This is a genomic window from Pseudomonas sp. GW822-FHT06D10, assembly GCF_058799535.1.
This window is the reverse complement of record NZ_JBXALN010000008.1, coordinates 55,916-169,848: the sequence shown is the minus strand read 5'-3', so window position 1 is coordinate 169,848 and position 113,933 is coordinate 55,916. Positions and strand designations below refer to the sequence as shown.

100 protein-coding genes, 1 tRNA gene and 3 pseudogenes (1 of these 104 cut by a window edge) are annotated in these 113,933 nt (G+C 59.9%); 52 read left to right on the top strand and 52 right to left on the bottom strand.

The features are described 5' to 3' along the window. The 10 genes from mraY to lpxC form a co-directional block, all read left to right on the top strand. Nucleotides 1-1,016: the 3' portion of a phospho-N-acetylmuramoyl-pentapeptide-transferase gene (gene mraY, locus AC1RL5_RS25180; RefSeq protein WP_011063313.1), read on the top strand. It extends 67 nt beyond the left edge of the window; 1,016 of the gene's 1,083 nt are visible here — the last part of the coding sequence; its start codon lies beyond the left edge, outside the window; the stop codon is at nucleotides 1,014-1,016. 5 nt (nucleotides 1,017-1,021) lie between these two features. Then, nucleotides 1,022-2,368 (top strand): UDP-N-acetylmuramoyl-L-alanine--D-glutamate ligase, encoded by a 1,347-nt coding sequence (gene murD / locus AC1RL5_RS25175; protein WP_019093698.1) that lies wholly within the window; start codon nucleotides 1,022-1,024, stop codon nucleotides 2,366-2,368. After that, nucleotides 2,365-3,582: a putative lipid II flippase FtsW gene (ftsW, locus tag AC1RL5_RS25170; protein ID WP_011063311.1), complete on the top strand. Its 1,218-nt coding sequence runs from the start codon at nucleotides 2,365-2,367 to the stop codon at nucleotides 3,580-3,582. The genes murD and ftsW overlap by 4 nt, the downstream gene beginning before the upstream one ends. Beyond that, nucleotides 3,572-4,642: an undecaprenyldiphospho-muramoylpentapeptide beta-N-acetylglucosaminyltransferase gene (murG, locus tag AC1RL5_RS25165; RefSeq protein WP_011063310.1), complete on the top strand. Its 1,071-nt coding sequence runs from the start codon at nucleotides 3,572-3,574 to the stop codon at nucleotides 4,640-4,642. The genes ftsW and murG overlap by 11 nt, the downstream gene beginning before the upstream one ends. After that, nucleotides 4,635-6,089, top strand: coding sequence for a UDP-N-acetylmuramate--L-alanine ligase (gene murC, locus AC1RL5_RS25160; RefSeq protein WP_011063309.1), 1,455 nt, complete (start codon nucleotides 4,635-4,637; stop codon nucleotides 6,087-6,089). Before murG ends, murC begins: the two co-directional genes overlap by 8 nt. Beyond that, a complete protein-coding gene (locus AC1RL5_RS25155; RefSeq protein ID WP_011063308.1) occupies nucleotides 6,086-7,042 on the top strand; it encodes a D-alanine--D-alanine ligase in 957 nt (318 codons plus the stop codon). The genes murC and AC1RL5_RS25155 overlap by 4 nt, the downstream gene beginning before the upstream one ends. Before the next feature lie 4 nt (nucleotides 7,043-7,046). Next, nucleotides 7,047-7,913, top strand: a complete 867-nt coding sequence (locus tag AC1RL5_RS25150; RefSeq protein ID WP_015636926.1) for a cell division protein FtsQ/DivIB — start codon at nucleotides 7,047-7,049, stop codon at nucleotides 7,911-7,913. 14 nt (nucleotides 7,914-7,927) lie between these two features. Further along, nucleotides 7,928-9,187, top strand: coding sequence for a cell division protein FtsA (ftsA, locus tag AC1RL5_RS25145; protein WP_011063306.1), 1,260 nt, complete (start codon nucleotides 7,928-7,930; stop codon nucleotides 9,185-9,187). Between the two features lie 72 nt (nucleotides 9,188-9,259). Then, nucleotides 9,260-10,453: a cell division protein FtsZ gene (gene ftsZ / locus AC1RL5_RS25140; RefSeq protein ID WP_011063305.1), complete on the top strand. Its 1,194-nt coding sequence runs from the start codon at nucleotides 9,260-9,262 to the stop codon at nucleotides 10,451-10,453. Between the two features lie 112 nt (nucleotides 10,454-10,565). Then, nucleotides 10,566-11,477, top strand: a complete 912-nt coding sequence (lpxC, locus tag AC1RL5_RS25135; protein ID WP_011063304.1) for a UDP-3-O-acyl-N-acetylglucosamine deacetylase — start codon at nucleotides 10,566-10,568, stop codon at nucleotides 11,475-11,477. A gap of 68 nt (nucleotides 11,478-11,545) precedes the next feature. Here the strand turns inward: lpxC and AC1RL5_RS25130 are convergent, their stop codons facing one another. The 7 genes from AC1RL5_RS25130 to AC1RL5_RS25100 all read right to left on the bottom strand — a co-directional run bounded on the left by AC1RL5_RS25130 (nucleotide 11,546) and on the right by AC1RL5_RS25100 (nucleotide 21,462). Then, nucleotides 11,546-13,069: a sensor domain-containing diguanylate cyclase gene (locus AC1RL5_RS25130; protein WP_072450921.1), complete on the bottom strand. Its 1,524-nt coding sequence runs from the start codon at nucleotides 13,067-13,069 to the stop codon at nucleotides 11,546-11,548. A gap of 139 nt (nucleotides 13,070-13,208) precedes the next feature. Next, a complete protein-coding gene (locus AC1RL5_RS25125) occupies nucleotides 13,209-14,534 on the bottom strand; it encodes an OprD family porin (protein ID WP_072450920.1) in 1,326 nt (441 codons plus the stop codon). Between the two features lie 190 nt (nucleotides 14,535-14,724). Continuing rightward, nucleotides 14,725-14,949, bottom strand: coding sequence for a hypothetical protein (locus AC1RL5_RS25120; RefSeq protein WP_072450919.1), 225 nt, complete (start codon nucleotides 14,947-14,949; stop codon nucleotides 14,725-14,727). 220 nt (nucleotides 14,950-15,169) lie between these two features. Further along, on the bottom strand, nucleotides 15,170-16,534 hold the full coding sequence (locus AC1RL5_RS25115; protein ID WP_072450918.1) for a heavy metal sensor histidine kinase: 1,365 nt from the start codon (nucleotides 16,532-16,534) through the stop codon (nucleotides 15,170-15,172). Continuing rightward, nucleotides 16,524-17,201 carry a heavy metal response regulator transcription factor gene (locus tag AC1RL5_RS25110; protein WP_145712284.1) on the bottom strand — a complete coding sequence of 226 codons (678 nt, stop codon included), beginning with the start codon at nucleotides 17,199-17,201 and terminating at the stop codon, nucleotides 16,524-16,526. The genes AC1RL5_RS25115 and AC1RL5_RS25110 overlap by 11 nt, the downstream gene beginning before the upstream one ends. A gap of 8 nt (nucleotides 17,202-17,209) precedes the next feature. Next, a complete protein-coding gene (locus AC1RL5_RS25105) occupies nucleotides 17,210-20,305 on the bottom strand; it encodes a multidrug efflux RND transporter permease subunit (protein ID WP_072450917.1) in 3,096 nt (1,031 codons plus the stop codon). After that, a complete protein-coding gene (locus tag AC1RL5_RS25100) occupies nucleotides 20,302-21,462 on the bottom strand; it encodes an efflux RND transporter periplasmic adaptor subunit (protein WP_011063297.1) in 1,161 nt (386 codons plus the stop codon). Before AC1RL5_RS25100 ends, AC1RL5_RS25105 begins: the two co-directional genes overlap by 4 nt. 213 nt (nucleotides 21,463-21,675) lie before the next feature. Here AC1RL5_RS25100 and AC1RL5_RS25095 point away from each other — a divergent pair, with 213 nt between their 5' ends. The 3 genes and pseudogenes from AC1RL5_RS25095 to AC1RL5_RS25085 form a co-directional block, all read left to right on the top strand. After that, nucleotides 21,676-21,921, top strand: coding sequence for a hypothetical protein (locus tag AC1RL5_RS25095; RefSeq protein ID WP_011063296.1), 246 nt, complete (start codon nucleotides 21,676-21,678; stop codon nucleotides 21,919-21,921). Between the two features lie 158 nt (nucleotides 21,922-22,079). Beyond that, a pseudogene (locus AC1RL5_RS25090) lies at nucleotides 22,080-22,361 on the top strand (PAS domain-containing protein); the annotation flags it as partial. 312 nt (nucleotides 22,362-22,673) lie between these two features. After that, nucleotides 22,674-23,663: pseudogene (locus AC1RL5_RS25085) on the top strand (methyl-accepting chemotaxis protein); the annotation flags it as partial. 31 nt (nucleotides 23,664-23,694) lie between these two features. Here AC1RL5_RS25085 and AC1RL5_RS25080 read toward each other — a convergent pair. From AC1RL5_RS25080 to norR, 5 genes are all read right to left on the bottom strand, one after another. After that, entirely contained in the window at nucleotides 23,695-24,444 is a 750-nt protein-coding gene (locus AC1RL5_RS25080; RefSeq protein WP_041119781.1) for a YkgJ family cysteine cluster protein, read from the bottom strand. 91 nt (nucleotides 24,445-24,535) lie between these two features. Then, nucleotides 24,536-24,862 (bottom strand): hypothetical protein, encoded by a 327-nt coding sequence (locus AC1RL5_RS25075; RefSeq protein ID WP_015636919.1) that lies wholly within the window; start codon nucleotides 24,860-24,862, stop codon nucleotides 24,536-24,538. A 97-nt stretch (nucleotides 24,863-24,959) separates the two neighbouring features. Then, the gene (locus AC1RL5_RS25070; RefSeq protein ID WP_492589874.1) at nucleotides 24,960-25,439 is read right to left on the bottom strand and encodes a GNAT family N-acetyltransferase; all 480 of its coding nucleotides are present in this window, start codon (nucleotides 25,437-25,439) and stop codon (nucleotides 24,960-24,962) included. Between the two features lie 3 nt (nucleotides 25,440-25,442). Beyond that, entirely contained in the window at nucleotides 25,443-26,345 is a 903-nt protein-coding gene (locus tag AC1RL5_RS25065; protein ID WP_093408242.1) for a chemotaxis protein CheV, read from the bottom strand. Nucleotides 26,346-26,522: 177 nt separating this feature from the next. Beyond that, nucleotides 26,523-28,079: a nitric oxide reductase transcription regulator gene (gene norR / locus AC1RL5_RS25060; RefSeq protein ID WP_492589872.1), complete on the bottom strand. Its 1,557-nt coding sequence runs from the start codon at nucleotides 28,077-28,079 to the stop codon at nucleotides 26,523-26,525. A gap of 156 nt (nucleotides 28,080-28,235) precedes the next feature. Here norR and hmpA point away from each other — a divergent pair, with 156 nt between their 5' ends. The 9 genes from hmpA to queC all read left to right on the top strand — a co-directional run bounded on the left by hmpA (nucleotide 28,236) and on the right by queC (nucleotide 37,443). Next, nucleotides 28,236-29,417, top strand: coding sequence for an NO-inducible flavohemoprotein (gene hmpA / locus AC1RL5_RS25055; protein ID WP_072450915.1), 1,182 nt, complete (start codon nucleotides 28,236-28,238; stop codon nucleotides 29,415-29,417). 363 nt (nucleotides 29,418-29,780) lie between these two features. Further along, a complete protein-coding gene (locus AC1RL5_RS25050) occupies nucleotides 29,781-30,290 on the top strand; it encodes a disulfide bond formation protein B (protein ID WP_011063288.1) in 510 nt (169 codons plus the stop codon). A gap of 796 nt (nucleotides 30,291-31,086) precedes the next feature. Continuing rightward, on the top strand, nucleotides 31,087-32,031 hold the full coding sequence (cyoA, locus tag AC1RL5_RS25045; RefSeq protein ID WP_011063287.1) for a ubiquinol oxidase subunit II: 945 nt from the start codon (nucleotides 31,087-31,089) through the stop codon (nucleotides 32,029-32,031). A gap of 3 nt (nucleotides 32,032-32,034) precedes the next feature. Next, nucleotides 32,035-34,053: a cytochrome o ubiquinol oxidase subunit I gene (gene cyoB, locus AC1RL5_RS25040; protein ID WP_011063286.1), complete on the top strand. Its 2,019-nt coding sequence runs from the start codon at nucleotides 32,035-32,037 to the stop codon at nucleotides 34,051-34,053. A 3-nt stretch (nucleotides 34,054-34,056) separates the two neighbouring features. Then, nucleotides 34,057-34,683: a cytochrome o ubiquinol oxidase subunit III gene (locus AC1RL5_RS25035; RefSeq protein ID WP_011063285.1), complete on the top strand. Its 627-nt coding sequence runs from the start codon at nucleotides 34,057-34,059 to the stop codon at nucleotides 34,681-34,683. Further along, the gene (gene cyoD / locus AC1RL5_RS25030; protein ID WP_011063284.1) at nucleotides 34,684-35,013 is read left to right on the top strand and encodes a cytochrome o ubiquinol oxidase subunit IV; all 330 of its coding nucleotides are present in this window, start codon (nucleotides 34,684-34,686) and stop codon (nucleotides 35,011-35,013) included. It begins immediately after the preceding gene. Between the two features lie 10 nt (nucleotides 35,014-35,023). After that, entirely contained in the window at nucleotides 35,024-35,911 is an 888-nt protein-coding gene (gene cyoE, locus AC1RL5_RS25025) for a heme o synthase (protein ID WP_011063283.1), read from the top strand. Between the two features lie 158 nt (nucleotides 35,912-36,069). Then, complete coding sequence (locus AC1RL5_RS25020; protein ID WP_019093706.1) at nucleotides 36,070-36,624, top strand: cytochrome b; 555 nt, start codon at nucleotides 36,070-36,072, stop codon at nucleotides 36,622-36,624. Nucleotides 36,625-36,744: 120 nt separating this feature from the next. Then, nucleotides 36,745-37,443, top strand: a complete 699-nt coding sequence (gene queC, locus AC1RL5_RS25015) for a 7-cyano-7-deazaguanine synthase QueC (RefSeq protein ID WP_011063281.1) — start codon at nucleotides 36,745-36,747, stop codon at nucleotides 37,441-37,443. 94 nt (nucleotides 37,444-37,537) lie between these two features. Here queC and AC1RL5_RS25010 read toward each other — a convergent pair whose 3' ends face one another. Both AC1RL5_RS25010 and AC1RL5_RS25005 read right to left on the bottom strand, forming a co-directional pair. After that, the gene (locus tag AC1RL5_RS25010; protein ID WP_019094238.1) at nucleotides 37,538-38,419 is read right to left on the bottom strand and encodes a queuosine precursor transporter; all 882 of its coding nucleotides are present in this window, start codon (nucleotides 38,417-38,419) and stop codon (nucleotides 37,538-37,540) included. Next, entirely contained in the window at nucleotides 38,406-39,008 is a 603-nt protein-coding gene (locus AC1RL5_RS25005) for a helix-turn-helix transcriptional regulator (RefSeq protein WP_492589870.1), read from the bottom strand. Before AC1RL5_RS25005 ends, AC1RL5_RS25010 begins: the two co-directional genes overlap by 14 nt. A gap of 527 nt (nucleotides 39,009-39,535) precedes the next feature. Here AC1RL5_RS25005 and glyA point away from each other — a divergent pair. Beyond that, nucleotides 39,536-40,891, top strand: a complete 1,356-nt coding sequence (gene glyA, locus AC1RL5_RS25000) for a serine hydroxymethyltransferase (protein ID WP_015636911.1) — start codon at nucleotides 39,536-39,538, stop codon at nucleotides 40,889-40,891. A 100-nt stretch (nucleotides 40,892-40,991) separates the two neighbouring features. Here glyA and AC1RL5_RS24995 read toward each other — a convergent pair whose 3' ends face one another. From AC1RL5_RS24995 to AC1RL5_RS24960, 8 genes are all read right to left on the bottom strand, one after another. Beyond that, complete coding sequence (locus tag AC1RL5_RS24995; protein WP_019094240.1) at nucleotides 40,992-41,693, bottom strand: hypothetical protein; 702 nt, start codon at nucleotides 41,691-41,693, stop codon at nucleotides 40,992-40,994. Nucleotides 41,694-41,858: 165 nt separating this feature from the next. Then, entirely contained in the window at nucleotides 41,859-42,785 is a 927-nt protein-coding gene (locus AC1RL5_RS24990; protein ID WP_011063276.1) for a CobW family GTP-binding protein, read from the bottom strand. After that, a complete protein-coding gene (locus AC1RL5_RS24985; protein ID WP_053159991.1) occupies nucleotides 42,785-44,530 on the bottom strand; it encodes an amidohydrolase in 1,746 nt (581 codons plus the stop codon). The genes AC1RL5_RS24990 and AC1RL5_RS24985 overlap by 1 nt, the downstream gene beginning before the upstream one ends. A gap of 108 nt (nucleotides 44,531-44,638) precedes the next feature. Beyond that, nucleotides 44,639-45,820, bottom strand: a complete 1,182-nt coding sequence (locus tag AC1RL5_RS24980) for a pyridoxal phosphate-dependent aminotransferase (protein WP_123577054.1) — start codon at nucleotides 45,818-45,820, stop codon at nucleotides 44,639-44,641. A gap of 43 nt (nucleotides 45,821-45,863) precedes the next feature. Further along, on the bottom strand, nucleotides 45,864-46,553 hold the full coding sequence (locus tag AC1RL5_RS24975) for an ABC transporter permease (protein WP_011063273.1): 690 nt from the start codon (nucleotides 46,551-46,553) through the stop codon (nucleotides 45,864-45,866). A 9-nt stretch (nucleotides 46,554-46,562) separates the two neighbouring features. After that, complete coding sequence (locus AC1RL5_RS24970; protein ID WP_053153682.1) at nucleotides 46,563-47,276, bottom strand: ABC transporter permease; 714 nt, start codon at nucleotides 47,274-47,276, stop codon at nucleotides 46,563-46,565. A 51-nt stretch (nucleotides 47,277-47,327) separates the two neighbouring features. Further along, nucleotides 47,328-48,101 carry a transporter substrate-binding domain-containing protein gene (locus AC1RL5_RS24965; RefSeq protein ID WP_011063271.1) on the bottom strand — a complete coding sequence of 258 codons (774 nt, stop codon included), beginning with the start codon at nucleotides 48,099-48,101 and terminating at the stop codon, nucleotides 47,328-47,330. A 49-nt stretch (nucleotides 48,102-48,150) separates the two neighbouring features. Beyond that, nucleotides 48,151-48,945 (bottom strand): ABC transporter ATP-binding protein, encoded by a 795-nt coding sequence (locus AC1RL5_RS24960; protein WP_011063270.1) that lies wholly within the window; start codon nucleotides 48,943-48,945, stop codon nucleotides 48,151-48,153. 225 nt (nucleotides 48,946-49,170) lie between these two features. Here AC1RL5_RS24960 and AC1RL5_RS24955 point away from each other — a divergent pair, with 225 nt between their 5' ends. From AC1RL5_RS24955 to AC1RL5_RS24940, 4 genes are all read left to right on the top strand, one after another. Beyond that, on the top strand, nucleotides 49,171-50,091 hold the full coding sequence (locus tag AC1RL5_RS24955) for a LysR substrate-binding domain-containing protein (RefSeq protein ID WP_492589867.1): 921 nt from the start codon (nucleotides 49,171-49,173) through the stop codon (nucleotides 50,089-50,091). A 123-nt stretch (nucleotides 50,092-50,214) separates the two neighbouring features. After that, the gene (locus AC1RL5_RS24950) at nucleotides 50,215-51,822 is read left to right on the top strand and encodes a 5-guanidino-2-oxopentanoate decarboxylase (RefSeq protein ID WP_492589865.1); all 1,608 of its coding nucleotides are present in this window, start codon (nucleotides 50,215-50,217) and stop codon (nucleotides 51,820-51,822) included. A 96-nt stretch (nucleotides 51,823-51,918) separates the two neighbouring features. Further along, nucleotides 51,919-52,395 carry an HIT family protein gene (locus AC1RL5_RS24945; protein WP_011063267.1) on the top strand — a complete coding sequence of 159 codons (477 nt, stop codon included), beginning with the start codon at nucleotides 51,919-51,921 and terminating at the stop codon, nucleotides 52,393-52,395. A 1-nt stretch (nucleotide 52,396) separates the two neighbouring features. Continuing rightward, nucleotides 52,397-53,194: a GNAT family N-acetyltransferase gene (locus AC1RL5_RS24940; protein WP_072450909.1), complete on the top strand. Its 798-nt coding sequence runs from the start codon at nucleotides 52,397-52,399 to the stop codon at nucleotides 53,192-53,194. A gap of 8 nt (nucleotides 53,195-53,202) precedes the next feature. Here AC1RL5_RS24940 and AC1RL5_RS24935 read toward each other — a convergent pair whose 3' ends face one another. From AC1RL5_RS24935 to wbpA, 14 genes are all read right to left on the bottom strand, one after another. Then, nucleotides 53,203-54,051, bottom strand: coding sequence for a DUF4087 domain-containing protein (locus tag AC1RL5_RS24935; protein ID WP_207239612.1), 849 nt, complete (start codon nucleotides 54,049-54,051; stop codon nucleotides 53,203-53,205). 78 nt (nucleotides 54,052-54,129) lie between these two features. Continuing rightward, nucleotides 54,130-54,759, bottom strand: coding sequence for an SMI1/KNR4 family protein (locus tag AC1RL5_RS24930; RefSeq protein ID WP_072450907.1), 630 nt, complete (start codon nucleotides 54,757-54,759; stop codon nucleotides 54,130-54,132). Between the two features lie 242 nt (nucleotides 54,760-55,001). Beyond that, a complete protein-coding gene (locus AC1RL5_RS24925) occupies nucleotides 55,002-55,871 on the bottom strand; it encodes a glycosyltransferase family 2 protein (protein ID WP_072450906.1) in 870 nt (289 codons plus the stop codon). A gap of 227 nt (nucleotides 55,872-56,098) precedes the next feature. Further along, nucleotides 56,099-56,653, bottom strand: a complete 555-nt coding sequence (locus AC1RL5_RS24920) for an acyltransferase (RefSeq protein WP_072450905.1) — start codon at nucleotides 56,651-56,653, stop codon at nucleotides 56,099-56,101. Between the two features lie 79 nt (nucleotides 56,654-56,732). Further along, nucleotides 56,733-58,625: an asparagine synthase (glutamine-hydrolyzing) gene (gene asnB / locus AC1RL5_RS24915; protein ID WP_072450904.1), complete on the bottom strand. Its 1,893-nt coding sequence runs from the start codon at nucleotides 58,623-58,625 to the stop codon at nucleotides 56,733-56,735. A 3-nt stretch (nucleotides 58,626-58,628) separates the two neighbouring features. Beyond that, nucleotides 58,629-60,092, bottom strand: coding sequence for an oligosaccharide flippase family protein (locus AC1RL5_RS24910; protein WP_072450903.1), 1,464 nt, complete (start codon nucleotides 60,090-60,092; stop codon nucleotides 58,629-58,631). Between the two features lie 14 nt (nucleotides 60,093-60,106). Next, a complete protein-coding gene (locus AC1RL5_RS24905) occupies nucleotides 60,107-61,375 on the bottom strand; it encodes a glycosyltransferase family protein (protein WP_072450902.1) in 1,269 nt (422 codons plus the stop codon). 140 nt (nucleotides 61,376-61,515) lie between these two features. Next, the gene (asnB, locus tag AC1RL5_RS24900) at nucleotides 61,516-63,396 is read right to left on the bottom strand and encodes an asparagine synthase (glutamine-hydrolyzing) (RefSeq protein ID WP_072450901.1); all 1,881 of its coding nucleotides are present in this window, start codon (nucleotides 63,394-63,396) and stop codon (nucleotides 61,516-61,518) included. Between the two features lie 116 nt (nucleotides 63,397-63,512). After that, nucleotides 63,513-64,658, bottom strand: coding sequence for a DegT/DnrJ/EryC1/StrS family aminotransferase (locus tag AC1RL5_RS24895; protein ID WP_072450900.1), 1,146 nt, complete (start codon nucleotides 64,656-64,658; stop codon nucleotides 63,513-63,515). Nucleotides 64,659-64,663: 5 nt separating this feature from the next. Continuing rightward, nucleotides 64,664-65,638: an NAD-dependent epimerase/dehydratase family protein gene (locus AC1RL5_RS24890; RefSeq protein ID WP_072450899.1), complete on the bottom strand. Its 975-nt coding sequence runs from the start codon at nucleotides 65,636-65,638 to the stop codon at nucleotides 64,664-64,666. Between the two features lie 13 nt (nucleotides 65,639-65,651). Beyond that, complete coding sequence (locus AC1RL5_RS24885) at nucleotides 65,652-66,743, bottom strand: DegT/DnrJ/EryC1/StrS family aminotransferase (protein WP_072450898.1); 1,092 nt, start codon at nucleotides 66,741-66,743, stop codon at nucleotides 65,652-65,654. Then, nucleotides 66,744-67,328, bottom strand: a complete 585-nt coding sequence (gene wbpD / locus AC1RL5_RS24880; RefSeq protein ID WP_072450897.1) for a UDP-2-acetamido-3-amino-2,3-dideoxy-D-glucuronate N-acetyltransferase — start codon at nucleotides 67,326-67,328, stop codon at nucleotides 66,744-66,746. Nucleotides 67,329-67,333: 5 nt separating this feature from the next. Continuing rightward, a complete protein-coding gene (locus AC1RL5_RS24875; protein ID WP_093408289.1) occupies nucleotides 67,334-68,281 on the bottom strand; it encodes a Gfo/Idh/MocA family protein in 948 nt (315 codons plus the stop codon). 111 nt (nucleotides 68,282-68,392) lie between these two features. After that, nucleotides 68,393-69,706, bottom strand: a complete 1,314-nt coding sequence (gene wbpA / locus AC1RL5_RS24870) for a UDP-N-acetyl-D-glucosamine 6-dehydrogenase (protein ID WP_072450895.1) — start codon at nucleotides 69,704-69,706, stop codon at nucleotides 68,393-68,395. Nucleotides 69,707-70,277: 571 nt separating this feature from the next. On the opposite strand from wbpA, the gene AC1RL5_RS24865 reads away from it, so the two are divergent. From AC1RL5_RS24865 to AC1RL5_RS24840, 6 genes are all read left to right on the top strand, one after another. Further along, entirely contained in the window at nucleotides 70,278-71,489 is a 1,212-nt protein-coding gene (locus AC1RL5_RS24865; RefSeq protein ID WP_072450894.1) for a glycosyltransferase family 4 protein, read from the top strand. A gap of 141 nt (nucleotides 71,490-71,630) precedes the next feature. Next, nucleotides 71,631-72,488: a dTDP-4-dehydrorhamnose reductase family protein gene (locus AC1RL5_RS24860; RefSeq protein WP_072450893.1), complete on the top strand. Its 858-nt coding sequence runs from the start codon at nucleotides 71,631-71,633 to the stop codon at nucleotides 72,486-72,488. Nucleotides 72,489-72,506: 18 nt separating this feature from the next. After that, nucleotides 72,507-73,517, top strand: coding sequence for a polysaccharide biosynthesis protein (locus AC1RL5_RS24855; protein WP_072450892.1), 1,011 nt, complete (start codon nucleotides 72,507-72,509; stop codon nucleotides 73,515-73,517). Further along, on the top strand, nucleotides 73,510-74,637 hold the full coding sequence (wecB, locus tag AC1RL5_RS24850; RefSeq protein ID WP_072450891.1) for a non-hydrolyzing UDP-N-acetylglucosamine 2-epimerase: 1,128 nt from the start codon (nucleotides 73,510-73,512) through the stop codon (nucleotides 74,635-74,637). Before AC1RL5_RS24855 ends, wecB begins: the two co-directional genes overlap by 8 nt. 336 nt (nucleotides 74,638-74,973) lie before the next feature. Further along, on the top strand, nucleotides 74,974-75,504 hold the full coding sequence (locus AC1RL5_RS24845) for a DUF3592 domain-containing protein (protein WP_041119764.1): 531 nt from the start codon (nucleotides 74,974-74,976) through the stop codon (nucleotides 75,502-75,504). A gap of 4 nt (nucleotides 75,505-75,508) precedes the next feature. Continuing rightward, nucleotides 75,509-76,096: a hypothetical protein gene (locus AC1RL5_RS24840; protein WP_011063260.1), complete on the top strand. Its 588-nt coding sequence runs from the start codon at nucleotides 75,509-75,511 to the stop codon at nucleotides 76,094-76,096. Between the two features lie 23 nt (nucleotides 76,097-76,119). Here the strand turns inward: AC1RL5_RS24840 and AC1RL5_RS24835 are convergent, their stop codons facing one another. The 3 genes from AC1RL5_RS24835 to AC1RL5_RS24825 form a co-directional block, all read right to left on the bottom strand. Further along, nucleotides 76,120-77,367, bottom strand: a complete 1,248-nt coding sequence (locus tag AC1RL5_RS24835; RefSeq protein WP_093408298.1) for a 2-aminoadipate transaminase — start codon at nucleotides 77,365-77,367, stop codon at nucleotides 76,120-76,122. A 120-nt stretch (nucleotides 77,368-77,487) separates the two neighbouring features. Next, nucleotides 77,488-78,069 (bottom strand): DedA family protein, encoded by a 582-nt coding sequence (locus AC1RL5_RS24830; RefSeq protein ID WP_093408302.1) that lies wholly within the window; start codon nucleotides 78,067-78,069, stop codon nucleotides 77,488-77,490. Nucleotides 78,070-78,245: 176 nt separating this feature from the next. Beyond that, on the bottom strand, nucleotides 78,246-78,755 hold the full coding sequence (locus AC1RL5_RS24825; protein ID WP_072450888.1) for a DUF2938 domain-containing protein: 510 nt from the start codon (nucleotides 78,753-78,755) through the stop codon (nucleotides 78,246-78,248). A gap of 106 nt (nucleotides 78,756-78,861) precedes the next feature. On the opposite strand from AC1RL5_RS24825, the gene AC1RL5_RS24820 reads away from it, so the two are divergent. The 3 genes from AC1RL5_RS24820 to AC1RL5_RS24810 all read left to right on the top strand — a co-directional run bounded on the left by AC1RL5_RS24820 (nucleotide 78,862) and on the right by AC1RL5_RS24810 (nucleotide 82,493). Then, nucleotides 78,862-79,527: an ArsR/SmtB family transcription factor gene (locus AC1RL5_RS24820; protein ID WP_015636898.1), complete on the top strand. Its 666-nt coding sequence runs from the start codon at nucleotides 78,862-78,864 to the stop codon at nucleotides 79,525-79,527. Between the two features lie 214 nt (nucleotides 79,528-79,741). Beyond that, a complete protein-coding gene (locus AC1RL5_RS24815) occupies nucleotides 79,742-81,790 on the top strand; it encodes a c-type cytochrome (RefSeq protein ID WP_072450887.1) in 2,049 nt (682 codons plus the stop codon). Nucleotides 81,791-81,923: 133 nt separating this feature from the next. After that, nucleotides 81,924-82,493 carry a hypothetical protein gene (locus AC1RL5_RS24810; protein ID WP_011063253.1) on the top strand — a complete coding sequence of 190 codons (570 nt, stop codon included), beginning with the start codon at nucleotides 81,924-81,926 and terminating at the stop codon, nucleotides 82,491-82,493. A 9-nt stretch (nucleotides 82,494-82,502) separates the two neighbouring features. Here AC1RL5_RS24810 and AC1RL5_RS24805 read toward each other — a convergent pair whose 3' ends face one another. The 3 genes from AC1RL5_RS24805 to gcvA all read right to left on the bottom strand — a co-directional run bounded on the left by AC1RL5_RS24805 (nucleotide 82,503) and on the right by gcvA (nucleotide 85,880). Next, entirely contained in the window at nucleotides 82,503-82,868 is a 366-nt protein-coding gene (locus tag AC1RL5_RS24805; RefSeq protein ID WP_239690659.1) for a DUF7079 family protein, read from the bottom strand. Between the two features lie 40 nt (nucleotides 82,869-82,908). Beyond that, entirely contained in the window at nucleotides 82,909-84,837 is a 1,929-nt protein-coding gene (locus AC1RL5_RS24800; protein ID WP_492589862.1) for an alkaline phosphatase D family protein, read from the bottom strand. A 107-nt stretch (nucleotides 84,838-84,944) separates the two neighbouring features. Beyond that, complete coding sequence (gene gcvA, locus AC1RL5_RS24795) at nucleotides 84,945-85,880, bottom strand: transcriptional regulator GcvA (RefSeq protein WP_492589860.1); 936 nt, start codon at nucleotides 85,878-85,880, stop codon at nucleotides 84,945-84,947. Nucleotides 85,881-85,981: 101 nt separating this feature from the next. Between gcvA and AC1RL5_RS24790 the strand changes: the two genes are divergently transcribed. After that, nucleotides 85,982-87,142 (top strand): MFS transporter, encoded by a 1,161-nt coding sequence (locus AC1RL5_RS24790; RefSeq protein ID WP_492589858.1) that lies wholly within the window; start codon nucleotides 85,982-85,984, stop codon nucleotides 87,140-87,142. 98 nt (nucleotides 87,143-87,240) lie between these two features. On the opposite strand, the gene AC1RL5_RS24785 is transcribed toward AC1RL5_RS24790, so the two are convergent. After that, complete coding sequence (locus tag AC1RL5_RS24785) at nucleotides 87,241-87,570, bottom strand: hypothetical protein (RefSeq protein ID WP_015636890.1); 330 nt, start codon at nucleotides 87,568-87,570, stop codon at nucleotides 87,241-87,243. A gap of 167 nt (nucleotides 87,571-87,737) precedes the next feature. On the opposite strand from AC1RL5_RS24785, the gene AC1RL5_RS24780 reads away from it, so the two are divergent. The 4 genes from AC1RL5_RS24780 to AC1RL5_RS24765 all read left to right on the top strand — a co-directional run bounded on the left by AC1RL5_RS24780 (nucleotide 87,738) and on the right by AC1RL5_RS24765 (nucleotide 92,369). Further along, nucleotides 87,738-88,448 (top strand): response regulator, encoded by a 711-nt coding sequence (locus AC1RL5_RS24780; RefSeq protein WP_093408324.1) that lies wholly within the window; start codon nucleotides 87,738-87,740, stop codon nucleotides 88,446-88,448. Next, nucleotides 88,445-89,785 (top strand): ATP-binding protein, encoded by a 1,341-nt coding sequence (locus AC1RL5_RS24775; RefSeq protein ID WP_492589856.1) that lies wholly within the window; start codon nucleotides 88,445-88,447, stop codon nucleotides 89,783-89,785. Before AC1RL5_RS24780 ends, AC1RL5_RS24775 begins: the two co-directional genes overlap by 4 nt. A gap of 455 nt (nucleotides 89,786-90,240) precedes the next feature. Then, nucleotides 90,241-90,954: an acid phosphatase gene (locus tag AC1RL5_RS24770; protein ID WP_103407157.1), complete on the top strand. Its 714-nt coding sequence runs from the start codon at nucleotides 90,241-90,243 to the stop codon at nucleotides 90,952-90,954. Between the two features lie 59 nt (nucleotides 90,955-91,013). Continuing rightward, entirely contained in the window at nucleotides 91,014-92,369 is a 1,356-nt protein-coding gene (locus AC1RL5_RS24765; RefSeq protein ID WP_492589854.1) for an OprD family outer membrane porin, read from the top strand. Nucleotides 92,370-92,385: 16 nt separating this feature from the next. Here AC1RL5_RS24765 and AC1RL5_RS24760 read toward each other — a convergent pair whose 3' ends face one another. After that, on the bottom strand, nucleotides 92,386-93,123 hold the full coding sequence (locus tag AC1RL5_RS24760; RefSeq protein ID WP_207239617.1) for a hypothetical protein: 738 nt from the start codon (nucleotides 93,121-93,123) through the stop codon (nucleotides 92,386-92,388). A 49-nt stretch (nucleotides 93,124-93,172) separates the two neighbouring features. Further along, on the bottom strand, nucleotides 93,173-94,018 hold the full coding sequence (locus AC1RL5_RS24755; protein ID WP_011063241.1) for a helix-turn-helix domain-containing protein: 846 nt from the start codon (nucleotides 94,016-94,018) through the stop codon (nucleotides 93,173-93,175). Nucleotides 94,019-94,102: 84 nt separating this feature from the next. On the opposite strand from AC1RL5_RS24755, the gene AC1RL5_RS24750 reads away from it, so the two are divergent. The 4 genes from AC1RL5_RS24750 (at nucleotide 94,103) to AC1RL5_RS24735 (ending at nucleotide 98,480) form a co-directional block, all read left to right on the top strand. Beyond that, nucleotides 94,103-94,726, top strand: coding sequence for a glutathione S-transferase family protein (locus AC1RL5_RS24750; protein ID WP_011063240.1), 624 nt, complete (start codon nucleotides 94,103-94,105; stop codon nucleotides 94,724-94,726). 127 nt (nucleotides 94,727-94,853) lie between these two features. After that, nucleotides 94,854-96,197, top strand: a complete 1,344-nt coding sequence (locus AC1RL5_RS24745) for a SidA/IucD/PvdA family monooxygenase (protein ID WP_019094258.1) — start codon at nucleotides 94,854-94,856, stop codon at nucleotides 96,195-96,197. A gap of 65 nt (nucleotides 96,198-96,262) precedes the next feature. After that, a complete protein-coding gene (gene ectB / locus AC1RL5_RS24740; protein WP_019094259.1) occupies nucleotides 96,263-97,585 on the top strand; it encodes a diaminobutyrate--2-oxoglutarate transaminase in 1,323 nt (440 codons plus the stop codon). Further along, nucleotides 97,575-98,480, top strand: a complete 906-nt coding sequence (locus AC1RL5_RS24735; protein ID WP_011063237.1) for a DMT family transporter — start codon at nucleotides 97,575-97,577, stop codon at nucleotides 98,478-98,480. The genes ectB and AC1RL5_RS24735 overlap by 11 nt, the downstream gene beginning before the upstream one ends. Nucleotides 98,481-98,576: 96 nt before the next feature. Here the strand turns inward: AC1RL5_RS24735 and ppk2 are convergent, their stop codons facing one another. Then, complete coding sequence (ppk2, locus tag AC1RL5_RS24730; RefSeq protein ID WP_161466650.1) at nucleotides 98,577-99,473, bottom strand: polyphosphate kinase 2; 897 nt, start codon at nucleotides 99,471-99,473, stop codon at nucleotides 98,577-98,579. A gap of 426 nt (nucleotides 99,474-99,899) precedes the next feature. Here ppk2 and AC1RL5_RS24725 point away from each other — a divergent pair, with 426 nt between their 5' ends. Beyond that, the gene (locus AC1RL5_RS24725; protein ID WP_011063235.1) at nucleotides 99,900-100,568 is read left to right on the top strand and encodes a M35 family metalloendopeptidase; all 669 of its coding nucleotides are present in this window, start codon (nucleotides 99,900-99,902) and stop codon (nucleotides 100,566-100,568) included. Between the two features lie 411 nt (nucleotides 100,569-100,979). Here AC1RL5_RS24725 and AC1RL5_RS24720 read toward each other — a convergent pair whose 3' ends face one another. The 6 genes and pseudogenes from AC1RL5_RS24720 to AC1RL5_RS24695 all read right to left on the bottom strand — a co-directional run bounded on the left by AC1RL5_RS24720 (nucleotide 100,980) and on the right by AC1RL5_RS24695 (nucleotide 107,619). Continuing rightward, nucleotides 100,980-102,248: an Eco57I restriction-modification methylase domain-containing protein gene (locus AC1RL5_RS24720; RefSeq protein ID WP_492589852.1), complete on the bottom strand. Its 1,269-nt coding sequence runs from the start codon at nucleotides 102,246-102,248 to the stop codon at nucleotides 100,980-100,982. Nucleotide 102,249: 1 nt separating this feature from the next. Further along, nucleotides 102,250-103,152 (bottom strand): hypothetical protein, encoded by a 903-nt coding sequence (locus AC1RL5_RS24715; protein ID WP_492589850.1) that lies wholly within the window; start codon nucleotides 103,150-103,152, stop codon nucleotides 102,250-102,252. Beyond that, entirely contained in the window at nucleotides 103,149-105,140 is a 1,992-nt protein-coding gene (locus tag AC1RL5_RS24710) for an ORC-CDC6 family AAA ATPase (RefSeq protein WP_492589848.1), read from the bottom strand. Before AC1RL5_RS24710 ends, AC1RL5_RS24715 begins: the two co-directional genes overlap by 4 nt. Before the next feature lie 2 nt (nucleotides 105,141-105,142). After that, on the bottom strand, nucleotides 105,143-106,042 hold the full coding sequence (locus tag AC1RL5_RS24705; protein WP_492589846.1) for a phosphoribosyltransferase-like protein: 900 nt from the start codon (nucleotides 106,040-106,042) through the stop codon (nucleotides 105,143-105,145). A gap of 314 nt (nucleotides 106,043-106,356) precedes the next feature. Next, nucleotides 106,357-107,378, bottom strand: a pseudogene (locus AC1RL5_RS24700) (tyrosine-type recombinase/integrase); the annotation flags it as partial. A gap of 156 nt (nucleotides 107,379-107,534) precedes the next feature. Continuing rightward, nucleotides 107,535-107,619, bottom strand: a tRNA-Leu gene (locus AC1RL5_RS24695). 108 nt (nucleotides 107,620-107,727) lie between these two features. On the opposite strand from AC1RL5_RS24695, the gene queA reads away from it, so the two are divergent. From queA to AC1RL5_RS24665, 6 genes are all read left to right on the top strand, one after another. Then, entirely contained in the window at nucleotides 107,728-108,792 is a 1,065-nt protein-coding gene (queA, locus tag AC1RL5_RS24690; protein WP_011063226.1) for a tRNA preQ1(34) S-adenosylmethionine ribosyltransferase-isomerase QueA, read from the top strand. Between the two features lie 14 nt (nucleotides 108,793-108,806). After that, nucleotides 108,807-109,922, top strand: coding sequence for a tRNA guanosine(34) transglycosylase Tgt (gene tgt / locus AC1RL5_RS24685; protein WP_162470478.1), 1,116 nt, complete (start codon nucleotides 108,807-108,809; stop codon nucleotides 109,920-109,922). A 47-nt stretch (nucleotides 109,923-109,969) separates the two neighbouring features. Beyond that, nucleotides 109,970-110,308, top strand: coding sequence for a preprotein translocase subunit YajC (gene yajC, locus AC1RL5_RS24680; RefSeq protein WP_011063224.1), 339 nt, complete (start codon nucleotides 109,970-109,972; stop codon nucleotides 110,306-110,308). Nucleotides 110,309-110,370: 62 nt separating this feature from the next. Further along, entirely contained in the window at nucleotides 110,371-112,239 is a 1,869-nt protein-coding gene (secD, locus tag AC1RL5_RS24675; protein ID WP_011063223.1) for a protein translocase subunit SecD, read from the top strand. Nucleotides 112,240-112,248: 9 nt separating this feature from the next. Then, nucleotides 112,249-113,163 carry a protein translocase subunit SecF gene (gene secF / locus AC1RL5_RS24670; protein ID WP_041119737.1) on the top strand — a complete coding sequence of 305 codons (915 nt, stop codon included), beginning with the start codon at nucleotides 112,249-112,251 and terminating at the stop codon, nucleotides 113,161-113,163. 122 nt (nucleotides 113,164-113,285) lie between these two features. Further along, the gene (locus AC1RL5_RS24665) at nucleotides 113,286-113,840 is read left to right on the top strand and encodes a glycine zipper 2TM domain-containing protein (protein WP_011063221.1); all 555 of its coding nucleotides are present in this window, start codon (nucleotides 113,286-113,288) and stop codon (nucleotides 113,838-113,840) included. Nucleotides 113,841-113,933 lie beyond the last annotated feature (93 nt).

Genomic DNA, 113,933 nt, shown 5'->3' with positions numbered 1-113,933 from the left:
CCCTGCGCGGGATCCTCGGGGTACTGACTGCGCTGTCTTTGGCGCTGTGCCTGGGTCCGTGGATGATCCGTACTCTGCAGAACCGCCAGATCGGCCAGTCCGTGCGTAACGATGGTCCGCAATCTCACCTGTCCAAATCGGGCACACCGACCATGGGCGGCGCGCTGATTCTCTCGGCCATCGGTATCAGCACCCTGTTGTGGGCCGACCTGCGCAACCACTATGTGTGGGTCGTGCTGCTGGTGACCCTGGCCTTTGGTGCCATCGGCTGGGTCGACGACTATCGCAAGGTGATCGAGAAGAATTCCCGTGGCCTGCCCAGCCGCTGGAAGTATTTCTGGCAATCGGTGTTCGGCCTGGGCGCGGCGATCTTCCTTTATATGACTGCCCAGAGTCCGGTGGAAACCACTCTGCTGATCCCGATGCTCAAGGACGTGAGCATTCCCCTTGGCATCGGCTTCGTGGTCCTGACCTATTTCGTCATCGTCGGTTCGAGCAACGCGGTCAACCTGACCGATGGCCTCGATGGCCTGGCGATCATGCCTACGGTGATGGTGGGCGGTGCGCTGGGGATCTTCTGCTACCTGTCGGGTAACGTGAAGTTCGCCGAATACCTGCTGATTCCCTATGTCCCCGGGGCGGGAGAGCTGATTGTCTTCTGTGGTGCGCTGATTGGCGCGGGCCTGGGCTTCTTGTGGTTCAACACTTACCCGGCGCAGGTGTTCATGGGTGATGTTGGCGCCCTGGCGCTGGGCGCGGCCCTGGGCACTATCGCGGTCATCGTCCGTCAGGAAATCGTTCTGTTCATCATGGGCGGCGTGTTCGTGATGGAAACCCTGTCCGTGGTGATCCAGGTTGCCTCCTTCAAGTTGACCGGCCGCCGTGTGTTTCGCATGGCGCCGATTCACCACCATTTTGAACTCAAGGGCTGGCCCGAGCCGCGCGTGATCGTCCGTTTCTGGATCATCACCGTGATTCTGGTGCTGATCGGCCTTGCCACCCTGAAGCTGAGGTAGAACGAGTGTCTCTGATCGCTTCTGACCACTTCCGCATCGTTGTCGGCCTCGGCAAGAGCGGCATGTCCCTGGTTCGCTTCCTGGCGAGCCGGGGCGTTGCCTTTGCGGTGGCCGATACGCGGGAAAATCCACCTGAGCTGGCCACGCTGCGGCGTGACTACCCGCAGGTGGAGGTGCGTTGTGGCGAGCTGGACGTGGACTTCCTGTGCCGTGCCGACGAACTCTACGTGAGCCCCGGCCTGGCCCTGGCGACCCCGGCCCTGCAGGCTGCTGCTGCCCGTGGGGTGAAATTGTCCGGTGATATCGAGCTGTTCGCGCGTAACGCAAAGGCACCGATCGTGGCAATCAGTGGTTCCAACGCCAAGAGCACCGTGACCACCCTGGTGGGCGAGATGGCAGCGGCGGCGGGCAAGCGCGTGGCGGTCGGCGGCAACCTCGGGACCCCGGCCCTGGACCTGCTCAGCGATGACGTCGAGCTGTACGTGATGGAGCTGTCCAGCTTCCAGCTGGAGACCACCGACCAGTTGGGCGCCGAAGTGGCCACCGTGCTCAACATCAGCGAAGACCACATGGACCGTTACAGCGGCCTGCCGGCCTACCACCTGGCCAAGCACCGGATCTTCCGTGGCGCCCGGCAGGTGGTGTTCAACCGCCAGGACGCTCTGACCCGGCCATTGATCGGTGAAGGCCTGCCATGCTGGACCTTCGGCCTGAGCAAGCCTGATTTCAAGGCCTTCGGCCTGCGCGAAGAGGATGGCGAGAAGTACCTGGCCTTCGAGTTCCAGAACCTGATGCCCGTGCGCGAGCTGAAGATCCGCGGCGCCCATAACCAGTCCAACGCCCTGGCAGCCTTGGCCCTGGGTCATGCAGTGGGCTTGCCGTTCGACGCCATGCTCGCGGCGCTGCGCACTTTCGCCGGCCTCGAGCATCGCTGCCAATGGGTCCGCGATCTGGATGGCGTGGCGTACTACAACGACTCCAAGGCCACCAACGTGGGCGCCGCCCTGGCGGCCATCGAAGGCCTTGGCGCCGACATCGAAGGCAAGATCGTGCTGATCGCCGGTGGTGACGGCAAGGGCGCCGACTTCAAGGATCTGCGCGGCCCGGTGGCGGCCAACTGCCGCGCGGTGATCCTGATGGGGCGCGACTCCGATCAGATCGGCGAAGCCATCGGTGACGCCGTGCCGCTGATTCGTGTCGGCTCGCTGCAGGAAGCCGTGGAGCAATGCCGCGCCACTGCCCAGCCCGGTGATGTGGTGCTGCTGTCGCCGGCCTGCGCCAGTTTCGACATGTTCAAGAACTACGAAGACCGTGGCCACCAGTTCGTCCGCGTTGTGGAGGAGCTGGCATGAACCTGAGAAACATCATCAAGCCCTATCCATCGCCGATCATCACCGGTCGGGGCATCGACCTCGATTTCCCGATGCTCGCCGGTTGCCTGACCCTGCTCGGCCTGGGCCTGGTCATGATTGCCTCGGCCTCCACTGAAGTGGCGGCGGCGCAGTCGGGCAGCGCCCTGTACTACATGATTCGCCACCTGATCTACATCCTGCTGGGCCTGGGGGCCTGCATCGTCACCATGATGATCCCGATCGCCACCTGGCAGCGCCTGGGCTGGTTGATGCTGATCGGTGCCTTCGGCCTGCTGGTGATGGTGATCATTCCGGGGATCGGCCGGGAAGTGAACGGTTCGATGCGCTGGATCGGCTTCAGCTTTTTCAACGTCCAGCCTTCCGAGATCGCCAAGGTGTTCGTGGTGATCTACCTCGCCGGTTACCTGGTGCGGCGCCAGAAAGAAGTGCGCGAGAGCTGGATGGGCTTCTTCAAGCCGTTCATCGTGCTGCTGCCCATGGCTGGCCTGCTGCTGATGGAGCCGGACTTCGGCGCCACTGTCGTAATGATGGGCGCCGCTGCGGCCATGCTGTTCCTGGGAGGGGTCGGGCTGTTCCGGTTTTCCCTGATGGTGGTGCTGGCGGTTGCAGCGGTGGTGCTGCTGATCCAGATGCAACCCTATCGTATGGCACGTCTGACCAACTTCGCCGACCCCTGGGCCGACCAGTTCGGTGCCGGCTACCAGCTGTCCCAGGCGTTGATCGCCTTTGGTCGCGGCGAGTGGCTGGGCGTCGGCCTGGGCAACAGCGTGCAGAAACAGTTCTACCTGCCGGAGGCTCATACAGACTTCGTGTTCTCGGTACTGGCTGAAGAGCTGGGCGCCGTCGGTTCGCTGTGCACGGTAGCGCTGTTCGTCTTTGTCTGTATCCGCGGCATGTACATCGGCCTGTGGGCGGAAAAGGCCAAGCAGTTCTTTGCCGCCTATGTCGCCTACGGCCTGTCGTTTCTGTGGATTGGTCAATTCCTGATCAACATCGGGGTGAATGTCGGCCTGTTGCCGACCAAGGGCCTGACCTTGCCTTTTCTCAGTTATGGCGGCAGCTCGCTGGTGATCTGCTGCGCCTGTCTGGGGTTGTTGCTGCGTATCGAATGGGAGAGCAGGACCCACCTGGGCAGTGAAGAGATGGAGTTCAGTGAAAGTGACTTTGCCGAGGAGCCGAGCCATGGGCGCTAATGTCCTGATCATGGCCGGCGGCACCGGAGGCCACGTGTTCCCGGCACTGGCCTGCGCCCGCGAGTTCCAGGCCCGTGGCTACACCGTGCATTGGCTGGGCACCCCGCGTGGCATCGAAAACGATCTGGTGCCTGCGGCCGGGCTGCCGTTGCACCTGATCAACGTCAGCGGTTTGCGGGGCAAGGGCAAGCTGTCCCTGCTCAAGGCGCCGTTCGTGTTGATCAAGGCCGTGCTCCAGGCGCGGCGGGTCATTCGCCAGTTGAAGCCGGTCTGTGTCCTGGGTTTTGGCGGTTATGTGACCGGCCCTGGTGGAGTTGCCGCGAAGTTGTCCGGGGTGCCGGTCATCGTTCACGAACAGAACGCCGTGGCCGGTACCGCCAATCGGCTGCTGGTGCCGTTGGCTGCCCGAGTCTGCGAAGCTTTCCCGGACACCTTCGGTGCCTCGCAAAGCCGGCGCACCACGGGCAACCCGGTACGCACCGAACTGTTCCTCGAAACACCGCGCGAGGCTCTGGCCGGACGCAAGGCGCGTTTGCTGATCCTGGGCGGAAGCCTGGGCGCAGAGCCGTTGAACAAGCTGTTGCCGGAAGCCTTGGCACAGGTCGCCCCCGAGCTGCGCCCGGAGGTGTTCCACCAGGCCGGCAAAAACCACGATGAAGTCACTGCAGAGCGCTATCGCGCCGCCGGCGTCGAGGCGCAGGTGCAGCCCTTTATCAAAGACATGGCCCAAGCCTATGGCTGGGCCGACCTGGTGGTCTGTCGCGCAGGCGCGTTGACCGTCAGCGAACTGGCTGCCGCCGGTCTGCCCTCGATGCTGGTGCCTTTGCCCCACGCGATCGACGACCACCAGACCCGTAATGCCGAATATTTGGCTCGTGAAGGTGCTGCCTTCCTGATGCCGCAAAGAACGACTGGTGCTGCGGACCTTGCCGCTCGCCTGACAGAGGTTTTGATGCAACCAGAACGACTCGACAACATGGCCCAGGCCGCCCGCCGCCTGGCCAAGCCCGGCGCCACCCACGACGTAGTGAATATCTGCCTGGAGGTGGCCCATGGTTGAGAATCAGAAAGCCATGCCGCAGCCGGAAATGCGCCGCATCCGCCGCATCCACTTCGTCGGTATCGGCGGCGTGGGCATGTGCGGGATTGCTGAAGTGCTGCTGAACCTGGGCTACCAGGTATCCGGTTCCGACCTCAAGGCATCGCCGGTTACCGAGCGCCTGGAGTCCTTTGGCGCACAGATTTTCATCGGCCACCGCGCCGAGAACGCTGCCAATGCCGATGTGCTGGTGGTTTCCAGCGCCGTGAACACCTCCAACCCGGAAGTCGCCACTGCTCTGGAACGGCGTATTCCAGTGGTGCCACGGGCGGAAATGCTCGCCGAACTGATGCGCTACCGTCACGGCGTGGCCGTGGCCGGCACCCACGGCAAGACCACCACCACCAGCCTGCTGGCCTCGGTATTCGCCGCTGGCGGCCTGGACCCGACGTTCGTCATCGGCGGGCGGCTGAATGCAGCGGGCACCAATGCACAACTGGGCACCAGCCGTTACCTGATTGCCGAAGCCGACGAAAGCGATGCCAGCTTCCTGCACCTGCAACCGCTGGTGGCTGTGGTCACCAACATCGACGCCGACCATATGGCGACCTACGACGGTGACTTCAACAAACTGAAGAAAACCTTTGTCGACTTCCTGCACAACCTGCCGTTCTACGGGCTGGCGGTGATGTGCCTGGACGATCCGGTAGTGCGCGAGATCCTGCCGCAGGTCAAGCGTCCGACCGTGACCTACGGCTTCAGCGAAGAAGCCGACGTGCGCGCCATCAATGTACGCCAGCAAGGCATGCAGACCTTCTTCACCGTACTGCGTCGCGACCGCGAGCCGCTGGACGTGTCGGTGAACATGCCGGGCAACCACAACGTGCTGAACTCCCTGGCGACCATCTGTATCGCCACCGACGAAGGCATCAGCGATGAAGCCATTGTCCAGGGCCTGTCGGGCTTCCAGGGTGTGGGCCGACGCTTCCAGGTCTACGGCGAACTGCCGGTGGAAGGGGGCAACGTGATGCTGGTGGACGACTACGGTCACCACCCGACCGAAGTCGCTGCGGTGATCAAGGCCGTGCGCGGTGGCTGGCCGGAACGCCGCCTGGTGATGGTCTACCAGCCGCACCGTTTCAGCCGTACCCGCGACCTGTACGACGACTTCGTGCAGGTACTGGCCGATGCCAACGTATTGCTGCTGATGGAGGTCTACCCGGCCGGCGAAGAGCCGATCCCGGGCGCCGACAGCCGTCAGTTGTGCCACAGCATCCGTCAGCGTGGCCAACTGGACCCGATCTACATCGAGCGTGGGGTCGACCTGGCACCGCTGGTCAAGCCGTTGCTGCGCGCCGGTGACATCCTGCTGTGTCAGGGTGCCGGTGACATTGGTGGCCTGGCGCCAAAACTGCTCGGCAGCCCGCTGTTCGCCGGTGCTGTAGCCGCTGGCAAGGGGGCGAAATGACCGCTGCCTACGCCAACCTGTTCTCTACCGTGAAACCGAGCGATTTCGGTCGCGTCGCCGTTCTTTACGGTGGCAAGAGCGCCGAACGCGAAGTGTCGCTCAAGTCCGGCAAGGCCGTGCTTGAAGCGCTGCAGAGCGGCGGTGTGAACGCCTTCGGCATCGACGTCGGCGATGATCTGCTGCAACGTCTCTTGAGCGAGAAGATCGACCGTGCCTTCATCATTCTCCACGGTCGTGGCGGTGAAGACGGCAGTATGCAAGGGCTGCTGGAGTGCCTGGGGATTCCTTACACTGGCAGCGGCATCCTCGCTTCGGCCCTGGCCATGGACAAACTGCGTACCAAGCAGGTCTGGCACAGCCTGGGCATTCCGACGCCGCGCCACGCCGTATTGAGCTCCGAGGCCGATTGTATTTCCGCGGTGGCGGAACTGGGCCTGCCTTTGATCGTCAAACCGGCTCATGAAGGCTCCAGTATCGGTATGGCCAAGGTGACTTCCGCGTCCGAATTGATCGACGCATGGAAGGCGGCCAGTACCTACGATTCGCAAGTGTTGGTCGAGCAATGGATCCAGGGTCCGGAGTTCACCATCGCGACCCTGCGTGACCAGGTGCTACCACCCATCGCCCTGGGCACTCCCCACACATTTTACGACTACGACGCCAAGTACCTGGCTTCCGATACCCAGTACCGGATCCCGTGCGGGCTCGACAGCTCCAAGGAACAGGAACTCATGGAACTCACGGCGAAAGCCTGTGAGGCGCTCGGTATCGCCGGTTGGGCACGTGCCGACGTGATGCAGGACGCCCAGGGGCAGTTCTGGTTCCTGGAAGTGAATACCGCTCCGGGCATGACCGATCACAGTCTGGTTCCGATGGCGGCCCGCGCGGCCGGCCTGGATTTCCAGCAACTGGTATTGGCCATCCTGGCAGCCAGTCTTGAGGCGAGAGGTTAAGTCCATGCAAGGCGCGTCGCTTCGTCATCAGCAACCCGCACCCGGCCGCAAGCCGGTGCCGCGGGGTGCCAGCCGAATGGTGGCCAAAGAGCCGATGTCGGCGCGCCTGCCGAAAGCCAACTTCGGCTTTCTGAAAAGCCTGTTCTGGCCGGTGCTGCTGGTGGCTCTGGGGTTTGGCACCTATGAAGGGGCCCAGCGCCTGCTGCCGTACGCCGACCGCCCGATCACCAAGATCGCGGTGCAGGGGGACTTGAGCTACATCAGCCAGCAGGCGGTGCAGCAGCGGATCGCGCCTTATGTCGCGGCGAGCTTCTTCACCATCGACCTGGCGAGCATGCGCACCGAACTGGAGCAGATGCCCTGGATCGCCCACGCCGAGGTACGTCGGGTGTGGCCGGACCAAGTGGTGATTCGCCTGGAAGAACAACTGCCGGTGGCCCGCTGGGGCGACGAGGCGCTGTTGAACAACCAGGGCCAGGCCTTCACCCCGCGTGAACTGGCGAACTATGAGCACTTGCCGCAGTTGTTCGGGCCGCAGCGGGCCCAGCAGCAAGTGATGCAGCAGTATCAGGTGTTGAGCCAGATGCTGCGGCCGCTGGGCTTTTCGATCGCCCGTCTGGAGCTGCGCGAGCGCGGCAGCTGGTTCCTGACCACCGGCGCCGGCAGTGCCGGCCCGGGTATCGAACTGCTCCTGGGCCGCGATCACCTGGTGGAGAAGATGCGCCGCTTCATTGCCATTTATGAAAAAACGCTGAAAGAACAGATCACGAACATCGCGCGCATCGATCTGCGCTACGCCAACGGCCTGGCCGTCGGCTGGCGCGATCCGGCGGCACCCACGACGGCGCAACCTGCCGTCGCGAAGAATTAAGAAGAGGCAGGACCATGGCAAATGTGCAAAGCGGCAAAATGATCGTCGGCCTGGATATCGGTACCTCCAAGGTTGTGGCGCTGGTGGGCGAAGTCGCGGCCGATGGCTCGCTGGAAATCGTCGGCATCGGCACCCATCCCTCCCGTGGCCTGAAGAAGGGCGTGGTGGTGAATATCGAATCCACCGTGCAGTCGATCCAGCGTGCGGTGGAAGAGGCGCAACTGATGGCGGGCTGCCGTATCCACTCGGCGTTCGTCGGTGTGGCGGGCAATCACATCCGCAGCCTGAACTCCCACGGCATCGTGGCGATTCGCGACCGTGAAGTCAGTTCGGCGGACCTGGAGCGGGTCCTCGACGCTGCCCAGGCCGTGGCGATCCCGGCTGACCAGCGGGTTCTGCACACCCTGCCGCAGGATTACGTGATCGACAACCAGGAAGGCGTGCGTGAACCCCTGGGCATGTCCGGCGTACGCCTGGAGGCCAAGGTGCACGTGGTCACCTGTGCAGTGAATGCCGCGCAGAATATCGAAAAATGCGTGCGCCGCTGCGGCCTGGAAATCGACGACATCATCCTCGAGCAGCTGGCTTCGGCCTACTCGGTGCTCACCGACGACGAGAAAGAGCTGGGCGTGTGCCTGGTGGACATCGGCGGCGGCACCACCGACATGGCGATCTTCACCGAAGGCGCGATCCGCCACACCGCGGTGATTCCGATTGCCGGCGACCAGGTGACCAACGACATCGCCATGGCCCTGCGTACCCCGACCCAGTACGCCGAGGAAATCAAGATCCGTTACGCCTGCGCCCTGGCCAAGCTGGCCGGTGCCGGCGAAACCATCAAGGTGCCAAGCGTTGGCGACCGCCCACCGCGCGAACTGTCGCGCCAGGCCCTGGCCGAGGTGGTCGAACCGCGTTACGACGAACTGTTCACCCTGATCCAGGCCGAACTGCGCCGCAGTGGCTACGAAGACCTGATCCCGGCGGGCATCGTGCTCACTGGCGGCACTTCGAAGATGGAAGGCGCGGTAGAACTGGCCGAGGAAATTTTCCACATGCCGGTTCGCCTGGGCGTGCCCCACAGTGTCAAGGGCCTGTCCGACGTGGTGCGCAACCCGATCTATTCCACCGGTGTCGGCTTGCTGCTGTACGGGCTGCAGAAACAGTCCGACGGCATCTCGTTCTCCGGCATCGGCAGCCGCGACAGCTACAGCAGCGACGAGCCCAAGGCGGCACTGCTCGATCGCATCAAGAGCTGGGTGCAGGGCAACTTCTAAAGATTTACCGCAACACCGTTTCAAAGCAGTAGGCAGTAGGCGAAAAACTAGAGAAATGAAAGGAGAGGGAAAATGTTCGAACTCGTAGACAACATCCCGCAAAGTCCGGTAATCAAGGTTATCGGTGTTGGCGGTGGCGGCGGCAACGCGGTCAATCACATGGTCAAGAGCAACATCGAAGGCGTCGAGTTCATCTGCGCCAACACCGATGCTCAAGCGCTGAAAAACATCGGCGCGCGGACCATCCTGCAACTGGGTACCGGCGTGACCAAGGGCCTGGGTGCGGGTGCCAATCCGGAAGTCGGCCGTCAAGCCGCCCTGGAAGACCGCGAGCGTATCGCTGAAGTACTGGCGGGCACCAACATGGTGTTCATCACCACCGGCATGGGCGGCGGTACCGGTACCGGTGCGGCGCCGATCATTGCTGAAGTGGCCAAGGAAATGGGCATCCTCACCGTTGCGGTGGTGACCCGTCCGTTCCCGTTCGAAGGCCGCAAGCGCATGCAGATCGCCGATGAGGGCATCCGCGCGCTGAGCGAAAGCGTCGACTCGTTGATCACCATCCCCAACGAGAAACTGCTGACCATCCTCGGCAAGGACGCCAGCCTGCTGTCGGCTTTCGCCAAGGCGGACGACGTGTTGGCCGGTGCCGTTCGCGGTATTTCCGACATCATCAAGCGTCCGGGCATGATCAACGTCGACTTCGCCGACGTACGTACCGTGATGAGCGAAATGGGCATGGCGATGATGGGCACTGGCTGCGCCAGCGGTCCGAACCGTGCACGTGAAGCCACTGAAGCGGCGATCCGCAACCCGCTGCTGGAAGACGTGAACCTGGAAGGCGCACGCGGCATCCTGGTGAACATCACCGCCGGTCCGGACTTGTCCCTGGGCGAGTACTCCGACGTGGGTAGCATCATCGAGGCCTTCGCTTCCGAACACGCCATGGTCAAGGTCGGTACCGTTATCGATCCGGACATGCGTGACGAGCTGCATGTAACCGTAGTGGCCACCGGCCTGGGCGCAAAAATCGAGAAGCCTGTGAAGGTCATCGACAACACCGTCCAGACTTCCATGTCCGCCCAGTCGCAAGCGCCAGCCCCTGCTCGCCAGGAACTGCCGTCGGTGAACTACCGTGACCTGGACCGTCCGACCGTCATGCGCAATCAGGCGCAGTCGAACGCGGCGACCGCGGCGAAGCTGAATCCGCAAGATGATCTGGACTACCTGGACATCCCGGCATTCCTGCGTCGTCAGGCCGATTGATGGAATGCATCAGGGGTATTAGGGTGATTGGTGTTCAGCAAAGGCATGGTCTGCTATTATCGCCAGCCTTTGTTGATACCAGTTCGCAATTTGCGCTGAAGCGGCCCAAGCCATGATTAAACAACGCACCCTGAAGAATATTATCCGTGCCACAGGTGTAGGCCTGCATTCCGGGGAGAAGGTATACCTGACCCTCAAGCCTGCGCCTGTCGACACCGGCATTGTGTTTTGTCGTGCCGACCTGGACCCTGTGGTGCAGATTCCTGCTCGCGCGGAAAATGTTGGCGAAACCACGATGTCGACCACTCTGGTCAACGGTGACGTCAAAGTGGACACGGTGGAGCACTTGCTCTCGGCCATGGCTGGCCTGGGCATCGATAACGCCTACGTCGAGCTCTCCGCGTCTGAAGTCCCGATCATGGATGGCAGTGCCGGACCCTTCGTATTCCTGATTCAATCTGCTGGCCTCGAAGAACAGGACGCAGCTAAAAAGTTCATCCGCATCCTTCGTGAAGTGACCGTGGAAGACGGCGACAAGCGCGCCACTTTCGTGCCTTTCGATGGTTTTAAAGTGAGCTTCGAGATCGATTTCGATCACCCGGTTTTCCGTGACCGCACCCAGAGTGCAAGCGTGGACTTCTCCAGTACTTCGTTTGTAAAAGAAGTCAGCCGCGCCCGTACCTTTGGTTTCATGAGTGATATCGAGTACCTGCGCAAGCACAACCTCGCACTCGGCGGCAGCGTGGAAAACGCAATTGTGGTCGATTCGGATGGCGTACTGAATGAAGACGGTCTTCGCTACGAAGACGAATTCGTCAAGCACAAGATCCTGGATGCAATTGGCGACCTCTACCTGCTGGGCAACAGCCTGATAGGTGAGTTCAAAGGCTTCAAGTCGGGCCATGCACTGAACAACCAGCTACTGCGCAAGTTGATTGAGCAGAAAGATGCCTGGGAAGTCGTGACCTTCGAAGATGCCAGCACTGCACCGATCTCTTACATGCGTCCGGTTGCGGCCGTGTAAGTCACTCTCTCTTTCCTTTTGTTTTTGAAGGCCATCCCCCCGGATGGCCTTTTTTTATGCCTGCGGTTTCAAGCGCCGCGCTTGGAGCCGCCCTGGGACATGTTGGAAACAACCCGGTTGCGCCCGCTGTACTTGGCCTGATACAGCGCCTTGTCGGCGTCGCTCACCCATTGTTCAAGACCGATATCGGGGTTACCCGACCAGGTGTTGATGCCAATGCTCACGGTCAGCGGCGCGGCGTGTTCGCTGATGGCCGGCAAGGCGGCGATGCTGGTGCGGATCTTCTCGGCGAGTACGGCGGCGCCGGCACTGTCGGTACCTGGCAGGATGACCGCAAACTCCTCGCCGCCATAGCGCGCCGCCAGGTCCGATGGGCGCCCGACGCAGGCGCCAATGCTCTGTGCCACCGCACGCAAGGCCTGGTCCCCCAGCGGATGGCCGAAGCGGTCGTTGAAGGATTTGAAGTGATCGACATCGACCATCAATAGCGACAACGGCAGGTTGGCGCGCCGGGCCCGCGACCATTCGTTGCCCAGCACCTGGTCCAGGGTACGGCGATTGGCCAGGCCGGTGAGGGCATCGACGGCTGCCAGGCGCGCCAGTTCCTGCTCGGCGCTCTGCCGGCGCCGCAGTTCGCGGCACAACTGCCAGGTCAGCCAGAACAGGGCGATGCAAAGGGCGCCAGTGGCGCCGCTGATCAGCACCGCGGTGCGTTGCCAGGCTCCGAAGACCTCGTCGATGGACAGCGCGACAATCACGATCAGCGGCAGATCGCCGACCTGGGAAAAGGTGTACAGCCGCTGCTTCTGATCAACGCTGGAGACGCTGCTGAAGCTGCCGTTGCCTTCGCGCAGAATGCGGACGAAGTTGGGGCGGCTGCTGAAGTTCTTGCCTATCAGGTCGTCTGCCAGCGGCGGTTGCTGGGCCAGCAGAACGCCGTCGCGGCTCACCAGGTTGATCGTACCGTTGCGACCGATATCCAGATTTCTGAACAGCTCGTTGAAGTAGCTCAGGCGCATGGCCGCTTCGGCCACCCCGATGAACTGGCCATGCTCGTCGCTGAGCCGGCGGCTGAAGCTGATCCGCCAGTCGTGATCGGCGGTGCGCGCGCGGAACGGCGGGCTGATCATCATCCTCGGGTCCGGATTGTCGATGTGCGATCGAAAGTACTCGCGATCGGCGTAGTTGCCCGTGCGCGGCACGACCGAGGCCGAGTCGGCCAGCACGTCGCCGTGCCTGTCCAGCAGCAGGATGTCGCCCTTGTAGGGCGCTGCGGTGGCCCGGTCGAACAGCGCCAGGTGACGTATGGCCGCCGAAACATCCTTCAGATCGTCGCGTTGCGCGGCACTGATCAGTCCCTTGAGAGACAGGTCGTAGAGCTCGACGTTGCGCAATACATCGGCGTCGATCAGTTGCACGATGTTGTTGGCGGCACGTGTGGCAGCCTGTTCGGCAGCGGCGTGTTCGCGGATCAACAGGTAGGTGACGATGCCGAGAATGGCTACAACGATCAGCGAGCTGGAGAGGATCAGCAGGCGCTCGGTATTTGACGCGATCTTCCCTGTGCGGGGTGTCGCACTACTCACGTTCATGATTTTGATTTCTGCTGCGTCGACAGTTTTGAGTCTAGTGTGGACGTGGGCTACAGAAATCGGTCACGCCTGCGCGCTTGTATAAATCTCCGATAAAAAAAAGACCAGCAAAACATGCTGGTCTTTTTGTTTGAGTAGCTTAGAAGACGTTGATCGGGTAGTCGACGATCACCCGGTATTCGTCGGTGTCGTTGTCCAGCGCGCCGTAGCCGTTGCCGCCACGGTTGGTGGCCCACTGCAGGCGTACGGCGAGGTCCTTGGCGCTGCCGCCCTGCACCACGTACTTGAGGTCCAGGTCGCGCTCCCAGTGCTTGGCGTTCTTGCCGTCGGCGCTGTACCAACTGGCATAGCCGCGGCTGGCCGGATCGACCTTGGTCAGGTCCAGCTCGCCGCGCGAGTAGGACAGCGCCGAAGTCAGGCCCGGCAGGCCGAGACCGGCAAAGTCATAGGCGTACTTGAGCTTCCACGAACGCTCGTTGGGGCCGTTGAAGTCCGAATACTGCTGGGAGTTGTCCAGGTAGATGCTGTCGCCCTGGGCGATGTAGTCGAACGGTGTGTTGCCGTTGACCCGCTGATAGGCCGCGGTGACGCTGTGGTTACCCACGCCGACGGTGAAGTGCAGGCTGTAGGTGTTGTTGTCGATGTTGCCCAGCAGCGCCTGGCCGGTGTCCTGGGTGTGATAGAAGTGCAGGCCCGGGTTGAGGCTGACCAGTTCGTTGACCGCGTAGGTGTAGTCCAGGTCGTAGTAGTACTGGTTCCAGATGTCCTTGAGTTCGGACGCGTAGAGGCTGCTGGTCAGCCCTGGCACGCCGCTCCAGGCCACGCCGGCCCAGTTCAGGTGCAGGCTCTCGTCGCCCTCGCGCAGGCTGCCGTAGGAAGTACCGATGCGCTTGTGTCCGCTCTGGTTGTACGGCTTGGTGAAGCTGGCCTGGCCGCCCTCGATCAACCAGCCGTCGAAGCTGTGGTTGGTCAGGCTCACGCCGCGGAAGGTCTGGGGCAGCATGCGGCTCATGCCGCCGGCGATCACCGGGTTGTTGAGGAACAGGTCGCCAGCCTTGAGCTCGGTATCGAAGGCCCGCATTTTCAAGGTGGCGCCGGCGGTGGAAAACGAGCCGGGTGCCTTGTGCCGGCCATCGTCGCTGATAGGCAGGATGCTCGACTTGGTGGTGCCGCCGCCACCGTCCAGCTTGAGGCCGAGCATGGCGTTGGCATCAAGGCCGAAACCCACGGTGCCCTGGGTGTAGCCCGACTCGAAGACGCCGAGAAAACCCTGGCCCCATTCGATGTTGTCCTTGCTCTGCTGCAGGCGGTTGCGGTTCATGTAGTAGTTGCGGGCGTTGAGCTTGAGGCTCGAACCCTCGACAAAACCCTCGGCCTTGGTTTCTTCGGCCGCTTGCCCGAGTGTCGGGATCGTTGCGGCGATTGCAATGAACAGGGGGCTGATCTTCAGTGAGGTCTTGAACAACGTTTAGCTCCTTTGGTGAACGACAATGGCTTCTTATTGTGAATTCGGGTGTTTCTTGTTCTGGGTATGACGAGTGTGCCGAGGGTTTCCATACGGCAAAAAAAAGCCGCTGAACTCAGCGGCTTTAAGACAACTTACTCCCGGGTTGAAAGCAGAGAAGTTGTCGAGGGAAACAAGTCGGAAGCGTGGATCAACTGTCTTTCTGAGTGTCGCTCTTGCTTTGCTCGGCAGTGATCTTCTGGGCTTTCTGAGTGTTTTGCTGCTGGGCTGCCTGGGCGATCTGGGCTTGTTCGAAAGCGGCGGCGCGTGCGGCATTTCTTGCCACGAATCCCTGGGATTCTTCGGCCATGGCCATTGGTGCCACGAACAGGGAAGACAAAACGAACGCGCTGGCGATACCCATACTGTTGGACATTTCTGAAGACCTTCTTGCAGAGCAAGTTCAATTCGGTGCGACAAAAATATAACCACGTGGCTGCTGGAAAAAGAGCCGAACAGGATAAGGACTGTTACAAAAAAAACAATAGTAGGAGCTGGCTTGCCAGCGAACGCGCCCTATCGCCTTGCGCCGGATGTGTTGACGCCTTCGCCGGCAAGCCGGCTCCTACAGAATCCGAGAATCCGAGAATCCCGAGTCAGAGAGGCAGGTACAGGCCGAAAGTATTGATGCCCCGGTCACTGCGCACGAACACATCGCCGCCATGCATCAGGGCGATGGCCTTGACGATGGCCAGCCCCAGGCCGTGATTGGCACCGCTGTTGCTGCGCGAGGCATCCACCCGGTAGAAACGCTCGAACAGCCGTGGCAGGTGTTCACTGGCAATGTCCTGCCCCGGGTTGCTGACGGCGATCGCCACCTGGTGTTCCTGGACCTCGATCCGCACCTGGATCACTTCCCCGGCTGCGGTGTGCTGCACCGCGTTGCTCAGCAGGTTGATCAGGGCCCGGCGCAGGTGGGCAACCTCGATCCGCACCTGGGCATCGCCCTGGACCTCGACCCTGACCTGGGCGTCTTCGAGGATGAAGTCCAGGTAGTCCAGGGTCGTTGCCACTTCCGCCGCCAGGGAACTGGTGGTGAGCTTGGTGGCCTTGCTGCCCTGGTCGGCACTGGCCAGGAACAGCATGTCGTTGATGATCGAACGCAGCCGCTCCAGCTCTTCGAGGTTCGATTGCAGTACCTCGAAGTAATGCTCCGCCGAGCGCCCCCGGGTCAGGGCGACCTGGGTCTGGCCGATCAGGTTGGTCAGGGGCGAGCGCAGTTCGTGGGCCACATCGGCGTTGAACGACTCCAGGCGCGAGTAGGCGTGTTCGACCCGTTCCAACGTGGAGTTGAAGGAGTTGACGAACTGCTTCAGCTCCGGCGGCAGTGGCGACAATTGCAGGCGCCCGGACAGCCGTGGCGGTGCCAGGCGCTGGGCTTCCTGGGAGAGCTTGATCAGCGGCTTGAGGCCGATCCGCGCCACCCAGTAGCCCAGGGCCGAGGCCAGCAGCACGCCGACAATGGCCAGGCCGATCAGGGCCATCAGCAACTGATGCTGGGTCTGGTGGAAGGTGTCGGTGTCGATGGCGATCAGAAAGCGCAGGGCCGGGCGCTGTTCCTTGGCCGGCAACTGGCTGACCAGGACTTTCAGCGGATAGGGGTGATCGCTCAGGTTCAGGTCACGCATGCCCAGGGGGCCTTGGGCGAATTCGCGGATCTGCGCGTCGGGGTTGCCGTATTCATAGCCGGGGTCGCCGCTGATGGCCCAGAAGCGGATGCGCTTGTCTTCCTCGCTCAGCAGCTTGAGCTTGGCGTTGATCTTGGCCCAGTGCTCGGGGTTGCCGTAGCGGGTCAGGGCCGACTCCAGCACGCTGTAGCGCGCATCCAGTTCGGCTTCCGGGAGCAGCCCCAGGCCCTTGTCCACCTGCTGGTAGAGGGCCCCGCCAATCAGCAGGAAGATCAGCAGCGCCACCAGAGTGAACAGCCCGCTCAGGCGCAGGGCGATGGAGTTACTCGGCACCGCGGCTCTCCAGCACATAGCCCATGCCACGGATGGTGTGCAGCAGTTTCTGTTCGAAGGGGCCGTCGAGCTTGGCCCGCAGGCGCTTGATCGCCACTTCGACGACATTCGCGTCGCTGTCGAAATTGATGTCCCAGACCATTTCCGCGATGGCGGTCTTGGACAGGATCTCGCCCTGGCGCCGGGCCAGCACGCTGAGCAGGGAAAACTCCTTGGCGGTCAGGTCCAGGCGGCTGCCGGCACGGCTGGCCTTGCGGCTGATCAGGTCGATCCACAGGTCGGCGATGCTGATCTGCACCGGCTCATGCCCACCGCTGCGACGGGTCAGGGCTTGCAGGCGCGCCACCAGCTCAAGGAAGGAGAAGGGCTTGCCCAGGTAGTCGTCGGCGCCATCGCGCAGGCCCTTGATGCGGTCCTCCACGCGTTCGCGGGCGGTGAGCATGATCACTGGGGTCTGCTTGCGCGCACGCAGTGCTCGCAATACGCCAAAGCCATCCAGGCCGGGCAGCATCACATCCAGCACTATCACGGCATAGTCGCCCTCCAGAGCCATGTGCAGGCCTTCGACGCCCTCCCGGGCCAGGTCGACGGTGTAGCCTTGCTCGGTCAACCCGCGGTGCAGGTAATCGGCCGTTTTTTCTTCGTCTTCGATAATCAGAACGCGCATGACCCGCCTCAGGTAGTGGTGGCCGGCAACAGGGCCGGCTGGGGCCGGTGGAACAGCCGCTCAAGCCACAAGTATATGACCGGCGTGGTGAACAGCGTCAGGGCCTGGCTGACCAGCAGGCCGCCCACCACGGCAATCCCTAGGGGCTGGCGCAGTTCGGCGCCGGCGCCGTAGCCGAGCATCAGCGGCAGGGCACCGAGCAGGGCGGCCAGGGTGGTCATGATGATCGGCCGGAAGCGGGTGATGCAGGCTTGGTAGATCGCCTCCTCGGGAGGCAGGCCGCCGTGGCGCTGGGCTTCCAGGGCAAAGTCGATCATCAGGATGCCGTTCTTCTTGACGATGCCGATCAGCAGCACCAGGCCGATCAGCGCCATGATGGAAAAGTCCTGGCCGCACAGCCAGAGCATCAGCAAGGCGCCCAGCCCGGCCGAGGGCAGGGTGGAAATGATGGTCAAGGGATGCACGAAGCTTTCGTACAGCACCCCGAGAATGATGTACACCGCCACCAGCGCCGCCAGGATCAGGTACGGCTGGCTGGCCAGCGAGCTCTGGAAGGCCTGGGCCGCGCCCTGGAAATTGCCGCTGATGGCCGTTGGCATGCCGATCTCGCTCTTGGCCTGGTTGAGCAGGATGACCGCATCGCCCAGGGCCACGCCGGGGGCCAGGTTGAAGGACAGGTTGGCCGCCGGGAACATGCCGTCGTGGGCAATCGACAGCGGGCCGATGGTGGGCGCATCGAAGCGCGCCAGGGCAGAGAGCGGGACCATTTCTCCGGTCAGCGGCGAGCGCAGGTAGAAGTAGTTGAGGCTCTCGGCCTTGCCCCGTTGCTGGGTGTCGAGTTCAAGGATCACGTTGTACTGGTTGATCTCGGTCTGGAACTCGTTGATCTGGCGCTGGCCGAAGGCGTCGTACAGTGCCTCGTCGACATCGCTGGCGGTAAGGCCGAAACGCGCGGCAGCCGTGCGATCGATATGGATGTGGGTGATGCTGCCGCCCAGTTGCAGGTCGTTGGAGATGTCACGGAAGGCCGGGTTGCTGCGCAGCTTTTCCGTCAGGCGCTGGGTCCAGGTGCTCAGGGTCGGGCCGTCGTTGCTTTTCAGTACGTACTGGTACTGGGCGCGGCTGGGACCAGAGCTGAGGTTGATGTCCTGGCCGGCCCGCAGGTACAGGACAATGCCGGGCACCTTCATCAGTTGCGGGCGGATGCGGTCGATGAAGGCACTGGCAGACACGTCCCGGTCGCCACGGTTCTTGAGGGAAATCCAGAAACGGCCGTTGGCGATGGTCTGGTTGCTGCCCGAGACCCCCACCGAGTGGGAGAAGGCCTGCACTGCCGGGTCGGCGGCGACGATCTCGGCCAGCGCCTGGTGCTTTTTCACCATGTCCGGGTAGGAAATGTCCGCCGCAGCCTCGGTAGTACCGAGCACGAAGCCGGTGTCCTGCACGGGGAAGAAGCCCTTGGGGATCAGGATATAACCGGCAATGGCCATGCTCAGGGTCAGGCCGAAGATTCCCAGCATCAGTTTCTGATGGGCCAGGGCCTTGCGCAGGCCGCGCTCGTAGACCGCCAGCAGGCGCTCGCCGAAGCCCGGCTTGGCATGGGCCGGGTGCACCGGCGCGCGCATGAACAGGGCCGCCAGGGTGGGGGCCAGGGTCAGCGAGACCACCACCGAAATCATGATGGTGGAAGTGGCGGTCAGGGCGAACTCCTTGAACAGCCGGCCCACCACGCCGCCCATGAACAGCAGGGGAATGAACGCCGCCACCAGGGAGAAGCTGATGGAGACCACGGTGAAGCCGATCTCGCCGGCGCCCTTGATTGCCGCCTCGCGCATGCCGTCGCCGGCTTCCAGGTGGCGGTGGATGTTCTCCACCACGACGATGGCGTCATCCACCACAAAGCCCACGGCCACGACAATGGCCACCAGGGTCAGGTTGTTCAGGCTGAAGCCCAGCACGTACATCAAGGCGAAACTGGCGGTCAGGGACACGCCCAGCACCGCGGAGACGATCAGGGTCGCCGACCACTGGCGCAGGAACAGCGCCATCACCGCCACCACCAGCAGCACGGCGATCAGCAGGGTGATCTCCACTTCGTGCAATGAGGCGCGGATGGTCTGGGTCCGGTCCACCAGCACCTTGACCTGCACCGAGGCCGGGAGCATGGCCTCCAGGCCTGGCAGGGCAGCCTGGATGCGGTCCACGGTCTCGACGATATTGGCCCCGGGCTGGCGCGAGATCACCAGGTTGACCCCCGGTTGGTCGCCGGACCAGGCCTGGACGTAGGCATCTTCCGAACCGTTGACTACCCGCGCCACATCCTGCAGGTGCACGGGGGCACCGTCCTTGTAGGAAACGATCAACTGGCCGTATTCCTCGGGATGGAACAACTGGTCGTTGGTGGACAGGGTGGAGATGCTCGACTCGCCGTACAGTGCACCCTTGGCCAGGTTGAGGCTGGTCTGCTGGATCGCCAGGCGGATGTCGGCCAGGGTCAGGCCAATGGCCGCCAGTTTGTCCGCCGAAGCCTGGACCCGGATCGCCGGGCGCTGCTGGCCGGTGATGTTGATCTGGCCGACCCCGTCGATCTGGCTGATCTGTCGGGCCAGCAGGGTTTCCGCGTAGTCACTGAGCTCGGTGCCGGGCATCTGCGTCGAACTGATGCTGAGGATCAGCACCGGGCTGTCCGCCGGGTTGACCTTCTTCCAGGTGGGCAGGGTGGGCATGTCCTTGGGCAACTTGCCAGCGGCGGTGTTGATCGCCGCCTGCACTTCCTGGGCGGCGGTGTCGATGCTCTTGTTCAAGGTGAACTGCAGGGTCAGCAAGGACGAGCCCAGGGCGCTGCTGGAGGTCATCTGGGTCATGCCGGGAATGGCGCTGAATTGCACCTCCAGGGGCGTGGCCACGGAAGAGGCCATGGTGTCCGGGCTGGCACCGGGCAGGGCGGCGGACACCTGGATGGTCGGGAACTCGGCCTCTGGCAGCGGAGCCACCGGCAGGCGCGGGAAGGCAATGGCGCCCAACAGTACCAGGGCGAAGGTCAGCAGGACGGTGGCGACCGGATGGTCGACGCACCAGGCGGACACCGAGCCATGGCCCTTCATGGCTGGGGCTCCGTCGCCTGTACCACCTGAGGTGGATCGCTCAATACCTGGACCTGGGAGCCGGGCTTGAGCCGCGACTGGCCGTCACTGACCAGCACATCGCCAGCCTGAACCCCGGAGATGATGTTCAACCCGCTGTCCTGATACACCACCTGCACCGGCACGACTTCCACCTGCTGGCCCTTGACCCGGTACACGAAGTGCTGGTCCAGGCCGCGCTGGACCACGGTCGGCGGTACGGTGAGGGCGTTCTGGTCCAGGGCGGTCTGGATTTTCACCGTCACCAGTTGCCCGGGCCACAGCTGCTGCTGGGCGTTGCTGAACTCCGCCTTGGCGCGGATGGTGCCGGTCCCGGCGTTGATCTGGTTGTCGATCAGGGTCAGGTGCCCGTTGCCCAGCAGGGCCCCGGCGCTGTTGCTGTCAGCGCCGAGGAAGGCCTTGACCGCCGCCGGGTCCTGGGCGCGGATCAGTTGCTGCAGGGTTGGCAGCATTTGCTGGGGCAGGGAAAACTCCACGGCAATCGGGTCGATCTGGGTCACCGAGAACAGGCCCTGGGTATCGCTCATGCGCAGGAAGTTGCCTTCATCAACGGTACGAATCCCCACCCGGCCGCTGACGGGAGAGCGGATCTGAGTGTAGGAAAGCTGTACCTGAGCGGCATCAATGGCAGCCTGGTTACCCTGGGCCGTGGCGTTGAGCTGATTGACCAGGGCCACTTGCTGGTCATAGGTCTGCTTCGAGATGCCGTCATCCACCGACAGTAGCTTGTAGCGCTTGAGGTTGATCTGGGCCACCTGCAACTGGGCCTGGTTCTGCGCCAGCTGGGCCCGGGCCTGATCGAGGTTGGCGCGTATCGAACGATCATCGATGGTCGCCAGCAGGTCGCCGGTCTTGACCAGTTGCCCCTCCTTGACCAGCAGCCGGGTCAGGATGCCATCCACCTGTGGGCGAATCACCACGCTGTGCAGCGACAGTACCGTGCCGATGCCGCTGGCGTAACGCGGCACATCCTGCTGGTGCACGCTGACCACCCGTACCGGAATTGCCGTGGGCGCGGCCAGCCTGGCGGTGGCGGGCTTGTTCAGGAACCACGCGACACCGGCGATGAGCACCACGAGTACCGCTGCGGTCACGACTGTTTTCTTGGCAATGGGCATGGGGAGAGAGCGCCGGGCAATGATGTCGGAAGGATGGCCATGATCTGGGCACAGTTATAGCCCGACAACCCGGTCAGCACCGTGACGGCCAGCTGTCAGCGCTGTCAGAAAACTCCCGGTGGGCCCCGATCAAAGATGGTTGGCGCACAGGTATACTGGCGCCCACTGCGGCCTGCACCCCGGCGCGGATTTCCTTTCTCTCCTGGAGTTTCCATGACTTCCCCTGCACAACCCGCTGCGGATGACGCCCTGAACGTCGACCCGGCCGCCGACGCAACCGCTACCGACACCCCGAGCACGGCGGCGATCCCGGCGTTCAAGTTTCCCTTCAAGCCTTCCGAGTTTGCTCCTGCCAAGAATGCCCAGCAGCCCTGGTACAAAAATGGTGCCAGCAACGGACACACCAAGACCCCCGGCGCAGCGCCTCCCGGCACTCGTCGCTCCATGGGCAAACGCTGATATCGCCGACATTCGCAGAAAAAATCCCGATTTGCGCTTTTTTAATCGCAATGATGGCTAATTGCTTTAAACCTGAGCTGGATCAGTATTTGTGGCATCAGTGCGCTTAGAGTCAGCAGCCCTGCCGACTCCACCCAACACATACGAGCGCGCTATCCATGAAGATCAACCTTCCGGTTACTGGGCGAAACGTGGACTTTGCCCCTGATGCGAATATCCTTTCGACCACTGATCTGACTAGCGCAATCACCTACGCCAACCCTGATTTCATCAAGATCAGTGGCTACAGCCGTGAGGAGTTGCTGGGCTCGCCGCATAACCTGTTGCGCCACCCGGACATGCCCTCCGCGGCCTTCGCCCACATGTGGCGCACCCTCAAGCGCGGCCGTTCGTGGATGGGCATGGTCAAGAACCGTTGCAAGAACGGCGATCACTATTGGGTCAGTGCCTATGTCACGCCCGTGACCCGCGATGGCCAGGCGGTGGAATACCAGTCGGTGCGCACCAAACCCAGCGTCCGTCAGATCGAGGCGGCGGAGCGGGCCTATGCCCAGCTCAACGGTGCCGGCCCCTCGTGGTGGAGCCTGTTGCCGGTGATCAGCCTGCGGTTGCGTCTCTGGGCCTCCATCAGCGCCGGCTTCATCGGCAGCTACGGCGTTTCAGTGTGGCTGCTGCCCGAATCCTGGATGGTCCAGGGGGCCGTGATGGCCATGGGGTGGTGCCTGAGCCTGACGGCGGTCGGCGTGCAAGCGCGGCCACTGGATCGATTGGCCGAGCGCGCCCGGCAGATCGGTGACAACCCCTTGAGCCAGGGCATCTATACCGGCCGTACCGACGAGTTCGGGCGCATCGAGTTCGCCCTGCAGATGCTCGAAGCCCAGGTGGGCGCGGTAGTGGGGCGCATCGGCGATGCGTCCCAGCGCCTGGAGGGGCATGCCGCGGAACTGGTGGAGCATCTGCACAGCAGCCACAACAGCACCCTGGAACAGCAGGCGGAAACCGATCAGGTGGCGGCGGCCATTCACCAGATGGCGGCCAGCGTCGCCGAGGTTGCCACCCATGCCCAGCAGGCCTCGGTGGCGGCAGACCAGGCGGAAAGCGAAACCCGTGAGGGCCACCTGCTGGTGGGCGAAAGCCGCAGTGCGGTGCTGCGCCTGGCCAGCGAGCTGGAGCGGGCTACCGAGGTCATCCATCAACTGGAAAGCCATAGCACCGACATTTCCGGGGTGCTGGAGGTGATCCGCAGCATCGCCGAGCAGACCAACCTGCTGGCCCTGAATGCGGCAATCGAGGCGGCGCGGGCCGGGGAGCAGGGCCGGGGTTTTGCCGTGGTCGCCGATGAAGTGCGCGGGCTGGCCCAGCGCACCCAGGATTCCACCAACGAGATCCAGCGCATGATCAGCACCCTGCAAATGGGCGCGCGCAATGCGGTGGAGGCCATGCAGCACAGCAGCCAGCACCTGGAGAGCAGTGTCGACCAGGCCAAGCGCGCGGCGGTGGCCCTGGACGGCATCAGCCAGCGGGTCAACCAGATTACCGAGATGAGCTTGCAGATCGCCGCAGCGGTGGAAGAGCAGAGCGCAGTCAGCGAGGACATCAACCGCAACATCATCGGCATTCGCAATGCCTGTGAGGCGACCGTCAGTGCCGGCCAGCTCAGCCACGTCAACTCAGGCGACGTGGCCGGGCTGGCGGGGGACTTGCGGCAACTGGCCCTGGAGTTCTGGCACAAGCGCGGCTAGGGCTGTTCGCCGACCCGCCGTTGTCCGCGGCTCAGGCGGCGCGCAGGGAAATGAAGGCGTAGTCCAGAGGCGTTTCACTGACCACCTGGGCACCGGCGGCCTGGACCTGACCGGCGATATCGTCTCCGGACAGGTGAAAGCGCCAGGGCTGGCCCGGTGCTCCGGGTGGTGCAGCCTGGACCTGGTCGATGGCGTTAGCCAGGGCGCCCATGTCCGGCAGGTAAGCGGTGAAACCGTCGCCCTTTAGCGCTGTGGTGCGAATGCCCAGCAAGGCGCAAATGGCTTCCTTGGTGTGGATGTCGTCACGGTCGGCCTGGCGCGAGCGGCGGATCAGCTCGGCCAGCTCCTGATCCACCAGTTCATTCCCCAGAATCAGTTGCGGGCCCTGTTCCCAGGATTCCGGCGGGCATTCCTTGGCCTGCGGGTTGAGGGGAATGTGCGGATTGATTTCCATGGGATAGATGCGGCACACCAGTGGCCGGCGCTGGTAGATGCGGCACAGCTGGTCTTCGTCAAGATTCCGGCAGGGGCCGACGTTGTAGGCGGCGAAGGTGATCGCCACATAGGCTTCGGTGGCGCCACTGCGGACCCGGCAGGAACGGCGTTCGGCGTGCTCGCGCTGCTGCACCGGCAGCCCCAGGCCATTGCCGAGGAAGGCTTCCACCAGAATGATCACCTGGCCGCCGTCGGCCGCCCAGTCACGGGCTTCCAGCAGGGTCAGGGGCACGTGGTGATCGTTGCAGCATTTGCCGCAGCCGACGCAGGAAAACTGAGTGTTCATTGCACGAAGCGCCTTGTGGATCAGCAGGAGTCAAGTGGGAAAACCGTCATGGACGCTACCCGGGGCTATGCCGAAGCAAGTTATGCGCCATTCACCGGGCCTTGAGGGCCGGCCGGATCGAGTCCCACTCGCTGACCGCAGCCTGGCCGGTCTGCCTGTTGTACAGGCACAATTCGATGCCCGATTGGCCGCGCATGTGTTTCTGCGGGTAGCGGCCTTGCAGCAACAGGGCGCTGACGCCGACCTGGTCGGGAAATTGCGCGATGGTTCCCACGGGTTTGGGGTTTTGCAGGCCGCTGGCCTGGGTACAGCTGATTCGGATGGCCTGCTCCAGGGCGGCCCAGGCATCGTCGCTGGAGGCGCTGGCCTGGCCGGTGAGGGTGGCCAGGCAGAGCAGGCACAGAGTCTTGGCGTTCATGGGGGCGGCTCCTTGGGGCGCAGGGGCTTTGGGATCGCCGGGGCTGATCCGGCCGTTCGCAGCCTTCGGCGGCGGCTACAGGATAGTGACCGGCGGATCAGTCGAGGGTTTCGTGACGCACGATGTACATGCCGACGCGTTCGTAGAGGCGCCGGGCCCCCAGGTTGCCTTCCAGTACCCGCAGATCGGCGCAGCCTTCCCGGCGTTCGGCGAACAGGATGAAGGCTTGTTGCAGCAAGGCGCGCCCCAGGCCCTGGCCGCGCGCGCGCGGGTGTACCACCAGGTCCTTGATGTAGGCGCTGGTCCAGCACTGGGCGACGCCGATCACGCCTTCGGCATCCCGGGCCACCAGGCACAGTTCGGGGTCGTATTCGGCATCGCTCTCGAAGGCCTGGCGCCAGCTGTCCAGCACCGGGACGTCGCCGCCACCGTCCTGGTAGCCCAGATGCATCAACTGATGCACAGCCTGCGCGTGCTCGGGGCTGTAGTTGTGCACAGTGATGCCGGCAGGCCACTGCGGCGCTGCCAATGGGGCAGTGAGATCGCGGCGCATCAACAAACAGTGGATCTGGCTCATGCCTCAGGCGCCCTGGGTGGCAATGGTCTTGGCTGCGTCGATCAGGCAGCGGGTCAGTTCTGGCGAGGAAAACTTGGTGAGCACGGCGTTGGCACCGGCCACACGGGCTTTCTCGCTGTTCATGGCGCTGTCCAGGGAGGTGTGCAGCAGCACGTAGAGGTGAGAGAAGTCCGGGGTTTCCCGCAGGGTGCGGGTCAGGGCGTAGCCGTCCATCTCCGACATCTCGATGTCCGAGACAATCAGGTTGATCTCGTTGGCCGTGCCTTGCAGTTCCAGCAGGCAGTCGATGGCTTCCTTGGCGCTGCGGGCGGTGTGGCATTGCAGGCCGAGGTTGCGCAAGGTGTGTACCGATTGCTGCAGTGCCACCTGGCTGTCGTCCACCACCAGGATCCGCGCGTTGCCCAGGGCTTCGGCGTCTTCCATGCTCAGCTCGGTGGGCGCCATCTCGATTTGGGCCGGGGCGATGCCATGGATCACTTTCTCGATATCCAGTACCTGCACCAGGGTGCCGTCCACTTGGGTCACCCCGGTGATGTAGGACTTGAGGCCGCCGGAACCGAAGGGTGGTGGACGGATATCGGTGGTCAGGCAATGCACGATCTTGCTCACGGCCTGCACGTGCAGGCCCTGTTTGGAGCGGCTGACGTCAGTGACGATCAGGCAGCCGCTGTCGGGGTCGGCCAGGGGCCGCTCGCCGATGGCCCGGCTGAGGTCGATCACCGACAGCGAGTTGCCCCGCAGGGTGGCGATGCCTTTCACGTGGGGGTGGGATTCGGGCAGCTTGGTCAGCGGCGGGCAGGGAATGATCTCACTGACTTTAAGCAGGTTGATTGCCATCAGCTTGCCGCTGCGCAAGGTAAACAGCAGAAGCGATAGCGAATCTGCGCGGGCTTTGTTGGAGGACATAAAAACCTTCTCTGGAGAAAATTGGCTCGTGGCACGGGCCACGGACAACCATTGATAACGGGTTATCGACGTGTTCAGGGCTGGCTTTAGCGGTGTTCCCGCTTTCCGTCGGCGGCGCGACCCTGGCCGGCAAGCCGGCTCCTGCAGAGGGGCGGGGCGCTTTGTCGGCGCTGGCGTTTACCGCAGGCCCAGGCGCTTGGCCAGGCGGCTCAGGTTGGCCCTGTCCAAGCCTAGCTCACGGGCGGCGCTGGCCCAGTTGTGCTGGTGCCGCTCCAGGCAACTGCTGATCAGTTGGCGCTGGTAGTGGTCGGTGGCCTGGCGCAGGTCGCCGGCTACGGCAGGCATGGCCTGGGTTGCACCAGCAGGCTCGACGGGGGCGCTGGTTCTTTCGCTGGCCCGGGGCAGGTCCAGATCGCCGGCATCCAGGCTGAGGATCTTCGGTCGCTCGGGGTGGTTGCCCAGCGCTTTCAGAGCGCTGCGCCCGATCAAGTGCTCCAGCTCGCGAACGTTGCCCGGCCAGTGGTAGGCCAGCAGCGCCTGTTGCGCCTCAACGCTCAGGCGCAGGCTGCCCAGGCCCATGCGCGAGCGGTTCTGTTCCAGGAAGTAGCCACTGAGCAGCAGCACATCGCGGCCGCGCTCGCGCAGTGCCGGCACCCGTAGGGGGTAGACGCTGAGACGGTGGTAGAAGTCGGCACGATAGCGGCCGTTGCGCACTTCTTCCGCCAGATCGCGGTTGGTGGCGGCAATCAGGCGCACGTCGACCCGATGCTCCTGGTCCGACCCCAGGCGTTGCAGTTGGCCGCTTTGCAGCACCCGCAGCAGTTTGGCCTGCACTGTCAGCGACAACTCGCCCACTTCATCGAGAAACAGCGTGCCGCCATTGGCCAGTTCGAATTTTCCCCGGCGATCCTGGGTGGCCCCGGTGAAGGCGCCGCGCACGTGGCCGAACAGCTCGCTCTCCACCAGGGTGTCGGGCAGGGCCGCGCAGTTGAGGCTGATGATCGGCTGCTCGGCCCGGGGCGAAGCCGCGTGGATAGCCTGGGCGACCAGTTCCTTGCCGACGCCGGTTTCTCCGGTGATCAGCACCGTCAGGTCGCTGCCGCCCACCAGCTTGATTTCCTCCAGCAAGCGTTTGTGGGCCTTGCTCTGGCCGATCATCTCGCGGTTCTGCCCACTGGCCTGGCGATAGACCTCGGCCCGCTGGTGCTCGTTTTCGGCGCGCTGGGCCAGGCGTTCGATGCGCTGGGCGGCGCTGACCGTTGCGGCGGCGAGGCTGGCGAAGGCTTGCAGGGCATCCAGCTCGATGGGTTCGAAGCGCTGCGGGTCCAGGGCATCGAGGGTCAGCAGGCCCCAGGGGCGCTCGTCGACGAACAGCGGGCAGCCCATGCAGTCATGCACTTCCAGGTGATCATCGAGCCCTTCCACCAGGCCGTCGTAGGGGTCGGGCAAGTCGCTGTCGCTGGCAAAGCGGGTCGGGCCCGGGCTGCCGAGCAGGGCGGCGAAGCGCGGATGCTCGCTGACCTTGAAACGGCGGCCCAGGGTGTCGGTGCTCAAGCCATTGACCGCCAGGGGCACCAGCCACTCGCCATCCAGGCGCAGCAGTGCAGTGGCATCGCAGGGCAGCAGGGCGCGCAGAGCTTCCAGCAGGCGGCGATAGCGCTCGCCTTCGGGCAGTTCGCGGGACAGGTCGGTGACCAGGGGAAGCAGGGCGGTGAGCAGGGATTTTGCAGTCATAATGACTCCGTGGTGTCTTAATGACTATAAAAGACAGAGTGTCTTTATGACTATATTTATTTTAACTTGTTGATATTTAACGTATTTATTTCTGGCACGAAAACTGATTGGGCATAGGAAACCTGCAAGCAGTCATAAAGTCCAGGAGTTGTCCTTATGCTAAGCGTTCAAGATCGTGCCATTATCAAAGCCACTGTGCCCCTGCTCGAAAGCGGCGGCGAAGCCCTGATTACCCACTTCTACCGGATGATGCTCTCCGAGTACCCGCAAGTGCGGCCACTGTTCAACCAGGCGCATCAGGCCAGCGGCGATCAGCCCAGGGCCTTGGCCAATGGTGTTCTGATGTATGCACGGCACATCGACCAACTGGACCAGTTGGGGGACCTGGTGGCCAAGATCATCAACAAGCACGTCGCCTTGCAGATCCTTCCGGAACATTACCCCATCGTTGGCGGTTGCCTGCTGCGGGCCATTTCCGAAGTGCTGGGCAGCGAGATCGCCACCCAGGAAGTGATCGATGCCTGGGCCGCCGCCTATAACCAGCTGGCGGATATCCTGATCGGCGCCGAGGCGGCGATCTACGACGAGAAAGCCCAGGCCCCCGGCGGCTGGCGCGGTGCCCGTGAGTTCCGGCTGGTGCAGAAGGTGGAAGAAAGCGCGGAAATCACCTCCTTTTATTTCGAACCGCTGGACCAGGGGCCGATCCTCGCCGCTGAACCGGGGCAGTACATCGGTTTGCAGCTCTTTATAGGGGGCGAGGAAATCCGTCGTAACTACTCCCTCTCGGCACTTTCCAACCAGGGCCAGTACCGCATCAGCGTCAAGCGCGAAACCGGCGGCGTGGCCTCCAACTACCTGCATGACCAATGCCCGGTGGGCAGCAGCGTCATGCTGTTCCCTCCTGCGGGGGAGTTCACCCTGGCGGCCAGCGACAAACCGCTGGTGCTGATCAGCGGCGGGGTGGGCATCACTCCAACCCTGCCGATGCTGGAGGCGGCGCTGGCCACCGAGCGTCCGGTGCATTTCATCCACTGCGCCCGCAACGGCCAGGTGCATGCCTTTCGCAACTGGGTCGATGAACTGGCCCAGCGGTATCCACAGCTCAAGCGCTTCTATTGCTACGCCGAGGATGACGGTGTCAGCCCGGCGGCGGACAAGCTGGGCATGCTGACCCGCGAGCAACTGGCCGAGTGGCTGCCGGAGCAACGCGACCTGGACGCCTACTTCCTCGGGCCCAAGGGTTTCATGGCCGCGGTCAAGCGCCACCTTCAGGCCCTGGGCATTCCCGAGCAGCAGAGCCGCTATGAGTTCTTCGGTCCGGCAGCGGCCCTGGAATAACCACCCCGGCCGGCTCCCCACGGGCGCCGGCCTTTTCTCTCTCCCCTTCGTTTCATGTGACTCCGGCATTCGCTGATTTTCCCGAAACCGCCTTTATTCTCGGCGTATTTGGTATGGCGGTTAATCCACTCTTAACCTGCTTGTCGCTATTGTCCGCAACTGGCAAAGCGCCCGAAGCCGCGTTGCAGTGGCGCTGTACGTCCCTGCATTCAAAGGTCATGTTCAACGTGTAGACTTCCCGGCAGCCGGGTGTGCCTCTGCGAGCATTGGCCTGCACGCGATCGACGGGTTCATCGAAGACAATCTCGGTCTGCCGCCTCGGGTCTCGGGGGCAGGCTGAACACAACAGAAAAAGGAATAGGGATGAGTGACGACAGACTGGGTTTGGGACGCGAGCGGCGTTTCCTGGTGCTGCTGGGGATTATTTGCCTGGCACTGATCGGCGGAGCCCTGTACATGCAGGTGGTGCTGGGCGAGGCGCCGTGCCCGCTGTGCATCCTGCAGCGTTATGCCTTGCTGCTGATTGCACTGTTTGCCTTCATCGGCGCGGCGATGAGTTCGCGACGTGGGGTCACGGTCATGGAAACCCTGGTGGTCATCTGCGCCCTCGCCGGCGCGGGCGTGGCCGGGCACCATGTGTACACCCAGTTCTACCCCTCGGTGAGCTGTGGCATCGATGTACTGCAGCCGATTGTCGACAGCCTGCCATTGGCCAAGATCTTCCCGCTGGGCTTTCAGGTCGACGGTTTCTGCTCCACGCCGTACCCGCCGATCCTCGGTCTGTCCCTGGCCCAGTGGGCGCTGGTGGCGTTCGTGCTGACGGTGATCCTGGTGCCTCTGGGTGTGGTGCGCAATCGCAAGAAAACCTACTGATTCACTCGTAAAAGCCCCGGCCCTCCGATGGGGGGCCGGGGCTTTTTTGTGCCGTTCATTCGGCACCTGAAAAGTCCGTGATTTGCGGCAAGCGCAGGCGCGGCAAAAGTGCGACATGTTGTCACAGTGCCGCGGTCGAAGAGGGGCGGTCGAGTCGCTGCAACAGACTGCATTCTGGCGCGCTGGTTCAATGAGAGCCTGTCAGTTTGTGTACGCGAGCCTGTCGACCGAGAACCATAGCCTGCTATCGATACAAATCTTCACAGCGCCCGTTTTACAAGGGGTGAAGCCTGATGGAAGGCGGCCCTCAGGGGGGATCGAGAGTCCTGGAAGGGGGGTGTTTCAGGTCCTTTTTGGGGCTTTTTGTTGCAAATGAAAATCGCTATGATTGCGATCCTTCGCAACAATCATGAGGGATTGTTGCGCCATGGGATAAAAATTATTTCGGGATAAGACATGGTTTATAAAACGCGACATATCTACAATCGCCCGCACTGAATTTCCGACGCTGCTCAACCCTGAGCACACGAGGACGGTCGAGGGGCGGATAGAGCGCTCCATGCGACTGCGGGTGTCGGCGCCTTCCAAACTTCCGCACCAAATGGAATTGGTCTGTAACAAGGCCTTTGACCACGAGATCGAATAAGAACCACTGCTAGCCCGGGATGTGTCGTTGAGCGCTTAACGCAACGGGCAGGCCCTTATTCAATTGAAGAAAAATGCCAACCCTTGGCAGGGTGAAGTGTTGGCGATCAAAACCCAACTGCATTGCGCAAGCTGCTTTAGAGGTCGTGAGATGAGTAAAAACAGGTACCCCAGATTACTAGGCTTATTGCCGCTGCTCGGCATGTTAATGCTGGGAGGCTGCAAGTGGACCTTGCTCGATCCCAAGGGTCAGGTCGGTCTGGATGAACGAAACCTGATCATCACGGCAACCATCCTGATGCTGCTGGTGGTTGTGCCGGTCATCATCATGACCTTCGCCTTCGCCTGGAAATACCGCGCCTCCAACAAGGACGCGACCTACGCGCCGAAGTGGTCCCACTCCACCAAGATCGAGATCGCGGTGTGGCTGGTTCCGGTGCTCATCATCATTGCCCTGGGTTATGTCACCTACAAGTCGACCCACGCCCTGGACCCGTACCGTCCGCTGGATTCCGACGTCAAGCCAGTGACCATCGAAGTGGTCGCCATGGACTGGAAGTGGCTGTTCATCTATCCCGACCAAGGGATCGCCACCGTCAACAAGATCGTTTTCCCGGCCCATACCCCGGTGAACTTCCGCGTGACCTCCGACACCGTGATGAACTCGTTCTTCATCCCGGGCCTGGGCGGCCAGATCTACGCGATGGCGGGCATGACCACCAAGCTGCACCTGATTGCCAACCAGAACACCGAACTTGAAGGTATCTCCGCCAACTACAGCGGCGCGGGTTTCACCGGCATGAAGTTCAAAGCGATCGCTACCAGTCAGGAAGATTTCGACGCCTGGGTAAACGAAGTCAAGAAGGCACCTAAACAGCTGGACACCGCTGAATACGAAGCCCTTTCCAAGCCAAGCCAGAACAATCCTGTAGAGCTCTACTCCGCCTACGCGCCAAACCTGTTCCAGACCGTCATCGACAAGTATGAAGGCATGAAACCGGGCAAGCCGCTCAAGCACGAGAAGAAAGAAAAGGAAGTGGCCGCAACGGAAGGGATGGACGTGAGTTCGCATTCAGCTGCCGGGGCAGAGGAGTAAACGATGTTTGGTAAATTAAGTCTGGAAGCGATTCCGTTCCACGAGCCGATTGTCATGGTCACCGTTGCCATGATTCTGCTCGGTGGCGTGGCGCTGTTCGCGGCAATCACCTACTTCAAGAAGTGGACCTATCTGTGGACCGAGTGGCTGACGTCCGTCGACCACAAGAAAATCGGTGTGATGTACATCATCGTCGCCATGGTCATGCTGCTGCGTGGTTTTGCCGACGCCATCATGATGCGTACCCAGCTGGCCATGGCCACCGAGGGTTCGCCTGGCTACCTGCCACCTGAACACTATGACCAGATCTTCACCGCCCACGGTGTGATCATGATCATCTTCATGGCGATGCCATTCTTCACCGGCCTGATGAACCTTGTCGTGCCGCTGCAGATCGGCGCGCGTGACGTGGCCTATCCGTTCCTCAACTCCCTGAGCTTCTGGCTGCTGGTTTCGGGCGTGGTGCTGATCAACCTGTCCCTGGGCGTTGGCGAATTCGCCAAGACCGGCTGGGTTGCCTATCCGCCGCTGTCGGGCTTGCAATACAGTCCGGGCGTGGGTGTGGACTACTACATCTGGGCGCTACAGCTATCAGGGCTGGGAACAACGCTAACGGGGGTCAACTTCCTGGCCACCGTGCTGAAAATGCGTACCCCGGGCATGAAGATGATGGACATGCCGATCTTCACCTGGACCTGCACCTGGGCCAACGTGCTGATCGTGGCTTCATTCCCGATCCTCACCGCTACCCTGGCACTGCTGACGCTTGACCGTTACATGGATTTCCACATTTTCACCAATGAACTTGGTGGCAATCCAATGATGTACGTGAACCTGTTCTGGGCCTGGGGTCACCCCGAGGTGTACATCCTGATCCTGCCGGCGTTCGGTATCTTCTCTGAAGTGATCTCGACCTTCTCCGGCAAGCGCCTGTTCGGCCACCATTCGATGATCTACGCTTCCGGCGCGATCTCGGTACTGGGCTTCATGGTCTGGCTGCACCACTTCTTCACCATGGGTTCGGGGGCCAGCGTCAACGCCTTCTTCGGCCTGGCGACGATGCTGATCTCGATTCCGACGGGGGTGAAGCTGTTCAACTGGCTGTTCACCATCTACCACGGCCGTCTGCGCATCACCAGCCAGGTTCTGTGGACCCTGGGCTTCATGGTGACCTTCGCCATCGGCGGCATGACCGGCGTACTGCTGGCCATTCCGGGTGCCGACTTCGTTCTGCACAACAGCCTGTTCGTGATCGCTCACTTCCACAACGTGATCATCGGCGGCGCGGTATTCGGCTACATCGCCGGCTTCAGCTTCTACTTCCCGAAAGCCTTCGGCTTCAAGCTGCATGAAGGTTGGGGCAAGGCTGCGTTCTGGTTCTGGATCTCCGGCTTCTTCGTCGCGTTCATGCCGCTCTATGCACTGGGCTTCATGGGCATGACCCGTCGTCTGAACGCCACCACCAACCCTGAGTGGGTGCCGTACCTGTACGTCGCCATGGTGGGTGCGGTGATGATCGCCGTGGGTATCGCCTGCCAGCTGATCCAGCTGTACGTCAGCGTGCGTGACCGCAAGCAGAACATGTGTGTATCCGGCGACCCTTGGAACGCCCACACCCTGGAATGGTCGACCTCGTCGCCACCTCCGTTCTACAACTTCGCGGTACTGCCGAAAGCCGAAGGCATCGATCCGTTTACCGAAGCCAAGGAAAACGGCACTGCCTACGCGCAGCCTGGCCGCTACCAGCCGATCCACATGCCCAACAACACCGCTACCGGTCTGGTCATGGGTGCTCTGCTGACCGTGTTCGGTTTCGCCATGATCTGGCACATCTGGTGGCTGGCCATCGCAAGCCTGGCCGGCACCGTGATCTATTTCGCGATCCACGCTGCCCGTGATGATCAAGGCTACATGGTGCCGGTCGAAACGATCGAGCGCATCGAAGCCGAACAGCACAAGCGTCTGGTATCGGAGAACAAGATCCCGGCTACCCGTGTTGAAACCTCGTTGGAACAGGCTTAATCCATGTCGAACTTAGTGACCAATGCTGGACACGCCCATGTCGATGACCATGGGCACGATGACCATCACCACGACTCGGGCGAGATGACCGTATTCGGTTTCTGGCTCTACCTGATGACCGACTGCATTCTGTTTGCGTCGATCTTCGCGGTATACGCGGTACTGGTTAACAACGTAGCGGGTGGCCCGTCGGGCCACGACATCTTCGAACTGCCATACGTACTGGGTGAAACCGCCCTGCTGCTGTTCAGTTCGATCACCTACGGCTTCGCCATGCTGGCGTTCTTCCGGGGCAACAAGAAGCAGGTACTGGGCTGGTTGGCCATGACCTTCCTGTTCGGCCTGGGCTTCATCGGCATGGAGATCAACGAGTTCCATCTGCTGATCTCCGAAGGCTATGGCCCTAGCCGTTCCGGCTTCCTGTCCGGGTTCTTCACCCTGGTCGGTACCCACGGTCTGCACGTGACCAGCGGTCTGATCTGGATGGCGATCATGATGTACCAGGTGCAGAAAAACGGCCTGACGGCGACCAACAAGACCCGTCTGAGCTGCCTGAGCCTGTTCTGGCACTTCCTGGACGTGGTGTGGATCTGCGTATTCACCGTTGTTTACCTGATGGGGACTATGTAAATGGCCAACACACACTCCCACGACGAAGCCGGTCACGGCAGCGTCAAGTCCTACGCCATCGGCTTCATCCTGTCGGTCATCCTGACACTGATCCCGTTCGGTCTGGTGATGTACCCATCGCTGCCCAAAGACGTGACCCTGTGGATCGTCCTGGCGTTCGCAGTCATCCAGGTGCTGGTGCACCTGGTGTACTTCCTGCACCTGGACCGTTCCGAAGCACAGCGCAACAACGTGGTGGCGTTCATCTTCGCCGCGTTGGTCATTGTTCTGCTGGTTGGTCTGTCGTTGTGGATCATGTTCAGCATCCACACCGTCATGATGGCGAAGTGAGGTAAACCCGATGTCGCTCAAGCACTTTATCCAAATCACCAAACCGGGGATCATTTTCGGTAACGTGCTTTCTGTGGCAGGCGGGTTCTTCCTGGCCTCGAAAGGGCATGTCGATCTGGCCATTTTCCTGGCCGCCATGATCGGCACCTCGCTGGTGGTAGCGTCCGGTTGCGTGTTCAACAACTGCATCGACCGTGACATCGACCTGAAGATGGAGCGCACCAAGAACCGCGTGCTGGTCCAGGGCCTGATTTCCCTGGAAGTGGCACTGGTCTATGCCTCTATCCTCGGTGTCGCCGGCGTCGCCCTGCTGTACTACGTGGCCAACCCGTTGGCCGCGTTGTTCGCGGTAATCGGCTTTGTCATCTACGTCGGCTTCTACAGCCTGTACCTCAAGCGCAAGTCGGTTCACGGCACGCTGGTGGGCAGTCTGTCCGGAGCCATGCCGCCAGTGATCGGCTATGTCGCGGTCAGCAACAGCTTCGACATGGCTGCGCTGACCCTGCTGGTGATGTTCAGCCTGTGGCAGATGCCGCATTCCTACGCCATCGCGATCTTCCGCTTCAACGATTACCTGGCCGCATCGATTCCGGTGCTGCCAGTGAAGCGTGGCATCCGCGTGGCCAAGAAGCACATCCTGCTCTACATCCTGGCATTCCTGGTGGCGACCCTGATGCTGACCTTCAGCGGTTACGCCGGCATGAGCTACCTGGCGGTAGCGGCGGCCATGGGCATGTACTGGTTGTACATGGCCTGGACCGGCTACAAGGCAGTGGATGACACCGTGTGGGCGCGCAAGCTCTTCGTGTTCTCGATCTTCACCATCACCGCGCTGAGCGTGATGATGTCGGTGGATTTCAAGGCCCCGACCGAGCTCCTGCTGACCTACGCACACTAAGCTGTCCAGGCCACAGGAAAAGCCCCGCCTTCGTAAGAAGCGCGGGGCTTTTTTCATTGCGCTGGGTTGATGGTCACATCATTTAAAGTTTTTCGGCCCGAAGGCCTGGCCTGGCCGGGTAAAATGCGCCGTTCGTGGATAGAACCTGAGTGGATGCAATGGAAAACCGTATTGAACTGTACGACTCGAAGGCGCGCTATGGCGTCATCAGTCGCGGACTGCACTGGGCCATGGCCCTGGCCTTTGCCTGGATCTACAGCACCACCAGTGCGCATTACCTGCTGGCCGATTCGGCCCTGGACAAGTTCCTCTGGCCGACCCACAAGCAAGTCGGCCTGCTGTTGATGGCCCTGCTGCTGGTGCGTGTGGTCTGGAGCCTGTTGAACCGTCATCGCCGGCCGCCGAGCCTCAACCTTGCAGCAACCCTGGGGCATGGGCTGCTGTATGCCGGGATGTTTGCCATTCCGTTTCTCGGCCTGTTGCGTCAGTACGGCTCGGGTCGCGCCTTTTCCGCCTTCGGTCTGCCGGTAATGAACGGCTTCGACGGGCCGAAGATCCAGTGGATGACCGAACTGGGCAACAATTTCCACAGCCTCCTGGGCTGGACCCTGCTGGTGCTGATCGTCGGCCATGTGGCGGCGCTGATCCTGCACTGCATCAAGGGCCAGGGGCATATTCTGCGGCGCATGGCCGGCAGTGCACGCTCGGCGTGAGCCGCGCACCCGAACACGGAAAAGCCCCGCCTTCGACAGACGCGCGGGGTATTTTATTGAGAGCCCTTGCGTGGGCTGCCCAACTATTCAAATGACCCAACTCATGCAGGAAGCAGAATGATGAAGAAAACAGCGGTTATCGTGTTCAGCGGCGGACAGGATTCGACAACCTGTCTGATCCACGCCTTGCCGCTCTATGACGAAGTGCACTGCATTACGTTCGACTATGGCCAGCGGCACCACGCGGAAATCGAGACCGCGCAGCGGCTATCCAAGCAGTTGGGGGCGACCGTGCACAAAGTGCTGGACGCTTCGTTGCTCAACGAACTGGCGATCAGCAGCCTCACTCGGGACAACATTCCGGTGCCCACGGTGAACAGCTCAGGCGAGAGCTTGCCCAGTACCTTTGTACCCGGAAGAAATATCCTGTTCCTTACCCTGGCCTCTATCTACGCCTATCAGGTAAAAGCCGAGACCGTGATTACCGGAGTGTGCGAGACCGATTTCTCGGGTTACCCCGATTGCCGCGATGAATTTGTAAAGGCCTTGAACAAGGCCCTCGAACTGGGCATGGAGTACAAGTTGCGCCTCGAGACTCCGCTGATGTGGCTGAACAAGGCAGAAACCTGGGCCCTGGCGGACTACCACAATCAACTGGAGCTGGTTCGCGAGCAAACCCTGACTTGCTACAACGGCATCATGGGCAGTGGCTGCGCCAACTGCGACGCCTGCAATCTGCGGGCAAAAGGCTTGAACGCTTATCTGGAGAACAAGACGCAAGTCATGGATAGCCTGAAGAGCAAGATGGGTCTGAAGTGAGGATTTGAGCCGCTTGCTGCCCTTGGAGCCCAACACTGAACCTGCCTGGCAGATAGGTGTTGAGCTCCGGCGTTGCTCTACAAACAGCGATCGATCATTTTGCCTGGCTATCCGTTATGTATCTCTTGAACAGTGATCGTGCGCCATAGGCGGGCAATATATTGAAGAATGCAAAACAGACCTTGATCGCGATCTGAACATAAATCATGTTCAGGATGTCGTTGTTTTGCATGGCTCCATAGAATGCGATGTAGCAAAACACGAAGCTGTCGATGATGACCGCAAACAAGGTGCTGAGGAATATCCGCAGAAATAGGAATCTGGAGTTTGTGAGTTCCTTTATCTTGCACAGCAAATATGAGTTTATGTTTTCAGAAACAAGGAAGGAAACGGAAGACGCTACCAGTACAGACGACACCTGGATAATAACGTCGTTATAAGGTGTATCGAGTTTCCAGCCTGGAAGCCCGGGGAGAAACGTGGACGCGTAGAGCAGGATGATGATCATGGCGTTGCTTGCAAATGCAAACAGAATGGCTCTTCTGGCGAGCCTGAGTCCGAAGTTCTCGTTCAGCAGGTCAACGATCAGGAATGTCAGAGGGTACAGAAAGGTGCCCGGGGTAATAATGATGTCGAGGGACTCAAGGTAGATCGGCTTTGTTGCAGCGATGCTGGTGAAAATATAAAAGGTAAAGAGCAGCAGGTTGAGGATGATGTAGATCATCCATGAGTTTTCATTGCGGTCGTTCAAGTCGTATGCAGTAAGTGTTCCTCCTTGGGAGTAGAACTTTTTATACAGGTTTTTAACTTCCATTTTGTTCAAGTTATCCATTATTTCGCTGTTCACTACTTCGCTCAGCTTTATTTTTATGACCTTGCCGGTGTCGATGATCATGATCACGGCCAGGTTTTTATTGTTCTCAAACCCCAGAAGCTTGTACTTGCTGTTCTCGATATCACCTTCATAGGCAGTCATTGAAGCGTTCCTCAATGATATCGCCGACGACAGATATACGATCCGGGTCGAAGACGACCTCGTTCATGATCAACAGTTTCCTGGTCTGTTTGTCGTAAGCCAGTTTTTCCTTTTCATCGCTGATCGTCCCCTTTTGCACGATCAACAGGCCGCCGACCTCATACATGCCCTTGATATCGTTTTCCAGGCGCACGGCTATCAAGTTGCAGGATGTACCGAAGTAGTAGGTCAATGGGAAACAAGTGGCGAGTTCGCCAATACGTTTATCCATGTTGACCATCAACTGGCTTTCCTTGAGGATCGGAACAGCAGCCGGGTTCATGTTCCCTTGCGGGGAAATGCTGCTTTCGATGATCTCCTTCTCTTCAAAGTCGACGGTTTCTATTTCCTCATAGGAAATACCGAAGAAGTCGGAGATTTTTCGAATGGTGGACTGCTGGACGTTGCTGACCTTGCCTTCCAGGATGTTGTATATGGTTGTTCTGGTCAGGCCACTGGCGTTGCATAAAGACAGTTGTGTCTCTCCGCGACTTTTAATCAGGTATTTGATATTGCTTTTTAAATACTCTGTTCTTTCTCTTCTGTGCATCAAATGCCTCACCATTTCCTTATAGTCGTAATGCATCGAATTTTTTAGCGTTCACATCGCGCATGACATCGATTGCCTGGCGCCAATAGCGGGATCACTGTGGCAGAAGCCTGTCAGTTGCTTTTGTGTTGTCTGGTAATTCGCTAGTGCTCCTTTAGCCAGCCTGTATCCGTCCTGGGATACTTCGCTACGGGGACTGTGGGCGATCAAGTCGCTGAGAGGGGCCGGTTTGCACGGGGCCGCAGCGGACAAGTGTTGCATGCGTCAGCCATGACAATAAAGCCCCAGGGGGTGGGCATCACCACTCCCGCCCTGAGGCTTGCACCGGCAAGGCTGCGCCGATGTCTTTTTACTTCAAAAAAGAAGCATTTAACTTTGAGGATGTTTAATTTTTTGATTAATTCTGTTACGCCTTATACAGTCTTGACCCAGGGCCCGGATCAGCCCGATTCACACCAACGAACGTAAAACCCAGGAAGCACGCCCTCGTTCGTGGCGCGCAGCACTCAAGGAAGGGGCACAGATTTATGGCAGCCGATACCGAACCACTGAGGAACCAGGCCGACTTGCTGCGATGTGGCTTGGCGGACCTGCGAACAGAAGACGCCGAGCTGGCCAGGATCCTGGACGCTGAAGTAAGCCGGCAACAACGCACGCTTTCCCTGGTTTCATCCTCCTGTGCAGCCACCCCCAGAAGCCTTGCCGCCTCGGCCTCGGCGCTGGTCAACGTGACGGCGCAGGGGGTTGCGGGCAAACGCCATCACGCCGGGTGCGAAAACGTCGATCTGGTGGAATCCCTGGCGATCCGCAGGGCACGGGAGCTGTTTGCCGCGCAATACGCCGCGGTGCAATCGCACTCGGCCTCGAACGCCAACTACCAGGTGTTGTCCGCGCTGCTTGAGCCGGGGGACACCCTGCTCGGGATGGCCCTGGATCATGGCGGCGACCTGACCCACGGCAGCTCCCTCGCTTTTACCGGTGCCCACTACAAGGCGATCCGCTACGGCACCACGGCCCAGGGCACCATCGACTACCAGGAGGTACGTCAACTGGCGATGGCCCACCGCCCGCGCATCATCATCTGTGGGGCAACGGCTTATTCGCGGGTCGTGGACTTCCAGCGTTTTCGCGACATTGCCGATGAAGCCGGGGCCATCGTCCTTGCCGACATCTCCCATATCGCCGGTCTGGTTGCCACGGGGCGTCATCCGAGCCCGATCGATGTGGCGCACGTCACCACCACTTGCACCCACAAACAGCTCGCCGGGCCACGCGGCGGCCTGATTCTTTCCGGGCGGGACGCGGACACCAAGGTGCCCGGCCTGAGGTCGAGCTTTCGTCGGGTGCTCGACCAGGCAGTTTTCCCCGGGATGCAGGGGGCGCCTGCAGTCAACATGATCGCCGCCAAGGCGGCCGCGCTGGGCTATGCCATGTCTGCACAGTTCGATGCCTACATGGGGCGGATTCGCGCCACGGCGGATGAAATGGCCTGCGCGTTCATGGCGCGGGACTACGAGGTAATGGGCGGCGGGACGGAAAACCACACGATCCTGTTGCGCTTGCCTAAGGGCATCAGCGGCTCCCTCGCCGAATCGGCATTGGAAAAGTGCGGAATCATCGTCAGCAAAAAACGCGCACCGGGGGAGACTCGATCGTCATTTGCCGCCAATGGCTTGTGTATCGGCACGGGCTCCATCGCACAGCGCTATGTGGACCCCCAGGGGTGCCGGCAGATCGTCGACCTGGTGTGCCGGATACTGGATCAGCTGCAGCCGCGGGGCGAGCAGCCATACGTTCTGGAGCCCGCGCAGCAGGAGCGCTTCCGGCTGGAGACCGAGGCGTTGTGTGCGATGTACCCCATCCTTGAGTACGGGGATCGCTGAAGAAAAAAAGCCCCGTCTTCACGCTGGAATACGGGGCTTTTCAGGTCTGCAGAAGGCTGTGCTGGCGCTTCGCGAGCAAGCTCGCTCCTGCAGCGGCGGGTTACAGCTGTTGTTGCGCGCTGTAGCCTTCGAACGCAGTCTGCTGCTGGATCGCGGTAACGATGTTCTTGCGGGTGGCCTGCTGTTCGTTGCCATCCTTGTCGAGGAACATCTCGCTTTCCAGTTCCGCCTCGTCGCCTTCGCCGACAAAGCTGAAGCCGAGGAATTCGAAGGCTTCACGGTCGACGTTGGCCTTGGAGCGCGGGCGCATCGGCAGGGTGACGCTGACGCCGTCCTTGCTGATGGCGAACACTTCCATTTCCTTCTTCGGACGCGCCTTGCTCTTGCCGCCGCTGGGGTTGCTGATGGCCTGGTGGGTCTGGTTCAGCACCTTCAGGGCCAGGCCGTAGACCAGCTCCTGGAAATCCGGATCCTCCTTGTAGCTGGAGAGAATCCGGCTGATGGGGAATTTCTTGCTCAGGTCTTCCAGGGCGGCGAGGTCGGCGGCCTCGGCGTCTTTGAGCTGCTTGAGCTGGCCCATGAGTTCATAGGCGGTGTCGTCGTCAAAGCGGTCGTGGGCCTGGCGAATCGCTGCGCGCAGTTCGCGAATCTGGTCACTTTCTTTCGAGGTGTGGAAGGCGTCGAGCACCATCTCGCTGATGGTCTTGGCCTGGGACACGTGTTGTGAAAGATGAATGGCGTTTTCGTATTCGGCCTTGTTGGACAGGGCGACTACGGATTCTTCGGTGTTGGAATCAGGCATTGAACATCCACTACTTGGTTTAACAGGTTTGAGGCGCGAAAGGCCCAGGGGGATTTTCGGGGGCGCCTAATCTATTGGACCCGGGCCCTATTGTCACGGACCAAGCGACGGCCCGGCAGCCGCGCCTCTTTCAGACCGGCCTTCGCGCCACAGATTCCCTGTCGTTCAAAGCACTTGTGTATCGCTGACCCCAGCCTCCAGTTCCTGGCGCAGATCGCTGCCCCGGCGGGCGATGAATACCAATTGCGCGGCATGCTCGGTGGGCTGATCGGCGGCCAGGGTGAACTGGCTGCGGTTGCCCACATGCTGCAACCAATAAGGTTGTTCATTGCCTTCAAGGCGCACCAGGCCCTTGAGGCGCAGCAGGTCGGCGGGCAGGCGCGCCAGCCAGTCCCGCAAAGCCTTGGGTTGCAGCGGTCGCGAGCTTTTCCACACCCAGCTTTCGAACAACTGGTCGTGGGCCTGGGGCAGGGCCTTGAACAGCACTTCGGTGGAGCGCACCGGCGGCGCCAGCAGCAGCTCGGGGGGCAGCTCGGCCTGCACCGTGTCGAATACCGGGGCGCGATTGCCGAGGCTGGCGCGGATGCTCTGCAATTGCTCGGCGCTCACCAGGTCGGCCTTGTTCAGCAGCACCCAGTCGGCGCAGGCCACCTGGGCTCGGGACAGGCGGGCCATTTCCCCTTCCAGGTCCTGGTAGCCGCTGGCGTCCACCAGGGTGATCACCGCGTCCAGGTGCAGGCGGTTGCGCAGTTGCGGGTAGCCGATGGTCTGCACGATGCGCTGCGGGTCGGAGACGCCGCTGCACTCGATGACAATTCGCTCCAGGGCCGGGCGCAGCTTGGACAGGCTCACCAGTTGCGCCAGCAGGTCCTCCTGCACGGTGCAGCAGATGCAGCCGTTCTGCAGGCTGTACACCGCGTCGGTGACCTCGGCGATGATCGCCGCATCGATGTTCAGCTCGCCGAAATCGTTGACGATCACCGCCAGCCGGCCGCTGTCGGCGCGTTGCACCATGCGGTTGAGCAGGGTGGTCTTGCCGGCGCCGAGAAAGCCTGCAACCACGGTTACCGGGATGCTCGGGGTGCTGTTCATTATTCCTTGCCCTCGATCACCGGTGGCAGGCCTTCCCACACCGCTTGCAGCGGGGTGTCGCTGAAGGTGCCCTGGCGGTCGTAGACCAGTTGCCCCTCGACGAAGGTCAGTTGCACCTGGGTGTGGTGGATGTAGTTGCGTGCGCCCTGGGCGAACAGGTCGCGGTCGAGGACGATCAGGTCCGCCGACTTGCCGGCCTCCAGGCTGCCGGTCAGGTGTTCCAGGCCCATAGCGTGGGCGCCGTTGAGGGTCGCTACTTGCAGGGCCTGTTCCAGGCTGATGGGGTCACCGAAGGTGTCGGGTTCCTGGTTCCACGGGTTCTGCCGGGTGACCATGGTTTCCAGGGCCAGCCATGGATCGATGGACGCCACCGGCCAGTCGGTGCCGAACACCGCGATGCCACCGGCTGCCAGCACGCCCTTGAAGTCATAGATGCGCTTGAGGCGTTCCTGGCCGTAGCCGGAGCGCGCGCCGCTGGCGAATGGCGTCGGGTACCAGGCTGCCGGAGAGAACTCGGCGATCACGTCCAGGGCCTGGAAGCGCTTGAGGTTGCCCGGGTGCAGCAGGGTGCTGTGGGCGCACTGGTGACGGATGCCGCTGTTGCCGTTGCGCCGCCGGGCCTCGGCCACGGCATCGAGGAACACGTCGGAGGCGCCGTCGCCGGTGCAGTGGGCGATCACCCGCAGGCCGCGCTTGTCCATGTCCACCACCATGTCGGTGATGTGTTCCGGGGTCAGGTTGAGCTTGCCGCGCCAGCTCGACTCTTCCGGCCAGGGGGTCAGCAGGTAGGAGGACTTGGGCTCCACGGTGCCATCGAAGTGGAACTTCACCGCGTTGGCACTCAGGCGCGCGCTGCGATAGAAATGCCGCTCGCCACTGAGCAGTTCCCAGCGCCGGCGCACCGGGAAGATGTCGTCCTGCCAACTGATGGCGGCTTCCACCCGCAGGGTCAGCTCGCCGGCATCGTCCAGTTCCTTGAGGGCCTGCAGGCGGTTTTCGCAGACGTGCACGTACTTGGTGGCGGTGACCCCGCGAGAGGTCTGGAAGTGCACGCCATCGCGATAGGCACGGCGCAGCACCGACACCGGAGTCGGCGGCATGGCGGCATGGATCAGGGCGTAGGCCCCGTCGATCAACAAGCCGTTGGGTTCGCCGGTCAGCTCGTCGCGCTCCAGGTAGCCGTTGCGCGGGTCGCTGGTGTGGCGGTCGATGCCGGCCAGTTCCAGGGCCTTGGAGTTGACCATCATGGTCCCCCACATGCGGTCCAGCAGGGCCACCGGGCGGTCCGGCATGACGCTGTCGAGCCATTCGCGGCCCGGGGTCAGCCCGGCCTCGCGGAAGGTGTAGCGCACCCAGTACTGGCCGTAGATCCAGCCGTCGCCGGGATGGCTGTCGGCATAGGCGTGGATCGCGGCTGCCAGTTGCTCCGGGGTCGGGTCTTCGATGCCCACGTCCAGGTCGTCGGCGTAGCGCGGGGCCAGGGCCAGGTCCGGGTGGGTGTGCATGTCATGCAGGCCGGGCATGCAGAAGGCCCCGTCCAGATCGTGCTGGCGGGTGTTGGGGCCGATCAGCGAAGCCAGGGAGGCGAGGCTGCCCACCGCGATCAGCTTGCCCTGGCGGATGGCCACGGCGTCGGCCCAGGGCTGGGCCGGATCGAGGGTGTACATCCGGCCGTTGTGCAGCACCAGTTCAGCGTATTGATCGACGGCGCTATGGGTGGAGTTGAATTGGTCGGAAGCGGTCACGGGGTCAACCTCTCAAGCAGGGGGCCCTTCAAAGGTGGGCAAAAAAGTAAGGCGCAGCAGTGTTCTTGTCGGAGGTACCAGGGCCGCTGGGCGGCCCGGGTCATGCATTCAGCGTTGTGCGCCCAGGGTTTCGACAAAGCCGGCAATGCGCTGGCAGGCGTCCTTGAGCACCTCGTCGGCGACGGTGAAGGAGATCCGCACGAAGCCTTCGGCACTGGCGCCGAAAGCCTGGGCGTCGAGCACCGAGACCCCGGTGGCGCGGAACAGCTGCCAGGCGAAATCCATGCTCGACAGGCCGGTGCGGCGTACGTCCACCAGCATGAACATCCCGGCTTCCGGCTCGCGGCAGTCCAGCAGTTGCACCTGCTTGAGGCCCGCCACCACCAGGTCGCGGCGCCGGCGATAGACCTCGCGGGCGCTGCCGATCACTTCTTCATCGAGTTCCAGGGCCTTGAGCGCGGCTTCCTGGATAAACCCCGGCAGGCCGTAGAGCATGCACAGCAAGAGGTTGTCCAGATGCCCGACCAGGGCCGGCGGGGCGATCACCCAGCCCACGCGCCAACCGGTCATGGCATGGGTTTTCGACAGGCTGTTGAGGATTACCGTGCGCTCGGCCATGCCCGGCAGCGAAGCGATGCTCAGGTGTTCGCGGTCGTAGGTCAGTTGCCCGTAGACCTCGTCGGAGATCACCCAGAGGTCATGCTTGCGCGCCACCTCGGCCACGGCTTCCAGCTCCTCACGGCTGTAGACGTTGCCGGTGGGGTTGCACGGGGTGGCCAGGGCAATGCCGCGAGTCTTGTTGGTGAGCGCCGCTTCCAGGGCCGCGGCGGTCAGGCGAAAGCCATTGGCCGCCGGCTGCTGGACGCAGGCGATCTGCGCCCCCGAGGCGTGGATGCAGGCCTCGTAGGTCAGGTACATGGGTTCTGGCACCAGCACTTCGTCGCCGCTGCTGAACAGGCACAGCGATGTGGCGAACAAGCCGTTCTGCGCACCCGCCACCAGCGCCACGTTGTCGGCGCTGACCTCGATGCCCAGCAGGCGGCGCTGCTTGGCGGCGATGGCCTCACGCAGGGCCGGGCGGCCGAGGACGTGGGTGTAGTGGGTGTCGCCTTGCTCCAGGGCGGCACTGGCGGCGGCGCTGATGCGCTCGTCGGTGGCGAAGTCCGGGTCGCCGACGCTGAGCACGATCACGTCTTCGCCGCGACCACGGGCCTCGATGGCTGCGTAGTGGATGTCCCAGGCGCTGACGGATTCGCCGCTGATGCGCTGTACGAAAGGTGAGTAACGCATGTTGTTCTCCTCACGGGCCTCGCTGCCCGCGCAATGAATGGGTTCAGGCCTGACGCTGGGGGACCTTGCCCAGGCGTGCGCACAGATGTTCGATGACAAAGGCCAGGACGATGTAGATCAGTGCCACGGCCAGCAGCGGCTCGTAGACTTTCAGGGTCTGTGCCCGTACCAGGTTGGCCGCGCCCAGCAGGTCGGTGACCGCCACGGTGGACGCCAGTGCAGTGGCCTTGAGCAGCAGCACACATTCCCCCACCAGGGTCGGGCGCACCAGTTCCAGGGCCCGGGGCAGCCACACCCGGCGCAGGGTCAGCCAGTGGCCCATGCCATAGGCGCGGGCGGCTTCCAGCTCGCCTCGTGGCACGGCCCGCAGGCCGCCACGCAGCACTTCGCCGACGTAGGCGCCGACACTCAGGGTCAGGGCCAAGGCCACATACCAGAAACCTTCGCGCAGGTAGGGCCAGAGAAAGCTGCCGCGGATCGGCGGGTAGGCGGCGAACAGGCTGCCGACCCCGTAATAGAGGATGTAGATCTGCACCAGCAGCGGGGTGCCGCGAAACACACTGATGTAGAACTGCATCGGCGCACGAATCAGAGGATTGCGCGACACCCGGCCCAGGCCCACCACTACTGCCAGGGCAAAGCCGCAGATTCCGCTCAGCAGCAGGAGCTTGAGGGTGATGCCCAGGCCGCGCAGCAGCTCGCTGGAAAAACCGTTGATCCAGGAAAAGTCCATCCGAGTCTCCTAGTGCTGGGGCAGCCAGCGGTTGGTGCGTCGTTCGAGCACGCGGAACACGCTGCCGGACACCAGGGTGATGACGAAATAGAAGGCCGCGACCGCCAGGTAGAACACCAGGTAATGCTTGGTGGAACCGGCCGCCTGTTTGCCCACCGAGAGCAGCTCGCTGTAGCCGACGATGCTGATCAGTGCGCTGTCCTTGACCAGCACCAGCCACAGGTTCGACAGCCCGGCCATGGCGTAGGGCAGCATGCTCGGCAACAGGATGCGCCGCACCAGCAGCCAGCGCTCGATGCCGTAGGCCCGGGCCGCTTCGATCTGACCGTGGGGGATGGCCTGGATCGCGCCACGGATGATCTCCGCCGAATAGGCGCCCTGGACGATGCCCAGCACCAGTACCGCGGCAATGAAGCCGTTGACCGTGACACTCGGCCGGTCCATGGCCGCCATGGCCATGTTCAGCAGGTCGGTACCGGCGTAGTACAGCAGCAGAATCAGCAGCAGTTCGGGCATGGCCCGGTACAGGGTGGTGTAGGCGTTGGCCAGCTTCACCAGCCAGCGCGGGCCCTTGAGCTTGATCATCGCCACCAGCAGGCCGATGCCCAGGCCGAGCACAAAGGCCCCGGCGGAAATCTGCAGGGACACCAGCGCGCCCTGGGCCAGGGCGCCGAGCCAGCCGTCGGCGACGAACAGTTGGGAAAGGTCGGACAGAGAAATCATGACGTATCCAGTCAACGCCGGCGGCCCGCGCAAACGGGCCGGCCGGACGGCTTAGTTGGCAGAAATGTCGACGCTGAAGTAGCGGCTGCGGATCTTGTCGTAGGTGCCATCGGCCTTGAGCGAGGCCAGGGCGGTGTTGATCCGCTGCTGCAGGGCGCTGTCACCCTTGCGCAGGCCGACCCCGATGCCGGAACCGAACAGCGGGTCCTTGGGCGCCAGGCCCTTGTCCGCCAGACCGGCGCCGGCCGCGGTCTTGAGGATCGGCTCGATGGTCAGGGCGTCGGCCAGCATCACGTCGATGCGCCCGCTCTGCAGGTCGGCGATCATGTCGTCCTGGGTGGTGTAGTAGCGCAGGGTCGAGGTCTTGCCGTAGTAGGTCTTGGCGAAGGTCGCGTTGGAGGTCGAACCCTGCACGCCGATCAGCTTGCCCTTGAGGCCTTCGGGGGTGGTGACCAGCTCCAGGCTCTGGTCGGCGACCCACATGGCCGGGGTCTGGTAGTAGGGCGCAGAGAAATCGATGACCTTTTCCCGTTCGTCGGTGATGCTCAGGGAGTTGAGGATGGCGTCGATCTGGCTCGATTGCAGGGCCGGGATCAGGCCGTCCCAGGCCACTTCCTTGAGTGGGCACTGGGCCTGCATGCGGTCGCACAGAGCCTTGATCAGCTCCGGTTCGAAGCCGCTCCAGTCGCCATTGCCGCTTTTCATCGAGAACGGCGGGTAGGGTTCCAGGGCGATGCCGAAGACGATCTTGTCGGCGGCCACGGCGTGGCTGGCCAGTGCACTGAACAGGCAACCGGTGGCGAGCACCTTGAGCAGGTTTTTCATGGCTTTACCCTTTATCGAAGTTGTTGTTTTCAAGGATTGAAGCGAAACGTCAGACGCGGTTTTCCTGAGCCATGACGAATTGCCGGCAGCGCTCGCTGACCGGGTTGAGGAACACTTGCTGGGGGGGCCCTTCTTCTTCCACCAGCCCCTGGTGAAGGAACATCACCTTGCTCGACACATCCCGGGCAAAGGCCATTTCGTGGGTCACCAGGATCATGGTACGGCCTTCCTCGGCGATGCCCTGGATGACCTTGAGCACTTCGCCCACCAGTTCCGGGTCCAGGGCCGAGGTCGGTTCGTCCATCAACAGCACCTGGGGGCGCATGGCCAGGGCCCGGGCGATGGCCACCCGCTGTTGCTGGCCGCCGGAGAGAAAGGAAGGGAAAGCGTCGCGCTTGTTGGCCAGGCCGACCTTTTCCAGCAGGTGCTCGGCATGGGCGATGGCGTCCTTGCGGTCTTCACCGAGGACATACACCGGCGCTTCGATGACGTTTTCCAGGACGGTGCGGTGAGGCCACAGGTTGAAGCTCTGGAACACCATGCTCAACTGGGTGCGCAGGCGCGCCACCTGGGCCGGGTCGGCGACCTGCGGGTTGCCGGCACGGTCGGTCCTGATGCGCACTTCTTCGCCATTGATGCGCAGGCTGCCGCTGCAGGGAATCTCCAGCAGGTTGATGCAGCGCAGCAGGGTGCTTTTGCCCGAGCCGCTGGAGCCGATCAACGACACCACTTCGCCTTCATTGGCGCGCAGGGCGATGCCCTTGAGCACGTGGTGATCGGCGTAGCTCTTGTGCAGATCATCGATCGCCACCACGGGATTGACGGAGTTGGGCTGCGATTGCAAGGGTCGACCCTCTTGTTATTGTGCGATGGCCGGGCAGTACCCGGCACAGGGTAGGGCTTGAGAATTAGCCATCGACGGCGGCGGGTCAATCGAGCATTTTTAGTGGGACACGGTAATTTTTTTCAGTAATGGGCTTTTTTTTCGGCGACGAGCAAGGCTATTGCCGGACGCCGATTGCAGCTATGGTGCTGCCACTCGTTTTTTTGTAGTCGAGGCATGATCGGTATGCGTTATCCCTCCATGACCGCGTTGCGCGCTCTGGACGCGGTGGCCCGCCTGGGCAGTGTCGCCGAGGCCGCCAATGAGCTGAACCTGACGCCCAGCGCCATCAGCCACCAGATCAAGAGCCTGGAGCAGACCCTGGGGTTTGCCCTGACCGAGCGCCAGGGCCGCAGCATTCGCATCACCTACCAGGGGGAGCGCTATGCCCGGGACATCCACCTGCTGCTGGCCAATATCCTCGAGGCCGGCCAGCGCTCCGATGGCCAGCAGGTCAGCGGCCGGCTGTGCATCAGCAGCCCGCCGGGGTTCGCTACCTATTGGCTGTGCACCCATATCGCCGAATTCCAGGCGCTGTATCCCCAGGTTGAACTGCAGTTGGTGTCGCCCCGCACTCCGGGGGACACCAGCGACAGCAGCGTCGATCTGTTCGTGGCCTATGGCATGGGCGACTGGCCCAACCAGCACGTGCAGAAGATCGTCTCCCTGCGCTATTTCCCGGTGTGCAGCCCGAGCCTGGTGAATGCCATGGGTGGCCTGAAAACCCTTGATGGCCTGGATCACGCCTTGCTCCTGCACATGATCGACTACTCCGACTGGCGGGTCTGGCTGGCGGCCGCCGGGGCGCCGAATGTCGACGTGCGCCGGGGCATCGTGTTTGCCGACGCGCACTTCGTGCAGTCGGCCTGCATCGCCGGCCAGGGCATTGCCATGGGCGACAACCTGATCAGCGGCGAAGCCCTGGCCCGGGGCCAACTGGTGCAGCCCTTCGGCACCGAGATCGAGTCCAATCGCGGCTACTACCTGGTGGCCGACCTGCTCAAATCCGAGCGGCCGGTGGTGCTGGCGTTCAGCGAGTGGGTCAAGTCCCAGCTGCAGGGCATCACCCGCTTGCACCCGGAAGCCCGTCGTAACGGCAAAGCGTGAATTTTATTGAGCAATCGCCGCGATTTTTTTCGATTGTTGCCCCTTGGGTGCAGCGACTAATGTCCCTCGACATCAGCCGGGCGCAGGGTGTCGCCCGCACATAAGAACAAGAGGAAGTAGTCGATGACCACCTGTGCGCAGTCCCTGGTTCGTTTGCTGGAAGGTTATGGCGTGGACACGGTATTCGGGATTCCCGGCGTGCACACCGTCGAGCTCTATCGCGGCCTGCACGGCAGCCGCTTGCGCCACGTCAGCCCACGGCATGAACAGGGGGCCGGGTTCATGGCCGACGGCTACGCCCGGGCCAGCGGCAAGCCTGGGGTGTGCTTCATCATCACTGGCCCTGGCATGACCAATATCCTCACGGCCATGGGCCAGGCCTATGCCGATTCGGTGCCGATGCTGGTGATCTCTACCGTCAACCGTCGCGAGCACCTGCGCCTGGGCCACGGCCACCTGCACGAACTGCCGGACCAGCGAGCAATGGTGGCCGGGGTCTGCGCCTTCAGCCACACCCTGCAAGCGCCTTCGGAGTTGCCGGAACTGCTGGCGCGGGCCTTTGCCGTATTCAAGTGCGCACGGCCGCGGCCGGTGCACATCGAGATTCCCCTGGACGTGCTGGAGATGTCCGCCGATAACCTCAACCTGATGCCCCGCAGCCTGCCTGGCGCGCCGGCGCCGGCCGGGGCTTCGATCGAGGCGGCGCTGGCCTTGCTCAACAGTGCCCACCGTCCGTTGATCCTGGCCGGCGGTGGTGCCCGGGGTTGCGCCGAGGTCCTGCGGCAATTGGCCGAGCGCCTGCAGGCGCCGGTGGCCCTGACCACCAACGCCCGCGGCCTGCTGCCTTGCGGGCACCCGCTGTTGCTCGATGGCGTGCAGTCCTCGGCCCATGGCCGGGCATTGATCGACGAAGCGGATGTGGTGCTCGCCGTGGGCACCGAGCTTGGGGAAACCGACTACGACTTCTTTGGCCTCGGGCCGCTGCGCTTCAAGGGTTCGCTGATTCGCCTGGACATCGACCCGATGCAGGTCATGGGCGTGCAGCGGGCCCATGTCGGCCTGGTGGGGGATGCCCTGGAAGGTTTGCAGGCACTGCTGGGCAAGGTGGCGCCTGCCAATTCCCGCGGGCGCTGGGCACTGGACAGCGTGCAACGTGTGAACCAGACCGAGCGTGCCGGCTGGACGCCCAAGCAGCAAGGCTTGCAGGGCCTGCTGGACCTGCTGCGGGACCATCTGGATGCCCCGATCCTGGTGGGCGACTCGACCCAGCCGGTGTACCAGGGCGCCTGTGGCTACCAGGCCCCGGCCCCGGCCAGCTGGTTCAACGCCGGCAGTGGTTACGGCACCCTGGGCTACGGCTTGCCGGCGGCCATGGGCGCCAAGCTGGCGCGGCCCGAGCGGCCTGTGGTGGCGCTTGTGGGGGACGGTGGCTTGCAGTTCGCCAGCGGCGAGCTGATCGCGGCCAAGGAAGCACAGATCGGCGTGATCCTGCTGGTGTGGAACAACCAGTGCTACGGCGAGATCCGCGACTACATGCAGGCGCGGGATATCGTGCCGCTGGGGGTGGACATCCTCACCCCGGACTTCCAGGCCATGGCCCGAAGCTTCCATGTGGCGCACCACCGCGCCGACTCCCCCGCGCAGCTGCAAGACCTGTTGCACACCCTCAAGGACACCCGCCAACCGGTGATGATTGAGGTCGATGCCGGCGCCTACCTGGCGCTGGACTGAACCCAAGCCGGGCACAAGGAGCGCGCTTTACAGGATGCAGGTGGGTTACATTGGCGGCGCCCGACCGGGCGCGCCTTGCCACTTGAGGATTCAGGGATGAATTGCATTTTCTGCCAGATTGCCGCCGGCACCTTGCCCGCCGCACTGGTGTACCGCGATGAGCACTGCATGGCCTTCATGGACGTGCATCCGCTGGGTGAAGGGCACCTGCTGCTGATCCCCCAGCAGCACGTAGAGAAGCTCGAGCAATTGCCCGGTTTCATCCGCCAGCACCTGTACCAGGTCTTCGATGGCCTGCTGGCGGCGCAACGGCGTGCCGGCTACGGCGTCGAAGGCACCCACCTGCTGGTCAATGACGGCCGCGCCACCAACCAGCACATTCCTCATGCGCACCTGCACTTGATCCCGCGCAAACGCGGCGATGGCCTGGGGTTTGCCGGGCGCTTGCTGCTGCATTTCACTGGCTTGTTCGGCCGCCGGACCCAACTGGAGGTGTTGCAGCAGCAGGCCACGAGCATCGCCGAGCAGGTGCGGGTGCCCTGGGTCAGTGAAACCCCGGTGGGTAACCGCTGATATGCACCTGAGCCGCGCGCTGGCGCTTGAATATGCCGAAACCCAATACCTGCGGGCCCGGGTCCAGGGGCTGGCGAGCCTGCCGGGCAACCCTTATCGAGCCTGCCTGTATGGTGAGCCGGTTTGTGGTGCCTTCGTCGTCGGCGGCAACCCCAGCCCGATGATGAACCGGGTACATGGCGACAGGGCACAGGATGCCCGGCGCCTGATCGATCTGCTGCAGAGCTGCGTGGCTTACGCCCCGGCGATCGCCTTGATCGCCGAGTCAGCCAAGGTTGTGCCCACTCTGGAGCTGCAAGGGCTGCCGTTGCAGCGCCTGAAGGGCTGGACTCATGGGCAGCTGTTCGCGCCTGTGGGCGAGATTGTGGCGCCACCTTCAGTGCTGGATATCGAGCCGGTGACCGCCTCGACGCTGGAAGTGTTCTGCATGTTGCACCGCGAAGGCTTCAATACCCCTGCGGCCGCTCGGCCGGCCACCCAGGCGGCCTTTGGTGGCTTGCTCAACGATGGGCGCGGGCATTTGTACCTGTTGCGGGAGCAGGGCGTTGCGGTGGCCGGCGCGGCGCTGTTCATCGCCGACAACGGCGTGGCGTACCTGGGCACCGCCTTTACCACCCGGGCCGCGCGGGGCCTGGGTTATCACCGGGCCCTGATCGCCCATCGCTTGCAGCAGGCTGCTGCTTTGGGGGCCCGGAGCGTGGCAGCCACCGCTCTGGTGAACTCGCAAAGCCGGCGCAACCTGGAGCACTGCGGCTTGCGCTTGTCTCACCTGCAAACCTTGTATCGGGCCGTGCCCTAGCGGGGGCTCTATGGCGCCGGGTCGAAGCGGATCGACTGCAGGATGGCCCCCAGGGTGGCGAAATCCTGGAAGAACCCTACGCTGTCGGCCACCACCTGACGCTGGCCGCTATCGATCACCGCCATCAGGCAGGTACCGCCAACGGCATGAAAGCCGGTTTCCTCATCGCTGATGCCGCAGGTCTGATAGGCCAGCAGGCCTTGCCAGCCGGGGCCACTTATCTCCTGTACCGGGCTGGGCTCGTCCCTGCCGGCGCTGCGCATCCAGACGCCGTTTTCCTGATAGAAGAACAAGCCCTCGGCGGCCTGCTCCAGGCTGCCCTGCTGCTGGCACAGGTGGAGGGTGTACTCCTCGTTTGGGCGTTTTTTCGGGTGATCCAGGGTGAGGCAGTTTTGCGTCTGGCTGAGCTTCCAGCCTTTGGGATACTGCAGGCTGAAACCTTGGCCTTGAAAGCGTGGAGAGCCCTTGGGCAATTCGGGTTCTCCGGCTTCCTCCTTCAAGGGTTCATACAGGCTGGGATCGCTGCGACAGGCGGACAGCGGGCGGGCCTTGGCCTTGTGCAATTGGTCGAGGCGATGAGTCTGTGGATCAGCGTTGGCGCTGACACACGCACAGCCGTAGCCGTAATGATTGTTGGTCCGCACCCATTGCTGATCGTTGAAGGTGGGCCACCCGCCCTCGGCCTGATAGCCGCCCTGGGTGGCGATTTCCCAGACGCCGTCGCGGTCGGTGAGGGTGGCATTGGCCGGGGTCGGGTTCTCGAACCAGCCACAACGGCGTTCGACCTTGGCCTGCGCGGCGCTGGCGGGCAAGGCAATCAGTACCAGGAGTGTGCAGATCAGGGCACGCTGAAACATGGAGCATCCTTGTTCGGGGGGAGGGACCGCAGTTTGTGCACGGGCATCAGTCTCAGCAGAGACCGAGGTCCTTGTTATTCAGTAGCGCCACTTGCGTACCAGGTCCTCTCCGTAGCGCTGGCTGATCAATGCTTCGGCAGCATCATCGTCGTCATACACCTCCGCCAGGCAGAACAGCATCAGCGCATCCAGGTACTCCTCGGGGGAGTCGAAGAAGCGTGTCAGCGCTATGCCTGTGTCGTGATCGAAGTAGTACACCACGCCGCTGTTTCGTTCAAAACAGAACATATTGCCGTTGCCCAAGTAGTCGCCGAAGGCGATCAGCTGTTGGGCCAGGGGCAGGTCCAGATCGGTCTCGGGGATGTCCACGATGCCGGGATAGGCTTCCAGCAGTGGCTGGATCGGGGTATGGCCGGGGCCGACGCTGCAAAGGATTTCCGCCAGGGACAGCACCCCCAGTTGCCGATGGTAGTCGCGCAGCGACCGCGGCAACGGGCAGCCCAGGCGTTGCTCCAGCGCCTGCAGGGCGTCCTCGCTGACAGGCGTCAATTCCGGTTCGTTGACGTGGCCTTCCCACAGCGCACCGTAGGCACCGATGACCGCCAGGTACCAGCTCAAGCGTGCAGCCTGATCGGGCAGGTCCGGCCAGGCCAGGGGAGGGCAGCCGGCGGGAGGCCAGTCGGCCGTAGCGTTGTGCTGTTCTGACATGAGGAGTCCTTAGATGAGTTGGAGGCAGAGGGCGATTATGTGCTACGGCGCTGGCATTTCAGGATGATGCTTGTGGGGTTGTTTTGCTGAAAAACCGGCACGTAGTCTGGCTCGACGCAGCTCTGGCAGAGGTTAAGTGGCGGTGGGTGGCCCAGGACATTTGGCCCCACCTATCCCTGGACCCTACGTAACGATTTTTTCGCCGAGCATCATAAAGAGCAACCAAGGCAGATGACGGCGGTTTAACGTCCGGAGAAAAAGCTATAGAAGCGCTCTCTAATGGCATAAAGCCGTGCGGAGGAGTTTAACAGAAGTTTGATTCTTTCCTTTAAGGGGGCTTCTGGGATGAAACATATTATCTTGGAAAAGCCAAGGTAGCGTAAAAGCTGTAAGAGAAATGCAATAAGAAGTGCTCTCTGTTTTTGTGGTGGAAGCTTTAATTTGTAGTTTTCGTAAAAATAAAATATTGCGCGCTGTCTAACCCACATTTGCTCATTTACTTGTGAGTAATTGACCCCGCGCTTATAGCTATTGTTTTCATGAATTCGATACGAAATCCCAATTGTTGGGGTGTGAGTTGCTTCTACAGAAGAGTAGCGTGCGTGGAGCATCATCCATACATCTTCATTTGGTAAGAAACTCGGAATCGGAAAAGCCAGTTGAGCAAACGAGCGATTAAATGCCATGCAGCCACCTGACTCAAGACCGAGTGTAGGGTTTTTTGGTAGTGTCATTGCATTGTATTTTGAGTCGGCAGAGAAAGACTTGAGTTTGCAATATGAAATCTGGGGTTTATCTACTGCCTGTATTGGTGCGATCCGTTCATGAATACTTTCTGCAATCAGTAAGTCGTCAGCAGCCAACAGGATAAAAACATCTCCAGAGGCATTCTCAAAGGCTAGGTTGAATGCTTGTGCTTTACCAACGCCCCCGCTTTTTATAAGTTTTACAAAGCTAAAGGCGAGCTCTTCTACAATGTTACAGGTTTCGTCATCTGAGCCGTCGTCGACAACAATAACCTCGTACTCAAGGTTGTTTATCTTTTCAATGGAGCGAAGCGCTGCCTCAATGAACAGTGCTTCATTTTTTGCAGGCATCAAAATACTTAGCATATTGTATCAACCATTTAAGAGTTTTTTACGTTGCTTGGAATGAAGTGTTTCACGGCATTGGTACAAAAGTATATGGCCGTAATAGAAAAGTTTTTATTCGAAGGATGCCTGTCGAAGTTTGTTTGGCGGCTTGTTTTACCCATGACCTCAGGGTTTCGTTTCTAATGAGACTCTCTAAATATACAAGCCGAAGTTGCAGGCCCGTTTCGCGGCAAGGTGGCTTATCGCTAATGTTGCCTGGCTGGTGTGCCATAAACTTTAGCCCCCGCAGGAACATCGCGATTTACAAAGCTCATGGCGCCGATAATCGCGCCGTCACCAATGCTGACGCCCATCTGAATGATCGAGTTGGGGCCTATGTAGACACCATCGCCTATTTTCGTGGGTTTTCGGCTGGCTTCAACTTGCCCCAAGGATGTACTCCACTCCACGGTGTGGTGAGTGTATATCTGCACTCCACAGCTGACGGACACGTAGCTTCCGATCTCCAACCCGCCGGAGCCGTCCAGCACCACATTGGGGCCAATCCAGGTGTTTTTTCCAACCTTTACATCACCCAGGATCAGCACGTTGTTGTAGCAGGATGTTCCTTCTCCAAATCCGTAGAATCTGGCCGTCTCCCAGCGATCCGAGAGCAGATCGTTTATCGAGACGTGTCTCTTGAACTTGGAGAATATATCGGCGCGTAATTGGTTGATTACTCTTTTTAGCTGTTGCAAAAGTGCTTCGTCAGGCTTTGATGAAGCTCCCGGGTCTTTAGGCGAATCAGTTTTAATCGTCATCACAGGTCTCACTTTTTCAATCTCAAGACTTGGCTGCCTTCTTCGGTTGGTTAACCGGATTTTGGCCAGGGTGCTTCAATCAGCGCAGTTCAAAGTTATGTTGATACCACCGGGTGAAGTTGATCCAGCGCCAGACTTGCCAAGAGAATGCAGCTTTTCCTGAGATGATTTTCTCGAATTCCTCAAGGATTTGTGGCTGGTTCAGGAATGGCAGTCCGAGATCAATCTTCAGCCAGCCCCGGATCTGTTCGGCCAGTTGCACCAGCCATACCTGTTCGGGTGTAGAGAAGCCGACCTTGTCCCTTCGGTCCAAGATGGCATCAGGAACTATTCCACGCATCGCTGCACGGAACACGGACTTGGTTTCTCCTGATTGCGAGATCAGATAGTTTTCTGGCAAGGAAAGCAGGAAGTCTGCCATGTCGGAGGTCAGGAACGGTACTCGACTCTCGATGGAGAAACGCATCGAATTACGATCGCCATGGCGCAACAGTGACTGTAGCCCGCGGTGGGTCAGTGAGAATGCCAGCTCGGAGGCCAGTTTGCGTCCGGGCAGATCGTAGGGTGATTTCTGTTGTGGATAACCTATGTGCACACCGGCGTCACGCAGCATCTGTGTATCTATCCACGAGGGACTGGCCTGCATGCCATTTCCACGTCTGAGCAAGTCGTACAAGGGGCCTTCGGCGCACTCGGCAACGACCGTCTTGAAGCAGTGCTTCAAGCTTCTGTCTGGCCATGTTGACCACTGCCTTGCGAAGTTCAGTGCCTGCCGGTAATGGCCCTGTTCGAGCATGCTCTTGATGCGCTTCCCCGGGTAGCCGTGGTAGCCGGCCAATAACTCATCGGCTCCCTGGCCATCGAGGGTTACCGTGATGGCGTTGTCTTTAGCCAGCTTGAAGACCCGGTACTGGGCGTAAATGCTGGTGCTGCCAAAGGGCTCACCTTGAGCGTGAATCATGTCATCCAGGTCAGTAGACAGTTCCTGAGGGCTGACCAGTACCTTGTGGGCCTTGGCGTTTACCTGAGCATTGACCAGATCGACCCAAGGCTCCTCTGATACGGCGCTATCGCGGGCGATATAGCTGAATGTATTGATAGCTGCATCCGGTTCGATCTTGCGCATGGCGCAAACCACCGCCGAAGAATCCAGTCCACCGGACAATGCCGCTCCCAGGGGAACGTCACTGCGTAGGTGCAGCTTGATGTTGTGCAGGAAGCGTTCGCGCAACTCATCAGCAGCAGAAGAGAAGCTCAGGGTCGAAGTTTGTTCTATTCGCGGTCGCCACCACTGTTGTGGTGCAGTGAGCTGGCCATTGGATAGATCAAGGTGTAGCAAGTGCCCAGGCATCAACTGATGCACATCTTCGAAGAAAGTTGCGGTTTGTGAGTCGTAGTCGCCATGCACCAGATAGTCGTAGGCGCGTTGCCAGTTGAGCTGAACCTTGTTCTGCTTCAGCGCTTTCAATGCCGGCATTTCTGAGGCGAAAAGAAAGTTATCGCCTTCCTGGGTGTAATAGAACGGCTTGATCCCGAATGGGTCGCGAATACAGGAAAGCCTATTTGCCGCACGGTCAAAAACCGCGAATGCAAACATTCCGCGCAAGCGTGCAAGGCAGTCGGCTCGCCATTGAATCCAGGCCGCTAGTAGCACTTCGGTATCGGAGTCCGACTGGAACACGTGCCCCAAGGCTTGCAACTCAGTACGCAATTCGCGGTAGTTGTAGATTTCGCCATTGAAGACGATGGAAAAAAGCTGGTCCTTGGAGTGCATCGGCTGATGGCCGGCTAAGGACAAGTCAATAATGGACAGGCGCGTGTGACCCAGCACTAGTTTGTTGGAGGCAACCGGCATCTCTTCGTAGCCGAAGTCATTCGGTCCACGATGGCGCAAGGTCTGAATGGCCGCGTCGATACTCTGGGAGTAAGAGTGGGTTTCGCTGACGGAGAAGAAACCGAGTATTCCACACATAAATTAGCTACTTCTTTGCGAAAAAAGTTTAAGGCGGCTACGGACCATCTGTCCGGCTTTACGTAGTTCTGAAACCTGAACAAGCCCCAAGGCTAAAAAAATCACTGCCGTACCGCTGATAAACATCAAGTTGACCAACCAACGCAAGTAGCTGTTCAGCTCTGAACCCAGTCGCAGCGCCAGAAATAGCGCCACGACCGTTGCAGTCATTGAGCCGCAGAGCGGCCACCACTTATGCGGCACCGGATACAGCCTCTGACTGCACAGCATATAGATAGCGAACGTCAGCGAACTTCCCAGGAGCATGGCGATAGCGGCGCCGCTGCCTCCTAAACGAGGAATCAAGATCAGTCCCAGGGCAATGTTGGCGATCAGGCCGGCAAGATTGATCCAGATGGTCATGTGGGTTTTTTTGGCGATGCTGATGCCAGGGGTAAAAATGTACATCTGGGCCAGGAGAATTGACGGCACCAGGAAGACAATCAACTTGGAGGCTGAGTAGTAGTCTGCGGTTGTCATCAGCACCAGGACGTCATGGGCAAACAGCCCAAGTGCCAAGTAGGTCAGTAATGCAAAGCCGCAGAACACTCTGAATATGCGCGCCAACTGCCTGGGAGTATCGGCCTCGCGGTAGTAGGTGTAGATCAACGGTGTCAAGGCCCCTTGGAAACCGACCATGACTAGGCTGACTACACTGGCCAACCTGACCGCGACACCATACAGACCGACTTCTCCGATCGACACAAAGTGGTTGATCAGCAGACGGTCGATATAGATGCTGGCAAGCACTGTCACACTGGCAGGGACCAAGGGGATGGAGAACGCCAGCATTTCCTTGAGCCGGGCCCAATCAAAGCGAAAACGAAAGCTCTGGCGCAGGTGGTACAGCCCGTAGACAGTGCCAATGATGACTCCGGCGCTCATGCCCCACAACAGCCCCGGCAAGCCCATTCCTGCGCCATAGGTGAGGAGTACGGCAGCTCCGGCAGTGACCAGGGAAACAATGATGCTGACGAGTGCATAGTGCTTGCTACGCAATTCCCAGCGGAACTGGTTCTGGATAAGGTTGAACAGACCATTGAAGAAAATATAGACAATGCCCACCCTGAAGGCAGCAGTCAGTCCTTCGCGCCCCATGATCCAGGTGGACAGCTCATCGGCGTAGGTCAGGGTGATTACGGCGAATAGCGAATAACACAACGCAGTGAACCAGAAGGCGGACGATGCATAGGCGCAACGGCGTTCAGGGTCTGTTTCCGCTGAATAGAAGCGTGCTATGCCCTGGGACACCTCCAGGGCAATGGTCAGTGCGATAAGGCCTGAGAAAACCAGCAGCAAGTCCAGAGAACCATAATCTTCCGGGCTCAGCACACGGGTGTACAGCGGCACCAGAAATAGCGCGAGCCCCTTCGAAAGCAGTGCGGGGATTGCGTAAATGACACTGTCTCGAACAAAGAGCTTGAACATAGGTCGGCAAAGCCCTAGCGGTTATCCTGGCGTGAAGGAAAGTAAAAGTACTTGATGAACAGGCGTTGAAGTTTGCCTTTTGCGGCAGCCAGGAGTATTGCCTTCTGCTCGGGCAGTGGTGGAAATTTATCGTGTTGGTCGTTCCAGATTTTGAAGTAGTTATTGATAAATGCGTCTTCGCTGTATTTTTCCTGCCAGAATCCCCAGCAAGCAGCCATGACGCTTTCCAGATAAGCACGTTCGGCCAGCAGTTTTTCCAGGCGCGAGGCCAGCAGGTTCGCATCAACAGGAAACTGAATGATGGGGGAGGCCGGCAAGCCAGTAAAAACATCATGGTTTCCTGAAACGATTGCACAGGATGCGGCAGCTCCCTCGATGCCGAACCGACCCGGCCAGGTGGATGGCTGGTCGACCACTATGTCGGCTGCCAGCAACATGTCGACCACTTGGTGATTGGGGATGTGCTCCAGCAGGTGAAACTCGAACTGGTAGCCCTTTTGTCGGAGCGTTTCCACCGCCTCAAGCACCAGGTCGGTTCGTTTTACTGCCCGGTTTGAGGGAGCGTGCACGATAACCGGAATCTCTCCCGGACGACGTGGGCTGGTCAGTAGCGACCTCTGGCTGAACGTGAAGTGCCCCAGCATCCCTGTTTGAAAGGTCGCCTGGTTCCTTGAGGAAAGGGTCTTGGCAAAGCGCTCGGCCATGAACTGGCGATAGTACTTTCTCAGCATGTCCACTAGGGGGAGTGCGGGATAGGGGCCAATCGCGATACCTGGCGTGTACTTGTCAAACAAGGCGTCCTGCAAGTGGCGGCAACGCACATCATCTCCGCAGTGCTGAACAACCAGATCCACGCCGGCGAGGCGATAGAGAATGTAGTCGAGGTTCAGCGCGAGCAGGCTGGTGCACCAGATGAACCAGGCCTGATCGGCGCGTAAGAGGATCCAGGGTAAATGTCGGGAGCGACAGAGTGGTTCGCTGAACAGGCGGATTTTCAGGGACAGGGCAGAGGCGCTTTGTGTGTCCGTTTCTCCGTAGAAGACACCAGCGTGGGAGCGGGCACTGCGCACGGTAATGTACTGCTTTGCCAATGCGGCAGACAGTTCGCTGATGTTGTTGGCAATTTCGTGTATGCCGACAAAGACATATTCAGGTTTTGCCGGTCGTTTGCTGCAACTGCGCTTGATTCTCAAGGCCAGGGCTGGCAGCAGGAATATGGCAAAGCAAAAAAACGAGAACAAAAAGAAGCATGCAGATTGGGCTATCTTGAAGATGATTTTCATTTTACGTCCTGTGCATTACTTCTTTCATGCTGACTCTGCAGCAATAGCAGCGCTGGGTCGGAGCTGCTATTGCCGGATCTTGATCGGGATGTTTCACACGGCGGCTTTATATATGAGGGGTCAAGGCTGTTACAACAAAATCATGCAAAGCAGCCTTGCATATACTCTTCCATATTCAACAGGGACCAGATCAACAGCCTTCTGTTCTGTTTTCCTGAAAGATGTTCCTCGACAAGTGAAGTCAGTGCGGACTGGTCAAAAACGTCATAGATATGTGCGTTTTTATTCAGTAACTTCCTTCTGACAAACTCCATGCTCTCGCCTTTGAACCAGCTGGAGTCTGGCGCGGAGAAGCCTTGCTTCTCAGCCCGGGCAACGTCGTCTGGGATGTAGCGTTTCATGACATCGCGGAAGATCTGCTTGCCGTCTCGGGCCTTTTCAAAGTATTTGCTGACCTTGTCGCCCTGATCGTTCTCGTTGATTCTTATGACGTCGGCCAGGTTGTTCAGCTTCAGGTGCACTGGGCAGCGCATGGCGAAATCAACCAGATCGTTGTCCAGGAATGGCACACGGCTTTCTAGGCCATGGGCCATGCTGAGCTTGTCTTCAACTACCAGCAAACCATGAAGGAAGGTCTTGGCTTCGAAATACAGCGAGTGGTTGATGTAGTCTTCCGGGGTGTACAGGTTGTCTGCGTGGTGTTTGAAGACATCGCGGAAGATGTCCCGGGTCCACACATGTTTTACATCTTTCCAGATCGGCGCAAAGACCTGCTTGATCTCATTGTTGGGAATCAGCCGCTGCCAGAATGCGTAGTACTTGTCGATGTAGTGTTCGAAGTCATCGTTGACCACAGCACGGTAGTAGCGCCATGGATAACCGCCAAACAATTCGTCGCCGCCGGCGCCGGACATGACTACCTTGACGAACTTGGAGGCCAGTTGTGCGGCGTAGTAGTTCGGGTAGCTCTGGCCCACTCGGGGTTCTTCCAGGTGCCAGGCCAGTTTGGGCAGGACTCTTTCCATGTCTCCGGCTTTCAGGACCATTTGATAATGTTCGGTCTTGAAGTGGTAGGACATGTATTCGGCTTTACTGCGCTCATCGAACCCCATCTCGATACCCGAGGCGGAGTTGAGGTCGAAACCACAGGTAAAGGTTTTCATGTAGGGGTAGGACTTGGCCGCTATTGCTGTGATCGAGCCGGAGTCCATCCCCCCGCTCAGATAACTGCCCAGTTCAACATCAGTCACCAGTTGCCGGTTGACGGCCTGTTGGAACAAACGGTCCAGCTCTTCGCGGTACTCTTCGTCGCTGGCTTTGACCTTGGGTTCCTGGAAGTTGTAATCCCAGTACTGGGTGAGTTGCAAAGCTGGGGTGCGCCGCTTCATATCCAGCACGGCATAGTGGCCGGCTGGTAACAGCTTCACATCATTGAGCAATGTCTTGTCGGTAAAGATGTTCTGAAAGGTGAAATATTCCAGCAGGGCTTCCTTGTCCAGGCTGCGCCGAAACTCGGGCATGGCCAGGATGGCTTTCTGTTCGGAGCCAAAGGCGAGGGTCTGCCCTTGTTGTGCGTAATAAAGCGGTTTGATGCCGTAGCGATCTCTGGCCAGCAACAACGTTTGTTCCTGACGGTCCCACAAGGCCAGGCCGAACATGCCGTTGAAGCGCTCCAGTGCTTGTGCCCCCCAGGCGATCAATGCATTGAGCACAACTTCAGTGTCGGTGCGTGAACGGAACTGGTAGCCCAGGGTTTCCAGTTCGGTGCGCAGTTCACGGAAGTTGTAGACCTCGCCGTTGTAGACCAGTACATAACGCTGGGAGAGGGAGGCGGCAGGCTGATGGCCGGCAGGAGACAGATCGATGATTGCTAGACGCCGATGACCCAGGCCTACGTTGCCTTCAATCCAATGCCCCTCACCATCGGGTCCACGATGGGCAATGGCATCCGTCATGCGCTGCAGAACTGCAGGCGATACCGGGTTGTTATCGAGATGGATGAGGCCGGTAATGCCGCACATGCGTTTTGATGCTCCTTTGAATCGAGGGGAGTGCAGTGGGGAATTCGCAGGTCTGCGTAGTTCCGTTGCCTGAAAAGGTCATCCCGCTCGAATGAGCGGGATGCAGGTGCTGTTACTCAGCGCAGTTGGCGAATGGCCTCGACTACATAGGCGTAGTCTTCTTCGCTCATCCTGTTGTGCAGTGGAATAGCCATGGTGTGATCGTTACAGTCACGGGCACCCGGGAAGTCTTCCGGCTTGAAGCCGAAACGTTCGCGGTAATAAGCCAGCATGTGCACGGCATGGGTGCCTGGGCGGGTAGAGATCCCTTTGGCCTGGAGAATTTCCATCATGTCGTTACGCGGCATCGGGGCTTTTTGCGGATCGATGTAGGTAACGAATGCTTGCCAGCCGTGGCGGCTGCCTTGCGGAGTGGTAGGGAGTCGCAGCCAGTCGATATCGGCCAGTTGCTCGCAGTAGTACTGAGCCCAGTGCTCACGTTCGTCGATAAAACCGTCCAGCTTGCCCAGTTGTACCAAGCCGATCGCACCTTGCAGGTCGGTCATTCGGTAGTTGAAGCCCAGCAGGTTGAATTCCGGCAGCAGATAGGGGCGAGGGCCCAGATGGCGCTGTTCTTCGGAGAGCGAGGCACCGTGGCTGCGCAATTGGCTCATGCGTTCCGCCAGCTCAGGGTTGCTGGTGGTGACCATGCCGCCTTCGCCGGTAGTAACCGATTTGCGGGGGTGGAAGGAAAATGCCGCAGCATCTCCCAGGCTGCCGGCAGGGCGGCCTTTCCAGTCTGCACCTGCTGCACAGGCGGCGTCTTCGATAATGGCGACCTGCGCAGGCAGCGCCTCTCGCAACGCATCGATATCCAGGCAACGGCCGAACAGATGCACGGCAATGACGGCTCGAGTCTTGTCGGTGACCTTGGCGGCGACCTGGCTGATATCCAGGTTGTAGGTCAGCGGGTCGATGTCGACGAATACCGGAGTGGCGCCGCAGTACAGCACCACGTTGGCGGTGGCGATCCAGGTGAAGGTCGGAACGATGACTTCATCGCCCGGACCGATATCCAGGCCGGCGAGCGCCAGGTGCAGGCCTGTGGTGCAAGAGGTCACTGCCAAGGCGTGAGGAACCTGATGGCGCTTGGCGAAGGCCTCTTCAAAGGCCGCCACTTTGGGGCCTTGAGTCAACCAGCCGGTCATCAGCGGTTCACGGGCTGCCTGCCATTCTTCTTCACCGGTGCTGGGTAGCGAGATCGCAATGTTGCGCTTTTCCATTGTATTTACTCCGCCCCGTGCGTGGTGCGCCAATCGATGAGTTTCTGCAGGCCTTCACGCAGTTCGTACTGGTAGGTGAACCCTAGTTCTTCAGCAGCCTTTTTCGGGCAGCCAATACGGTTCTGTACCATGCGACGGGCATCGTCAGCGCTGTAGGGGCGGTACTGGACAACCAGGTCAGACTCTTTCATGTCGAGAATGGTGTCGCACAGTTCCTTGATGCTGGTCTGTACGCCAGTGCCGACGTTATAGAACTGGTCGGTGACGTCCGCTTCCAGCGCCTTGACGTTGCAGCGAGCAACGTCTTCGACATAGATGAAGTCGTAAGCCTGGCTGCCGTCGCCGTTGATCACCGGACCTTCATTGGCATCGATCTTGTTCAACATGATCGGAATCACGCCGGTGTAGGCGGCTGTCTGGTCCTGGTGGGGGCCATAGACGTTCATATAGCGCAGGCCGACGTAGCTCAGGCCGTATCGGTCGTGGAAGGCGTGGCACATGGCTTCACCGGCAATCTTGGTGGAACCGTAGAAGTTGCGGTTGTTGAACGGATGATCTTCGGTCATCGGTACTTCCACTGCGTCGCCATATACCGAGGCGGACGAGGAGTAGACCAGACGCTTGATGTTGTTCTTCACACAAGCTTCAAGGACGTTGAACGTACCTTCGACGTTGACGTGGAAAGCCGTGCGTGGGAAGTCCTTGCAATGCAGCAGCCACATGGCAGCCAGGTGAATGACACCGTCCATGCCTTGCATGGCGTCATTGAGCAAGTCGATCTCGCGAACGTCACCGCCATTGGCGTATAGACGGCAGCGCGGATCCTTGAGCTGCTCAGAGATGTTGCTGAGCTTGCCACGGGCAAAGTTGTCATAAACCACAACTTCGGCCGCTCCGGCCTTGAGCAGTTCCGAAATCACAAAGCTACCAATGAATCCGGCGCCGCCGATGACCAGAACTTTTGAACCTTCGATTTTCATGCGTGTACTCCAATCAAATTTTGCTAGCGGTGACCAGTGCTTCAACAATGTGCGACTGATCTGATGCCGTCAGGTAAGGGTGCATCGGCAGACTCATGACCCGTGTTGCCACAACGTCACCCACAGGAAGCTGTGCGTGTTCGTCTTTCACCGCTGGCTGGAGATTTAGCGGAATAGGATAGTGAACGGCCGTAGGGACCCCGGATTGCTTGAGGTGCTGCTGCACAGCATCGCGATTGTCCACTTGTACGGTGAACTGTGCCCAAGCGCTGATATTGTGAGGTTCAATATAAGGTGCGCTGATACCCGCCTGTGCCAGGAGTCGTGCGTAATTCTGCGCGACTTGCTGGCGTAATTGAATCTCTTCCTCAAGGATCTCCAGCTTGGGCAGAAGAATGGCGGCTTGCAGAGTATCCAGGCGGCTGTTTACGCCGATGCGGATGTGGTGGTAGCGGCGGTCCTGACCGTGCCGCGCTACTTGGCGAATGATTGTCGCCAACTCTTCGTCATTGGTGAAAATTGCACCGCCATCACCATAGCAACCCAGGGGTTTGCTGGGGAAAAAGCTGGCGCAGGCGATGGTGCTCAGGTTGCAGGAGGCTCTGTTTTTGTAGCTGGCTCCGAAGCTCTGGGCGGCATCTTCTATAACGGGAAGAGAGTGCCTGCCAGCGATGGCGTTAATTGCATCAAAGTCGGCGCACTGCCCGTAAAGGGAGACTGGGATAATGGCTTTGGTGCGGGAAGTAATAGCCGCTTCCAGCAGGGCCGGGTCCAGGTTGTAGGTTTGCGGGTCGATGTCCACATAGACCGGCTTGGCACCCAGCAAGGCGACGGTTTCCGCTGTCGCTATATAGGTGAAGCCGGGAGTGATGACTTCATCGCCTGGACCTATGCCCAGAGCCATGAGCGCAATTTGCAGGGCATCGGTGCCGTTGGCGCAACTGATGCAGTACTTTGCTCCTGAATAAGCGGCCAGGCGCTCTTCCAATTCAGCCACTTCAGGGCCGAGGATGTATTGGCCGTGGGATAGAACGCGAGCGATACCCGCGTCAATCTTGTCTTTGAGGCGGGCTTGCTGGGTCTTCAGGTCGATGAATTCGATCATTTACTGTGCGTCCATTTTGCTCAGGTTGTTGCCGCGCAAGACATAGCGGGCGCCGGTATGCGGGCAATGGCATTCGGCTTCTCCCTTGACCGGCAGTTCGAGGCGTTCGCCAAACTCGCTCATCCAGCCCAGTTGTCGTGCAGGCACCCCAACCATCAGGGCGTAGGCCGGTACATCCTTGTTGATAACCGCACCCGCGCCGACGAAGGCGTATTCGCCGATGGTGACCCCGCAGACGATGGTGCAGTTAGCCCCCAGCGTGGCACCCTTTTTCACCAGGGTGTCGAGGTATTGATCCTTGCGCTCGATTAATGAGCGTGGGTTGTAGACATTGGTGAACACCATGCTTGGACCACAAAACACGCCCTCTTCCAGGGTGACGTTGTCATATACCGAGACATTGTTCTGGATCTTGCAATGATCACCGATGAGCACTTTGTTGCCGACGAAGACGTTCTGGCCAAGGGAAACCCCTTTGCCGATCTGGGCGCCTGGGCATACATGCACGAAATGCCAGACTCGTGAGCCTTCGCCGATCTGGGCGCCATCATCGACGATAGCGCTTGGGTGCTGGTAATGGCTCATGACGGTCAGACCAGGCGGGACAGGAAGGGGTGCCCTTCGTTGTCCTGAGCTCTGACAGGGCTCATGGTGCGAATAGTCTCGACGGTTTCCACGCAGTGCCGGGTATCTTCGATACCGTAGCCCTTGCCGTCGAGTACGGCTTGGTAGCTGACGGTATGGAGATCGGTAAAGCCTTCGGAAAACTCGATTTCCGCGCCGTCGACGGTGATCGAACGGTAGGTAGGTTTCTTGCCCTTGACCGACTCAGGCAGGTCGTTGGCATCGATGGAAAGGAACCAGCGTACCCGGGCGTTCTCATACTCCAGGTAGCCGCAGGCCTTGTCGGCATTGCTGAAATGCACAACGTTGCGCTGCAGCTTGCCGAAGATGAAGTGCAGCATGTCATAGAAATGCACGCCGATATTGGTTGCGACACCAAAGGATTTTCGAGGGTCGCCTTTCCAACTTTCCATGTACCAGCGGCCGCGGCTGGTGATGTAGGTCAGTTCCACTTCGTGCTTATGGGCACTAGGTTGCGACTGCACGCGGTTCTTCAGGTCGATGATCGCCTGATGGTGACGCAGTTGCAGGATGTTCCAAAGGCGCTTGCCGGTTTCGCGCTCGGTCAGGCTCAGGTCTTCCAGCAGCGCTGCGCTGGGTACCAGTGGCTTCTCGCAGATCACGTCGCATCCAAGGCGCAGGCCCGCGGTGATATGGGAGTGATGAAGGTAGTTGGGCGAGCAGATCGAAACGATATCCAGAGTGGTTGCCGGATCTCGTTTAAGACGCCAGGCGTGGTCGTAGAAACGCTCGAACTCAGTGAAGAATTCGCTTTGAGGCGAAAGGCTATCGATGATGCCGACGGAGTCGTTGATGTCGTAGGCACAAACCAGCTCATTGCCGGTGTCCTTGATGGCACGCATATGGCGCGGGGCGATGTAGCCGGCGGCGCCGATCAGGGCAAAGCGTTTCATGGAGTTCCTCGGAAAAGAGTTTCAGCTACCTTTGGCAGGACGCGCGAAACAGGGCTTCTCGGGCATTGCCCCCCTATTACGCGCATTTCCCTGCAATGGGTCGTGACTCGGTCAAGCCTTGATGACGTTGCTCGCAGCGGTACGGTATTTGCCGCGACTATCGATGATCAATTGCGCATGAGCCTTGATCAATTCGTAATCGAATTTGTCATGATCTGTCGCCAGTACCACTGCGTCGAATGCAGCCAGGTTCTGAGCAGTCAACGGTTCGCTGCTCAGTTCAAAATGGTGTTCGCGCATTTTTGGGAACACCGGAACATGTGGGTCGCTGTAGGCCACGATACCGCCCTTGGCCTCGATCAGCTCCATGATCTCTACGGATGGAGATTCACGCATGTCATCCACGTTCTTCTTGTAGGCGATGCCCAGAACCAGGACCTTGCAACCTTTGAGTGCCTTGCCGCTGTTGTTCAGGCCGTCCATCAGCTTGCTCAGAACGTACTCGGGCATTGCCTTGTTGACTTCACCGGACAATTCGATAAAGCGCGTATGCAGACCATATTCGCGAGCCTTCCAGGTCAGGTAGAAGGGGTCGATGGGAATGCAGTGGCCGCCCAGGCCGGGGCCAGGGTAATAGGCGGTGAAACCGAAGGGTTTGGTGGCTGCAGCATCGACGACTTCAAAGATGTCGATGCCCATGCGATCGGCCACGACTTTCATTTCATTGACCAGGCCGATATTGACTGCGCGGTGAATGTTCTCAAGCAGCTTGGTCATTTCCGCAGCTTTGGTGGAGCTTACAGGCACGACCTGGTCGATTGCCTGTTCATACAGCGCTATGCCTACTTCAAGGCAACCAGGCGTATGACCGCCTATGACCTTTGGAATAGTACGGGTTTCAAAGTTGGCGTTGCCCGGATCTTCCCGTTCAGGCGAATACACCAGGAAAATGTTCTCACCCACGACTAGACCATTCTCTTGCACGCGAGGCAGTAACTCCTCTTCCGTGGTTCCCGGATAGGTAGTGCTTTCCAAGGAGACCACTTGACCTGCACGCAGATATGGCTTGAGGGCATTGGTTGTGTTGATCACGAAGCTCATGTCCGGCTCGCGATATTTGTTCAGCGGTGTCGGCACGCAAAGGATCAGAGCATCACACTCACTGGCACGCTGAAAGTCGGTAGTCGCTTCAAACCCTGAGCTTCTGGCGTGGCTGATGTGTTCGCTGGCAATGTGTTCTATATAGCTACTGCCAGCGTTGAGCTTGGCTACCTTGGAGTCATCGATGTCGATACCCAGCACCCGGAAGCCGATAGCGTTGTAACGCAACATCAGCGGCAAGCCTACATAGCCTAGGCCTACGATGCCAATCAAGGCTTCCTTGTTCTTGAACTTGGCGATGCTGGTTTGTTTTTGGTCAGGCATTTGGGCTCCGATGTAATACCAGGGTTGATGCATGCAGCAGCTGTTCCGTTACTTTTTTTGCTGGAAGCGGGCTAAATAGTTCTTTCCCTTACACTCATGGACATCAGGCCTGTAAAGCGTGCGATGAACAGGCGATCAACTCATTTAACCCGCGCTTAAGCTGGCAAGAAACAGAATGCTCCATCGTCCGACAGCCAAGCAATCGGAGGTGTCGCTCGTGGTGTATGCAGCTAAATTGGGCGCGATTCTACACTGGCAAGGCGTCTCGAGCGACAGGTTGTAAGCATTTACTCCATTCCCAGTCTCCGTGCCGCTGGCTAGCTCCTGTCAATCGAGGAAAGTAAAATCTCCTTGCTGCTGTGGAAGCGCCTGTGGTCCCATCGCGGGCAATCAGCAAGGGTTCATGTTGCCGACAGGTTGCTGATGCTTCTTCCTTTGGGCTCGTTCATGAGTGCAGCTTCCGATGAGTGGCGATAGGCTAATTGAATCATCGTCCCGATGCTTTCCTTGGACGTAGCCGGGCATGCCGTGTTGGAAGGTATTTATTTTCACAGATTAGAAAGTGAACTCTTTGAAGTTATTAATTTTTTCTCAATACTTTAGTCCTGAGAACTTCATCATCAACGATATAGTTCGGACGCTAGTTGCTCAGGGGCACGAGGTAGTAGTTGCTACCGGGAAGCCTAATTATCCAGATGGTCGAATATTTACCGGATATCGTGCGTGGGGTTGTCAGCGCGAAAGTTATCTCGAATCTGTTGATGTGCTACGCGTTCCCCTTTGGCCCCGCGGAGAGGGGGGCGCGAAAAACATGGTACTTAACTACCTGTCGTTCGTATTTGCAGGTTTGATATTTTTTCCATGGATGTTACGCAAGCGTGAGTTCGATGCGATTCTGGTGTTCGCTCCTTCCCCCATCACCCAGGCGATTCCAGCGATTCCTATCAAGTGGTTGAAGGGCGCGCGGCTGGCCCTGTGGATTCAGGATCTGTGGCCAGAAAGTCTTGCGGCCACTGGATTTGTGAAAAACCCCTATCTGTTGAAGATGGTTGGCTGGATGGTGCGCGGAATATATGCAGGTTGTGATCGACTGTTGGTTCAATCCAATGCCTTTGTCGACTCGGTTGCCAGCTATGCGCCCAGGAATAAGATTACCTATTACCCGAACTCAGTGGATGCCCAGGCCTTCAATGCGGAAGTCGCAATTGACGAGTCTTTAACGCGGGTCCTTAACGACCACTTTTGCGTGGTGTTCGCTGGTAATCTCGGAACAGCTCAGGCCTTGGAGACATTACTGGAGGCAGCAAAGCAATTGCGTGATGAGCCAGGCATTCGGCTGGTGTTGATAGGCAGTGGCAGTCGGTTGGAATGGCTAAAGGAGCAGAAGCAGCTTCATGTGATGGACAATCTGATTCTTCCCGGACGTTTCCCTGCCTTGGCAATGCCGGCTGTCTTTGCACAGGCTGGCGCGTTGCTGGTGTCACTCAACGATGAAAGCATTTTTGCCCAGACTATCCCCAGCAAGGTCCAATCCTATTTGGCGGCTGGTAAACCAATCATTGCCAGTCTAGATGGTGAAGGTGCTCGGGTAATCCAGGAGGCGCGGGCCGGGCTGACCAGCCCAGCGGAGCAAGTGGCTCCACTGGTCGCCAACATACGTGAGATGTATGGCTTGAGCGATGCTCAACGTGAGGAAATGGGGCGTTGCGGACGGGACTACTTTGCCGCCCATTTTGAAATGGGCCAGCAAGTTCGGTATCTGGTCGAGCTGCTGGGGGCTTGATAGGCACTGGCTGGCATTGTGCTTTTCCAGGCAGTGCTATTTTTTGTCCGTTGCTGGACAATGTGCCGATTTTGAGAGGCTGATGGCCTTTCGGTCCCTTGTTGGTGCGGTCGGGATAAACTCAAGGTCTGAGTCATATTTATGAAGGTATTGGTGTTAGGTATTACCGGTATGTTGGGTAGTACTGTCTTTAAGGTGTTCAGTCAGGATCCACAGCATGAAGTCTGGGGCACGGTGCGCAGCCTGTCCGCCCTGCGACATTCTTCTGTAGCCGACCTTTCCCGCGTCCTGTCTGGTGTCGATGTGCTGGATCAGGATGCATTGACAGCTGCAATGCTTCGGGTCCGCCCGGATGTAGTGATCAACTGTGTAGGGCTGATCAAGCAACTTGCCGATGCCAAGGATCCGCTAACTGCGCTCCCAATCAATGCCATGCTGCCCCACAGGTTGGCGAAGCTTTGTGCTCTAAGTGGCGCACGCCTGCTGCATGTCAGTACCGACTGCGTGTTCTCCGGTCGTAAGGGGGGCTATCTGGAAACGGATGTTTCCGACGCTGAGGATCTGTACGGGAAGTCCAAGTACATAGGTGAACTGCATGAAGAGCCCCATGCGATCACCTTGAGAACGTCAATCATTGGTCATGAATTGAGCTCCGATCATTCTCTTGTGGATTGGTTTCTGAGTCAGCAAGGCAGTGTGCGAGGGTTTAGTCGTGCCATTTTTTCCGGGTTGCCTACAGTAGAGCTTGCCCGGGTGATGAAAGACTACGTCTTGCCGCATCCGCAACTTAATGGGCTGTATCATGTTGCTGCAGAGCCCATTGCCAAGTCCGATCTGTTGGCGCTGATTGCCCGGCAATATGAGAAGACAATTGATATACATCCAGATGCCAAACTAGTGATCGATCGTTCACTCAATAGCGAGCGATTTACTCATGCTACTGGATACAAGGCTCCATCCTGGCCTCAGCTCATTGAGCTGATGCATGCCAATCGCTAAAAAAATTGGAAGGTGTACATGTTCGACGACAAGGTATTGATGATCACCGGTGGAACCGGTTCTTTCGGTCATACGGTCCTCAAGCGTTTTCTCAATACCGCCGTGCGTGAAATTCGCATCTTCAGTCGCGATGAGAAGAAGCAAGAAGACATGCGAATTGCCCTGGCCAATGACAAGGTCAAATTCTATATAGGTGATGTTCGCAACTACGACAGCCTGGCCCAGGCCATGGTCGGCGTCGACTATATCTTTCATGCCGCGGCATTGAAGCAAGTACCGTCCTGTGAGTTCTATCCGATGGAGGCTGTACGTACCAACGTACTGGGGACCGAGAATGTCCTCAATGCCGCCATAGCTACCGGTGTCCAGCGGGTTGTCGTGCTAAGTACCGATAAAGCCGTCTATCCGATCAATGCCATGGGTATTTCCAAGGCGATGGCCGAGAAGCTGATGGTTGCCAAGTCGCGGATGATACCGGCCAAGGGGCCTATCATCTGTGCGACCCGCTACGGTAACGTCATGGCCTCTCGTGGTTCGGTGATTCCGCTTTTTGTCGATCAGTTGCGTTCGGATGAAGCTTTGACCGTGACCGATCCGGAAATGACTCGTTTTCTGATGTCCTTGGAAGATTCGGTCGATTTGGTTTTGCATGCTTTCGAGCATGCACAACAGGGCGATCTGTTTATCCAGAAGGCACCGGCATCCACCGTGGGGGATCTGGCTGAGGCGCTCAAGCAGCTTTTCGGCAAGAGCAATGAGGTCAGGGTTATTGGTACCCGTCACGGTGAGAAACTGTATGAGTCTCTAGTCTCCCGTGAAGAGATGGCTAAAGCCGAGGACATGGGGCGTTATTACCGGATACCTGCGGATAACCGCGACTTGAACTACAAGAAGTATTTTGTTGAAGGCGAGCAACGTATCTCCGAGCTCGACGACTACACCTCGCACAATACCTCGCGCCTCGACGTACCAGGCATCAAGGAGTTGCTGCTCAAGCTCGACTACATCAAGGAGCAACTCGATGCTTAAGGTCATGACACTGGTCGGTACCCGCCCCGAACTGATCAAGATGAGCCGGGTGATCGCCGAGTTGGACCGCCAAGTCAACCACATATTGGTGCATTCGGGGCAGAACTACGATTACGAGCTCAATCAGGTTTTCTTCGATGACCTGCAGATTCGCAAGCCGGATCACTTTCTCGGTGCAGCAGGGGAGACCGCTGCTCAGACTATCGCTGAAGTCATCGCCAAATCTGACGCGATCTTTGAGTTGGAAAAGCCCGATGCGCTACTCCTTTATGGCGATACCAATACCTGCCTGGCAGTCATCGCTGCAAAGCGCCGCAAAATTCCAGTGTTCCATATGGAGGCAGGCAACCGCTGCTTCGATCAACGAGTTCCAGAAGAGCTCAATCGCAAGGTGCTAGACCATCTCAGCGATATCAACATGGTATTGACTGAACATGCCCGTCGGTACCTCATCGCTGAGGGGATTCGTCCGGAAACCATCATCAAGACTGGTTCGCACATGCAAGAAGTCCTCGACTATTACATGCCGGGGATTGAAAGCTCGCAGGTGCTTGCCCGAAGTGGTCTGGAGCAGGACAAGTTCTTTGTCGTCAGTGCGCATCGTGAGGAGAACGTCGATACCGCTGACAACCTTCGGGACTTGCTGGATACCTTGCGGGCTCTGGCCAATCACTATGGGTTCCCACTGATCGTTTCGACTCACCCGCGCACCCGCAAGCGCCTTGAAGCGTTGGGGGAGAGCCTTGAACATCCTTTGATTCGCTTCGTCAAGCCTTTCGGCCTGCTGGATTACATCAAGTTGCAGATGTCGGCGTTCTGTGTGCTTTCCGATAGCGGCACCATTACCGAAGAGGCGTCGCTACTGAATCTGCCGGCGGTGACCTTGCGTAATGCTCACGAGCGTCCCGAAGGAATGGATGAAGGAACGCTGGTCATGAGCGGCCTCAAGCGAGAGTCGGTCATGGATGCTGTACGCGTTGTAACCAGCCAGCACTCTCGTGACCAGCGCAACGTTCCTCTGGTACAGGACTATCAAGGTGGTCCTGTTTCTCTGCAGGTGGTCCGTGTGGTTCTGAGCTACACCGACTACATCAACCGTACCGTATGGCGTAAAGACTGAGTTCAACAGGTTTAGCCGGAGCCTGAGGTGGGCTGCGGCTAAGACACTGTTGGTGGGAACAAGGTTTTTCTTGTTCCTGGTGTTGGACAGTCCGATATGACGTCTTTCAGCGCCTGTTTTTCGCGCAAATCTTCATGTCGGGACAAGGCGCAGCTCGCCAGCAATTTCCCCTGTTGTGTTGAAAAAAAAACGCCGGGAGCAGGTCCGGGGCCTGGAACTTCCGCCGGTATTTGCGGACAAATTCCTCCAGGGCAATGCCCGTCGGAAATTCGGTTTGCAAGCGCTGGTGATAGGCGTTCAGGCCGCTTTCCGGGGTGCCTGAACGCCGTTGCCGGAATGCGCTTGCGCCGCGGCAGTGGTTTTTCTGGAGGCAGGTTTCTTGTTATCGTGGCCTCCCTCTTTCACGGACGAATATCGAGACAGCCCATGGCTAACTCCACCCCGTCACGCTTCGGCAAGATCCTCCAGGGTCTGCTGTTCGCCCTGATCGGCATCGGCCTGTTGGTCATCGCCGTCAATCTCACTCTTGATCGCCGCGAGTTCCTCGCCAGTGCCCAGACCGCCGACGGTATCGTCAGCGATTTGAATGCCGGGGGGTCGCACCCCGAGATCGCCTTCACCAGCAGTACTGGTGAGAAGATTTCCTACCCCCAGGGTGGCTTTATCTTCGGCTACCAGAAGGACCAGCCGGTGCGGGTGTATTACCAGCCCGAGCGGCCGGCCAACAGCGCAATCATCGACGACCCGGCAGCACTCTGGGCCACCCCGGGTGTGCTCGGCCTGATCGGTCTGGTATTTACCCTGGCCGGCCTGGTGGGTGTCATCAGCCAGCGCGGACGAGCCACCCAACGAGCAAAAGGACTTTGACCCCATGAACCTCAGCATTCCGATTCCGGTCAACGAAAGTAAATGGCTGTACCAGACCGCCAGCGGCGGCGGCCTGACCGTAGCCCTAGTGGCGGGTAGCGGCGGCTCGATCATCCTGCGTTCACCCCAGGGCAAGGATGTCAGCTATCGCTACGGCGGCCTGGGGGTGGGCGCCGGTTTTGGTGCGCGCCTGCCGCGTTTCGGCAAGGTCAATATCCAGGTCAAGGGCAAGAGCGTTGGAGGCGCAGGCGCGGCGGAGGCTTTTCCCAGCACCGGTAAGGTGTTTGTTAGCGATGCTCTGCGCAGCAGCGACCTGACGGAGGACGACATCACCGGCCCTTGCATGTACACCGAAGTGGGTGCAGGGCTGGTGGTGGGTGGTTCGGCCACGGCCTTGCTGTTCGGCTTGGACCCCAAGCTGCTTGCTATGGCGGTGGCCCTCAACTCCAGCCCGGTGACCTCGATCATCGCTTCGTCCCGGGTCAACGAACAGTTGATGCGCTCGGCCAAGGGCGCGTTGGTGATGGCGGGGATGAACGCCGGCGTACAGGCAGGTGGTGGCGCGGCGATCTACATGGGCTATCTGTTCTAGCCACGGAGCCGGCGCGCCGGGAATCACAGGCGCGCCAGGCATTCCTGGAGAATATCCAGGCCCTCCTCGAAGATTTCAGGCTCGGTGGTCAAGGGCGCCAGCAGGCGAATGATGTGCCGCGACTTGCCGCTGGGCATCAGCAGCAGACCTGCATTCCGGGCGCTGCCTAGCAGCGTGCTCAGTTGCTCTGGCGCCGGTTCGCCCCGGGCATTGACCAACTCGATGCCGCGCATGGCTCCCACCCCCGTCAGGCGGCCCAGGAAGGGGCAGAGCCCACTGCTTTTCCAATGCTCATAGCGTTGCACGATCGCCCGCTCCTGGCGCTCGCCCCAGGCTTGCAGGTGCTCGTCGGTCATTTCATCCAGGGTCGCGAGCGCCGCCGCGCAGGCGATCGGGTTGCCCGAGTATGTGCCCCCCAGGCCGCCCTTGGGCAGCACGTCCAGCAATGCCTTGCGACCCACCACGGCGCCCAGTGGAACCCCGCCGCCAATGCTCTTGCCCAGCAGGATCAGGTCCGGCTCGATGCCCAGGCGGGAGAAGGCAAAACGCTGCCCGGTGCGGCCGAAGCCGGACTGGATCTCGTCGGCGATCAGCAAAATGCCATGTTCATCGCAGAAGCTGCGCAAGGCTCGGGCGAACGTGGCGTCCAGGGCCAGGAAGCCGCCTTCGCCTTGCACCGGCTCAAGGATGAAGCAGGCCACTTCCTGTACATCGATCTCCACGCTGAACAGCCGACGCAATGCTTTCAGCGCTTCTTCGCAACTGACGTCGTTGTCGGCGCTGGGGTAGGGCAGGTGGTACACAGGCCCGGGTAGTACACCGACCTTCTGCTTGTAGGGCGCCACCTTGCCGTTGAGGTTGAGGGTGGCCAGAGTGCGCCCATGGAAGCCTCCGTCAAAGGCGATCACCGCGCTGCGCCCGGTAGCTCCCCGCACGATCTTCAGGGCGTTTTCCGCGGCCTCGGCGCCGCTGTTGGTGAGCATGCCGCTGACCGGGTAACTCACCGGGATGAAGTTCGCCAGGCGCTGCATGAACTCGATGTAGGGCCCGTGAGGCGCAGCATTGAAGGCGTAGTGGGTGAGCCGGGTGGCCTGCTGCTGGATGGCTGAGACTATGCGTGGGTGGCAGTGCCCGAGGTTGAGCACGCCGATACCGCCGACAAAGTCGATGTAGCGCTTGCCATCGATGTCCCAGACCTCGGCGTTGCGTCCGTGGCTGAGGCGGATCGGGTGGACGGTGGAGATCGAACGGCTGATGTTCTCGTGGCTCATGGATGCGGGCTCTGGGTGCCGGAAACAAGCCGTTATCTAAGCCGGGGCCGGGGGCCCTGGACAAACGAAATAAAGTCGCCGGGTCAGTATGAAAATTCCCGATGTGCCGAAGCGGTTGTCTCAGTGCTGCTGGGCCTTGTGCCCATTACGCAAATGCCGCACCAGTGCCGCAAGAACCACCAGCGCTATCACCCCGAGGAAGATCGGCAGGCGATAGGGTTTCAGGTCGCCAAGAAAATGCTGCAAGGCTTCGCCGGCCCAGTAACCGGCGCTGACGAACAAGATGGCCCATACCGCAGCCCCCAGCACATTGAGCAGGGCGAAACGCCAGGGTGCCAGGCCACTGGCGCCGATCACCATCGGGCCCACCAGGCGCATGCCGTAGAGAAAGCGCACGGCGAACACCGAAGTCGAGGGGTAACGCCGGATCAGGCCCTGGACCCGTTCGATGGCCGCCTGGTGACGCTTGAGCTTGGGCAGCAGGCGCGCCCCGCCATAGCGCCCGGTCCAGAACAGCAATTGATCGCCGAGGATGCCTCCCAGGGTGGCCCAGCCGATCACCTGCAACCATTGCAAGGTGCCCTGGTGCGCGGCCATGCCGCCGAGGATCAGTACGGTTTCACCTTCCAGCAGGCAACCGATGAAAATCACCCAATAGCCGTAGGCGGCGATCAGCGCGTTAAGGTCGAGGTGTTCGAGCATGGTTATCCAGTTCCGTATTTGAAGTCCGCCATGACTTCGAGTCGTCATCCTGGCTTTGAGTGCCTTTTTTCTTGCGCCGCGGTGTAACGTCCAGGCTGCGCATCTGCGGGAGTTTGAACGGGTTCCCGGCTTGCGAGTCGAGAATCGGGTCTAGTGGGCACTGCTTGAGGCGCCGATCACGCCGTCTGCCCCAACAGCCATGCCCAGAACATCCCCGCGCCATACAACCCCAGCCCGAACACCGAATGCGCGATCAGGCTGCGCAGCCGGGCCACATTCGGTTTGGGCATCTTGCTCGCCGCCACTCCCGCGCCCATGCCCGGTTGCATCAGCAAGAACGGTGCAGCCACCGTCAGCACGCCAATGAGCAAGGCCGGTGCCAGGGTTGGCTGTTGTGCCCATTGCAGGCCGCAGGCCAGCAGCAACAGGGCGGCAAACAGGACGCCGATCAGATAGTGGGCCAGCCAGCCCAGGGCCCGTTCCCCCGGAACCGGGCCGGCTTGGGCAATGCTCTGGTGCAGGAACTGGCCCCGAGGAAAATGCCCGATCCAGCGTCCGACCATGGCCCAGTTGGGGCCAGGAATGTTCAACACTCGCGCCAGAAACAGCGTCCACAAATCAAGGACCAAGGTAGCGCCGACACCGATCAGCAGTGCCGGTAAAATCAACGCCATGAACTCATGCATAAAGACTCCTGGGTATGGATGGCTGCACTTCAGCCTCGGCTATGGGTGTGATAATGTTTCATTCAATAAAGTGATTGAATGATCAATAAAGCAGCAGGAGCTGTCAATGACCGATTCGATTTCCCCTCAACAGCCTCTGGCGGACATGGCCGAGCTGGCACGTATTCTCGGCCACCACCACCGCCTGATCCTGCTGGAGCACATTGCTCGTGGCGAGCAGCCGGTGGAGCGCCTGGTGGAAGCCTCGGGACTCTCGGTGGCCAACACCTCGCAACATTTGCAACAGCTGCGCCGGGGCGGTTTCGTGCAGACCCGGCGCGACGGCAAGCGGGTGCTCTATAGCCTCAGCCAGGGGCCGTTGGCCGCACTTCTGGGGGGCTTGCGCCAATACGTCGATTACAACCACGGGCAGATCCGTGAGCTGCTGGCCGACAGCGAGCAGCAGCCGGGGCGCCTGGAAGGCATCTCCCGGGAAGAGCTGCGCCAACGCCTGCAGGAGGGCGGCATGACCCTGCTGGACGTGCGCTCGCCGCAGGAGTTCGCCCTTGGGCATTTGCCGGGGGCAATCAATATCCCGGTGGAAGAGTTGGAGCAGCGTCTGGCCGAGTTGCCCGCGGGCCAGGAGTTGGTGGCTTACTGCCGCGGGCCCTACTGCGTGCTGTCACACAATGCCGCGGCCTTGCTTCGCGCCAAGGGTTTCAGGGTGCGGCGCCTGGACGATGGTTTCGTCGATTGGCAGGCCGCCGGCCTAGGGGTGGAAACCACCCGGTAAAAGTGTCGCAGAGTCGGCCATACAGGACATTGCCTATAGGGCCATGATCCATATCAACAGGGTTTTCAGAAAAATCCGCTACAAGGGCATCAGGCTCGGACCCACAAGGTATCGAGCCCCGGGCCTGTACCGTGAAGGCCGGGATAACCAATAAAAACCTTTGTGGATATCGGCCGAGGGGACCACCCCAGGCGGATTTTAAAGGAATAACCTGATGGCTTTTTCTCTGTCACGCCTGTGCCTTCTGGGCGCTGCGTTGCTCTGCGTACCCCTACTGCATGCCAGCGAGCCGACCCCGGCAGCGGCGGCCTCCACCCCAGATTCCGAGTTGATCCAGCGTGGCCAGTACGTGGCCCAGCTCGGCGACTGCATTGCCTGCCACACCGCCAAGGGCGGGGCCACCATGGCCGGTGGCCTGGAGCTGAAGACGCCCATGGGCACCATCTACTCCAGCAACATCACCCCGGATAAAGACACCGGTATCGGCAGCTACAGCTTCGAAGCATTCGACCGCGCCATGCGCGAAGGCGTAACCCCTGACGGCAGTCATTTGTACCCGGCCATGCCCTATCCGTCCTACGCCAAGATGACCGAAGAGGACATGCGCGCCCTCTACGCCTACCTGATGCACGGGGTGGAACCCGTAGCCCAGGGCAACCTGGAAGCCGACATGGGGTTCCCCTTCAACCAGCGCTGGGGCCTGTGGTTCTGGAACCTGGTGTTCGTCGACAAGCAGCCCTTCAAGCCTGACCCGGCCAAGGACGAACAGCTCAATCGCGGCGCCTACCTGGTCCAGGGCCTGGGCCACTGCGGTTCCTGCCATACCCCGCGGGGCATCGCCTTCCAGGAGAAGGCCATGAGCGACAGCGAATCCGGCGGCCAGCACTACCTGGCCGGCGAGACGGTGGAAGAGTGGCGAGCCCTGAGCCTGCGCAACCTGTGGACCGTGGAGGACACGGTGCAGTTGCTCAAGACCGGGCAGAACCGCTTTGCCACGGTGTCCGGCAACATGGCCGACGTGATCCACCACAGCACCCAGCATTTCACCGACGCCGACCTGACGGCCATCGCCGCGTACCTCAAGTCCCTGCCGGCCGGCAAAGATGACCTGCCCATGCCTTCGGTGGCACTGACCCCGGCGGCCCCGCCAAACAACCTGTTCACCTCCCGTGGCGGCCTGGGCTACGCGCAGTTTTGTTCCGACTGCCACCGCCAGGATGGCGCCGGCGTGCCGCAGATGTTCCCGTCCCTGGCCGGCAACCCCAGCGTCGCCTCGGCCAACCCGACTTCCTTGCTGCACATCACCCTGACCGGCTGGAAGACCGCCCAGACCGCCGCCCATCCACGGGTTTACACCATGCCCGGCTTTGCCCAGCTGGCCGATGGCGAGATCGCCGAGATCCTCAGTTTTGTCCGCAGCAGTTGGGGCAACAACGGCTCCGCCATCAGCGCCGAGCAAGTGAAGAAGATGCGGGCGCAACTGAGTCCGCAAGTGGAAAGCACTCTGTTCGAAACCCCGCGCCTGGCCAACCTGCTGGCGGCGCCGAATGCCGAACAAGTGGTGCGCGGCATGCGCCTGCACCTGGAAACCAAGGCCCTGCTGCCGGACAACGTCGGCAACTCGCTGAACTGCACCAGTTGCCACCTCAACGCCGGCACCGTGGCCGACGGTTCACCCTTTGTCGGCGTCTCGGCGTTCTTCCCCGGCTACGCGCCGCGGGCGGGCAAGACCATCACCCTGGAAGAGCGCATCAACGGCTGCTTCCGCCGCTCCATGCACGGCAAGCCGCTGCCGGTGAACGGCGCCGACATGCAAGCCATGGTGGCCTACTTCGAGTGGATGAAAATGAACACCCGCCCAGAAGACAAGGTGGCCGGGCGCGGTGTGGGCAAGATCGACCCGGCCCTCAAGCCCAATGCTGACAATGGCAAGCAGGTGTACGCCAAGCAATGCGCGGTGTGCCACGGCGCGGATGGCGAAGGCCTGAAACGCGCCGACGGCAGCCTGATCTTCCCGCCGCTGTGGGGCGATCAATCCTTCAACATCGGTGCCGGCATGGCCCGCACCTACACCGCGGCGGCCTTCGTCAAACGCAACATGCCGATTGGCTTCCACGAGAAGTTCCCCCTGGGCCAGGGCGGCCTCTCGGACCAGGAAGCCCTGGACGTGGCCGAATACTTCTCCCACCAGCCGCGCCCGGACTTCCCGGACAAGGTCAAGGACTGGCCCAACGGCGGCCGCCCGGCGGACGCCCGTTACTGAGGGCTTGACCCTGTAGTCGCCTTGAGCTGCGGCTACAGGCCCCCGCAGAAAAATCTGCCGGCGCGCCCTGGCGCCGAGGTAGGATTGCCATCCTTTGCGTCAGCCTTCGCTGTCGGTCCTTCAAGGATGAATCATGCGGTTTCGCTCGATCCTGTTGCTGAGCCTGTCCCTGGGGCTCAGCGGTTGTGCCTTTGTTTCCGCGCTCAAAGCGACCACCGTCAGCTACCGGGTGCCGGCCGATGCCGGTGACACCGCACTGATCCGCATCGTCGCCCAGGGGCTGGTGCGGGGTGTGCCCTACAGCGATTGCATCGACTGGCGCAAACCGAGCTCCGGGCTGATGGTTCGCCCCCATCGCGGCATTGCCAATCCCAATTTCCGCAACCTGGGCATTCCCATGACGGCCGCTACCGACCGCATGCGCCGCCAGGAGGGCTTTGGTGCCAACGAACTGAAGATCCCGGCCAATCGCCCGTTCGCCTTCATGTTCTACAACACTGAACCAGGGATGGATAAGGACTACCGCGCCGTTTGCGAGCAAAGCGTGACCTTCGTGCCCGAGGCCGGCGCCACCTATCAGATGGTGTTTCTCCAGGATCAGATGTGCACCGCCATGCTGCGCAAGATCGACGACAAGGGCGAGATGCTGCCGGAGCGGGTGGCGCTGCGGCCTACCGATTACTGCAGCGCCGATGCGCGCTAGGGCAAGAACCTAGGGGCCATAGTGCTTGCAGATTTCCTCCCAGATATAGGCGCCGCGAAAGCGGATCCAGCGGATGAACAAGCGATCGCGAAAGGCCTGCCAGCGGCTGCTGCGCCGCAGTGCCAGGCTATCCTCGATTTCCTCCAGCAAGGACTCCCGCTCGAAGCCGATCCAGATCTCCGGGATCACCGACATCAGGTTGATGTAGCACACCGGCGCCACCTCTTCGTAGAGAATGCGCTCCACCTCGGCACGGTCGTAGGCCTGGGTTTCCCGGGCGATGTAGGCGTAGTCCACCTCGTTGTCGACAAAGGCGTCCGAGAGCAGGTAGCGGATGGTATCTCGCTGTACCGGGGTGATCGGGCTTGAAGGCATGTTGGGGAGGGTCCTTCCTGGTGGCCGGCGACAGCGGATTCTATCTCGGCGCAATCATCCGTGTCGGCGCCGTGCCATTGGCATTGTGTTGATAGATCGCCACGGGCTGCCCCTGCTCATTGAAAAACACCTGGCCGATCCCCGACGAGTTCCACAGCCGCTCCCCGGCCTCGGCATGCTCGGGCACATGGGGCATCACCTTCATCCGCCGGCGCTTGGTGAACCAGTTCAACGGCGAGCGCGGCGAGTAGAGCCAACGGTTGAGGCGGTCGAACCATTCCAGCAGGGCGGCGGGGAATTCGTTCTTGATGCCGCTGCTGGTGATCTGCCAGATCCGCGGGCCGCCCTGGCGGTGGCGAATCAGCACTTCGTAGACGAAGGAGTAATGCACATCCCCCGAGAGAATCACGTAGCTGCCCGGGGTTCGCGAGTGGCGGAAGATGTTCAGGATCACCTGGGCGGAACCGCGATGGGCCATCCAGTTCTCCGCGTCCACCAGCAGCGGGTAGCCGCACCAACTGAAGACCTTCTGCACCGTTTCGATCAGCTTGACGCCGAAGATCGGCGCCGGTGAAACGATGATCGCCGAGGGGTGATCCAGCAGTTCATGTTGCAGTTCGCTCAGGGCTTCCCAGTCCAGCAAACCCGAGGGCTGGCCCAGGTTGGACTCGCTGCGCCAGCGCCGGGTGCGGGTGTCCAGCACCACCAGGGCCGGGGTGCTGGGCAATACGTATTGCCACTGCTGGAAACCCAGCAACTGGTCGATCAGGTCGTTTTGGGCCTGACATTCCAGCATGCGTTCCGGAGTTTGTGCCGTGGCGCTCAAGGCCCAGGTGTGTTCCAGCAGTTGGGCGAAGGCATCCGGGTTGTTGCCCCAGCCCTGGCACAGCATGTAAGCCAGCAGCGCGTTGCCGATGATGCGCTTGGAGAAGGGATGGCCGTAGGCGGTTTCTTCCCATTGGGCGCTGAGGTTCCAGTCGTCGGTGATGTCGTGGTCGTCGAAGATCATCAGGCACGACAGGTGGGCAAAGACCCGCGCGGCACCCTTCAGGCCCTGGACAAACTCGTCGATGCGCTGCTGTTCCCGGGTGTAGCGCGTCTGTTGTTCCGTTGTCAGTCGTGGCGGCTGTGGCGTGATCAGGGTCCAGGGCAGCGGCGACCAGACCAGCAGATACATGGCCAGCACCTCGGCGAACGTCACCAGGTGGTTGTCAGCGTTGCTGCTGGTGAAGATCGGCTTTTTCACCCCGCCGAAAAACCGCTCGCGCAGGGTTTCATTGCTCTTCAGCGCCGGGAGCAATTCGGCCCGCTGGTAGTAGCTGGCGCCATGGCGGTACAGCGCCTGACTGTCGGCCACTACGGCACCGTCCAACTCTTCATCGAACAGCTCGAGGCGCTCGATCAGGGCGTGGACGGCTCGCAGCATGGGCCCGGCCACATCGTCGGCGTACACCTGGTCGCCGCTCATCATCAACAAGGCCGGGCGTTGTGCAGGCTCGGGTTGTTGCGCCAGCAGGCGGTCGACGCAGAGCAAGCCGTCAGCGGACGGGTGATGGGGCTTGCGGCAGGAGCCGTGGAGCAGGTTGTCGATGCGGCTGTGGAGCACGAACTCCGGGGTCCCGGCATCGCCATACAGCAGGTGCGGCGCCCAATCGGCAATAGCCCGGGCGCTGTCCTCGGCATCGTTGATCAGCAGGTCATAGGCGATCGTCAGGTCCAGGGGCAGGGCATCGTCCAGTGCCACATCGATCAGATGGATAAAGGCATGGCGACCGACGGGAATGACCTGGCATTGCTGCGGGTCGAGGGCCAGATCCAGGGTCGTGCTGCCAGCGGGCTGCAGGCGCAGGGTAAGCGCCAACGCCCTGGAACCCACCAGCCACAGCACCAGCCGCGTCGGCTCCAGGCGGCGCAGCAACGGGCCGGCGAGAACAGGAGGCAGGGCAGTGGGTAGCGTGGTCGGGAGCATCTGCTGCGGGATCTCTAGCGGTTGCAAAGGGGGCGAAATGGTAGCGCAGCCGATGTCGAAGAAACGTCGGTTGCGCGGGCTGGAGCAAGGCTTTTGTATCCGATTATTTATGGGCGTTGGCCCGCATTGCCCGCAAGCTGATGTACCTGATTATCCAAGGCGTCCTGGCGAATCTGCGCCAGCATCCAATCGATAAACACCTGGGCTTCGGGGGCCGCATCACTGTCCAGCGCGTAGTAATAGCGGGTCAGGGGCTGGCGCAGGTCCGGCAAGGGGCAGATCAGGCGGCCGCTGGCCAGGTCCTTGGCCAGCAACGAGGCCGGGCACAGCGCCAGGCCCAGCCCGTCGACGCAGGCCTGGAGCACGAAGTGCATATGGTCGAAATGCAAGGTCGGCGAGGTGCGCAGCGGTTTCAGGCCGCAGTGTTCCAGCCACTTCTGCCAGTCGCTGGCGCGGGTGCGGCTGACCAGCAAGGTATGTCGCGACAGATCATCGGGGCTGTTCAGTGCTGTGCTGTGCAACAGCGACGGCGCTGCCACCACCAGGATTTCGTCTTCCAGCAGGCGTTGGGGTTGCAGCGTGGTTGCCCAGCCGGAGCGGCCACGGCGAATCACCAGGTCGAAGGTTTCCTTGGCGGGATCGGGGAGCAGGGTGCTGGTCACCACCTCCGGCTGGATCTGCGGGTACAGCGCCATGAACTGCGGCAAGCGGGGAATCAGCCAGCGCACCGCGAAGGACGGTCGCACATTGACGGTGACCTTGCGCAGGGCCGCGCCGCGGCGCAGGGAGGCGGCGGCATTGGCGATCTGGGCCAGGGCCACGCTGACCTGTTCATGGAAGGCTTGCCCGGCAGGGGTGAGCACCGACTGGCGGATGCGCCGTTCGAACAGCAGCACCCCCAGGTGCTCTTCCAGCAACTTGATATGGCGGCTCACCGCGCTGTGGCTCACATGCAGTTCTTCTGCGGCGCGGCTGAAACTCTCGTGGCGAGCAGCGGCGGCAAAGGCGCGGACGGCGTTCAGGGGCGGCAGGTCAGTGATCATGTGTCTAATTTAGTCACATGTATGGCGCAATTAAAGCGTTTGTCAGTGTCGCAACAGAAGGTCACGCTGAACGCCGTTCATGACCTGCCGGTTTGCCTGCCATGCCCGATACCCACGTCCGCACCACCGATAAGGCTTCCGCCCGCGCCGCCTCGATCCTCGGCCTGTGCCTGCCCGGCGACACCTTGCTCTACCTGTTGCTGCCCATGCAGCACGAGGCCTTCGGCGTGACCCTGGCCGAAGCCGGCCTGTTGCTGGCAGCCAACCGCCTGGTGCGGATCTTCGGCTACAGCCATGTGATGCGCTTCTACGCCCGGTGCGGTGATCGCCCGGTTTGCGTATTGGCCGCCGCCACCGCCGCACTCTGTGCCCTGGGCTACGCCACCTTGTCCGGCTTCTGGTGGCTGCTGCTGTTGCGCCTGGGCTGGGGCCTGACCTACGCGGCCCTCAACCTTTCAACCCAGGTCATGGCCACCGCCGAGCCCACGGGCGCCGCCCGCCGCACCGGCCGCTCCCGGGCGCTGATCGCCACCGGGCCGATGCTGGCCTTGCCCCTGGGCGCGCTGGTCAGCGTCGAATATGGCCCGCGAGTGATCTTCCTTCTTATGGCCCTGACGTCGCTGGTCGCCCTGCTCCTGGCCTTCGGCCTGCCGAGCAAACCCCATCCACTGGCCAGTTCCAGCCGCCGTTTTCAGCGCCCCGACAGCGTGGCGCTGTGGTCCTTTATCGAAGGGCTGGTGCTGGATGGTCTGTTCATCATTGGCCTGTCGCTGCAGGCCGAGCAGCTGATGGCGGGCAATGCGGTGCTGGTGGCGGGCGGGCTTCTGGCCCTGCGCTACGTTTCGGAAATGCTCCTGAGCTCCCTGGGCGGCCTCGCTGCACAACGCTGGGGCGCGACGCGGATGTTGATCGTCTTCTCCCTGCTGACCTCTGTGGCCCTGGTGGGCTTTGGTTGCCATTGGCTGATTGTCGGCGGTGCCCTGGTGCTGGTGTTGCGGGCCCTGCAATTGCCGCTGGTGGTCACGGTGGTTGCACAGCGGCATCCGGGGACGGGCAGGGTGCGGGCCCTGGCGGCCAATGCGGTGTGGCGGGATATCGGCGCCGGGGTCGGGCCCTTGATCGCCGGCTTGCTGCTGCCGGTGGCGTCCACGGTGTGGGTGTATTCGCTGGCGGCGGGGTGTCTGGCGGTGAGTGCGTTGGCGTGTCGAGAGGTTGGTGTTCGTGGGGAGGCGGGCAGACAGGCGTCTGCCGAAGAGACTTAGGGGCGCCTCTGTGGCCACGGCCAGTCAGATCAGTTAGCGGAGTTCTGTAGGGGCGAGCTTGCGCGCGATCGTCACGAGCAAGCTCGCCCCTACAGGCCTCAGGCCGAGGCCTTGTGTTCTTCTCCGCGTTCAATGCTCTGCGGCTGGCCCTGCTCGATCACCCAGCGCAGCAGGTCGGTCACCGACACCCGATGCTTGCGCTCCACCCACTCCATGCCCTCGGGGCTGTAGTGCTCGCTGTAGCGGGTCAGCACCAGGTGATTCTGGTCTTCAGACATGCGCAGGCTGACTTCGCGGCAATGCAGGCTGGCGTTGTCGAGCTTGGTCACGCGTTGCAGCAGCATCAGGGCGTGTTGTTCGCAGGTGGGCACGGGCAGCTCCTTTGCGGCAAGAGGGGCTGGGGCCGAGGCGGGTTTGAGCAGACGCATGGTCAGGGTTCTCCAGCAAGGGGAAGCCGATGCTGGCAGGTGAACCTTGCGCAAAGATGTCTGCTTTATTGCGTGGCTGAAGGTTTGTTACCACGTTGAAATATATGACGGGCCGCGCCGAATGGTTTTAGATAACGGCTCTTTCCGACCTTGAGTGATGCCTGCTGGTGAGCCGTCTTTTGATCGTGGACGACGACATTGAAGTCCTCGCTCTGCTGAAGAAATTTTTTGTCCAACAGGGCTACCAGGTGGCCGTGGCCACCGATGGCGCTTCGCTGTGGGCGGCTCTGGAGCGGGAGGTGCCGGACCTGATCATCCTCGACCTGATGCTCCCCGGCGACAACGGCCTGACCCTGTGCCAGCGCTTGCGCCAGCAGCACGCCACGCCGGTGATCATGCTTACCGCCATGGGCGAGTTGAGCGACCGGGTGGTGGGCCTGGAGATGGGCGCCGACGATTACCTGAGCAAGCCCTTCGATGCCCGCGAGCTGCTGGCCCGGGTACGGGCGGTGCTGCGCCGGGCCGGGGAGAACCGGCCGGCGAGCGCGGACGTGCCGCGGCCGCTGATCAAGTTCGCCGACTGGCAGCTGGACCTGACCCGCCGCGAACTGCGCTCGCCGGACCAGGTGATGATTCCGCTGTCGGCAGGGGAGTTCGACCTGCTGCTGGTGTTTGTCGAGCACCCGCAACGCATCCTCACCCGCGAGCAGCTGCTGGACCTGGCCCGGGGCCAGGCCCATGACGCCTTCGATCGCAGCATCGATGTCCAGGTCAGCCGCCTGCGGCGCAAGCTGGAGTTCGACACCAAGCGCCCGGCGATGATTCGCACGGTACGCAACGGCGGCTATCTGTTCACCCCCAGCGTGACCCGTCAGTGAAGCTGATCAAGCCCTTGTGGCGTTATCGCCTGCGCGACACCGTGGCGCGCTGGATCGCCCTGACCATCATCATGGCCATGCTCACGGCCCTGGCGTTCAATGCGCTGTTCGTGCAGTTGGCCGGGGTCTGGGCTTATCCGCCACTGGCGGAAACCGGGTTGCTGGAGAAGTCCGCGGCCATCGTGCGCATGGTCGAGGCCTCGGAGCCGGGCCAGCGCTCGCGGTTGGCGGCTTCGGTCAGTACCGATCACCTGAGCATTGTCTGGCAGGCGACACGGCAGGGCCTGGATCTGCCGCTGCTGGAAGACTCCGAATACCGCGACGGCTCCGAGGCGTTTCGCGCCTTGCTCGGCCCACCGCAGCGGCATATCGAGGCCTATCAGCCCAGCGACTGGCGAAGCGACCAAGGTCGCTACGCGCTGCTGGTGCAGTTGAGCGACCAAAGCTGGCTGATGTTTTCTTCGGCGTCACGCAGTTGGGGGCTGGAGGAGGGCACGCGCAACCTGATCGTAATTGCCCTGGTGCTGATTTCCACCGGCCTGGTGGCCTTGATCGCCACTCGCCGGCTGGCCAAGCCGCTGCAGCAGTTCGCCCAGGGCGCCCGGCGCTTTGCCGTGGACTTTCGCGCGCCGCCCATCGATCCGGTGGGGCCCCACGAGATCCGTCAGGCGATTCTTGCCTTCAACGCCATGCAGGCGCAGTTGCAGCACTTCATCAAGGACCGCACCCAGATGCTCGCGGCCATCTCCCATGACCTGCGCACACCGCTGACCCGCATGCGCCTGCGCGGTGAGTTCATCGAGGATGCCGACCAGCAGCAGCGCCTGTTCCGCGATGTGGACGAGATGCAGGCGATGATCAATTCGGCCCTGGAGTTCTTCCGCGACGATGCGCGGCTGGAGCAGGCCACCCATTTCGACCTGGCCGAACTGTTGCAGACCCTGGTGGACGACTACCGCGACCAGTCCATGGAAATCCTCTTCACCGGGCCGCCGCGTCTGGTGTATTGCGGCCGGCCCCTGGGGCTCAAGCGGGTGATGACCAACCTGCTGGACAACGCGCTCAAGTACGGTGCGCAGTCAGCCATCGTGCTGGAACAGGGGGCGGATCAGGTGCGGGTACGCGTGCTCGATCGTGGCCCGGGGATTCCACCCGAGGCTCTGGAACAGGTGTTTGCACCATTCTTCCGGCTGGAGAGCTCGCGCAACAAGAGCACCGGCGGCGTGGGCCTGGGGCTGTCGGCAGCACGGGCCATTGTCCGCGAACACGGCGGCGAGTTGCGGCTGTTCAATCGTGAGGGCGGTGGGCTGGAGGCGCGGGTGGAGTTGCCGCTGTAGCCGCTGCCGCAGTTGAGGGGTTGCGTCAGAGCTCCATTGCCTCCTGCCCTGGCCCGCTAGGCTTTTTTTCAAGCTGCCCGTAGCGTGACTTGCGCCATCCTGCATTTGCAGGATGGTTTCTGCCCTGGTGCGCCGGGATACTCGATCAGGCACTACCGCGCCCCTGGGCGCACCCTCGCCGAAACCGATAACAACAAGAACGGTGGGCACCATGAACGCAACCCTGGTCGTCCGGAACGCGCCTGCCGCCTGGACATTGATCGATCCGCCTGTGCAGTACCTGGCCCCGGGCCAAGGTTCTGAACATCACGTCTTCCGCTGTTCGTCCACTGGCATGTGCCAGACATCACGGCCTCAAGCGCCGCCCTGAGTTTGTCCTTCCTGCAATCGCACTTCTCTGTCTGTGGCCTCTGTCGCGGGCCGCTATTGCTCGTCCCAAAGAAAGGATCTGCTTCATGACTGGTAAACCTTTAGCCATGCTGGGCGCTATTTTGCTGATCGTCAGTCTTGGCACTCATGCGGCGCAGCCGCCGGTGCAGCCCTACCTGGCGCCTCAGGCGCTGGATCTGGCGGCCTTCCTGCCTCCACCACCATTTGCCGGCAGCTCCGAGGACCGCCAGGACCTGGAGGCCGTACTGCTGGTCCAGGGCCAACGCACGCCGCAGCAGGTGGCGCAGGCCAAACGCGACGATCATCTGAGCGACGCGGTATTTCCCTTTGCCGGGGAGATTTTCGGGCCGCAGTTCACTCTCGACCGGCACCCGCTGACTGCGCAGTTCTTCCGCCGCACCCTCAAGGACCTGGTGCAGACCCTGATGCCTGCCAAGGCCCATTTCGCCCGCCCCCGGCCTTATGAGCTGAGCGCCGAGGTAAAGCCGGTGCTGGCGCCGCCGATGGGCGAGTCCTACCCCAGCGGGCACACCATGGATGCCTACCTGAGCGCCATTCTCCTGGCGCGGATGGTCCCGGAAAAGCGTGACGAGCTGTTTGCACGGGCCGCTGCCGCGGGGCAAAGCCGAGTGGTGGCCGGGGTGCATTACCCCACGGACCTTGAGGGGGGGCGGATCTCGGCGGTGGCCCTGGCCGTCGAGCTGCTGCACAACCCTGAGGCCCTTGACGACTTCAACCGGGCCCGGCGCGAACTGCGCGCCACCCTGGCCCTGGATTGACCTCCTATCCCTGAGCGCCGGCTACGGGCGGCGCTCCTTCACTGACAAGGAACAGTGCCATGTTCGTGTATCGCACAAGCATTGTGCTGCTGGGGTTGTGGCTGGGCCCGGGCGGTATCAGCCAGGCTGGAGATGAGGACTGGGAGGAGCTGTTCACCGAGGGCGAGGCCCGGATGTTTTTCGATAACCAGTACTTCGCCCGGGATTACCGCAACGGGCCCAACAACAGTGGCCGTAACCGCTACAAACCGCGTAGTGAGCGCAATGGTTATCGCCAGGAGTGGGGCCAGTCGGTGCAGCTGTATTACCGTTCCGGTTTTACCCCCGGGCTTCTGGGCCTGGGGTTCGATGCCTTTGCCATGCAGGCCTTCAAGCTCGACAGTGGCGGTGGGCGCACCGGCACCGGCACCCTGGCGTTGGACGGCAAGGGGCATCCGCGGGACAGCCATGGCAAGGTTGGCGGTGCCCTCAAGCTCAAGGTGGCCGAGGCACAGCTGCGTTATGGCAATTTCACCACCCAGGCGCCGGTACTGGCGGCCAACAACAGCCGGATCATTCCCGGGATGGCCTACGGCTGGCAGTTGCAGCGCGACTGGGACGGGCTGAGCCTGGAAGCGGCGCGGCTGAGTGCCTTGTCCGGCCCCACCGAAAGCAGGGCCAGAGGCGGGATTTCCACGGTATACGGACGTTTGTCCGGGGCGCGGATCAATATCGACAGCGCCCAGTACCTGGGGCTGAACTACAAGGGCGAGCAGTGGCGCGGGGCTTATTACCTGGGGCAACTGGAGGACGTCTGGACCCAGCATTACCTCAACCTGGGCCACACCCTGGAACTGGCTGGCGAGCGCAGCCTGAGCAACACCTTCAACCTGTATCGCACCCGGGATAGCGGCGCCTCGTTGTTTGGCCCCATCGACAACCTGATCGCCTCCCACGCCCTGGCGTACCGTTTCGATGCCCATCGCTTGACCCTGGCCTACCAGCGCTCGTTTTCGGATACCCCGTTCGACTACATAGGTTTCGGAGACGGCCAGACCGGGCAATCCATCGTCCTGGCCAACTCCGCGTCCTACTCGGATTTCAACGGGCCACGGGAACGCTCCTGGCAATTGCGTTACGACCAGCGCCTGGCCTGGCTTGGGCTGCCGGACCTGAACCTGGGGCTGCGTTATCAGCGGGGCTGGGGAGTGGATGGCAGTCATGCCCCGGCCAACAGCATCTACCGTGGCCTGTATGGCGAAGATGGCCGTCATCACGAAACCGACCTGGATTTGAGCTACACCTTCAGCAGCGGTTGGCTGAAGGGCCTGCACCTGCGGGCCACGCAGATCTGGCACCGAGGCAACAGCGCCCAGGCCGATGGTTCCATCGACCAGTTGCGGATTCGCGTGCAGTATCCGCTGGCGCTGTTCTGAAGGGGCGGGGTGGGACTCAGGACCAGTCGAAGCAGAACAGCACCAGCCCTTCCACCGGTTCGTAGAACATCACGATCAGGTCGGCGCCGCTGATTCCGTAGTGGCTGGCCGGTACGCTGAGCGCGTGCTCGAAGCGCCGGCCAGCGGGGCTCAAGGGCCAGACGTCGATGTCGCCGCTGTCATCCGTGGCTTCGACGATGTCCATGGGAAATTCCACGGTTTCCACCCAGTTGCCATAGCCCTCGGCGATGCCGGCCATCTGGTCGATGAAGGTCATGTGGTAGTCGCTGTCCTCCGGCCAGGTCAGGCGGCCGAGTTCCTGGTAGCGCTGGCGCGAAGCCTGGTAGGTGGCGTGCTCTTGGGCGTAATGGCGTTGCAGGCTGGCCCGCACGTTGCGCCGGGGCTCGGGCAGATCGGCATTGCCCGGGTGCAGGAAGAAGTAGCGCGGGTCGCCGCACAGGCGGTAGCGGCCGTTCTCGATCTTGAAGCCGATCCAGTTGGTCTTCAGCAGTTCGCTGCCAAAGCCGCAGTCTGCCGTCAATTCGCCTACCAGCCCCTCATCGGGTTCGATGGGGCTCAGCAGGTGCAGGCGCCCGGACCAGCCGGGGTTGATCAGGTTGGCGTCGATGGACAGCAGCGGCAGCAGGTGCTCGGTTAGTTCCTGCTGGTCGGCGACGAACACCTCCTGGGCATCGGGGTAGGCGACGGCGCCGGCCGGCAGTTGTGTGCATTCCGGGGTCTGGATCGTGGGCATGCAGCGGGTCCTTGCTCAAACGGGAACAACAGGGAAAGAAGGCCGCGCCTCAGGCGCGGCTGTTACGGAAACTGCCGGGGGTAATGCCCACCACCTTCTTGAAGGCGCGGGTCATGTGGCTCTGATCGAAGAAGCCGCAGCTGAACGAGGCTTCCGCCAGGCTGGCACCGGTGCGCAGCAGGTTCTGCACCTGGGCCACGCGCTTCTGGATCTGGTAGCTGTGGGGCGAGACGCCGACGGTCTTCTTGAACACGCGGATCAGGTAAAGCGGGTCCATGTCCACCAGTTGCGCCAGTTCTTCCAGGGGAATGTGCCGGGCGTATTCGTCTTCGAGCTTCTTCTTGATGAACTTGACGGCGCTGCGCTCGGCGCTGGCGATGGCGGCAATGGGGGCGCCGCTGCGTTCGAAGAGTTGGGTCACCAGGTCCAGGAGGATGGATTCGCGCTCCAGGCTGGGTGGGGAATTTTCGATGATCTGGTGTTGCTGGAGGAAGGTCAGGGCAAAGCTGGGGTCCAGGTTCAGGGCATTCTGGAACAGATGGATGTGCTCGGCGCCGAAGCGGCCCTGGAAAATCACCCGGTTGACCCAGCCCGGGTCGAGGTAAAGCATGCGGTACATCCAGCCCTGGTCATGCCCGGGGAGGCCGTCATGAATTTCCCCCGGGGTGATGGTGACCACGCTGCCGGCGCTGCCCAGGTAGTAGCTGCCTCTATAGAAGAGTTTTTCCACCCCGCTGCTTATAACGCCTACTGCATACCGATCATGTGAATGCCTGCCAAAAGACTGAGTGCTGTAACGCGCCGATAACAACTCACAGTCGCCTTCTGGTATTCGCCAAAACTGCACGAAATCCTTGTCTGGCCTAAAGACTTTGCCGGGTTGGTGCTCATCCATGAGTTTGTCCAGTTTTGTGCAATACGTTGGAAAAGAGGGCCGCTAAATTTAGCACCCATTTCACAACGCGAGCTAGGGGAAGTGATGCCTACAAAACTAGTTATTGGGGATTACAAAAAGTCTTCATGGTCATTTCGTGCATGGCTGGTTCTTGTAACGGCAGACGTCTCCTTCGAGACCCTTCAGGTCAAGCTGGAGCAGGATGACACCCGCCAGCAGATCCTGCGCTATTCGCCCTCGGGCAAGGTGCCGGCACTGCTGCTGGACAAGGTGGTGATCAACGACAGCCTGGCCATCTGCGAGTACGTTGCCGGTGCCTATCCGGCGGCCAACCTGTGGCCCCAGGACCCGCTGGTCAAGGCCCAGGCCCGCGCTGCCGCGGCGGAAATGCACTCCGGGTTCGTCAACCTGCGTACCCAGATGTCCTTCGGCTTGAACACCGGCGATACCCCCGAGCCGCTGACCGCCGACACCCAGGAAGAGATCCAGCGGATCTTCGACATCTGGACCAACCTGCGCCACGCCAGCGGCTCCAAGCAGTTCCTGTGCGGCGACTTCGGCATCGTCGATGCCATGTTCGTACCGGTGGTGTTCCGCTTCCGTCGTTATGGCGTGGCGGTGCCGGCACAACTTCAGGCTTATGTCGAACAAGTTCTGGCCTACCCGCCAGTACAAAAGTGGCTGAAGTTGGCTGCGGAAGAAGTTTGAAAAAGCCCAAATATTTATAACGAATAACGCTAACTAAAAATTAATGGCTATTTGACGGAAGGCAGAAAAGACCCTGGTGTTTTTTCTGCTTTTTCGAGTCTGACTTTTGTTGCAGGAAGGGGAATTTATGAGTGTTCATAAAGTGACTGCCAAGGATGTTGGCCGTGAAGGGCAAGTTTACGACGTGATCGGCATCGGTTTTGGCCCGGCGAACATCGCCCTGGCCATCGCCATGGAAGAGATGGAATTTGCCGGCACCCGGCTGTTTCTCGAGCGTCACGCGAGCACTCAATGGCAGCCGGAGATGATGCTCTCCGGCAGCGATATCCAGAACCACCCGAGCCGTGATCTGGTAACGCCGCGCAACCCGCGTAGCCGCTACACCTTCACCAACTTCCTGTTCGAGAACGACCGCCTGTTCGAACACCTGAACCTGGGCCTGGAGTTCCCCCTGCGCAGCGAGTTCGCCGAGTACGTACGCTGGGTTGCCGGCTTTTTCGCCCGGGACGTGGCCTACAACCAGAGCGTGAGCCAGATCCAGGTCGACCCGGCCAGCAACCTCTACACCATCACCACCCAGGCCGGCGTGCAGTATCAGGCGCGCTCCGTGGTCCTGGCCCCGGGCCGCACCCCGGTGATTCCGCAGGTGTTCGCCAACGCCGCGGCGGACCGGGTGTTCCACCTGACCCAGTACCTGGGGCGTCTGGCCAGCCTGGCGCAGAAGGGTGAGCTCAAGCGCGTGGCGGTGGTCGGCGGCAGCCAGAGCGCCATCGAAATCATCCTGCACCTGCGCCACACCTACCCGAACCTGGAAATCGTCAGCGTGCAGCGCGGCTACGGCTTCCGCCTCAAGGACACCAGCCAGTTCAGCGAGCACGTGTACTTCCCGTCCTTCGTCGACCAGTACTACAACAGCTCCGCCGAGGCGAAGAAGAACATCAACCGCCACCTGCACTACACCAACTATTCCGCTGCCGATGCCGACGTAATCAAGGAACTCTACGTGGGCATGTATGAGGACAAGCTGCAGGGCCGCGAGCGCGTGATCATCAAGGGGCTCAGCGAGATCCAGGGCTGCACGCCGGACGGCGAGGGCTACAGCCTGTCGCTGCGCAACAGCAGCACCCACGCCACCGAGGAACTGGGCGGGCTGGACGCGATCGTCCTGGCCACGGGTTTTCGCAACCTCGGCACCGGCCCCCAGGAAGAGCGCTACCCGGCGATCCTCAAGGACCTGGCCGAACACCTGGAGAGCGACGCTCAGGGCGTGATCCGCATCGGGCGCGACTACAGCCTGGCCGCAGCCAAGGGCAGCCATCTGCCCGCGTTGTACCTCAATGGTCTGTGCGAATCCTCCCACGGCTATGGCGATGCCGGCTCCTTCAGCCTGCTGTCGCTGCGCTCGCGGGACATTTTCAACTCGCTGAACCAGCAACTGGGCCTGGCCCAGGCTGCAGAAAAGATCGCTTGAGCCGCTGCATCGAATCCTGAACCTCGACCCCTTTATGTGAGCAGGCAGCAATGGATATTTCAGAAATGGATGAGTTGGGCGTATTTGCGGATGTGGAGTCTTCGGCGCGCAGTTACTGCCGCAGCTTTCCGGTGGTCTTCGACCAGGCCCAGGGCAGTCATCTGTATGACCTGAAAGGCCAGGCCTATATCGACTTCCTGAGCTGCGCCGGGTCCGTGAACTATGGCCATAACCCCAAGGCGGTGAAGGCCGCGGTGATCGACTACCTGCAACGGGACGGCATCCAGGCTGCCCTGGACATGCACAGCCGGGCCAAGCAGGAGTTCATCTACAACTTCCGCAAGATCATCCTGGCGCCCCGGGCCCTGCCCTACAAAATGCAGTTCACCTCGCCCACCGGCACTAGCGTGGTGGAGTCGGCGGTCAAACTGGCGCGCAAGGTCACCGGGCGCCGGCACATCGTGGCCTTCACCAACGGCTTCCACGGCATGTCCAACACCTCCCTGGGGCTGACCGGCAACCGTGACAACCGCCAGCCAGGGGTCGATCCCTATGTGTTCCGCATGCCGTTCGACGGTTACCTGGAAGGCCTGGATTCCATCGCCTACTTCGAGCGCCTGGTCAAGGACAACAGTTCCGGCATGGACCTGCCGGCAGCGGTGATCTTGGAAACCATCCAGGGCGAAGGCGGGATCAACGTGGCTTCGGCAGAGTTTCTCCAGCGCCTGCGCCAGCTGACCGCCGAGCACGGCATCCTGCTGATCGTCGACGACATCCAGGCCGGCTGCGGCCGCACCGGGACCTTCTTCAGCTTCGAGCCCTCGGGCATCACCCCGGACATGGTGTGCCTGTCCAAGTCCCTCAGCGGCTACGGCTTGCCTTTCGCCCTGTTGCTGCATCGCCCGGAACTGGACCAATGGTCCCCTGGCGAGGACAACGGCACTTTCCGCGGCAACACCCTGGCCTTTGTCGCCGCCACCAAGACCGTGCAGGAGTTCTGGAGCGATGACCGCCTGGTCAAGCACATCCAGGCCAACGAAGCACAGCTCAAGGAGTGGCTGGCTGAGGTGACCGAACGCTTCGCCGGGCATATCAAGGATGTGCGCGGACGCGGGCTGTTCTACGGCATCGAGTTCCACGACCCGGCCCTGGCCGCCGCGGTGATGCGTGCCTGCTTCGCCCGCCGCCTGATCATCGAGCGCTGCGGTCCGGTGGACCAGGTACTCAAGCTGATGCCGGCGCTGACCATCAGCAGCGAAACGCTGCAGGCCGGCCTGGCGAGCATTTTCGACGCCATGCAACAGGTGCTGGAGCAGGGCAAGTTAAGTGACCCGGACCAGGACGTCGATCCTCTGGTCTTCATTAATGGAGTCGCGCATGTCGACTAATACCAACCGCGCCATCATCGAGCTGACCATTGGTGGCTTGATGCTCAGCCTGTCGGCGCTGGCCGTGGCCTTTGCCCACATCGGCGCCGGTGGGGCCGGGTTCTACCGCATGCTGTTCGCCTCGATCCTGTTCTTCCTGCTGCTCAAGGTGCGGCGCATCCCGGTGCTGCTCAAGAGCGCCAAGGCGCAGCTGTACACGGCCCTGGCCGGGGTGTTCCTGGCCATCGACCTGGTGCTCTGGCACCAGAGCATCTACATCGTCGGCCCCGGCATCGGCTCGATCCTGACCAACTGCCAGGTGTTCTTCATGACCCTGCTGGGGCTGTACCTGCTCAAGGAGAAGCCGTCGATCTACTTCCTGATCTCCATCACCCTGGCGTTTATCGGCCTGTACCTGTTGCTGCTGCCGGAAATGACCAGTGCAGTGGGCATCAAGGGTGTGGTCTATGGCGTGCTCTCGGGCCTGGCCTACGCCATTTGCGTGTATTTCCTCAAGGTCAACACGCAGTTGCCTGACGGTGGGGGCGACAAGATCGCACAGATGCTCAACCTGAGCCTGTGGGCCGCGCTGGTGCTGCTGGTGTATGCCCTGGCCATGGGGGAAAGCCTGGCCATCGTCGATGGGCAGACCCTGGTGATGCTGATCATCTACGGGGTGATGGTGCAATTCGTGGGCTGGTTGCTGGTCAACCGCTCCATCGGTGCCATCAGCCTGGGCCTGGCGGGGCTGATCCTGCTGCTGGAACCGGTGATCACCTACTTCGTCGATGTGGCGTTTCTCGGCAAGGCCAGCTCGGCGCTGCAGATCGCGGGTGCGCTGCTGACCATCTTTGCGGTGTACATCGGCTCTATCAAACCACCGGAGAAGGTGACGCCGGTGACCGAGGCTGCCTGAGGCCTCGAGCTGATCCCGTGCTCTGATTCATAGATCCGCTCGACTTTTGCTGCGCACAGACCCGCCTGTCTGCGCGCAGTTTTTTTTGCCCGGGATTCAGGCCGACAAGGCCAGGCGCGTGGCTCGCGGATCTGTCGCAGCCTGGGCCTGGGTGCCTTCATCCTCTTCCAGTACCCGCGAGGCGCGGCCCACCAGCAAGGGGTCCGGGGCGTGGGCGACTTTCAGGTCCTTGCCCGGGTAGTCCAGCTCGTGCAGGAAGTGGCGGATACAGTTGATTCGCGCGCGCTTCTTGTCATCGGACTTGATCACCGTCCAAGGGGCATCGGCGGTGTCGGTGTGGAAGAACATCGCCTGTTTGGCGGCGGTGTACTCGTCCCACTTGTCCAGGGACTTGATGTCGATGGGCGAGAGCTTCCAGTGCTTGAGCGGGTCGTCCCGACGGGAGATGAAGCGGCGCAGCTGTTCTTCGCGGTTCACCGAGAACCAGAACTTGAACATCAGGATGCCGCTGTTGCACAGCATGCGCTCCAGCTCCGGGGTCTGGCGCATGAACTCCAGGTATTGCAGGGGCGAGCAGAACTCCATCACCCGTTCCACCCCGGCGCGGTTGTACCAGGAGCGGTCGAAGAAGACCATTTCCCCGGCGGTGGGCAGGTGCTGGATATAGCGCTGGAAGTACCACTGGCCCTTTTCCTGTTCCGAGGGCTTTTCCAGGGCCACGATCCGCGCGCCGCGGGGGTTGAGGTGTTCCATGAAGCGCTTGATGGTGCCGCCCTTGCCAGCAGCGTCACGGCCTTCGAACAGCACCACGATGCGCTGCCCGGTTTCCTTGACCCAGCTTTGCACCTTGAGCAGTTCGATCTGCAGTTCGTTCTTGGCCTTTTCGTACTCGGCGCGGCGCATGCGGTTGCGGTACGGATAATTGCCCGGCAGCGCAGCGGACACGCTGTCTTCGTTGGAGCCGCGCGGCGCGCTGGCCACCTGCAGGGCCATGGGCTTCTGGCTGATGGCGCTGATCTCGGCCTCGGCGGCTTTCACCGGTGCAGCCTTGCTCGCTGTGCGTGGGCGACGCGGGCGCGGCGTTGCGGGTTTGCGCGGGGTGCTCTTGGCAGGGCTGGCGGAGCTGGCTTCCGGCAAGGCTTTGGGTTGGGTGCGGAGGGTGGATTCTTCACTCATATAAGGAGGGCCTGTGCGTCTCGTTCAAATGTTCACTTACAAGTGTATGGCCCTCAAACGTCGGCTCTTTGACCTCCATCAAGGATGTGCCCGAGAGATGCTTGTATCAGGCGCGCGGGGCCCTGGCGCCGGCTACGGAAGCAATTCCTGCTGATGCACCGCGAGCCTCGGGAATCCAATGCGAGTGTCGCCCCTGGCAGGGGGAGCGACATTCCTCGGAACCTGCATGGAAGGATGCTGAATATGGATACTGATACCGTTGTTCATTCAAGCCGCCGTCGTCTGGCGCGTCGCTGGCAAAGTCTGTTGCTGCTACTGGGCCTGGGTGCGCTGGCGCAATCGGCGCTCGCCATCAACGTGGCGTTTGACGGTTCCTGTGCCACCCAGGCTGACCGTACCGCGGTGAGCAATGCCGTGGCTGTCGCTACTACCTGGTCGACCAATGCCTACAACCAGGTCAACAACAATGAAGCGACCTTTCGCCGCAATCAGGACCTGGCCTACCGGACCTGGTTCGGTACCTTCAGCCAGGATCGCTACCAGCGGGTGCGTGCAGTGCTCGACGGGGTGCGTTTCAAGCTCAACAGTGGCAACACCCTGACGGCCTATTGCCGGGTCAACCCGAATGACCCTTGCGACGCGCCCGGGGATATCGCCGCCACCTACGTCAACGCCCGCGGGGACGTGCAGGCCTGGTTCTGCACGGCATTCTTTGCCCTGCCGCCGCGCGTGGGTTTCGATACCCAGGCCGGTACCGTGGTGCATGAACTGACCCATTCCATTGGCCACACCACCGATATCCCCGGCGCCTACGGCGTGGCGGGATCGCAGAACCTGGGAGCCAACCGCCCGAGCGACGCGGTGGAGAATGCCGACAACTACGAGTACTACGTGGAGGACTTGTACGACTGAGCAGGGCGGGGAAAGAGGCCCGTAACGGGAGGTGTGCGCCGTGCTGGCACTTTTCTGCAGGCGAAAAAAAAGACCTTGGATTTCAAGGTCTTTTTCATGTTTGGTGCCCCGAGGGAGACTGTCGGGCTCCATATAAAACGTGGCTTGCAGGCGAATAATACAATGAGGGATACATGAAGGGTTACACAAATGTGAATGCTGTCTCCTGCACGTACGACTATTCATTGTGTTGCGGTTGAAAGACGGTATCAATAGCTCCCACCGCCCTTCCTAGCACCGCAATCCTTGGTGCTGCGATCCCTCGAACATGTCACTTTACGTCTGGCCACTCGACAAGTGCCCAATTAACAAGTTCTTTTGCCCGGCGCTGGGTAAGAGATTTTTCCCAGAACTTAATGTAGTGCATGCTGCTCATATTGCTTTCAATAACTGGTCACTATTGAAGTTAATGAGTTTTTTAGAGCTGCGCATTGTTACAACGGATTCGCCCCATAAAAGCTTCGAGTAAACAGCTTTTTCTATTTCTAAACAAGAGTCAATGTCGAGAGAGCTGTAGGCTTTTATATGGTTTTCGTACTCGTGCGGGAAAGAACTCGCAATGTCCATATAAGGTATGGTTTTCAAATCGGTTACTTGAATAAATTTAGCCCCGGAGCCTTTTAGTAGTAAGGATTTTCCGTCTTCATTTGACATCACTACTCTCAAGTAGAATAGTATTTTTGGTAGTTCGCTATCTTGCGCTTTGATGAAAACTAAACAATCAGTGCTATTGTTGATGTCTTTGGTTTGAAATAGTCCAAAAGAAAGATGGGCGTTTCTAGAAACCCTTTGTACCGCAATACACAAGCTAGAGTCAGTGCGTTGGGTGAAGCTTCGCCAAAAGCCGTCTATAAAAGAATTTGAGTGGTGGCTTCCTGTGGATTTATAGTTTGACCTAATAGGCCCTCTGCCAATGGTGGAGATTCTCCCTAGAGGAAATGAGTTCTGCGATGTGAAGCTAGATAGAGTCTTGGTGCTTCTATAAAAAGAATGATCAAGCCTGTAGCCGTTCGCAATTAAATTTGCATTATTTACCTTTATGTCAGGCTGTTCTGTTAAATTTCGCAGTTTTACATGCTTCTGTCGAACGCCTTTTTTGAAAACAAGTAGGTAAAAAGCTCCTTCAATTTTGTCAAATATTCTCTCTGGCAATTGATACGAATAGATCACGGCTCCCTGGGTAAAAATCCATGCGCGTTCAGCGGATAACCTAGATGAATTAATAAGGGTGTCAGGAACGATGGCAATTAATGTGCCGTCTTTTTCAAGCATTTCAACGCATCGTTTAAAAAAAACGTATTCAATTGGTGCTTTGCGGTCGCCACACTGAATCCAGTTTTCTGAACGGCCAGAAAATGGTGGATTAGTTATGATTAAATCGAAGCTAGGTACATTCCTCGATTCGGACCAACAGACGAAATCAGCATTGATTAGAGATAGATCCGGATAAATTGCTTTAATCGCGTCAAGTCGCCGATGGTCGATATCTACCAGGGTAAGCTCTTCATGCAATTGTGACGGATAAAGCGCCCCCAATAGTGCCCCTTCACCGACAGCAGGCTCCAAAACCTTGCATGCGGACTTCGGTATATGTCGGCGAGCTAGTCTGACGACGGCCTGGGGCGTTTTGTGATAGTGCATCTTAAGGTACCAGGTAATGGTAGTAGTGGCGGCGACCTACGCCTCTGCTTCTGCCATTACGTTTGTTAGGGAGATCATATAAGAGTCGGACGGATTTCGGATTCTCCAATGTAAACAGAATGGACGCAATCGAATTCGGTTTTGTTCCCAATGGTACGACGTAATTTATCGTTTCTTTGTCGCTAGCTTTAGCCTTTCTTAAGGAGTTTAACGCATCAGTGCAACTGCTCGCGCTGCAGTACCCTATTCGTCCTCCTATAGATTGATCGCTCAATGCTTGCAAATTTCTTCGCATAGACCGGGACTCCCAGCCGGGCTTGAAAGCGGGTAAGCCGAAGTATATTCGAGCTTCATCACTGGAGATGTCATATGTTTCAATCGCGCTTTGCAGTCGTCCTCCTTCAAAACCGACGAAGATGATAAAGCGCCTAAAGTTTTCATCGTCGATAGGCATAGATACTGTTGGTATTCCTGCTCCCTCAAAACCAGAAATCTCGTTTGAGAGGGTGAAGTCTTCTTGTTCTAAGGCTTTGCTTTCTCCAGATGTATACTCTATTGGCTCGATATACAGAAGAACTATGCGTAATCCTGAGTGCGCATGAAGTGCTTTTAATATTAAAGCTAGCTCAGGAATGTCTAAGCTTGTAGAGTCTATTAGCACTGAACTTGGTTTGTTTTTTTCTATGTGCTCAGATAGTAAGTGGCACTCAATTGGTACCCCATCTATAACAACGTCTAAGGTTTCCTGCCGGTAAAGGAATAGTGACGTCGATTTGCATTCTTTTTTAACAAGCTCTGCAGAGTAATGCGATCTGTCGTCAATTGGCGTTCCGATAAATCCATGTGAAAACTCAAAGGGGAACGAGTATTCGTCGACGCTGTATGTTGACTTTAATTCAATCATAGTAGAGATGCTTGTTTTGGTTGGTTGGTTGCATCAACTACGTGCGAGAGACGGAGTTGTTTTCTCAGCTCTGGACTGATAGCGGTCTCTCCGTTTTGATACATCATTCGCAACGCGGACGCCTCGATTTCAATTTTTCTGCCTTTGCGGTAGCTGATTAGAAAGAATGGCGCGTATACGGGATTTAAAATATAGTCAAATGTAGCTGCAGATGCCGTTGACTTGTTCTTAGTGGACTCAATAGCTTTCAATACGCCCCATTTTTCCGCCTCTTTGAAAAATCGATCATCTTCTTCGGTTAGCGGTGCGTCATCTTCCTTGATACCGAAATGAGTAACTTCTGTTTCGCTCTGCGTCTCTTTGTCTTGGCAAAGTTGGAAAACTTTCCCTATTGCTTTGACAAAATTGCTCAGCTGAGTTCCTAGCGGGGTGAATCGATTGATCTCTTTGATTAGTTCTTCACTAGTGCTTCTTGCTGCTAGGTGTTGAAGCTTTCTGTCGACGGTGAAATTTTCTGAGAGTGAGTTGTCATCGATCAAGCTAAAAGCAGTTTTACACAGTTCGAGGAAGTGGCGAACGTTACCACCAGATAATGCGGAGTACACATCGAACCCGGAATAAAATGTACTGCTTGCTTTGTTTGCTCTGATAATTCGAAGATAGCAACCGATGAAGTTGTTGTGCTCCCACGCGGTCTTGTTAGTAAATTTATTTTCTGTTCCAAGCTCGAGCATTTTCAGCTGGTCATGAATATGCTGAATAGGCAGGCTCTTTCTGTATAGTAGAGATGTACAGACAATCATAGCTTTTCGGAATTTCGGCAGGAGAAAGTCTTCTACTGTTAAATCCGAGTTTCGCTGTTTTAAGGCGCTTTCGATTTCATAGATTAGTTTGTTGTAGTATCTTGGTGTTTCAAAAATTTCGTCCGCCAAATCTTGATGTGACCTACCTGGAAAAATATTGCTAATAATATTTTTACAGCTTTCTTCATATTCCTTTTGGTGCCTGTCGTCTAGCTTGTCTGGGTTAGAGCAAATAGAAAGGTCAATGCTGATATTTTTTGAGATTGTCGGCGAGGCCTCCGTCAATTTTTTCAGAAAAATTTCCGCTACAAAGGAATCGAACCCGCTTTTTTCAATTTCCGAATCTAGATTGATAATTGAGTAATCTGCTCTGTTTTCTAGCTTTTCATCACTGAGTGTCAGTGTTTCTGACATTCCGTTGAGTTTTATCGCAATATTAAAAATTATTGGTGGTTCTGAGTGCTTAATTCTGGTGTTAATTACTCTTTGTTGATATCCGAGCAGGTTTTCATACTCGTCAACATATACAGAAAACATGGTGTTCTTGAGGGGTGGTAGTAGATTGATGGTCGTTTCTACTATGTACTGCAGGAAAGATATTGGCAGTTTTTCTAAATTTTCAAGGCCGTGAACATTTTGTATGATTACTTCCGTTTGACGTATCCTGGAGTTGATCTCACGCATAACTGAAGAAAATGCTTCATCTGCAAATCCGAAATCTTTTGCTCCGTCGAATTTTAGCTCATCAATATCTTGTTGGCTGATTGCAGTATGGGTGCTTTCCATAATAGTTACTACGCTGGAAAGCACTTCTAAGCTAAGCTTGAGGTTTAAGTAGTGGTCAAATACAGGGAGCCAAGTTTCATCTTCAACTCCACGTTTCTGCATGAGTCTTAAAAATTGAGTGTCTGCTTTCCAATAAAGTCCAATTCTTTCAATTGCTCTGGCTGGAATGGAAGTGCGATTCTGAGAGAACTGACTGTGATAAGAGAGATATCGTAATAGCATTGTTTTACCACTACCCCGTCCGCCCTCTAAGCGCGTGGGCATCGTAGAAATGAGATCCACTCTATTGAAGAATCTGGGGATTACGAAATCATTCCATACATCCTTCCCTAGGTGCTCGGAGCGATTTTTAGTGAGGGAGTGTTTGACCTGAGATATTTCAGATGCGACCTTTTGCATAATTATCTCCTCACCAATGGGATAAAGTCGTCACTTTCATACCAGTATAACGGCAGGCTCGCATTTGGCGTCGCGTGGTAGTATGAAAAAGTAAGTGACATGTCGCTATATCCTTTTGCCATTTTTTTGTATAGACGCCTGTTTAGAACTTTTCTTGATACTTCAAGATAGAGATTTTCTAAGTCTTCGATTTGCGACATTTTTTCACTGGTGAAAAAACAGCAGTTCTTGTCCAGTATTTCTACCGGGCTAACCCTCACTAATTGATGGTCGTTGTTTAACTTGTCTATGCCATCTTGATGAGCTAGCAAAGGGATATACGAAAACCGAGCGTCCGCGAAATTCTGAAGATTCAATTTTTTTAAAAATTCCGACGCCTGTTGGCCTGTAGCCAATACATCATCGATAAAAACGAAATCTTTTATACCGTTTTCGTAATTTTCCTCTATGAGCCACGGCCATATCATATAGTCGTCATTTACACCTAAACTTCGTCTATACATTCGTGCGATCGATGGGCCACTTTTGGTGGGAGGGTCCGCATTACGAATCACGGGTACTATTCTTATTTCTTTGATTATGCTTTTAGAAGTAAAAGTTTTCAAAAAATCATCTCCGTTAATTACGGAGTTTGGGCAGTCGTATACCGCTAGAGGTAATGCACACTCTAATGCGCTTCTCAGGAGCGCTGTTGTTTGTTGGGCTGATCTATAAATCAGACTATCCAATAATAGTGCAGATAATAACTGTTCTGCTGGTGATTTGAAATTGCTGAGCCAACCATCAAGGTCGTTGTGAGAGATAGAGTCCCAGATTTTTTCGTCAATTAATAATTTTGCATATTGCTTAACTTTGAGCATGTACTCGGGGGTTTGATCTAGAAGATCTTTATAAGACGTCATTTTGGGTAAGCTTTCCTTTTCTCACTCTCACTGCGAAGTCAGTTGCGAGGGCAGGCCCTGAATTCGAGTTCTGCTGAATTCAACCGTTATCGCGTATGGCTGTTGCTCATCCACTTGGTTTCTTCAACTGCAACACGTTTACGGCGACTCGGATTTGATCTGGTGCTCAGGATGCAACTCCGAATTCAGGTGTGCAAACACTTTTATCAATCGACCAGTATTGACATCAATTGTCAATATTTTTGCCTGGTTTAGGTGGAGTCAAAACGAGGTGAGTAGGTTCGACCTTTTTGGAGGTTCGATCAAGGACGGACATGGCCCACAAGGCGCCCCTTGTACCCGATGGTAGCGAAGACTTTGTTGATTGTGTTTTCACTGATTGTTGGGTTCTTGGCACCTACGCCGGGAAACAGCCAGCGACTGCGGCCAGTCAGACAATGAAGTTCTTTCAATGCGGCAATGGCTTGATGGGGAAGAGGGCACAGGAAGTCCCGACGCATCTTCATCTTTGCCGCTGGTGTCGTCCAAGTGGCCTTATCGAGGTCGAACTCCTTCCATTCGGCCAAGCGAACCATGCCCGGTCGTGAGGCGGTCCAGATGCAAAGCCATGCAGCTGTTCGTGCCGTCAGCCTGCTGGGTGTGTTTTTAAGTGCTGTGAGAAATTCACCTAGCTCAGATTCGAGTAGGTGTGGGTGTTGTTGAGTCTTGGGAGCTTGAGCCGCCATATCCCGAAGTCGGCTTCCCGGGTCGTTCTCTGTGAGTCCTAAGCCGATAGCACGCCCAAATATCTGGTTGATCCAGGTGCGGCACTTTCCGCTACGTTGTGTGCATCTCGGGCTTCGATGGATGCTTGGAGTTCGGCGCAATCGGTGCGGGTGATTTCGTCGAGCGGTTTGTCTCCCAGTGCGGGGAGAATGTCCTTGCTGAGGTAGCTGCGGATTTTGTTGAGTGTTGAGGGAGCCAGTCCCTTTTCTTCTTTTGCCTTTAGCCAGGCGTCAGCAGCTGCTCTGAAGGTTCGTGTCTTGGCTGCATCTATGGCGGCCTTGGCAGATCGCTTTTGCTCAAGGGGATCAGCTCCGCTGCTTATGGTCTTGCGCAGGTCGGTAGCTTTTTCCCGGGCCAGTGCACCACTAACCTCGGGGTAACCCCCTAACCCCATCCAGGCCCAATTGCCCGCAGGACGTTTGTAACGGAGCTGCCAGGATTTGCCGCCATCAGGCTTGACCCTGAAGTACAGGCCGTTTCCGTCCAGCTCACGGTACTCTTTTGCTTCAGGTTCTAGCCCTGCAAGTGTGATGTCTGCCAGAGGGCGGCGCTTGATGTCTGCGCGCTTCATCCTTGTATCCCAAAGTTCGGTATTTTTCTCAGGATACAAGCAGGGATACAACGGATAAGGGGAGAAAGGAGTAGGCAGACAGGCACAAAAAAACCGGCCAAGTGGCCGGTTTCTCTGGGTCTGAGAGGCTGGTAGAGACTCTCAGATACTGCTATGTGGTGCCCCGAGGGAGACTCGAACTCCCACTTCTTGCGAAAACGGATTTTGAATCCGCCGCGTCTACCAATTCCGCCATCAGGGCTCAATGGCGGCGAAGTATAGAGAGGCGCTTACCGTTGGTCAATCGGCTTTCATGGTCAATTTTTGCTTAATCCGCTAAACTTTCCGGCCCTGCTAGACGAACCCCATCATGCGCGTTGCTGACTTTACCTTCGAGCTTCCTGATTCGCTGATCGCCCGCCATCCACTGGCCGAGCGTCGCGGCAGCCGTCTGTTGACCCTGGATGGGCCAACCGGCGCCTTGGCCCACCGTCAATTCACTGATTTGCTTGAGCATTTGCGTCCGGGCGATCTGATGGTGTTCAACAATACCCGGGTGATTCCGGCCCGTCTGTTCGGTCAGAAGGCTTCCGGCGGCAAGCTGGAAATCCTCGTCGAGCGGGTGCTGGACAGCCACCGTGTGCTGGCCCATGTGCGCTCCAGCAAGTCGCCCAAGCCTGGGTCGAAGATCCTCATCGACGGCGGTGGCGAAGCCGAGATGCTGGCGCGCCATGACACGCTCTTCGAGCTGGGCTTTGCCGAAGAAGTGCTGCCGCTGCTGGACCGGGTCGGGCACATGCCGTTGCCTCCTTATATAGACCGTCCGGATGAAGGCGCCGATCGCGAGCGTTACCAGACCGTGTACGCCCAGCGCCTGGGCGCGGTGGCGGCACCGACCGCCGGGCTGCATTTCGACCAGCCGCTGCTGGAGGCCATTGCCGCCAAGGGCGTGGAGACCGCATTCGTCACCCTGCACGTGGGGGCTGGCACCTTCCAGCCGGTGCGGGTCGAGCGCATCGAAGATCACCATATGCACCACGAGTGGCTGGAAGTCGGCCAGGACGTGGTGGATGCAGTCGCTGCGTGCCGGGCTCGCGGTGGCCGGGTGGTGGCAGTGGGCACCACCAGCGTGCGCTCCCTGGAAAGCGCCGCGCGCGATGGCGTGCTCAAGCCGTTCAGTGGCGACACCGACATCTTTATCTACCCGGGCCGGCCGTTCCATGTGGTCGATGCCCTGGTGACCAACTTCCATCTGCCGGAATCCACGCTGTTGATGCTGGTTTCGGCGTTCGCCGGCTATCCCGAAACCATGGCCGCCTATCGCGCCGCGGTGGAAAATGGATACCGCTTTTTCAGCTACGGTGATGCGATGTTCATCACCCGTAATCCCGCGCCGACCGCTCCCAAGGATCTGGCCCCCGAGGAAACTGTATGAGTCGCACTTGTCGTATGTCCTTCGAGCTCCTGGCCACTGATGGCAAGGCTCGTCGCGGTCGCCTGACCTTCCCCCGCGGCACGGTGGAAACCCCGGCCTTCATGCCGGTGGGCACCTATGGCACGGTCAAGGGCATGCTGCCGCGGGATATCGTCGCTACCGGCGCCGAAATCATCCTCGGCAACACCTTCCACCTGTGGCTGCGCCCGGGTACGGAAGTGATCAAGGCCCACGGTGACCTGCATGATTTCATGCAGTGGAAAGGCCCGATTCTGACCGACTCCGGCGGCTTCCAGGTGTTCAGCCTGGGTGCCATGCGCAAGATCAAGGAAGAGGGCGTGACCTTCGCCTCGCCGGTGGACGGCGCCAAGGTGTTCATGGGCCCGGAAGAGTCGATGCAAGTGCAGCGCGACCTGGGTTCGGACATCGTGATGATCTTCGATGAATGCACGCCGTACCCGGCTGATGAAGACGTGGCGCGAATCTCCATGGAGCTGTCCCTGCGCTGGGCCCAGCGCTCGAAGAATGCCCACGGCGACAACACCGCGGCGCTGTTCGGTATCGTCCAGGGCGGCATGCACCAGGACCTGCGCATGCGCTCCCTGGAAGGCCTGGACAAGATCGGCTTCGACGGCCTGGCCATTGGCGGCCTGTCGGTGGGCGAGCCCAAGCATGAAATGATCAAGGTCCTGGACTACCTGCCAGGCCAGATGCCAGCCGACAAACCTCGTTACCTTATGGGAGTTGGCAAGCCGGAAGATCTGGTTGAGGGTGTGCGCCGCGGTGTGGACATGTTCGATTGCGTGATGCCAACCCGCAATGCCCGCAATGGGCATCTGTTCATCGATACAGGCGTGCTGAAGATCCGTAACGCGTTCCATCGCCATGATGATTCGCCGCTGGACCCAACTTGTGATTGCTACACCTGCCAGAACTTCTCCCGTGCTTATCTGCACCACTTGGACAAGTGTGGGGAAATGCTCGGGAGTATGCTCAATACCATCCATAATTTGCGCCATTACCAGCGTCTTATGGCTGGTTTGCGCGAGGCTATTCAACAAGGTACATTGGCCGCCTTTGTCGATTCCTTCTATGCCAAACGCGGGTTACCCGTGCCGCCTTTAGAATAAGTTCTAAAGACGTTAAGACACTAATTCTGAAATTATCGGAGTGTTAAATGAGCTTTTTGATCCCTGCCGCGTATGCGGACGCCGCTGCACCTGCCGCTGCCGGTCCTGCTGGCACTGGTTTCGAGTGGATTTTCCTGGTCGGCTTCCTGGTCATCTTCTATCTGATGATCTGGCGCCCACAGGCCAAGCGCGCCAAAGAGCAGAAGAACCTGCTGGGTAGCCTGCAGAAAGGCGACGAAGTTGTGACCACCGGCGGTATTGCCGGCAAGATCAACAAAGTGACCGATGACTTCGTGGTTCTGGAAGTGTCGGACTCCGTTGAACTGAAGTTCCAGAAGGGCGCGATCGCTGCCACGCTGCCAAAAGGCACGCTGAAAGCGATCTAAGTTTCATCTTTTACCAATCGACGGGGCGCGCAAGGCGCCCCGCGTCATAAACGGGCGGCGTGATGCTGAACAAATATCCTCTGTGGAAGTACCTACTGATCCTGGCGGTGCTGGCGATCGGTTTTATTTATTCCGCTCCCAATCTATACCCTGATGATCCGGCCATTCAGGTCAGTGGCGCGAGTACCGCGTTGCAGGTCACTCAGGCGGATCTGGATCGTGCGAGCAAAGCGCTCACCGACGCCGGCATCAACGTCAAGGCTTCTTCCATTGCCGCCAACGGCAAGGGTGGCCTGCTGCGCTTGACCAACAAGGAAGACCAGCTTCCGGCCAAGGATGTAGTGCGCAAGGCGCTGGGCGATGACTATGTGGTGGCGTTGAACCTGGCGCAAACCACTCCGCAATGGCTGCGCAACCTCGGTGCGCACCCGATGAAACTGGGTCTGGACTTGTCCGGTGGTGTGCACTTCCTGCTGGAAGTGGACATGGACAAAGCCCTCGACGCCCGCCTGAAAGTCTATGAAGGCGACGTCAAGAGCCTGCTGCGCAAAGAGCGCCTGCGCTATCGCAGCCTGCCGCAGCTCAATGGCGCCATCCAGCTGGGCTTCAGCGATGAAGACAGCCGTGAGCAGGCCCGTTCGCTGATCCGCAAGAACTTCAATGATTTCGATATCGTACCGGCCGACCTCAATGGCCAACCGGTGCTGCGTCTGGCGATGACCCCAGCCAAGCTGGCGGAAATCCGCGAATACTCCATCAAGCAGAACTTGACCACCGTGCGTAACCGGGTCAATGAGCTGGGTGTGGCCGAGCCTCTGGTTCAGCGCCAGGGTGCCAACCGTATCGTGGTTGAGCTGCCGGGCGTGCAGGACACCGCTGAAGCCAAGCGGATCCTGGGCAAGACCGCCAACCTGGAGTTCCGTCTGGCCGCCGAGCCGGGTGCTTCCAAGGCGACTTCCGAGTCCTTCGAATTCCGTGAGGGCAATCGTCCTCCAGCGCAGATCGAGCGTGGCCTGATCATCACCGGTGACCAGGTGACCGATGCCCAGGCCGGTTACGACGAGCATGGCCGCCCGCAGGTGAACATCAAGCTTGATGGCCACGGTGGCGAGCTGATGAACCGTTCGACCCGCAGCAACGTCGGTCGCAGCATGGCGGTGATCTTCATCGAGCAGAAGCCGATCACCACCTATACCAAGCAGGTGGTCGACGGCGTCGAGAAGGACGTGCCGGTCCAGGCGTTCAAGGAAGAGAAGAAGATCATCAGCCTGGCGACCATCCAGTCGCCGCTGGGCAGTCAATTCCGTATCACTGGCCTCAATGGCCAGGGCGAATCCTCCGAACTGGCGCTGCTGTTGCGTGCCGGTGGTCTGGCGGCGCCGATGTACTTCGCTGAAGAGCGCACAATCGGTCCGAGCCTGGGTGCTGACAACATCACCAAGGGTATCGATGCGTCGCTGTGGGGCATGCTGTTCGTGTCGCTGTTCATCATCGCCATCTACCGCTTCTTCGGGGTGATCGCCACTGTGGCGCTGGCCTTGAACATGGTGTTGCTGCTGGCCCTGATGTCCCTGCTGGGGGCTACGCTGACCCTGCCGGGTATCGCCGGTATCGTGCTGACCATGGGCATGGCGGTGGACGCCAACGTGCTGATCTTCTCGCGGATACGTGAAGAGATCGCCGCCGGCATGACCGTGCAGCGAGCAATCAACGAAGGCTTCGGCCGGGCATTCACCGCGATTCTGGACTCCAACCTGACCACATTGCTGGTGGGTGGCATCCTCTTTGCCATGGGCACCGGCCCGGTCAAGGGCTTTGCGGTGACCATGTCCCTCGGGATCTTTACCTCGATGTTCACGGCCATCTGGCTGACCCGCGCGATGGTCAACCTGATCTTCGGCGGTCGTGACTTCAAGAAGTTGTGGATTTAAGGGGCTGCCATGTTACGTACTATTAACTTCATGGGCGTGCGCAACGTTGCGTTCGGCGTCACTGTGCTCCTTACCGTCCTGGCGTTGTTCAGCTGGTTCCATAAGGGCTTGAACTACGGTCTGGACTTCACCGGCGGTACGCTCATCGAGCTGACCTACGAACGTCCGGCGGATGTGATGAAGGTGCGTTCGCAACTGAACGACGCCGGTTATCACGAAGCCATTGTGCAGAGTTTCGGTGCGACCACCGACCTGCTGGTGCGGATGCCGGGTGAGGACCCGCAACTGGGTCACCAGGTGGCTGAAGCGCTGCAGAAGGTTGGCGGTGACAACCCGGCGCAGGTCAAGCGCGTCGAGTTCGTCGGCCCGCAGGTGGGTGAAGAGCTGCGCGACCAGGGTGGCCTCGGCATGCTCATGGCGCTGGGCGGCATCCTCATCTACCTGGCGTTCCGCTTCCAGTGGAAGTTCGCGGTCGGTGCCATCGTCTCGCTGATCCACGACGTGATCGTGACCGTGGGTATCCTCTCGTTTTTCCAGATCACCTTCGACCTGACGGTGCTGGCGGCGGTGCTGGCGATCATCGGTTACTCGCTTAACGACACCATCGTGGTGTTCGACCGGGTGCGTGAGAACTTCCGTGTGCTGCGCAAGGCCAGCCTGATCGAGAACATCAACATCTCGACCACCCAGACCCTGCTGCGCACCATGGCCACTTCGATCTCCACCCTGCTGGCGATCGTGGCCCTGCTGTTCTTCGGTGGCGACAACCTGTGGGGCTTCTCCATCGCCCTGTTCGTCGGTGTATTGGCGGGTACCTACTCGTCGATCTACATCGCCAACGTGGTGCTGATCTGGCTGAACCTGAACAGTGAAGACCTGATTCCTCCGGCCAATACCGAGAAGGAAGTGGACGACCGTCCTTGATGGCCTGACCTGTTCCGGCTGTCAGTTAAAAAGGCGCGAGTGTTGAACTCGCGTCTTTTTTTTTGCTCCAAGGCTGGGAGAAGCGCGGGCTTTTGACCCGCATGTATGGTCAGGAGGTTCACGTGAACAAGTCGTTGCTGGTTGGTGCGGTATTGGGTGCTGTCGGTGTCACCGCCGGGGGTGCTGTTGCCACCTACAGCCTGGTTAAAAGCGGCCCTGAGTATGCGCAAGTGCTGGCCGTTCAGCCGGTCAAGCAACAGATCAAGACCCCGCGGGAAGTCTGCAAGGACGTCGCCGTGACCCGGCAGCGCCCGGTCAAGGATGAGCATCAGATCCTGGGCACCGTGGCTGGCGCAGTGGGCGGTGGCCTGTTGGGCAGCATGATCGGTAATGGCAATGGCAAGAAACTCGCCACGGTTGCCGGTGCTGTTGGTGGGGGCTATGCGGGGAACAAGGTGCAGGAAGGCATGCAGGAGCGTGATACCTACACCACCACCCAGACTCGCTGTAACACGGTCAATGACATCAGTGACAAGATCGTTGGTTATGACGTGAAGTACGACCTGGGTGGCAAGCAGGGCCAGGTGCGTATGGATCGGGATCCGGGCAACCAGATTCCGGTGGATAAAGAAGGGCGCCTGATTCTCGGTCAGAACCAGAATCAGCCCGGCCAGTAACCCTCAACTGCAGGGGCTGTTTGCCGGCGAAGGCGATTTCAAGGTCCCATTCGCCGGCAAGCTGGCTTCTACGGCAATTGCGGGCATAAAAAA

Coding starts and splice junctions, on each gene's coding strand:
- ftsW (WP_011063311.1), top strand. CDS start 2,365: ATGAACCTGAGAAACATCATCAAGCCCTATCCATCGCCGATCATCACC.
- murG (WP_011063310.1), top strand. CDS start 3,572: ATGGGCGCTAATGTCCTGATCATGGCCGGCGGCACCGGAGGCCACGTG.
- murC (WP_011063309.1), top strand. CDS start 4,635: ATGGTTGAGAATCAGAAAGCCATGCCGCAGCCGGAAATGCGCCGCATC.
- AC1RL5_RS25155 (WP_011063308.1), top strand. CDS start 6,086: ATGACCGCTGCCTACGCCAACCTGTTCTCTACCGTGAAACCGAGCGAT.
- AC1RL5_RS25150 (WP_015636926.1), top strand. CDS start 7,047: ATGCAAGGCGCGTCGCTTCGTCATCAGCAACCCGCACCCGGCCGCAAG.
- ftsA (WP_011063306.1), top strand. CDS start 7,928: ATGGCAAATGTGCAAAGCGGCAAAATGATCGTCGGCCTGGATATCGGT.
- ftsZ (WP_011063305.1), top strand. CDS start 9,260: ATGTTCGAACTCGTAGACAACATCCCGCAAAGTCCGGTAATCAAGGTT.
- lpxC (WP_011063304.1), top strand. CDS start 10,566: ATGATTAAACAACGCACCCTGAAGAATATTATCCGTGCCACAGGTGTA.
- AC1RL5_RS25130 (WP_072450921.1), bottom strand. CDS start 13,069: ATGAACGTGAGTAGTGCGACACCCCGCACAGGGAAGATCGCGTCAAAT.
- AC1RL5_RS25120 (WP_072450919.1), bottom strand. CDS start 14,949: ATGTCCAACAGTATGGGTATCGCCAGCGCGTTCGTTTTGTCTTCCCTG.
- AC1RL5_RS25110 (WP_145712284.1), bottom strand. CDS start 17,201: ATGCGCGTTCTGATTATCGAAGACGAAGAAAAAACGGCCGATTACCTG.
- AC1RL5_RS25105 (WP_072450917.1), bottom strand. CDS start 20,305: ATGAAGGGCCATGGCTCGGTGTCCGCCTGGTGCGTCGACCATCCGGTC.
- AC1RL5_RS25100 (WP_011063297.1), bottom strand. CDS start 21,462: ATGCCCATTGCCAAGAAAACAGTCGTGACCGCAGCGGTACTCGTGGTG.
- AC1RL5_RS25095 (WP_011063296.1), top strand. CDS start 21,676: ATGACTTCCCCTGCACAACCCGCTGCGGATGACGCCCTGAACGTCGAC.
- AC1RL5_RS25080 (WP_041119781.1), bottom strand. CDS start 24,444: ATGAACACTCAGTTTTCCTGCGTCGGCTGCGGCAAATGCTGCAACGAT.
- AC1RL5_RS25075 (WP_015636919.1), bottom strand. CDS start 24,862: ATGAACGCCAAGACTCTGTGCCTGCTCTGCCTGGCCACCCTCACCGGC.
- AC1RL5_RS25070 (WP_492589874.1), bottom strand. CDS start 25,439: ATGAGCCAGATCCACTGTTTGTTGATGCGCCGCGATCTCACTGCCCCA.
- AC1RL5_RS25065 (WP_093408242.1), bottom strand. CDS start 26,345: ATGTCCTCCAACAAAGCCCGCGCAGATTCGCTATCGCTTCTGCTGTTT.
- norR (WP_492589872.1), bottom strand. CDS start 28,079: ATGACTGCAAAATCCCTGCTCACCGCCCTGCTTCCCCTGGTCACCGAC.
- hmpA (WP_072450915.1), top strand. CDS start 28,236: ATGCTAAGCGTTCAAGATCGTGCCATTATCAAAGCCACTGTGCCCCTG.
- AC1RL5_RS25050 (WP_011063288.1), top strand. CDS start 29,781: ATGAGTGACGACAGACTGGGTTTGGGACGCGAGCGGCGTTTCCTGGTG.
- cyoA (WP_011063287.1), top strand. CDS start 31,087: ATGAGTAAAAACAGGTACCCCAGATTACTAGGCTTATTGCCGCTGCTC.
- cyoB (WP_011063286.1), top strand. CDS start 32,035: ATGTTTGGTAAATTAAGTCTGGAAGCGATTCCGTTCCACGAGCCGATT.
- AC1RL5_RS25035 (WP_011063285.1), top strand. CDS start 34,057: ATGTCGAACTTAGTGACCAATGCTGGACACGCCCATGTCGATGACCAT.
- cyoD (WP_011063284.1), top strand. CDS start 34,684: ATGGCCAACACACACTCCCACGACGAAGCCGGTCACGGCAGCGTCAAG.
- cyoE (WP_011063283.1), top strand. CDS start 35,024: ATGTCGCTCAAGCACTTTATCCAAATCACCAAACCGGGGATCATTTTC.
- AC1RL5_RS25020 (WP_019093706.1), top strand. CDS start 36,070: ATGGAAAACCGTATTGAACTGTACGACTCGAAGGCGCGCTATGGCGTC.
- queC (WP_011063281.1), top strand. CDS start 36,745: ATGAAGAAAACAGCGGTTATCGTGTTCAGCGGCGGACAGGATTCGACA.
- AC1RL5_RS25010 (WP_019094238.1), bottom strand. CDS start 38,419: ATGACTGCCTATGAAGGTGATATCGAGAACAGCAAGTACAAGCTTCTG.
- AC1RL5_RS25005 (WP_492589870.1), bottom strand. CDS start 39,008: ATGCACAGAAGAGAAAGAACAGAGTATTTAAAAAGCAATATCAAATAC.
- glyA (WP_015636911.1), top strand. CDS start 39,536: ATGGCAGCCGATACCGAACCACTGAGGAACCAGGCCGACTTGCTGCGA.
- AC1RL5_RS24995 (WP_019094240.1), bottom strand. CDS start 41,693: ATGCCTGATTCCAACACCGAAGAATCCGTAGTCGCCCTGTCCAACAAG.
- AC1RL5_RS24990 (WP_011063276.1), bottom strand. CDS start 42,785: ATGAACAGCACCCCGAGCATCCCGGTAACCGTGGTTGCAGGCTTTCTC.
- AC1RL5_RS24980 (WP_123577054.1), bottom strand. CDS start 45,820: ATGCGTTACTCACCTTTCGTACAGCGCATCAGCGGCGAATCCGTCAGC.
- AC1RL5_RS24975 (WP_011063273.1), bottom strand. CDS start 46,553: ATGGACTTTTCCTGGATCAACGGTTTTTCCAGCGAGCTGCTGCGCGGC.
- AC1RL5_RS24970 (WP_053153682.1), bottom strand. CDS start 47,276: ATGATTTCTCTGTCCGACCTTTCCCAACTGTTCGTCGCCGACGGCTGG.
- AC1RL5_RS24965 (WP_011063271.1), bottom strand. CDS start 48,101: ATGAAAAACCTGCTCAAGGTGCTCGCCACCGGTTGCCTGTTCAGTGCA.
- AC1RL5_RS24955 (WP_492589867.1), top strand. CDS start 49,171: ATGCGTTATCCCTCCATGACCGCGTTGCGCGCTCTGGACGCGGTGGCC.
- AC1RL5_RS24950 (WP_492589865.1), top strand. CDS start 50,215: ATGACCACCTGTGCGCAGTCCCTGGTTCGTTTGCTGGAAGGTTATGGC.
- AC1RL5_RS24945 (WP_011063267.1), top strand. CDS start 51,919: ATGAATTGCATTTTCTGCCAGATTGCCGCCGGCACCTTGCCCGCCGCA.
- AC1RL5_RS24940 (WP_072450909.1), top strand. CDS start 52,397: ATGCACCTGAGCCGCGCGCTGGCGCTTGAATATGCCGAAACCCAATAC.
- AC1RL5_RS24935 (WP_207239612.1), bottom strand. CDS start 54,051: ATGTTTCAGCGTGCCCTGATCTGCACACTCCTGGTACTGATTGCCTTG.
- AC1RL5_RS24930 (WP_072450907.1), bottom strand. CDS start 54,759: ATGTCAGAACAGCACAACGCTACGGCCGACTGGCCTCCCGCCGGCTGC.
- AC1RL5_RS24925 (WP_072450906.1), bottom strand. CDS start 55,871: ATGCTAAGTATTTTGATGCCTGCAAAAAATGAAGCACTGTTCATTGAG.
- AC1RL5_RS24920 (WP_072450905.1), bottom strand. CDS start 56,653: ATGACGATTAAAACTGATTCGCCTAAAGACCCGGGAGCTTCATCAAAG.
- asnB (WP_072450904.1), bottom strand. CDS start 58,625: ATGTGTGGAATACTCGGTTTCTTCTCCGTCAGCGAAACCCACTCTTAC.
- AC1RL5_RS24910 (WP_072450903.1), bottom strand. CDS start 60,092: ATGTTCAAGCTCTTTGTTCGAGACAGTGTCATTTACGCAATCCCCGCA.
- AC1RL5_RS24905 (WP_072450902.1), bottom strand. CDS start 61,375: ATGAAAATCATCTTCAAGATAGCCCAATCTGCATGCTTCTTTTTGTTC.
- asnB (WP_072450901.1), bottom strand. CDS start 63,396: ATGTGCGGCATTACCGGCCTCATCCATCTCGATAACAACCCGGTATCG.
- AC1RL5_RS24895 (WP_072450900.1), bottom strand. CDS start 64,658: ATGGAAAAGCGCAACATTGCGATCTCGCTACCCAGCACCGGTGAAGAA.
- AC1RL5_RS24890 (WP_072450899.1), bottom strand. CDS start 65,638: ATGAAAATCGAAGGTTCAAAAGTTCTGGTCATCGGCGGCGCCGGATTC.
- AC1RL5_RS24885 (WP_072450898.1), bottom strand. CDS start 66,743: ATGATCGAATTCATCGACCTGAAGACCCAGCAAGCCCGCCTCAAAGAC.
- wbpD (WP_072450897.1), bottom strand. CDS start 67,328: ATGAGCCATTACCAGCACCCAAGCGCTATCGTCGATGATGGCGCCCAG.
- AC1RL5_RS24875 (WP_093408289.1), bottom strand. CDS start 68,281: ATGAAACGCTTTGCCCTGATCGGCGCCGCCGGCTACATCGCCCCGCGC.
- wbpA (WP_072450895.1), bottom strand. CDS start 69,706: ATGCCTGACCAAAAACAAACCAGCATCGCCAAGTTCAAGAACAAGGAA.
- AC1RL5_RS24860 (WP_072450893.1), top strand. CDS start 71,631: ATGAAGGTATTGGTGTTAGGTATTACCGGTATGTTGGGTAGTACTGTC.
- AC1RL5_RS24855 (WP_072450892.1), top strand. CDS start 72,507: ATGTTCGACGACAAGGTATTGATGATCACCGGTGGAACCGGTTCTTTC.
- wecB (WP_072450891.1), top strand. CDS start 73,510: ATGCTTAAGGTCATGACACTGGTCGGTACCCGCCCCGAACTGATCAAG.
- AC1RL5_RS24845 (WP_041119764.1), top strand. CDS start 74,974: ATGCGCTTGCGCCGCGGCAGTGGTTTTTCTGGAGGCAGGTTTCTTGTT.
- AC1RL5_RS24840 (WP_011063260.1), top strand. CDS start 75,509: ATGAACCTCAGCATTCCGATTCCGGTCAACGAAAGTAAATGGCTGTAC.
- AC1RL5_RS24835 (WP_093408298.1), bottom strand. CDS start 77,367: ATGAGCCACGAGAACATCAGCCGTTCGATCTCCACCGTCCACCCGATC.
- AC1RL5_RS24830 (WP_093408302.1), bottom strand. CDS start 78,069: ATGCTCGAACACCTCGACCTTAACGCGCTGATCGCCGCCTACGGCTAT.
- AC1RL5_RS24825 (WP_072450888.1), bottom strand. CDS start 78,755: ATGCATGAGTTCATGGCGTTGATTTTACCGGCACTGCTGATCGGTGTC.
- AC1RL5_RS24820 (WP_015636898.1), top strand. CDS start 78,862: ATGACCGATTCGATTTCCCCTCAACAGCCTCTGGCGGACATGGCCGAG.
- AC1RL5_RS24815 (WP_072450887.1), top strand. CDS start 79,742: ATGGCTTTTTCTCTGTCACGCCTGTGCCTTCTGGGCGCTGCGTTGCTC.
- AC1RL5_RS24810 (WP_011063253.1), top strand. CDS start 81,924: ATGCGGTTTCGCTCGATCCTGTTGCTGAGCCTGTCCCTGGGGCTCAGC.
- AC1RL5_RS24805 (WP_239690659.1), bottom strand. CDS start 82,868: ATGCCTTCAAGCCCGATCACCCCGGTACAGCGAGATACCATCCGCTAC.
- AC1RL5_RS24800 (WP_492589862.1), bottom strand. CDS start 84,837: ATGCTCCCGACCACGCTACCCACTGCCCTGCCTCCTGTTCTCGCCGGC.
- gcvA (WP_492589860.1), bottom strand. CDS start 85,880: ATGATCACTGACCTGCCGCCCCTGAACGCCGTCCGCGCCTTTGCCGCC.
- AC1RL5_RS24790 (WP_492589858.1), top strand. CDS start 85,982: ATGCCCGATACCCACGTCCGCACCACCGATAAGGCTTCCGCCCGCGCC.
- AC1RL5_RS24785 (WP_015636890.1), bottom strand. CDS start 87,570: ATGCGTCTGCTCAAACCCGCCTCGGCCCCAGCCCCTCTTGCCGCAAAG.
- AC1RL5_RS24770 (WP_103407157.1), top strand. CDS start 90,241: ATGACTGGTAAACCTTTAGCCATGCTGGGCGCTATTTTGCTGATCGTC.
- AC1RL5_RS24765 (WP_492589854.1), top strand. CDS start 91,014: ATGTTCGTGTATCGCACAAGCATTGTGCTGCTGGGGTTGTGGCTGGGC.
- AC1RL5_RS24760 (WP_207239617.1), bottom strand. CDS start 93,123: ATGCCCACGATCCAGACCCCGGAATGCACACAACTGCCGGCCGGCGCC.
- AC1RL5_RS24755 (WP_011063241.1), bottom strand. CDS start 94,018: ATGGATGAGCACCAACCCGGCAAAGTCTTTAGGCCAGACAAGGATTTC.
- AC1RL5_RS24750 (WP_011063240.1), top strand. CDS start 94,103: ATGCCTACAAAACTAGTTATTGGGGATTACAAAAAGTCTTCATGGTCA.
- AC1RL5_RS24745 (WP_019094258.1), top strand. CDS start 94,854: ATGAGTGTTCATAAAGTGACTGCCAAGGATGTTGGCCGTGAAGGGCAA.
- ectB (WP_019094259.1), top strand. CDS start 96,263: ATGGATGAGTTGGGCGTATTTGCGGATGTGGAGTCTTCGGCGCGCAGT.
- AC1RL5_RS24735 (WP_011063237.1), top strand. CDS start 97,575: ATGTCGACTAATACCAACCGCGCCATCATCGAGCTGACCATTGGTGGC.
- ppk2 (WP_161466650.1), bottom strand. CDS start 99,473: ATGGCCCTGCAGGTGGCCAGCGCGCCGCGCGGCTCCAACGAAGACAGC.
- AC1RL5_RS24725 (WP_011063235.1), top strand. CDS start 99,900: ATGGATACTGATACCGTTGTTCATTCAAGCCGCCGTCGTCTGGCGCGT.
- AC1RL5_RS24720 (WP_492589852.1), bottom strand. CDS start 102,248: ATGCACTATCACAAAACGCCCCAGGCCGTCGTCAGACTAGCTCGCCGA.
- AC1RL5_RS24715 (WP_492589850.1), bottom strand. CDS start 103,152: ATGATTGAATTAAAGTCAACATACAGCGTCGACGAATACTCGTTCCCC.
- AC1RL5_RS24710 (WP_492589848.1), bottom strand. CDS start 105,140: ATGCAAAAGGTCGCATCTGAAATATCTCAGGTCAAACACTCCCTCACT.
- AC1RL5_RS24705 (WP_492589846.1), bottom strand. CDS start 106,042: ATGACGTCTTATAAAGATCTTCTAGATCAAACCCCCGAGTACATGCTC.
- queA (WP_011063226.1), top strand. CDS start 107,728: ATGCGCGTTGCTGACTTTACCTTCGAGCTTCCTGATTCGCTGATCGCC.
- tgt (WP_162470478.1), top strand. CDS start 108,807: ATGTCCTTCGAGCTCCTGGCCACTGATGGCAAGGCTCGTCGCGGTCGC.
- yajC (WP_011063224.1), top strand. CDS start 109,970: ATGAGCTTTTTGATCCCTGCCGCGTATGCGGACGCCGCTGCACCTGCC.
- secD (WP_011063223.1), top strand. CDS start 110,371: ATGCTGAACAAATATCCTCTGTGGAAGTACCTACTGATCCTGGCGGTG.
- secF (WP_041119737.1), top strand. CDS start 112,249: ATGTTACGTACTATTAACTTCATGGGCGTGCGCAACGTTGCGTTCGGC.